Raw genomic sequence first — 107,057 nt, forward strand, 5'->3', positions numbered from 1 at the left:
TAAAATAATAAAATGGAAGAAATAAATAATGAGCATTCAATTAGTATTAAATAAAAATAGTAAACATGGCGTACCTGTCAAGATTTACACCTCTGATATCGAGCAAGGCGCGATGCAGCAATTACGTAACTTGGCTCAGCTAGAGTTTGTACACTCGCATATTGCGGTCATGCCTGATGTGCATGTTGGCAAAGGTGCAACCGTTGGTAGTGTGATTCCGACCAAGTCTGCCATTATTCCTGCGGCGGTCGGTGTGGATATCGGCTGCGGTATGAACGCGGTACGCTTGTCACTTACGGCAAGCGATTTGCCCGATAGTTTAAAATCACTACGTTTGGTGGTCGAGCAACAAGTACCAGTTGGCTTCAATATGCATAAGCAAATCCAAGCCAAAAATTCAACGCTTGATCCACTAGGTAAACGCCTAAAACCGATTACTGATAAACACCCAGGTTTACTTAAAATGCTTAAAGGTTTTGAGCGTACGTGGGCAAAGCAGTTGGGAACACTCGGCGGTGGCAATCATTTTATTGAGCTGTGCTTGGATGAGAACAATGATGTCTGGGTCATGCTGCATTCTGGCAGTCGCGGCATCGGTAATTGTATCGGACAGTACTTTATTAACCTTGCCAAAAAAGAATGTCAATCGCGCTTTGGTCATGTACCAGATCGAGATTTGTCTTATTTCGCTGAAGGGTCTGATAGTTTTGCTGATTATGTCGAAGCAGTGGGCTGGGCGCAGGACTACGCGTTAGAGAACCGCCGTGAGATGATGCGTCTTGTCATTAAGTCTTTACAGTCGCCACAAGCGGGATTACCACGGTTTCAGCTGACCAAAGAAGCCATCAATTGTCATCATAATTATGTCAATGAAGAGGTGCATTTCGGTGAGCAAGTCTATGTGACGCGTAAAGGCGCGATCAGTGCTTATGAAGGTGAGCTTGGTATTATTCCAGGCTCTATGGGCGCAAAGTCTTTTATCGTACGTGGTCTGGGCGAGGCGGAATCGTTTTGCTCATGTTCACATGGCGCAGGACGACAGATGAGCCGTGGTAAAGCCATGCGAGCGTTCACCATTGATGAGCTAAAAGCGCAGACGGATGGTGTCGAATGTCGCAAAGATAAAGGCGTCATCGATGAGATACCCGGCGCTTATAAAGACATCGATGAAGTGATGGCCAATCAAACGGATTTGGTTGAGGTGGTGCATACGCTTAAGCAGGTCATGTGTATTAAAGGCTAACGAATAAAAACATAGCGAGTCATGACGGTGTCAATCGAGCTAAATGTACTAAGTGTACTATTTGCGCTCGAGTTCCTAGTCGTGACCTCACTATGCTGTCATTCGAATATATAAAACAGATTTAGAGTTATTAAAAATATAGGCAAAAATATGAGCTTAAAACAAACCTTAAAAAAGGCCAAACAGATTGAACGACAGTTAGATCAACAGGCTGAGACAGGTGTACAGCAATCGCTAAGCACTATCAAGCCACGTAATTATTTGGCACTTGATCCACTATTAAGAAAAGGTGGTATTCACGAAAAGGAAGATATCGACATCGTCCGAAAAAAACGTCGCCGCGAGACCAAGCAACAGTTACGGAAGACAGATTGGTTATCAGAATAGTGATAGTTAATATTCACGCACAAAAAAGCCGTTCGCTATTATAGTGAACGGCTTCTTTATTCTTGCTCAAACTTATAACTTAACCATTGTTACCTTAACTACTAGGCCAATACTTCGATTAGCTCACCTTTCACCATGTGCGGACTGACGAAATCAGTAATACGTACGCTCACAAGTTTACCCAATAGCTCATCCATTTTCTCAACATCGTGAGGGAACATAACGGTACGAGTGTTATCTGCCGTACCGATTAAGCAGTCAGGATGACGGTTGGCAACTTGTTCAACCAAAACGCGAGTAGTGGTACCGACCATCTCATGCGTTTTGGCAAGTGTCGAGTCAATGATGACTTTTTGGAATTCAGCCAAGCGAGCTTTTTTGGTGGTGAAGCTCACATCATCTGGCAACTCAGCGGCTGGCGTGCCTGGGCGCTTAGAGTAGATAAAGCTGTAAGAGTGATCGAAGTTCAACTCTTTCGCCAAGTTTAAGGTATCTTGGAAGTCTTGATCAGTTTCACCAGGGAAGCCAATGATAAAGTCGCTCGACAAGTGAATATCTGGACGAATGGCTTTTAGCTTATTAATCTGATTGATATAAACGTCAATCGTATGGTTACGTTTCATCGCTGCCAAAATTGCATTTGAGCCACTCTGAACCGGTAGATGCAAGTGCGATACTAGCTCTGGCAATTGTGCATACGCGTCAATGATATCATCAGTGAACTCTAGCGGATGGCTAGTCGTATAGCGAATACGCTCGACACCGTCGACATGCGAGACATAATGTAACAGCTCAGCGAAACGGCAAATGCTGCCATCGTCTTTTTCGCCGCGATAGCCATTGACGTTTTGGCCCAATAGGTTGATTTCACGGATACCTTGGGCAGCGAGGCTGTCAATCTCAGCCAATACGTCATCAAGTGGGCGTGACAATTCTTCACCGCGGGTATAAGGCACCACGCAGAATGAGCAATACTTTGAGCAACCTTCCATAATAGAGACAAAGGCTTTGTAGCCTTCTACTCTTGGCTCTGGCAAAAAGTCAAACTTCTCAATGCTAGGGAATGACACATCAATCGTACCAATACGATTTTTAGGTGCGATTTCACGTTGCTCATTTGATTGGTCATATAGTTCTGGCAGGCGATGCAAGGTTTGCGGGCCAAATACCATATCGACATAAGGCGCACGCTTTTGAATATTATCGCCTTCTTGTGAAGCGACGCAGCCACCAACGCCAATGACAAGGTCAGGGCGTTTTTCTTTTAGTTTGCGCCAGCGGCCCAATTCCGAAAAGACTTTTTCTTGCGCTTTTTCGCGGATAGAGCAGGTATTCATCAGTAGTACATCGGCCTCATCGATATCATGAGTGACTTCCATACCATGCGAATCGCCGAGCACGTCTAGCATTTTGCCAGAGTCATAGACATTCATCTGACAACCTTGGGTCGTGACAAAGACCTTTTTTGTCGCTGCTTTTTCGACAGGCGCTTGGGCTGAACTTGCTCCTTTGAGTGCAGTGACAGCACGTGCGGTGACAGTCGTCTCAGCAACAGCATCGTCATCGATGCGGGGATTGAATACAGTAACACTCATAAGGATAAGTCCATGATTGACCAAAAATATAGCGGAGTAGCCGATTAACAGGTGGCGTATTTTATCACAACCCTGTGCCAATGTGAAAAATTAGCACGAGCGATAGGTCCTCAATATGATAAATAATTCATAGCAGTATCAATTATTTACTGTCGTTCGTATTACTATTCATAAAAACTGCGGCTCATTATCACTTCTATGTTACACCGTGCTGTCCTATTTATTAACAAAAGGTAAAGGAGATAGTTGAAAGCACAATGAGTATAGTATGATGATTGCTATACCCTTGGCGGTACTTAGCGAACCGTTATTCACATATTTGTAGAGATATCATAAAGAGAGTCAGTATGACAAAGTTGCGTGTTGCGCATAGCATCAAGGATGAAGAGTCTATCAGTCAAAAACACGCGTCAAAGCGAATCACAGTAGGTATGCTACGGTTGAGCGCGTTGAGCGTGGCAACAGCGGTCAGTGCACTTGGTGTGTCACAAGTCGCTTGTGCCGAGTTGACCTGGGGCGATGAGGAAAGCTATCAACAAGAAAGTAACTATCAACAAGATTATCAGCAAGACAGTAGTATTGACTCATTTATGGCAGCCGCTATCGCCGCAGATCGCGGTGATGTAAGTGCGCTCTATAACTATGAGCAAGTCATGAGTGGTGGTCTATTTGCCATGTATCCGACCTATTGGCGTATGAATCTAGATCTCAATTCACAAAGTTCAGCAGCTGTCTCGCAGTTTGTGCGTCAGTATCCAGATACGGTTATGGCTGAGAAATTGGTGGCTGATTTTGCGGAGACCAAAGCAGGATCGAATGATTATGCCTCGGTTAGACAGGTAGCCAATTTGATTACCAATGCCGATGCCAGTGAGCGCTGTGCGGTTGCGCTTGGGTTTAATAATGGCGGTGATACCATGCGTGCTATGGCAGCCAAATCTGATGTTTGGCTAACCACTAAAAAGCAAACAGCATTGTGCGATCAGCTAGCGATGGAGATGAACAACAACGCGCTGATTAGTAATCAAGATCGTGCAGCTCGTCTGAAACGTATGTTACGTAAAGGCAAGACAGGCGATATTATGGCATTGTCATCACGCCTTGGTACGCCAATTGCTTATTCGGCGCTCAGTGAAATTCAGCTAAACCCATCTTCTTTCTTTAGCCGTTTTGGTCGTGAGCCTGCTAGCCAAACCAATCAATACCTATATATGTACGCAATCGGCCGTATGGCTGATAAGTCTTATCGTGAGGCAGCGTTACAGTTAGACTTTGATATCAAACAAGACAATCAGCGCGCGGTCAGATTGTTGAATGATGAAACACGACGCTATGCTTATCGTACGCTTGGCGTTCAGCGTATGAATCATAACACTGACGATGGCTTTAACGCTGAAGCAGTGGATTGGTTCCGCAACAGTTTAGACAATGACTTTAATTTTGAAGAAGCTGAAGACTACGCGATGGCAGCGATTCGCTTTGGTCGTTGGGATGATGTGGTAGAAGCTATCTCAAAAATGGACGGCGAAACGCAAAAAGAAGCCCAGTGGCAGTATTGGCTAGCTCGTGCGTATGAGCAGTCAAGCGATAGTAGCAAGCGCAATACGTCCAAAAAAATGTATCAAAACTTAGCAAAAAGTAATGACTACTATGGCCTGATGGCAAAAGACAAAATAGGGCAGCGTTTCGATGCTAGCCGTTTAGGCGGTAGTAATTTGCCTAATGTCAGTACCGCTGACCGCACGCGCGTCATGCAAGATGCCAACTTTGCCCGTGCGTTTGCGTTATACAACTCTGAGGCCAGTCGTGCTTATGCCAACCGTGAGTGGAACTGGGCAGTGAAGCAAGCTCGTGACAATCGTGATGACAATTTAATTATTGCCGCTGCTCGTCAAGCCTATGATATGGGCTGGCTCGATCGCGCGATTTATGCGGTTGATAATACTGATAGAGTGGATAGCTTAGCACTTTCGCATCCGATGCCGCATCAAAGCGCAGTCGTACGTTATAGTGAGTCAGCGGGTATTGATCCAGCATGGGCATACGGTATTATGCGTCAAGAAAGCCGTTTCGTATCCTCTGCGCGCTCAAACGTAGGCGCGAGTGGATTAATGCAAGTTATGCCTGATACTGCAAAATATATCGCTCGTAACCTAGGTGAGACGTATAGTGCGAGCCGTGCTAACAGCGGTGATACCAATATTCGCTATGGTACGTGGTATATGGGTGATATTTTGGGCAAGCTTAATTATCAGCCAGTATTGGCAACCGCGGGCTATAATGCTGGTCCCAATAACGCCAAACGCTGGCAGCCAGTTTATGGCTCACTTGCCGCAGATCAGTATGTAGAGTCGATTGCATTCCCTGAGACACGTAACTATGTCAAACACGTGATGGAAAACGCCACTATTTATAGCAGTCTGTTGGGTCGTGGTCAGCCGATTACTCAGCGTATGGGTACGGTGCCAGCTGGATTTTAATCACTGAACTTGCATTTGATAAACCACTAATGATTTATTGTTAGTGGTTTATTTTTATCTGCTAATTTGCTTTGTCAATTGATCAACTCTGATGTGCTCAGGCAGCACTCATCTGGCTAAGACAAATTTTACAGTCTTTATCCTTCAGTGCTTTATCAACATTTATCGAGATTCCTGACGATGTCGTCAACGTTTACGTTTTTGCTATAGATTAAAAAAAACGTTTTGTTACCATTGCCTTAATGGGAAACCCTATTTTTCAGTCTTGTTCTTAGGTCAATACGTGTTTTATGTATCGCGTCTAATGATTTAAGTTATAGCCTATGTCTTATCATTGCTAACTAACTGCCTTCAGTCCTATGATCAAAAAATATTTTAGTCTGTCTACGTCGCCAAAAACCAAATATTCATTATCTAATCGGATATGCTTTTTATCGAAGGCAAATACAAAGACAGATACAAACCTGAGCAACAAGGCTGCTAACTCTATGATGCGATTGCGTGCAGGTTTGGCTAGCAAACACCGTGTAGGTAGTACTAAAGCAACGATGAGCTTCGGCGCTTTAATACTTATACAAGGCGTTATACTGCTACCAGCACAGGCGGCTAGCACGGTTAAGACTGGTCAGCGCGTATTGATGATTGAGATGACCCCAGCATTATGTAATATGCAGCCAACGCGGGCACGTATGCGTCAGTGTTTAGAAGGGTATTCATTGACCGTATCTGGTCTGGATATGGGATATGGCGAGCGCTGCGGTCGTGGTAGTGAGCCACGTCTCACCCCGCTACAACTAAAAGTCGTTAACCGAATCATGCCTGACACAACGGTACGTAGCCAAACGTGGCAACGTTACGGAGCCTGTAGTCCGCTTAGCGCTAGCAGTTACTTCCGCCAAATTACCAATTATGCAGGCGGATTGAAATTACCGAACGAGTTAAATACGGGTAATAGTTATACCGTTTCCAAATCACGATTTATCAGTCAAATGACCCGTCTCAATAGTGGTATGTCATCAAACAGTGTGGATCTCATCTGTCAAGAAGGCAGCCGTCGCCAATCGATACTTACTGATATACACGTGTGTTATGAAGGTAGTGATTTTGGCACTTGTCATGACGTTATAGACAGCTGTGGCAGTAAATTTATCATTTCAGGTGGACGATAGCCTTTACTTAGTTACCTGCTCAAACTTCTTTTTTGATACCATTTTTCATTTCACTTAGCCCAACTTAATAGTGCAAATTGCCTATTTTGACCATTGTATCTACGTATAATACAGTGAAAATATGCTTTAGTTATCATGTACTGAAACCCTCTAGCGCTTTATTCGTAAGCGCTTAGCCTCTATAGAGCTCCTCTCGTATAAAATGTAACAATATAATCCCTGACGGGTCTATGACTGTATCTAGACGGTCACTGCGATGAAGTGCTACACTAGCTCTCGGTTTATACATGCTGCTATGCGGCAAACAAGTCGATATCTAAAATGATAATCGTTCATTAGAATTATCTAATAATTAATTAGGGAGTATTCAATGTCAATGAAACAGCCTTTACGTGTTGCCGTCACTGGTGCCGCTGGTAATATCAGCTACGCGATGCTATTTCGTATTGCATCTGGCGAGATGCTAGGTAAAGATCAGCCAGTTATTTTGCAATTACTTGAAATTACGCCAGCTCTTGACGCCCTAAAGGGTGTGGTCATGGAACTAGAAGACTGTGCATTCCCATTGTTGGCTGGTATCGTCCAAACTGACGATGCTAATGTCGCATTCAAAGATATCGATTATGCTTTACTGGTTGGTGCACGTCCTCGTGGCCCAGGTATGGAGCGTAAAGATTTGCTAGAAGCCAACGCTGCGATTTTCTCAGCACAAGGTAAAGCATTGAACGAAGTCGCTAGCCGTGATGTAAAAGTATTGGTAGTCGGTAACCCTGCCAACACCAACGCACTTATCGCTCAGCGCAATGCGCCAGATCTTGATCCACGCAACTTCACTGCAATGACTCGTTTAGACCACAACCGTGCTATGGCGCAGTTGGCTGGTAAGACTGACAGCACTGTAAATGACGTGAAAAAAATGATCATCTGGGGCAACCATTCGTCAACTCAGTATCCAGATCTAACTGCTTGTACGGTAAACGGCAAGCCTGCTCTAGATTTAGTTGATCGTGAATGGTACGAAGCGACTTATATCCCAGAAGTACAACAGCGCGGTGCTGCGATTATTAAAGCTCGCGGTGCATCATCTGCGGCTTCTGCTGCCAACGCTGCTATCGCACACATGCGTACGTGGGCGCTAGGTACTGATGAAAATGATTGGGTATCTATGGGCGTTTACTCAAACGGCGAATACGGTATTGCTGAAGGTTTGATCTATTCATTCCCATGCACATGCACTAACGGTGACTGGTCTATCGTAGACGGCGTTGACGTATCATCAGATTTCTCGAAAGAGAAAATGGCTGCCACTGAGCAAGAGCTTAGTGAAGAGCGTGATGCGGTAGCACACTTACTACCATAAGTTTGCTTTGAGTATGATCAGTTCTTAGTCAAAAAAAGCCTTCTGAAATATGAGGGCTTTTTTGTGTCTGTCTGAACCAGTTTCATGATTTTTTATCGTGAATTGGCTAAATGGATAAAAATTTGCCATTAACACAATTGATAACGTTAGATAAACGTTGATTAACAGCTTTTTAAATAAAGCTTGCTACAATAATTAAGTCAATTTGAATAATAACTAATTCACAATATTTAAGGAAAAATTATGTTGGGTGAACCAGAATATAATATGAATGAGCTATTTGCTCAATTGGGTCTTGATAACACTGACGAAGCGATTGATAACTTTGTCGAAAATAACCCATTATCAAGCGAAGAAAAGTTAACTGAAGCAAGCGTTTGGACGGACAACCAGCGCATGTTTTTGCAAGAAGAATGGCAAAAAGACGCAGCATGGGTTGAAGTCATCGATGACTTGAACGTGCGTATGCATCCCGATGCCTAAAAACCTGTAATGTAACCAATGAAATATAATTAATAAAAAGCCCCATGATATTGATATTATCGTGGGGCTTTTCTATGCGGATGATGTGAGGTTAGCTAAACCTTAAGCTTGTTTTTTACGCCACTCAAGTAAATCAGCGACATCTTGATGAATACCAGCCTTTAACGCATCTAAGCCTTCATAACGGCGCTCACCATGCAAAAAGTGTAAGAAGCGTACTTGCAAATTCAATCCATATAAATCAGCTTGCAGTTCTGGGAAATGGACTTCTAAGCGCCAATCACTGCCTTTATTCACCGAAGGTCTGATACCGACACTGGCGGTTCCAAACAAACTATGTGCTCGCAGCCCTGCAATACCTATCTTGTCGTCAGTTGCATGCTTGCTCAAACCATTCGCTATGACATTTCCATCGTCGTCTAGGCTGACCACATCGACTGCAAAGATACCGTGCAAAGCCGGTTTTATTCGCTGCAAATCGATATTGGCGGTAGGGAAGTTCATAGTACGACCTATCTGATCGCCACGGACGACGGTTCCTGTGATGGCATAGTCACGACCAAGTAACCTGTTTGCCGCTTGAATGTCGCCTGCCAATAATAAATCACGAACGCGAGTAGAGCTGATACGTGCAGCGTCGTTATCGATAATATCGATACTGCCGCTATCAATGCGATCGTTATTAGTATGACCATCAGTGACCGTATGCAGGTTAGTCACATCCAAACCATAATCACGCAAAAACTGACTGTCGCCAGTACGGTCATGGCCGAAGCGAAAGTCATCGCCCAGCACCAACGCTTTTACGTTCAAACGCTTGGCTAATATATCGGCAAATGCTTGTGCTGATAGCGAGCGAAATTCTGTATCAAAACCTGCTACGATCAATGTTTCAACACCATATTCTGCCAGCAGTGCTTGCTTCTCTGCCAGATTGGTCAGGCGTGCAGGCGCTTTAGCAGGTGCAAAAAACTCGCGTGGCTGCGGCTCAAATATCATGACCGCCGCACCCAAATTTTGGGTATGTGCAATCTCACGAACTTGGGCTAGCATGGCTTGGTGACCAAGGTGCACACCGTCGAAATTGCCGATAGTGAGCACGCAAGATGCCAACTCTACTGGGACAGTGTCCGTAGATGAAGAATGTGGCGACGAAATCAGTTGCTCAAGAAAATAGGTTTTCATAAGTTTTCAGCTATGATGAGACCAAATAAAAAACGAAAAAACACATCTATGCTTAAAATTGATGTGTCTAAAACCAGCCATTATAAAGTAAAATAGCCACACTAACATCCTATAGTCTACGTGTAATGCAAGTATGGCACGTAGGGTAGCTATTCTTTATTGCCAATGATGCTAATAGTAATCCTAACAACAATCTCGACAACGATGGAGATCTTATGTCTGCTGCTGCCTTGAATACCATACCAACCGACCTATCGACATATCAGCTTACCGATCAGTTCGTTGTGCAGCGTGCAAGTAAAGAAGATTTAGCAGAAGTCTTAGCCATTTATAATCAAAGCATACCGGGCAAACAAGCAACAGCCAATCTTGCATTGGTTACGCTAGAGGAGCGTGCCGCTTGGTTTGAAGAGCATTTGGATAGCGCAACCAGACCGATATATGTAGTCAAAGCACTATCATCAGATGATGTAGATCAAACAAAGGCACCGATAGTCGCATGGGGCAGCTTTAGCGATTTGTACGCACGTACGGCCTATCACATCAGTACCGAGATTAGCATCTATCTAAATCAAGATTATCAAGGCAAAGGGTTAGGCAGTTTGCTGACCCGTTGGATGTTGACGCAAGCACCAAGCCTAGGTATTCGAAATATCATCGCCCTTGTCTTTGCTCATAACCATCCAAGCTTAGGATTGTTCCGTAAGCTTAGCTTTGAACAATGGGGTTATATGCCCGAAGTTTGCGATATGGAAGGGTTTATCGCTGATGTTGTGATGCTTGGCAAAGCAGTCACGTCAGACGATATTTTAGATAAAGCACCTGAAACAATTTAACTTAAAACGCTCTAACCTAAAATCTTCCATTGACCTTCTATCTTCTGTAGCTGGTAGGTCAGTGGTGCAGGTTCGCTCTGTCTTTTTAGCATCAGCTCGCCAGTAATGGTGGCACGAGTTTTGTCATCATTGTATTTGGTATCAGTAATCGTAACGCCATCCACCGTTTGCTGAAACGCAGACTGAGTATTGGCAAGCTCTTCTTCGAAGTTTGCCATATCGACTTGGTAATATGACGCCGCATCTTTCACGTCACCGTAATATAAGCTGTTTAGGGCTTGCTTGACAGTATCTTCTGGCGTACCGGCTTGAGTCGGATTAGTCACTAGGCTTTTCTGTTTGGTCGCATCGGTGACTGGATTAATGTTATCACTATCAATTGCTGTCTTATTTTCAGCGCTATCTGTAATTTCGCCTGTTTCGCTAGCACTTTCAGCAATCTCTGCTTGGTCAGTCGTATCATTGTCCAATGAAACGTCTTCCGAGGTATCAACAGTCGCTGCCACATCTTCATTATCGGTAGCAGTTTCAGCCGACTCATTATTGCTACAGCCGCTAATAAGTAATCCAGTGCTTAGTACACCAGTTGCTAGCAAAATTGGTAAGCGCTGAAAGATTGGCTGTTTCGTTGTCATATCAAACCTCAAATGTCATTTATTCATTAATGATCTATTATGACAATTATCAGCAGCGAGCATTGTCATTTCTCATAACAGGCTTGTTTTGGTTTCGTAAGCCTGCCATGAGTTTGCTTATACTTTATCCTAGCCGTGCTTTAGCTGACGCGGACGGAACCCAGTTGCTAGCAATACAACACCGTAAACCAGCGCTCCGATGGCACACATAATGATCAGTGCGACGATACGTTGCCACTGAGCCTCATCGGTAGGAAAGTAAGGCAGCATAAAATAAAGCACGCCAATCATAGAGCCAGTCGAGATAGCAAATTGCGTAAATAGCTTTTTCCAATGTGGACCGAAACGGAAAATATCACGCTTATGTAAGAAGTAATATAGCAAGCCTGCGTTTACAAAAGCAGCGCCAGTCGTAGCCAATGCCAGACCACCATGTAGTGGTATCTCTAAAAAGTAAAATATCCCGATAAAAATAACACTAAAAATCATATTAGCGATGACAGAAATGATGCCGATTTTTACAGGGGTTCTGGTGTCTTGACGCGCAAAAAATGCAGGGGCAAAAATCTTAATGAGCATAAATCCTAAGATACCACCTGCCATACTACGTAAGGCCAGTGAACTCATTTGGGCATCACGTAAGGTAAACTCACCGCGTAAAAATAGTGCTTGCATCAATACATCTGCCAGTACAAATAAGGCAGCCGAGGCAGGCACACCGACCAAGATGATAAGACGTGCTGCCCAGTCGATGGTCTTTTTGAAACTGACATCGTCCTTTTGAGCTTCGCTTTTTGATAGGCTTGGTAATATGACGGTACCAATTGCCACACCAATCAGACCTAATGGTAGCTCGCTCATACGTTCAGCTGCATAGAGCCAAGAGACGGAACCGCCAATCATTAACGAGGCAAAGATGGTGTTTAATAGTAAATTAATCTGAGTAACAGAAACACCAAAGATAGCAGGTAACATCAACTTTAAAATCCGACGAACACCTTCGTGCTGAAAATCAATCTTTGGTGCGACAAGCAGCTTTTGTTGCCAGAGCTGCGGCAGTTGAATCAAAAACTGTAGCAAACCTGCGATAGCAACGGCATAGCCAAGCGCCATGATGGGTGTATCAAACATTGGCGCAAAAATCAGAGCACCACCAATCATACACAGGTTCAATAACACGGGCGCAAAGGCGGGTGCGGCAAAACGACCGTAGCTTTGTAGAATACCACTCGCAAAGGCTGTCATAGAGATGAATAGCAAATACGGAAAGGTAAGACGCAGTAATTCAGCAGTGATGGCAAACTTGTTGGGTTGATCGGCAAATCCAGGGGCAAACAATGTCACCACCCAAGGTGCGATTAAGATGACCACCACCGTAAGCATCGATAACACTAGCAATAATGCACCCGAGGTTCGACTGACCAAAATCTGCACTTGTTGCAAGCTGTACTTTTCTTTGTATTCGGACAGTACCGGCACGAAAGCTTGGCTAAACGCACCTTCTGCAAACAGTCGTCGTAAGAAGTTTGGGATTTTGAAGGCGACTAAAAAGGCATCCATCAAACCACCTGCACCAAAAACCCCTAGCAATACAACATCACGTACCAAACCTAAAATACGCGATAACATGGTCATACTGCTGACCACCATGGTTGAACGAAATAACCGACTTTTTGCCATGAGAACCTATCTTGCTAAGTTGTATATTGAGTTATGTGCCGATGTGATATGGATGAAAAACTGACGAATTATATCACTTTCACCATTGAGATAAATGGATTGAGTGTGGAAATCACTTATGTGACGGTGCATCGTTTTTCATTGCATCAGTAACTAACTGGCGCAACCTTGCCCATTCAAAATAATCACCAGGGTCAGTCTTACGCCCAGGCGCGATATCGCTATGGCCTGTCAAGTGGCGGCGTGTTTTGGGGTAGGCCTTATAAATGGCGGCAATTACTTTGGCTAGCTGCTCATATTGAGCAGAGGTGAAGGACACAAAATCCGACCCTTCGAGCTCGATGCCAATGCTATAATCATTACATTCAGGTCGACCCAAGTAGCTAGACCGCCCAGCATGCCACGCCCGTTCGTTGAAATTGACGAACTGAGTGATAGCGCCATCACGTTCGATAAATAAATGCGCTGATACTTCTGCACCTTTAATTGTTTGAAAGTAAGGATGAGCATCCCAGTCTAATTGATTGGTAAATAATGCTTTCACGTAATGCGTACCATTAGTGTCGCAGGCACCAAATTCATTCGGTGGTAGACTAATATTGTGTACGACAATAGCGTCAATACTTAAACCTTTTGGCCTTACATTGTAATTGGGTGAGGCCAGCCAAATGGCTGCCGATAGTAGACCATCTTTGATAGTCATTGACGACGTAGATGATGAGTTTGGCAATGATGCAGGCATAATGCTCTCTTTTTATACTAGTATTGATAATGGTGTGATAAAAATCTATCTAAATAGTTAAATGATAGTGGGCGACGTGTATGATTTTCTGACCCAGCAACTTTAATAACGCTGATAGCGTATGAATAATAACGTGCGAGATTTTACCTCATGTCTATAAAACTGACGTCCATACCTATCGATTGTACGCTAATGCCCATTGGCCTGCGAGCACGTCTACCATTGGCTGTAGCAGGGTTGCTGCTCTCGGCTCAAACACAGGCATTTCTACCAACGCCCCTGTCCGTCCTTGAATCAGATGCATTGTCACCTGACGCATCTAGCATAGCACCTACTAGCACAGCACCTACTTATTCTAATTCAGATGCATTATCCGAGCCGGATAATATTAATAGTGCTGAACCTAATATTCAAAATAGTACTTTATCTGAATCAAGCTTAAAGACAGAGCAGCTACTATCAACATGGCGGCAGCAAGTAAAAGCAGACAAGTTGGCACAGCATACAACATGGCGACGCTTGTTGTATTTTTACGATGATAAAAACAGTGTATTGGGTAAAAAGAAAACAGAGAGTTTGGTTGATGATTCGAGCTTTTTTTTAAGTAAAAATGGTCAACGAGATTCAGGTGCAGAGTTGGATGCGATGCTCGCAGCACTTGCACAAGAGTTGGCGTCATCATCAGCAACTGATAACGACCAAGCCAAAACTGATACCAATAATAATTCTGTCTTATGTCGTTTTCCAGCACGAGTGGCATGGTTGACAGAGGTGCTAGCGATCGATGCTGCAAGTCTCTCGTCTGAGTGTCCTGAGCTAGATGAGTGGATGTCGACATTGGCGCCTGAGCAGCTGTCTATCATGTTTGCGCAGGAGTACTTGGACAATCCGCTCTCTGCATTTGCTCATACATTACTACGCATTGACTCAAAAGCGAGTATCGCCAATCCAAACCAAATTGATAAGGCTTATGCGCTGAACTATACGGTAGACGGTGATCCAAACGACAGTTTTCCAGTCTATGCTACCAAGTCAATGATTGGTAGCTACAACAGCGCTATCGAAATTGACCCATATCCAGAGATGCTAGCGAAATACCTGCAAGATGATGAACGTGATACGTGGACATATCAGTTGAGCTTGACACCAGCGGAAGTGCAGCAGATTATGCGTCACGTTTGGGAAACCAAAGCGTTAAAGATGCCGTATTATTTCACTACGGATAATTGTGCTTCTGAGATTCTGCGTCTCATTGATGTTGTCCGCCCGCAGCAAAATCTATTGAGCCAGCTGTCTTATGCTGTCGTGCCTTCTGATGTGATTCAGCTATTAAATAATGAGCAGTTGCTGGCAAGTACCACTTATACGCCTGCTGATAATACTTTGCGTCAAGCTCAGCTCAATGAGAAAAAACAACAGCGCGCGCAGTTGGGCTATCATAATAGCGCCAAACAAACCGTGAATGAAATTAAGTCTGCGCAGCTCAACCCTGTATCGAGCATGTCAGATGATGGGCAAACACTACTCAAGCGTCAAATCGACGTATCGGATAATAATCCGATAGACAGGCATCCGCTACAGTTGGGCACGATAGGTATAGGGCAGCGTGGTGACAATGACTATATGGATATTGGGTTTCGAGCGGGATTTCATGATACGCTTGACCACGCTTCAGGGTATCCACAGTTTTTTAATTTAGAAGGGCTGGCTGCGACATTACGATTGTATGACACAGATGATAATAAGCCCAACCAGCCAGACAGTGTGGTCTTGCAAAACGTCACTTTGATTCGTGGCCGCTCTTTTAACCCTGTTAATGCTGCCAAAAAAGGCAAGATTTGGGGCGCAAGTGTCGAAGCGACGCGCGTGAATGATGGCTCGCAAGCCGAGGGTCGGGATCATTTAGTTGGGAGCGTTGGCTATGAAACTGGCTGGTCGTGGGCGTTCGGTACACCTAGTGCTGGTACTGGTGAGATGCCGCCACAGCTATGCTATGCCCTATTATCAGGGAAAGGGCAAGCCGGGCGCGGGATTAATAAAGGTTTTCGCGTAGGCGCAGGCGTGAATGCTGGCTGCCGTTATCAGATTAACAATCAGTTACGCGCGCAGGCTGAATTGCAATTGCCATATTGGTATCATGGCAGCAGTGATGACTCTAACGTTCGCGGTCATTACTGGCAGCCGATCTCAAGCTTAGGTCTGCAATACGATATCGATAAAAAACAAGCATTACGCATCAATGCCAACTACGATTGGCAAGATCGCGTCGATGCCAATGACGATGTGCAATTGTCATACAGACGCTATTTTTAAGGATATAAAATGAGTACGCAAAATTTACTGATTATCGGACAAGGTGATATTGGCCTACCAGTGACCAATAAACTCGGCCAAGATGGCTATTGTGTGACTGGGCTGGCTCGTAGTGAGCGCGAATACTATGATTTGGTAGATAGTGCAGATTTTTTGCAGGCTAATGCGTTGACTTTGACTGCTGAGCAGCTACAAGCATTTACTCATATTGCGATTATCGTCACCCCTGACGAGTATTCAACCAGCGGTTATCACGACAGTTATCTAGCGATTAGTCAGCATTTGGCAACGCTTGCGGATAAGCTAACCAGCCTTGTGCGCGTGGTTTTTATTTCCTCAACGGGTATTTACGGGCAGGATAGTGGCGAATGGATTGATGAAGATACTGTGCCTATTACCCCTGAGCGCGAAGCTTCCAAAGTGATATTGCAAGCAGAACAAGCGCTGCAACAAGGCTTCGGTGATAAAGCCATTATTATTCGCCCCAGTGGTATCTACGGTCGCGAGCGCTTAATGCGACTACGTAAGGCTCGTGAGCCAAATAAAGATCCAGTGCCAGCTGAGCATTGGAGCAACCGTATTATGGATCGCGACTTGGTCAATATCATCGCCAAAGTGTTGACGATAGAGACACCAAAACCTGTCTATCTAGCGACGGACTATAGACCTGTTACTACGTTTGAACTAGGGGTTTGGCTTAGTGAGCAGGTTGGCGAGACACCTCCTACTATTGATAATACAAAAACCTCAGTGACAGGAAAACGCTTGCACAGCAACATTCCGTTAGCTTGGCTTGATTATGCTGATTGGCAGACAGGCTACCGAGATATTTTGAATTATCAAGAGTAAGCCTTTAGAGCTGAGCCCTAAAGAGTAAAATAGTCCTTGGTATAATCGTTCTTATTTATTTTATAGTTTATGGAGATTTCATGTCCCAGCCTTCTACTTCTGATGACCGTTTGTCTCATGCTAATCTGGCAACAGAAGGCGGGCAGCTGGCAGAAGGTCACGTCCAAAAAAAGGCTGGTCAATCGTCTATGCTAGCTGATTCGCAGCAACCTGCGATCGTACATCCTAACTTTGATCCCAAACAATCTCCTCTTGACCCTGCCAGACCATTAAGTGATATTCCTGAGCCTGCTCGTCGCCTAAATGGTCAACTGCGTAGGCTCTACGGTAACTCGACTCGGTTCTATCAGCCCAATGCAGACAGTTTGTCAAAGTGGTCGCTGATTGCTTCAGAAGCGCTGGCTGAGCATTTATCATTGCTGAATGCGGCACAGCTTATCGAATTGCCGGATAGCTTTTATCAGAATCATAGTGAGCAGCCGTTAATATCGACATTATCAGATATGACATTATTAGATATGTCGGATATTCAACAGGCGATTCGCGCTTATCCAAAACTGAACCGTTATGGGTTTTTGCCTATTGATAACTCTACAGTGACTGAATCAGATAACGATTCAAACAACGATTCAAACAATGACAGCAAGGCTCAAAATTCTGCATTATTATCTATGCGCGCATTGACCAAACGCTATAATCCTGATGAGCTACTCAACAGTCTGTATGCCGATGATTGGCAAGTGATACTACAGCCGCAGCAGTTTGAAACAGGCGAGGGTAGTTTGGCCACGGATATTATGGCATGTAGCGTGGCTGTCCATGCGCTAAAGCAATGTAGTACCCGTAAGAGTATCAATCATAGTTATAGCGCCGCAGAAATTTGTCAGTATGTGCGTAGCTATTTGCTGAGTCAAATCGTTTGTGAGCCATCGCAGCGCCACGCATATCGTCAGATTCGACTATTTGCTGGCCATATTATTGTTGCCGCTTATCATTTGGGCTGGGAGATACAAGTCCGAGCAGATGGACAGAGCTATTTTAATATCTCGTCGCGTAGTGGTTTGCTGACTCGCTATGCCAATATGCAGGATTATGAGATCAATGGTTGGTCAAGCTGATCAATAATGCGTACAATAATGCAAATTTTTTGCCCCCTCTTTTTGCTGATAGGAATGTCATAATGTCTCATGTAACACGCCCTCAAGACCCTACATTTTCATCTCATCAATTTATTCAACTGGCTCTCGACAACCAAGTGCTAAAGTTTGGTGAGTTTGTCCTAAAGTCTGGTCGTATCAGTCCGTACTTTTTTAATGCAGGCTTGCTTGCGACTGGTGAGATGTTGTCACTGCTAGCACGCGGCTATGCAGATGCCTTAGCTGAACAAATAAGTGCGGCAAATAATGGCGGTAATGAGCAAGAACTGGTTATCTTTGGTGCGGCTTATAAAGGCATTCCTTTTGTCGCAGCGACGGCGCAAGCGTTATGGCTACATCATGGCATCAATGCCAAATGGGGCTATAACCGTAAAGAAGCCAAAACTCACGGCGAAGGCGGCAATTTGGTCGGTGCTGACGTAACTGGCAAGGCCGTTTGGGTGCTCGACGATGTCATCACAGCGGGTACAGCCATGCGCGAAGTGGTCGATATTTTAGAGCAAGCAGGCGCAAGCGTTGCTGGTATTCTCGTCGCACTTGATCGTAAAGAAAAAGGTCAAGCAGATCACTCTGCTATTCAAGAGCTTGCCGCGACACTAGAAGTGCCCGTACGTGCATTGGTTGATATTGATGACTTGATCAGTTATTTGGCCGATGACCATGGTGCACGAAACGGCCAGCATAAAGACGCGACCCAGTTAGCCAAAATGCAACACTACCGTGAGCAGTACGGCGTATAGTTGGGCACTGATGTTGTTTAGTAGGTGTGTTTCATATTAATAATATAACGTAAGTGAGTTTTATCATGAGCCAACAAAAACAAGAAAAGTCGCTAAAAATACTCGTTATTATGGATCCTATCGAGCGGGTCAATTATAAAAAAGACACCAGTCTTGCTATGATGTGGGCCGCTCAAGACCGTGGCCATCAGCTCGGTTATTGTCAGATTCATGACCTGTGGTTGGACCGTGGTCAGTTGATGGTTGATACGCAGCCACTGACAGTAAAGCGTGATCCTGCAGATTTCTATACATTGGGTGATAAAAGCACAGGGCCAGTCGCCGACTATGACGTGATTTTGATGCGCAAAGATCCACCGTTTGATATGCGCTTTATCTATGCCACTTATATGCTTGACCATGCCAAAGCAGCAGGCGTGCTCGTAGTCAATGACCCACAGGCGATTCGCGACTGCAATGAGAAGTTATTTGCGACGTGGTTTAGCGATTATATGAGCCCAACGATTGTGACTAGCAAACAAGCACACATTCGTAAGTTTATCGCTGAACAGCAGGACGTCATCGTCAAGCCACTAGATGGTATGGGCGGCACTGGTATCTTTCGTTTAACCGCTGATAGCCCAAACATCGGAGTGACGTTAGAGATACTGACTGAGCTTGAGACTTTGCCCATTATGGCGCAGCGTTATTTGCCAGAAATCAAAGAGGGCGATAAACGAGTATTGATCGTCGATGGAGTCGTGGTAGATTATAGTTTGGCTCGTATTCCAACCAAAGGCGAGACCCGTGGTAATCTAGCAGCTGGTGGTAGCGGTGTTGCCATGCCATTGACTGATATTGAACGTCAAGTAGCAGAAGTTGTGGCACCAATCGTCAAAGAAAAAGGCCTAATGTTCGTTGGTCTAGACTTGATCGGTGGACGTATCACTGAGATTAACGTTACTAGCCCAACATGCGTACGTGAGATTGATGACCAATGCGGTACAGATATCGCGACCGACTTTATCATGGCGATTGAGAATAAATTTACTGCGTAGCTTTAGCTATACTCAGGAAAGTTTTGAGTTCAGGAATATTTTGACTACGTAAAACCCATATTTTGAGGTATTGTTAGTCATTGGATTTTCTTATCGTTTACTAGTATTACACGACGCCAAGCTATGACCGATCATGGCTTGGATTTTTGTTATTTTTGCTGCATAAAGTACTGTATATAAGACAATGATTTCCTCTATACTATGCGGGCTTTGGCTAGGTCATTATTTTTCATAATTGTCACTGCAGCAGTGAGATAAACCCTTCATATAAATAAAGTAAAGATAGGCAGGCGTTCATGAAAACACCGCATATATTGATGATGGCAGCTGGTACGGGCGGGCATGTTTTTCCAGCGCTTGCAGTGAGCGACGAGCTGACCCAGCGCGGTGCGGTGATTCATTGGTTGGGAACGCCAAACGGTATGGAAAATGGTTTGGTTGAGCCGACAGGTTATCCCTTTCATGCTATTAATATGCAAGGGCTTCGTGGCAAAGGTGTTGGTCGATTATTGAAGCTACCAATGACTCTGCTAGCTGCGACGATGGCAGCCGTAAAAGTGATTCGCAGTAATCAGATTGACGTGGTCGTTGGGTTCGGTGGTTATGTCACTGCACCTGGCGGTATCGCTGCGCGTATGACTAATACGCCTTTGATTATCCATGAGCAAAATGCCATCGCTGGCATGAGTAACCGCTACCTATCTAAACTGTCGACCAAAACCTTACAAGCGTTTGAAAATACCTTTGCCGATAGTCAGCAAGATGCCAAGCTTGAGACAGTGGGCAATCCTGTACGTAATGCCATTACTGGTGTCGCAGAGCCAACCATACGCTACGATGTAAATGACAGTTCACCACTTAAACTGTTGGTAGTCGGCGGTTCACTTGGCGCTCAGGTATTAAATGATACAGTACCAAAAGCATTAGCATTACTAGATCAACCATTTGAAGTCCTACACCAGTGTGGACGCAACAATGAAGCAGCCACGCAAGCAGCTTATAGCGCACAAAACCTAAACAACCATCAGTTTACTGTACAGCCCTTTATCAATGATATGGCTGCAGCTTATAACTGGGCAGACATCATTGTTTGCCGCGCAGGTGCATTGACCGTGACCGAGATTCAAAACGTCGGCATCGCCGCTATTTTTGTACCACTACCGCATGCAGTGGATGATCATCAGACGGCTAATGCGCGCACGTTGACCTCTCATGATGCTGCAGTTTTATTGCCACAGTCAGAGCTAACTGCCAAAAGTCTCAGTGACGAGCTTGGCGTACTCAATCGAGAGAAGTGCTTGGCAATGGCTAAAAAAGGCCATGCATTGGCCAACCGTAGTGCGAGTAAGCAAGTTGCTGACATCATTTGGCAAGCGCTATAGTCTGTCGCTCATACCCCTTATTTGAATTTACTAAGTTTTATTGACCTTTAATAAAGAGAGATCCTTATGCCTACCTCTGCGAAAGCTCTACCTAAGCGTTTGATTGAAATACCAGAAATGCGCCGCATTCAGCATTTGCATTTTATCGGTATTGGTGGCTCAGGCATGTGCGGTATCGCTGAGGTGATGAACAATCAAGGCTATCAGGTCAGTGGTTCTGACATCGCAGAAAGCTTGGTGACTAAGCGTCTCCAGCAAATTGGTATTGAGATATCGATTGGCCATGACTCTAAAAATATTGCCAATGCTGACGTCATAGTTGTTTCATCAGCGATTGATCGTAGCAATCCTGAGGTAAAAGCAGCACTTGAAGCTCGTCTGCCAGTGGTACGCCGCGCCGATATGCTTGGTGAGCTAATGCGCTATCGTCATGGTATCGCGGTTGCTGGCGCGCATGGCAAAACGACAACGACGAGTTTGCTCACCACAATGATGGCAGAGGGACAGCTAGATCCTACTTATGTCATTGGCGGTAAGTTAAATGCGTCAGGCAAAAATGCGGCATTGGGTAGCAGCCGTTTCTTGGTAGCAGAGGCTGATGAGTCTGATGCATCGTTCTTGTCATTGCATCCGATGGCGGCGATTGTGACCAACATCGACCAAGACCATATGGAAACCTACGAGAACAGCTTTGATAAATTAAAAGCCGCCTATATCCAGTTTCTACAAAATATGCCGTTTTACGGTTTGGCAGTGGTCTGCGGTGACGACCCTGAACTATATGCAATGATCGATGATATCGGTCGTCCAGTGTTGACCTTTGGTCTAGAGCCGTTCAATGATGTGCAAGCTGTAGACTTGGTAACGGAAGGAACCAAAACTCATTTTACCGTACTGCGCCGTGACCGTGAGCCATTACGCCTAACGTTGAACATCCCTGGTACACATAATGTCTATAACGCTCTTGCTGCTATTACGATGGCGACCGATGAAGGCGTTGATGATGCAGCGATTGAGCGTGCCTTGCAGAAATTTGAAGGCGTGGGTCGTCGTTTTGAGCAGCACGCTTCTGTCGATATCGATGATGGTAATGTCTTATTGATTGATGATTATGGTCATCATCCAAAAGAAGTCGATGCGACCATCAAAGCCGCTCGTCAAAGCTTCCCTGATCGTCGTTTAGTGATGCTATTTCAGCCACATCGTTACAGCCGTACCCGTGATTGCTACGATGATTTTGTAGAAGTGCTATCGAGCGTTGATGAGCTATTATTATTAGATGTTTATTCAGCAGGGGAGAGTCCGATTACGGGCGCTGATACCAAGTCACTAGCGCGTAGTATCCGTTTGCGCGGTGAAGTTGAACCGACTATTATTGATAAAGACAATCTTGCACCTGTCATGCAGCGTTTATTGAAAGCCAACGACATGCTGATTACCCAAGGCGCTGGTAATGTCGGGCAGATTGCTATCGATTTGGCTGCCAATAACCTTTATATTAAGTAAGCTAAAATTTAGGGATGATCCTCATGACAACTGATAATAAAGACAATAATAGCATTCAAAATACAGCTACCAATGATACATCTGTAGACACGACGACTCATGTAAAAGATGCCAGTCAGTTTGGCAAAGTAGCCGTTATTTATGGTGGCAGTAGCAATGAGCGCAGCGTGTCTTTAGACAGTGGTGCGGCAGTATTACAAGCGCTCCAAAACCAAGGCGTTGATGCCACTCATTTTGATCCAAAGCATCAAGACATTACTGAGCTACGCAAATTCGACCGCGTGTTTAATGTGTTGCATGGTCGTGGCGGCGAAGATGGCTTGTTGCAAGGCGTATTACAGTGGTTTGATATACCGCAAACTGGTTCAGGGATTCTAGCGTCTGCACTAGGTATGGACAAAGTACGTACCAAACAACTGTGGCAAGGTTGCGGCTTATCAACTGCACCATTTGCATTATTGACGGCTGATACTGACTGGCAGCAAGTGGTTAACATGCTAGGTTTGCCACTTATCATTAAACCAGTTCATGAAGGTTCAAGCATTGGCATGACTAAGGTTAATCATCTTGATGAGCTGCCTGCCGCTTATGCAACTGCAGTGGAATGTGGTGATGCGGTAATGGCTGAGCGCTGGATTACAGGTCGCGAATTTACGATTGTTATTATCGATGACGAAGCCTATCCAGTTATTCGCCTTGAGCCTGCCGACATTACTAACTTCTATGATTTTGAAGCCAAGTATAATCGTAACGATACCAGTTATTACATTCCCTGTGGATTGAGCGCTGCTGATGAAAAGCACCTGCAAGATTTAAGCCTTGCAGCATTTCGTGCAGTAGATGCAAAAGGCTGGGGGCGTATTGACGCTATGCAAGACGAAGCAGGCAATTTTTGGTTGCTCGAAATCAATACCGTACCAGGTATGACCAGTCACAGTTTGGTGCCGATGGCGGCCAAAGCTCGTGGATTAGATTTTGATGCACTATGCTGGCACATTTTGGCACAAACGCTATAACTGTCAAATCAACTAAATTGAGCAGATAGTGATGACTCTTTGTGTCACTAGAGCTGCTATACCACAGCTTCATGTAAACTTGTGTAAATTCGCTGCTGCTAGTCAGTGTTTGGCTATTGTTTAACAATAAAATACGTTAATATTGTAAGAATAGGTCTATTTCGGTGATATTTATGTTGTTTTGTGAATACAACTGATAACTTATTCATAATTTAAGAAAAATGTTACGTTTAAATCAACGTAATCGCTGTATATAAGCTATATTTTTAATAAAATTTGATAACATATCGACTTAATAAGCTTCTGCCAAAAATACGCAGATTTATATCAATAAATAGCATGATCAGTTTTATGCAAATATAGGGACAAAGGTCGTTATGGCTCAAACTGTCAACGAGGTAACTGACTTGATGAGTGATAAAGCCGGTCGCCCAAAATCTAAGATCCAAATACCGGCAACGGTAAAGTATCTATTTATGATACTGGTCTTAGGTTTGCTAGTGCTAATATTAATGATGGGCGGCAAAGCGTTACGTGATGCACCGCCAGCAAATATTTATGTCAGTAATCAAGGTTTGTCTGCTGCTCAATATCGCTCATTGCAAGATGTGATGGAACAACAACAAGTAAGTAGCTTCTTTACTTCTGATTTGCAAGCATTGCGCGACATCACGATGGGCTTAGCTTGGGTAGACCAAGTGAGTATCTCTCGTGATTGGCAACGCGGCATCGTCATCAATGCATTACCCAAGCAAGCAGTTGCTAATTTTGGTACAGAACGTTTGGTCGATGCAAAAGGCGCTGTATTTGTTCCTGCTGATAGTAGAGATTTAACACAAGAACGTTTTGCGACCTTACAGGGTGAGATGTCTCAAGCGCCAGTTATTATGCAACAAATGCAGCAGGTCAATGATTGGTATGCACCGCTTGGTATGCAGGTCGAAGATATCATTCTGTCACCGAGAATGACTTGGCTAATCCGCTTTGACAATGGATTACGTGTGATTGTAGACAATGAAAATACGGCGCAAAAACTACTGAATTTAAGCCAGCTGCTTGGCAATCAGTTAAGTACGCGTCGAAATGAAATACAGTCTGTAGATTTACGATATAAAAATGGCTTTACCATCGCTTGGAACGTGACACAGAGTGCTGAATCAGAATAGCCTAAGTAAGCACTACATCTATAGATAACCGATGTGGTCTAATACGGTTTATTTAGTTTGAAGAAAATATATACAACATCATAGCGTATTAGTAACGCTTTTTTTAATGATTTAATAGAAGAGCATCACTTGCTCTTCTATTTAGCGATAATTTGTCTGGTACCATGAAAAATAATGAAAATCTGGTTGTTGTCCATCTAAGTGCCACGGCAGTATATGTCGTCATAGGCAATGTTGTCTCTGCAAAAGACATTCGTATTTTGGGCGTAGGACAAGTTAAAAACAGCGATTTTTATCAAGGTCAAATAAAGCATCGTGAACGTCTGCAAGGTGCTATCAAACAAGCTATCCAAGAAGCAGAAGACACCGCTAACTGCCGTGTACATAGTGTTTGGTTAACGCTTGCGACCCCTGAGCTATCTAGCAAAAACAGTGCTGGAGAGGTCAAAGTAGAAGATGAAGTTGTACGTGCCAAAGACATGGTACAAGCATTGGCCAATGCAAAGTCGCGTGATTTATCATCTGACTATTATTTGATGCATTGCTGTCAGCAAGGTATTTATGTCGATGAGCAAGACTTTATGGTGGATGATGTCATCGAAATGATGGCACACAATATCACCGTGATGTACCACATGATGATGATGCCTGTTGCCAGCCGTCAGAATATCCAAAAACTATTGCAAAGTTGTGACGTCGGCATTGATCATATTGTTTTTGATGCAGTGACCAGTGCTGAGTATAGTTTGATGACTGAGGAACGCCAGCAAGGCGTTTGCTTAGTAGATATCGGTGCTAGTACGACCAGCATTTGTGTGTATAAAGAGAATAAGTTGATTTTTACACACTGTATAGCAACAGGCAGTCATGAAGTGACAATGGATATTTCAGCTGATTTTGGTATTTCCATGATTGAAGCTGAAAAGCTGAAGAAGTCTCATGGTACAGCTGATGTTAATAGTGTCGATCCAAGCGCCTTCTTTTTATTCAAGCCTCAAGGCTCGGGCGACGAAATTAATATTGGTATCTATAACTTGGCACGTATTATTGAAGCTCGTTACGTTCAGATATTTACTGAAGTAGCGCGTCAATTACACGAAGCAGGTTTGATAGGCTATATCGATAAAGGGATTGTGTTGACTGGCGGCGGTAGTACGATTAAAGGTATGATACCCTTTGCCAAAAAGCTACTAAAAATGCCTGTCGTACTGACCAATACTCATCCTGCTATCAGTGCTTATAATCATTTTGATAATGATGAGTCGTTTAAGCTATTAAATAGTCAAGTGAATGACCGTGCTTATCAGACGGCTTTTGGCACATTGTTATATAGTCAGAGCGAGCAATTCCGCCGTAGCGAAAAAAGTGAACCTGAAGCGATTCAAAACAATCGAGTATCAGGCGTATTTCGGAGTGCGGGTCAACGGTTTGCAAATGTTTTAAAGAAAATACTATAGATTCGTTTAACCTCATATCTAGAGCATCCATACATTATGGAATGTCTCTAAGTTAGTTAAGCAAAAAAAATAGAGCAATATTGCGAATAAATTAGTTTTAAAAATAAAGTATTAAGTGATAATGACATATTATTGTCTATACTGATCGATTTTAGCCATACCCTGTTTTATTTAAATACATTTATATATAGTATGTCGATAGCGCGCCACATGAGTGCGTTACTATGTATCGACTTACACGCTATCTGCAACTGGAGAATCTTTTTTATGTCAAAATACACCATGCCAGATGATAATCAGCTTCAAAACAATGGCCAAGCAAGCTTCACTGTATTCGGTGTTGGTGGCGGCGGCGGTAATGCAGTTGAACATATGGTACAGCAAGGCATCAGAGGCGTAACGTTCGTTTGTGCCAATACAGATAAACAAGCGCTAGATCGTCTTACTGCACCGCACAAACTGCAACTGGGTGCAAAAACGAACCGTGGTCTAGGGGCAGGCGCAAATCCAGAAGTGGGTCGTGAAGCAGCAGAGAGCGAAGAAGAAGCGATTCGTGCATTGCTTGAGCACTCAGATATGGTGTTTATCACTGCTGGTATGGGCGGCGGTACTGGTACAGGCGCAGCGCCAGTTGTTGCTCGTATTGCGAAAGAAATGGAAGTGCTGACCGTTGCGGTTGTGACCACACCATTCAAATTCGAAGGTGGTAAGCGTATCAAAGCTGCTAAAGCAGGTATTGAGCAGCTGACTAACTTTGTCGACTCAATTATCACGATTCCAAATGATAAGTTGATGAGTGTATACGGCAACATCTCTATGCAAGATGCTTTCAAAAAAGCGGATGATGTATTGCTGCATGCTGTTCAAGGTATTGCGGAAACCATCGCTAGCGAAGGTATGATCAATATTGACTTTAACGATATCCGTACGGCGATGACTGCGAAAGGTCATGCGATGATGGGTATTGGCCGTGCCAGCGGTGATGATCGTGCACGTCAAGCGACTGAAAAAGCCATCAGATCACCACTACTTGATGATTTGCGTTTAGAAAATGCAAAAGGTCTACTGGTTAACGTTATTTCTTCAGAGTCATTGTCACTAGATGAAATGAGCAAAATCAGTGCAATAGTCGAAGAAATTACTGATATTGACGACGCTCATATTTTCTACGGTTCTGTGATTGATGAAAAAATGGGTGACGACTTACATGTAACTGTCATCGCAACTGGCTTAACGTTAGATGAAAACGCAGGTCAAGAGCCAGAAGTAGTAGAGCAGCCAGTACCTTCTGTTAATAGCACGCAACCTGTCGATCCTAATGTGCATACCAGCGCTTTAAACAGTCAGAAGCAGTCTCAAGCTCAGCAGTATCAAGATAGCGTTGCACGTCCTAGTGCAAGTGCACCTCAAGAGCAGCCTAAGACGAAAACAAACAGTATTCAGGACTATTTAAAGCGTCAACAGAATAAATAGTAATTCTAATTTACTGTAAGTAAGAAAGAGCCAGCGTTTCAACGCTGGTTTTTTTGTGTTTAAAGAAAGATGAACCGTTTCTATAAGAAAAGTCATGACAGTTTTCTATGTAATCTATATGTATATGACTGTCGAAAATTATGTGAGTCTCACTTTTTTATAGCATTAGATAGACCATATAAAGTAAAAATCAGCAATAGGAAGTTGACGATAAGTGTTATCAATCAAGGAGATAAGAAAATTAGCGCTTTTTATATATAGCGAATAAGGGGTCGGTAATGGTACACTATGTCAATTGTAACAAAATATGTGAGAAGACAACCATGAACCAAAGAACCATAAAAACAGCAATAGCCGTTACGGGTACTGGTCTACATAGTGGTCAGCCTGTTGACTTGGAGTTTCATCCACAGCCAATTGACACTGGTATTGTTTTCGAGCGCTCTGACATAGAAGGTAGTCAATCAATTCCAGCGAGTGCGTTTTTAGTACAAGACACGATGATGTCATCAAACTTAGTGTTTGGTGGTACGCGAGTGGGCACGGTTGAGCATCTGCTTAGTGCCATTGCTGGTCTAGGAGTGGATAACCTATTGATTCGTGTCTCTGCTTCAGAGATACCAATTATGGATGGTAGCGCTGCGCCTTTTGTTGCGCTCTTACTAGATGCAGGATTTTGTGAGCAAGAAGCGGCCAAGAAATTCATTAAAATTATACGGCCAGTACGAGTGAAGCTAGAAGATAAATGGGCAGAGCTACGTCCTTATGAAGGGTATGAATTAAATTTCGAAATTGATTTTGATCATCCTGCATTTGATAAGAACTTTCAGCATGCACAGTTGCAGTTCTCTACACAGAACTTTATCGAACAATTAAGCACTGCGCGTACTTTTGGATTTTTACGTGATATAGAAGCACTACGTCAAAATAACTTAGCACTTGGCGGCAGTATGGAAAACGCCATCGTTATCGATGATGCCAACATACTTAATGCCGAAGGCTTACGTTTTAACGATGAGTTTGTTCGTCATAAAATTTTAGATGCTTTGGGAGATTTACATCTGATTGGCTACCCAATTTTAGGTCGTTTTAATGCCTATAAATCTGGTCATGCTCTAAATAATTTATTAGTACGTGAAATACTGTCTAACGAAGATAACTTTGAAATTGTAACTTTTGATGACAATGTAACCTGTCCTATCGAGTATTTACCGCTTAATGATTTGGTTATTGAAGGATAAATACAGGAATATACAGGAAGTATCGAAACATTTACGCAATATTACATAGGAAGCCCATAATTACATTTATATAATATGCTATATTTTGAATATATTATCTATATGATTATATGAATTTTCTGTTAAGGCATATAATACCAAAGCTGTAGATGGTTTTTAAATCCTTCGTTAGCTATATCCATGATCTGGATGTAACTAACGGAGGATTTTTTTTATCTGATACATTACAAAAATCCATCTTTATCAATGCCATCACCTGCTCTTATTTACATAACTTTACATTTAATGGTCGGTATTTTTAATGATTAATCAAACGCAAAAGAGCTTTTTTGAGATTTTCATCAGTGGTGACATGCTCTGCGGCCTGTGATATAGTCCGTTTTGTGTTCTGGCTAAGCGCCTGATTTTCATTGGCTTTACGAGAATTTGGCAAGTGCAGTGATGATGTTGATGATTGTTTGGATGAATAATTATTGGCAGAGCTTTTAGCCACAACGACGCGAATTTGCTTGAGTTGTTTAAATGTAATTGACTGCTCTGTTAGTATTTGCAAATACGAGCTATGTAAATAGCGAATATGATTTGCTGCTGTCATTGAGTTAACACTTAATATCAACTGCTCAGGTGTTAAGCCTACAACCCAACAGGTGTTGAGTATTTCTTCAGGTAGGCAGTCTACCAATAGCTCTTTTATCTCGTTGGTTGCTTCTATATATAGTCGCATGTTGTTAGCAAGGGTTTGAGGTAGCGCGCTACCAGCAAATGCTTGATGATCTATAAGCTGGGCAAGCCGATTAGGTTGTTTTTTTGACATCGTAAGTACTCATCTAATAGGTGACAAACTCGATACTCATAACAGACATGCTAAAAGCAATATATAGCAGATGGCTTATAAGATAGTTGACTAGGTGGGAGGTACTACTGGCACTAGTCACTATTTGAAAAGAATGAACCGTTGTAATAGGGATTTTATCACGTCTATTTGATGATTATATCCTCTAAATTAATTGATGCTTCGTTACGGATGACGAGCAGACTTGTATTAACAATAGGTAGTAAATTTATGAAACAAGCTTTATTAATTTTGTCAGTATTGGGAATGGGTATCGCACAGACGAGTGGTGCTGCCGAAACAACCTTTCAACCAAATAATACCTTGAGTCATACCATCACAAATATTTCTACTTCTGCGAACTATGGTTCTAGTCGCAACATCTATAGCACTAACAGTGGTGCCCATGTATATAGCAACGATGAGATCAGTCAAGCAATTGACAACCTAAGCGCTCATGCTAAGCAAAAAGAATATCAGCTCGCTTCACTGACCAGTCGTTTGTCTTACGAACAGCGTCAGCAGCAAGCAAGCCGTGTACCTGACCGCAACTCTGCTCCTGCTATTGCAGCAGCAAATGCCTCTCGCGTCGCTCTATCTAGAAGCTCTGGTTACTGTGCTCGCTATGTACGTAAAGCATTACAATCAGCAGGTTATGAATTTACGCCTAACCCTTCAGCCTATCAGTACGCCTCTCGTGGCACGCTAGCCCAAGCTGGCTTCACCAAGATCAGTAACGACATGGCACCACAAGTTGGTGATGTTGTTGTCTATAACCGCACGTCAAGCCGTCCACACGGTCATATCCAGATTTTTGATGGCAATGATTGGGTATCTGATTTCCGTCAAAACAGCATCAGCCCATATAGCGGTAATTACAGCTATACGACATGGCGTGACTCGCAGTATGTTGATGATGCATCAGATCGTGGTATCTACCTTGCGATGGCTGACAAATAAACATCGGTTAAATGAAGTAGGTATCAGTTAAATAAGACTAAAGTTTTCTCCAAACTCAGTAATGCTCTTTATGACATTACTGGGTTTTTTTTGTGCTTGAAAAGGGGACGCCTAAGTGAGTACAGCTCATATAACCAAATCAAAGCTCGAAATTTGGCCAATAGTCGCGATTGTGAAAATCAGGCGGAGAGGCATGGCCTGACGCGAAGTATAAATCAGTTTCGCCAAACCATAAGATGACGCAAGGATGTATTTGTTCGATCCTCATGTTTGCAACAGCATATTGTTGATTCGGCAATTGAGTTATAGGAAGGCTAAAGCTACGCTCATAATGAGCAGGTGTCTGCACCACCGTTGGAGTGCTAGATAACGGGTTCTCCCCTGATCTATCTGCTAGCTCCTTACAGTTACGCCAATTAATAGATGCGCGTGTGGTGCCGTCGGTCTCATACAATGGTACTGGCGGTAGTGCCGCAGGGTTACGATAGCTCTCAAACTGATAAACAGCGTAACGACCATCAGGACTCGCATTAATCTCTATATAAGCGGTTGCTTGCTGAAGTGGTGTCTTGTGAGGTTCTATCTGGTCAGATGTCACGATATCTTCATTATTAACCTTACTACCATCAACCTCACTGCCAGCAATAAAACATTCAAGGCACGTTTCTTCCCATAGATAATCAGTGAAATTTACTTGAGTTTGTTGCCATATTGGCCAATTGAATTGATTGGCTAGAATTTGGCTATGCAGAGTCACTTGATAGGTCAGCACTAGTTGCAAAGCTGGTTGCTGGATGATTTCTGCACTTACTTCGATAGAGATATTCTCTAGTGCTTCTATAGACACACCTAATTGCTGAGCGTCTTTCGCTATCGTCTCGTTGGCTAGACGGAGGTTAAAAGATTGTTTCATTATTGATAAGTCTCAACGGTAATAATAAAGAGGTGATAGTAACAAGAGAAATCATACTGATTAAGGGCACCAATACTATATGGTAAATATAACCGAGACTATCGGAAAACATAAAAGCCGCGAGCAAGAAGCGTCGCGGCCTTTGTATTTCATTATCGTTTGGCTATGATATAAGTGAACATAAAAGCCAGTCACTTAATGCCAGTCTATCATGACATATTACTGTGCGTGACGTGCTAGGTTAGACAGTTTTGGGTTGGCATTTGGGTTTTTACGTAGTAATAATGCCATACGACCAATAGAGTGAACCAAAGACGCATTAGCCGCTTTAGCAAGTTCAGCGCCAACGATGTCACGCTCTTCTTTCGTGCCAGCAGGCAATTTCACTTTGATAAGCTCATGATCTGTTAGCGCGCGATCGATTTCTTCAGTAATGGTTGGGGTAATACCCTTGTTGCCGATCATAACGATAGGCTTTAGCTCGTGACCGATGCCTTTTAGACGTTTGATGGTAGCGTTATCGAGTTGCATAGAATTCCTAAGTGTTGGTAAAAATAAAAATGGTACTGTCAAAAACAGTTATTGATCATTATAGATAATCTGTGACCATCTTGCATGAGATCAGCAGGATTTTGCACGATTTTACGTGACGAAAATGTTAAACTGAATGTTTGGTACATTATAAACGCTACTGCCTTATAAAACAGTTATTTAACCAATAGAATTTGGTCAGTTTGCAACCAACCATGAATAAAAAATCTGATTAACACCGTATTTAGAATGATCCGCAACGGATTAATATCAGTTTGTAAGTAATAGAGCAATTAAAGCAGCTAGATTTAGTAAAGCAATAGGAGCAGGTATTTTGGCCACGCGTATCGAAAACAAAAAACTATCAAAGAGCAGCAGTGCTTGGATGAAAGAGCATATTGATGATCATTATGTACAAAAAGCTCAAAAAGATGGCTACCGTGCCCGTGCCGCTTATAAATTATTAGAGATTAATGAAAAAACCAACCTGATCAAAAAAGGCATGACGGTCGTAGATTTGGGCAGTGCGCCTGGTAGCTGGTCACAAGTCGCTGGTCGATTGGTAGGTGACGATGGTATCTTGATTGCCTCTGATATTTTGGCGATGGATACCTTGCCTGATGTGACCTTTATTCAGGGTGATTTTCGTGAAGCTGAAGTGTTTGACGCTATTATGGCAGAAGTAGGTGATAGGCAAGTCGACGTGGTATTGTCTGACATGGCACCCAATACCGCTGGGAACAGTGCTATCGATCAGCCACGTATGATGTACTTATGTGAGCTAGCAGTGGACTTCGCGCTTGCAACCTTACCAAAAGGTGGCGCACTTATTATGAAAGTGTTTCAAGGCGAGGGTACACAAGAATTACGCAAGCAGATGCAGCAGGACTTTAGTAAGATTCGTAGTATAAAGCCAGGTGCGTCACGACCACGCTCAAAAGAGATGTTTTGGATAGCGATTAAATAGTTTTAACATCAATAGGTTGCTGCTCTTGTAAGCGTGAGGGTAAACCACCATAAAGTGTTATTATCGCGATATAAAAGCTGCGTCAATTGTTAAATGAATAATCGTGAAACCTGCTTGAATTATGCGGGTTAGCACCACATATCATGGTATATTACCTTTGTTTTTAGCATACGTTTTAGGCAAAGTCGTCTGATAATAAGCGTTTTACAAGCTCAATGATCGTATATCTATGTTTATCTCATACTGATTATTTATAAAAACAATTTTTATGCTACCTATAAATCATATAAGTTTAATTTAGCAGCTTTTTATTATCGGGATATTCGTTAAAAATGAGCAATACGTTTATAGACGTCACGTGTTTAATAAACACACCAATAAGTAAGGGATGGGAATAACTAGTGAGCGACATGGTAAAAAATACCTTATTGTGGCTGGTGGTAATCGGCGTTTTAGTGCTGGTGTTTAGCGGCTTTGATCAATCATCTGAGCCAGATAACCTTAACTACTCTGAGTTTGTGACCGCTGTGTCAGAAAACCAAGTAGCCAGTGTCGAAATTGACGGCGAACAGATCACCGGCGAAAAGAAAAATGGCTCATCTTTTGAGACCATTAGACCAGCTGTGTCAGATGACCAGCTCATGCCAATGCTACGTGAGAACCAAGTCGAAGTTCAAGGAACTGCACCAAAGCGCCAAAGCGTATTAATGCAATTACTGATAGCCAGCTTCCCAATTCTATTGATTATTGGTCTGTTCTTATTCTTTATGCGTAATATGCAGGGCGGCGCTGGCGGTAAAGGCGGCGGTCCAATGAGCTTTGGTAAATCAAAAGCGAAAATGCTGACCGAAGATCAAATCAACGTTAACTTCGAAGATGTGGCTGGTTGTGAAGAAGCTAAAGAAGAAGTCGTTGAAGTAGTTGAATTCTTGCGTGATCCAGACAAATTTACCAAACTGGGTGCAACGATTCCTCGTGGTATCTTGATGGTAGGTCCTCCTGGTACAGGTAAAACCTTGTTAGCGAGAGCTATTGCTGGTGAAGCTAAAGTGCCGTTTTTCTCAATTTCAGGTTCTGATTTTGTTGAAATGTTCGTCGGTGTTGGTGCATCACGTGTCCGTGATATGTTCGAACAAGCAAAGAAAAGTGCGCCTTGTATCATCTTTATCGATGAGATTGATGCAGTTGGTCGTCATCGTGGTTCCGGTATGGGCGGCGGTAACGATGAACGCGAGCAGACATTGAACCAATTATTGGTTGAGATGGATGGTTTTGAAGGTAATGAAGGCGTTATCGTCATTGCCGCTACCAACCGTGCTGACGTACTTGACAAGGCATTATTGCGTCCAGGTCGTTTTGACCGTCAGGTACAAGTAGGCTTGCCGGATATCAAAGGTCGTGAGCAAATCCTAAAAGTCCATTTGAAAAAACTGCCAAACACAATTAGTGTAGATGCCAGTTCTCTTGCTCGTGGTACGCCTGGATTCAGTGGTGCACAGCTTGCCAACCTTGTAAACGAAGCTGCATTGTTCGCCGCGCGTCGCAACAAGACCAGCGTCGATATGAATGACTTTGAAGATGCAAAAGACAAGCTATATATGGGTCCTGAACGCAAGTCCATGGTGATACGCGAAGAAGAGCGCCGTGCAACTGCATATCATGAAGCGGGTCATGCGCTAGTAGCTGAGCTATTGCCAGGTACAGATCCGGTGCATAAAGTTACTATCATGCCTCGTGGTTTTGCCCTTGGTGTCACTTGGCAGTTGCCTGAGCATGATCAGACCAGTATGTATAAGTCGAAAATGCTGAGCGACATTGCTATTTTGTTCGGTGGTCGTATCGCCGAAGAAGTATTCATCAATCAAATGTCAACGGGTGCTTCGAACGACTTTGAACGTGCTACTAAAATGGCGCGTGCGATGGTCACGAAGTACGGCATGTCTGATGCACTTGGTATCATGGTGTATGAAGATGATGACAACTCGCAAGGATATTTCGGCGGTGGTGGTCGTACTATCTCTGAAGCTACTCAGCAGAAGGTTGATGAAGAAGTGCGTCGTATGCTAGAAGAGCAGTATGATATTGCTCGTGAATTGATTGAAGCCAACCAAGACAAAATGCATGCGATGGTTGATGCGCTGATGAACTGGGAAACTATTGATCGTGACCAACTGCAAGATATTCTAGCAGGTGAAGAACCACGTCCACCAAGAGTTTATCAGCATAACGAAGTAAACTTGTCGAAAAACGACGTTAAAACAACGGGTGCTACACCGCCACCACTACCAGCGATGTAAGTGCTAGCATATTCATGTTTTATAAAAAGTCCTTTATGATAAAGGGCTTTTTTATTGTCATCATTTTATGAAGGATTTAGAACCCTATAAGATTTACTGGTATCATAAGCGTAGATAACAATAATTAAAACTGCATTATAAACTTTACTTGCGATGGATTATTCATGTCATTATTCCAACCTTTATCCAACTACCAAGTGTCTAGCCGTGATAAGACCTTAGATTTGTCACAGCCACATATCATGGGCATCTTGAATGTAACGCCAGATTCGTTTTCAGACGGTGGGCAGTTTAACGCAGTAGATAAAGCCGTTGCGCACTGTCAGCAGATGATAAATGAAGGCGCTACTATTATCGATATCGGTGGTGAATCTACTCGTCCAAATGCGCAAACTGTGGCGACTGATGATGAGATACAACGAGTTGTGCCAGTGGTTCGAGCCATCCGTAAGTATTGTGGTGATGCTATTTGGTTATCGATTGATACTAGCAGCCCTGAAGTCATGCAGGCAGCATTTAATGAAGGTGCTGACATTTGGAATGATGTACGAGCACTAAAACGTACGGGTGCGGCAGAGCTGGCGGCTGAGCTTAATATACCTGTTATGCTAATGCATATGCGCGGTGAGCCAACGACAATGAATAATTTGGCGCAATATGACGATGTGATCGATGAAGTGCGTACAGAGCTGATTGACCGTATTAACGAAGTAGTTAGCATCGGCGTCAAACAAAGCAATATCATTATCGACCCAGGTTTTGGTTTTGCTAAGAACTATGAGCATCACTGCGCATTATTAAGCCAGCTGAGCAGCTTGCAAACATTAGGACTGCCAATGATGTTTGGCATTTCTCGTAAGCGGTTTTTAGCAGAAGTATTGACCAAAAGTGGAGCTGAAGCTGTGAGTACGACGCAAGCGCTAGAGCGTGATTCGGCAGGAACGGCAGCTGGACTGTTAGCCGTACAACAAGGCGCAAGTATCATTCGTACGCATAATGTGGCGATGATGCAGCAAGCAGTGGCCTTATGGAGTCAACTGTCAGCACATCGTTGTTAATGTCGCTTTATATATGCAGATGAGCAATAATATTTTTAGCCTATAAATATTCTATACGCTATGCTTAACATCTATTTCTAAACTATCTAAACCCACAAGACTATCCCATTTAATAAGAGTAAATCTATGACAAGCACAACTCAGCCAGAACCAACCAATGAACAGCGCCGTATCATTTATCAAGCTCGCCGCGGATTAAAAGAATTGGATTTTTATATTGATCCTTACGTCAAAGAGCTATATCTGACAGCAGATGCTACTGAGCAAGCAACATTTGCAGAAATGCTGACTCATGAAGACCCAGACTTGCTTGATTACTTTACTAATCAAAATCGTCCAGAAGAGGATGACATCTGGGCGTTGGTCAATAAGATAAAAACATGGCGCCATACCAAAGACTTGGTTTAGCTCTTAAAGAATGGATCGGCATAATATCTAACGTTTCCCATGGTACGCTTATATGACGCCAGTAACCTCGCTACGTATTGATACAGCTATCACGCCTGCCAGTTATTTACGCACGCTGCTATATGTAAGCTTGACTAGCGTTATGATGATATTGGCATGGTTTGCATCTTTGGCCTTATGGCAGTATTTACTAATCTTAATAGTCTCAGCAGCAGTTGCAAGTTATCTGATCATATCGAGACCGATACTATTACATATTAGTCAGCCATCGCTCAGTCAGCGTGTCGATAAAGAATGGCAATTACTGATACGAACGGGACGCGGCGATGAGTTATGGCAAGCAGAGTTAATCGATATCAATCGCTACCAGTGGGCGATGAGTATCGAGTTCAATATCGTTGAACCTTATCAAAGAACGTTTTCGACTACTATATTTCGCGACCAAGTAAATTACGAGCAATGGCGACAGTTAAATATTTTAACCAATATCAGTAAGGGTAATATTAGATAGCTGAGTATTTATTGGTCTTATATTTCTCCTTTTACGATGAGAAATCCCTACACGTCATAACAAAATAGCTATCTCAAAGGGCAAAGAGGTTTGTTATATTAAAATCTGTTATATTAAAAATAGAAAATAAAACTCGTAATTTTGCTGTCCCGTTATTAAAGAACATATAGGCAGATATGAGGTTTTATAAATTTTAGTAGTATTTTTGTACTAAACAATACGATAAAAAGAGGAATAGATAATGAGCTTATTAGGGAATTTAGTGAGCCAAGTGGCACGTAGTGCAATGAATCCAGACGACGCTCAGCGCAATCCAGTTAACCAACGTACTGAAACACGGCAGACTGGTGGACTAGGTGATATCTTAGGTAGTGTGTTGGGCGGTGGCAGTCAGGTAGGTGGTTATAGCCCTCAACAAAATAGTCGTCAAGCAGATAATGGTTTTGACTTAGATGACATCATTGGTGGTCTCACGGGCGGTAGTCAGCGCGGTGGTATGAGTTCAGGTGCTGGCGGACTCGGTGATATTTTAGGTAGTGTATTAGGTGGTCAGCGTACTAATAGTAGGTTTGGTGGTAAAGGTATGCTCGTTGCAGCATTGATGCCTATGGTACTTAGCTGGATCAAACGTAATGGTGGTTTGAGCGGGGCATTGTCGAAAATCACTGGTATGGGCTATGAAGGTCAAGCGCGCTCTTGGATGAGTAATAACGAAGCAAACGATAATTTAGATCCAAATGAAATCAACCGTTTGTTTGACGAAAACGAAATTCAGCAAGTAGCCGCTCATACTGGTGCTAATGAAACTGAGGTAAGACAGGGACTTGCTGAGCTGTTGCCTGAGGTAATGAATCAGCTAACCCCTAATGGCAATCTGGATAATGAGTCTGAGGCCAATGAAGAGATAGATCAAATCATTAGCCAGTTATCTAGCCGTCTTGGCAATTTTAAATAGTTTGTTCAAGTAGTTTAATAGCTTAAAATTCGAAAATTTCTAACTGCATATTTTAAAACTACGTAGATTAAAATGACTTGTAGCATTGATTAAAGAGCACGTTATATAACGTGCTCTTTTTTATGTCTATCACAAGAGTATGACTGTCGATAAATACCGTTTGGCAGCGACAGTGATAGCGATAGTAAGCCCTTAAAATCGCTCGTCTAACGACTCTGTAGTATGATTAAGTGCTGCAAAGCAGATATCGGTGTTAAACCCTCTATACTGTAAAAAACGTAGCTGCTTAGCTTTTTCTTTTTGCTCAACTGGTATCTCATTACCATATTTTTTGGTACGAGCTATCACCGCCAGTTTTAGCCAATCTACACCGTCTACTAAGTTGTCTGCATCATTATCTACAAACTCGCTAAATTCATCAGACTCAGTATTTGCCATATCGATTAGCTCATCGATGTTACCTGGCATAGCAATCTTCTTACGATAGAATTCTTGTTTAATCCGACCACGTCCGCGACCTTTACGGATATTCTCACGTATTAGCATTAAGGTAGTGCGGTAGTCACTTTGATACCCTTTTTCTTCAAACTCATCGAGCAGGGCATCAATTTTCTCTGGGTCTTGTTCTTTGTCGATCAGCTTTTGCTTTAGCTCAGCCTTACCGTATTCACGGCGTGATAAATAATAAAATGCGAGCCAACGCAATCGACTTTCTGCTTTGATCGCATCGATTTCTGCTTGTTTTTGTTCAGGGGTTCGTAAGTAAGCTTTGAGCGCGGCTGGTATGTTATCGTTTTGGCTGTCTGTTTCACTACCATTGATAGCAAAAAGCTCAGCTTCATTTTCTGAGTTTTTGGATAGTGGCTCAGTGCTATCACTAGAACCAGTTGTCAAACCATCACTAATTTCGTCATTATGAATGTCGAGTTTGACTTCTGCCAGCATCTCTTTGATGGTTTGCGCTTCAGGGGGTTGATATGTAGGGGTATCAATAGGCTCAGCGGTAAAATTGGCCGCTGGGTGGAAACGCTTTTTACGTTTTTTAGATTTAGAAGTTTTCTTTGACTTAGGAGAGGAGTCTTCAAAAAACGCTGTATCAATAGTAGCGTCATTTGTGACTGAATCATCTTTACTTGAACGGATAGTCCGTTTACTGTATTTCTCTGGTTTTTTAGACTCTTTCGTATGAGAATTCTTGGACGGTTTTTTTGATTTGCTATCAACAGAACTAGCTGAGTCGGCACCCGACTCAGCTAGAATTTCAGCTAAGGTTTTAATTTTCATAATGAATCATAGTGACTGACAACGGTTAAGCGTTAAACCATTATTGTACAGGTTCAGAAGCCTGTTCTGCTTCTTCAGTTTCGTCGGCTTTGCTATTTTTCTTCGTACCAAGCTTTTCGTCACGGATCTTATCTTCGATTTCTTGGGCAATGGCAGGGTTCTCTTTTAAGAAAAGCACAGAGTTGGCTTTACCTTGACCGATTTTTTCGTCGCCATAGCTGTACCACGATCCTGCTTTACCAACCGCTCCAATCTCCACGCCTAAGTCGATGACTTCGGCTAAATGGTTCGTACCTTCACCGTAAGTAATTTCGAACTCAGCTTGGCGGAAAGGTGGTGCCATTTTATTTTTGATGACTTTGACACGGGTCTGGTTACCGATGATTTCATCACCGTTTTTGACCGCACCAATACGGCGAATATCCATACGTACAGAGGCGTAGAATTTCAGCGCATTACCACCAGTCGTAGTCTCAGGGCTACCGAACATAACACCGATTTTCATACGAATCTGGTTAATAAACACCACCATACAGTTAGAGCGTTTGGCGTTACCAGTGATTTTACGTAGGGCTTGGCTCATAAGACGCGCTTGTAGACCCATGTGTGAGTCGCCCATTTCGCCTTCAATCTCGGCACGTGGCGTCAAGGCGGCTACTGAGTCAATTACGATCATGTCAATCGCGCCTGAGCGTACCAACATATCGGTGATTTCAAGTGCTTGCTCACCATTGTCAGGCTGAGAAAGCAATAAATCATCAGTATTTACCCCAAGCTTGCGTGCATAAACAGGGTCAAGCGCATGCTCAGCATCGATAAAGGCACAGGTACCGCCTTGCTTTTGACATTCTGCAATAGCTTGCAGGGTCATTGTCGTCTTACCTGAGCTTTCTGGACCGTAAATTTCAACGATACGGCCTTTTGGTAGACCGCCAATGCCAAGCGCAATGTCTAATCCTAGAGAGCCTGTAGAGACCACATCGACATCCATAATGGCCGAGTCATCGCCTAGATGCATGATGGTGTTTTTACCAAATTGCTTTTCGATTTGACCTAATGCCGCTTTGAGGGCTTTGGCTTTATTGTCGTCCATATTGGATTCCTTGTTTTCGGTAGTTAAGTTGATGCTATAAATAAAATATTGGTACTGTTAAAACTTTTGGCAAACGCATACTGACTGTTATGAAATCGGCAATTATTGTTTGGCTGTTTTATCGAAAAATAGGTTGTCACGTGACTGGTATAGGTAGTAGTATCGAATGTATCGTTCTACTATACAGTAAAATTAAATAGCGAGAGAAGTAAAAATAAGTCCGTAATATACTGTTATGATCCTTGTTTTTAAGTCAGACTTGGCGTGCTGATTACTTGACTCAACTTCTTAACACTGTTGATTTGATAAGGTAATTATAACAAAAGCAAAGCACTATAATGAGCGTTGAGAGATGCTAGACGACACTATCTGTCGTATGGTATGAGGCTGAAAACTTATAGAAACGATGCGATAGGTTGCTGTTGTTTTGAACCTGATAATGACTATGCTTGTCAATAGAGTTAGGAGTTGTCCACAACAAATAAAAGGCTTATTTTTACTGATTGTGAAACATTATGAATAATTAAATTATTTTAGAAATTATTTAAAATAATTTTTTATGTGTAAGAATTTAATATAAGTTATTGATTTCAAAGGTTTTATAAATTGTACAAAAAATGAACGATTTTACCTTATCCTTTAAGTTGCTTAGCTATAAAGTTGTCAAGTAGTGACTTATGCACAGGGTTATCCACAGCTTATGGGGAGAACTCTGTAAAGCCTTATAATACATAAGTTTAAGTAGATAATTAGTATGAGGAACGGATTCTATATTTTGTTTCTAACTACTTTACAGGTATTATTTTGTCTACAAACAACGCTATAAGCGCTATGTTTCACAAATTATAAATTTATCTTTTTTTATGCATAATCATACTATAGGCATTAAAAGTCAGGAGTATGACTCAAGATATACACTTAAGATATCAGCAGACATAGTTATGCATAGGATGTCTAGTATTTTTAGAAATATTTTCTACAGCCTATAAAAGGCCACAAAAAAGCGGCTACATCAGATAGCCGCTTTGTCAAAACACTTAAAAGTAGAGCTGTATTGATCAGTCTTTGATATAGATCAAATCCCAGACGCCATGCCCACGGTCGAGGCCACGACGCTCAAACTTGGTCATTGGACGAAAGTCAGGACGCTCAGTGAAATTACCTGTACCTGCTTTGTTGGTCAGTCCAGCGAAACCATCCAATACTTCAACCATCCAAAATGCATAATGCTCCCAGTCAGTTGCTGTATGGAACCAGCCGCCTTGTTTTAAGCTGCGCGTGACGATGGTCATACGTTCAGGACTGACAAAACGACGCTTATAGTGGCGCTTCTTTTGCCATGGGTCAGGGAAGTATAGCTGAATACGGTCGATATGGTTTTCTGGTAGTTGCTTGAGCAATTGAATGGCATCACCGTTGATGATTTTTACGTTGCTCAAATTTTGGGTGCCAGCCATATAAGCACATTTACCAATACCAGGCTCATGCACTTCTACACCGACAAAGTTACGAGTAGGGTCAGCGGCCGCCATTTCAATAAATGAATCACCCAAGCCAAAACCAATCTCTACCGTAAGCGGCGCATCTGGACCGTTAGGGCTATCAGCAAATAACGTACGTAGGTTATCAATACCGGTAAGATCGCCATCACCAAAACTGTTATTGACCAAATACTCAGAAAACTCTGGAGCAGTTAATGCAAGCTCAGCGTTTTTGTTCATGTGCGTACGGCGCTTCATAAACGTATTGACGATGCGGATATGCTTGTCAGAGGTCGGCTCTATCTCTTGGCTAGTGCTGTTATCGATATCGATAGGCTCACTTGTGCTATTAAGGGTTTGCTCATCAGTAGTATCGGTACTATTGACGTTGTCATTGATATCAGAATGTTGACTCATAGGATTCGTAAGGCTTAATTAGGTGGGTGATGTTTGCTTATTATAAGTCAAATCCATACAACTGTGAACGGACAATCCTATTTTCGCGTATTTGCTGATCGGTGCTATGGTTTCTCTATGTTACACATGGGTTTTGGCATTATCATATAATGGTATCTTTTAAATGCTTTTTCTAAGAGTCAGTAAGTAGAGCGTGTTGCCATGTTATTTATCGAGACAGATTCACCGCCACCATTTTATCAAGAGTCGTTAACACCTGCTAAACGTAAGCAGTTAGACAAGTGGTTCATCGGTAACCGTACCCAGCGTTATTACCTTAAACGCTTTGAGCAGTTTGATCAGCAAGGTTATCTGTCGCCAAAATGGCATTGGGCTGCGTTTTTTATCACTTTTCCTTGGTTGCTATATCGCAAGCGCTATATGGATGCGATTGTCTATAGTGTCGCAGGGTGGTCTTTTATTCAGCTTAATGTCGCGTTGGTGCTAGTCGCCTTTGAATTTATAGCGATGTCCTATGTACCAGATGCTTATCAGATGGCAACACGTATCGGTATTGCTGCTGTTATTTGGCTGTTTTGGTCGTTTATGGTGGCACGTTGGACGGATGCGTATTACTACCGAATGGCAAGGCGTGAGATCGCTGATGCGATAAATGACTATCCGCAAGATGAGGCAGCACAGAAAGCGCATCTGCAAAGAGAGGGCCGTGTTAGCTTATTTGGATTAGCATTAGGGTTTGGTTTTTTTGCGTTTTCGCTATTGGTGATTAAGGTGCAGTTTTTACCGATTATTGCCAAGCCAAAAGCAAATGAAGTATTGTTTGACGCTTATGATATTGCAAAGAATGCTCAAAACCGAGTGGCGTTGATTTATCAGCAGACAGGGCAGTGCCCAGTAAATCTGCCCCTGAGTACCGAGCAGCAGCAGATACGCATGCATGTCGATACTCAGGCCGCTGGCGTGCTAGAAACTGACTGTGCGGTAGTGGCAACGATTCAGAACGTGACGTTTCCGTTACGCTATTTAAATGAGCAGACGCTGGTCTTTTATCATATACCAGACAATGATAACTGGGATTGCACCAGCTCACTGAATAAAAAACAAGCCCCTAAAAACTGCATAGCTGATTAGGGGCTGTATTTCACGAGTGTTTGTAGGGGTTGGTAGTGCTGAGAGCCACGGCTTAGGGTTAATGCTTAGAATCCGTTGCAGTATCATCCTTTTCCTCAACTGGTGTTGCTTGGCTTTTTAACGCCTCATAAAAGTCGGTCAAATCCATTTTACGTGCTTTACCAATATCTTCATCAAACAAGCTTTCGAGCTCAGCCATTGATGATTGCGCGGATTCAATCATGCTAGCTTCATCATCGTAGATAGCTTGTTGGCGTTCGATCAAGTCATCATCATAGTCACGGAATGTTTTTACTGTTTCTCGCGCTTTTTCTGGTGAGATGCCTAATAACTGTAGTGATTCGCGTGACATGTCCAAAGATGACAAATAAGTCTCACGCCAGATGTGCCGCACACCAACCTCACGCAAACGATAATAGTGCTGACGATCGCGCGCTCTTGCTAATACAATCAGTTCAGGATAATTCTTACGAAGATACTGAGCGGTGGTGATAGAACGCTCTAAATCGTCAATGGCAAGAATAAACACCCGCGCTTTTTGAATACCTGCCGCTCGTAGAATTTCGGGGTTCTTTGGGTCACCATAATAGACTTGGTTACCGAATTTTCTTACAAAATCTACTCGGTTTGCAGAGCGTTCGATGGCGGTAAATTCGATATTATGCATGCGCAGTACACGACCAATAATCTGACCGACGCGGCCAAAGCCTGCAATGATGACCTGATGCTCATGATCAGGAATAGTATCGTATTCGCGACTCGGTTTACTCTTGGCAAATAACGGCTCACCTACTTTTTCTAACAATAAGAATGCCAGAGGTGTTAGCGCCATCGAAATGGTAACGACAAGGTTAAGAGTATTAGCAAGTTCAGGACGCAAGACATTTTGGGCAGTGGCGACACTGAATAGGACAAAGGCAAACTCACCACCTTGAGCCAAGGTCACGCCCAATCGGATACTGGTAGGCCAGCGATTGCCCGATACTTTGGCAATCCCTGCAATCACTGCAAACTTGATAAACATCAAGGCGAGGGCGCAGCCAATAATGAAGATGGGTTCTGCCAAAATGAGTTTGACGTCGGTAAGCATACCGACCGACATAAAGAATAGACCTAATAGCAACCCTTTAAAAGGTTCGATACTGGCTTCTAATTCGTGACGATATTCGGAATCAGCGAGCAACACACCTGTCAGAAATGCACCCAATGCCATTGATAGACCGATTTGACCCATCAAGATAGATACGCCCATCACGATAAATAGGGCGACCGCTGTCAATAGTTCCGACGCACCACTAGAAGCCACAAATTTGAAGAAGGGTCGAACCACATAACGGCTAGCAAAAATCAGACCGGCAAAGACAGCAAATACTTTACCAAAATAAATCAAATCGTAGCTTTGTTCACGCACCCCTGATAAGAACGGAATGACTGCTAATAATGGAATGACCGCAATATCTTGGAATAATAAGATAGTGAAGGCTTCTCGACCATGAGTGCTCGAAAGCTGCTGTTTTTCAGTCAGTATCTGTAGTACAAATGCGGTAGAGGATAGCGCTAAACCAAAACCAACTATAAAGGCAGTATCTAGTTGTAAGGAGAAAAACTGATGTAGGAGCCACATCAGTAGCGTACCAGTTAAACCGACTTGCAAACCGCCCAATACAAATATAGAGCGGCGCAATGCCCAGAGCCGCGAAGGCTGGAGCTCAAGCCCGATAATAAACAGCAGCATTACCACGCCAAACTCTGAAAAGTGCAATAGACTTTCAGCGTCGCCTGCCACATCCAAGCCACTTGGGCCCAATATAAGTCCAGTGATGAGGTAGCCTAAAACCGTTGCAATACCAAAGCGTTTACCGAGAGGGACAAAGAGCAATGCTGCTCCCAAAAATATAGTGGCTTGCAACATGAGATTTGGTGAGCCGGCGGCGGCAGCAAACATCTGGGCTCCTTAAAAATTTGAATAAAATACAAAATACAAAATACAAAATCAATGTGACTAAAATCAGTATGGCTAAAACGATATCGCGCTAGTATCTATTATTTTTTGCGATAAATTTTCCACACACCATTGTCTGCAAGCGGATTATTATAAGCATCGTTGCGGCGTTTACGCGGTGTCTGGCGACTATCAACAATCTTAAAGTCAGGCAGAGCATGTACAATAAGACCGGTACGGTAAAAGCGTACTCGCTCAGGCTCTAGCATCTCGCCCTTACTATCGCGACAAAAAACATAAGCACGCAGATCGATAAATTCACGATGCGCTACCAGTCGCGCTTCGTCATCGTTGTCTAACACTGCTGTCATACGCTCAATTTCATCATCCGTATATTGACCACACTTATCGGTCAGAGCACCTACTGACCCAAAGCTTTTGGATTCTTTAGCGCGTGTCTTAGTTAAGTGTAGACGCTGAACGTGATAGATGAATTGCGGTATTTCAAGGCTGGCAGGGAGCGGTAGATAGTCAGGCGGCATATTGGCCGCTGGATAAAAATCCTTTGCACGCTCAAGCAGATTTTGCCAACGTTGTTGATAGGTTTGGACTTCGGCTAAGTTGCCTTCATAAATAGGCATATCACGAATCTGGCACAAAATATCAGGTGGAAACTGTTCATTACGAAAGTTTGCAATGTCTTCTTGCAGCGTTGACAACAAAACTTTGGCATGTTTTTTGCCATCTTTTGATGCAGGATCATCGATATAGTCTGGGGCGACAAAGGGTGCTGAGCGTCTAGACATAGTGTTATATCATCAATAGATAGAGTGAAAATACCAAAAAGTATGATTATAAAAATTAACTGGGGTGCTAAACAAAACTTTATAATAGTTATTATAACCACATAAGCCGATTTGGACTTAAGTTTTTTGAATGGAATAAAGCAAAAGTTTGTTGCAAATCACGACTGTCTTAATGTGATCTAGATTCTAGTTTTAATTCCACGTAACTTTTAGTATGAATCAGTATCAGATACCTATACTTGTATTTTCTAGGTCGTGTTTCAAGTTACTGACTTCTTTATTCAATCACTTAACTGAAAATGTATCGTTAATGGTTATGACCAATATGACTGTTGCCAGCAGGTACTTGTCCCGAAATATCACAGACCAAGGCATCGCTATGTGAGATATTCTGCGGATGAGATGAGCTTTCGACCTGAATAGTAGCATGGTGAATACCAAGCTCTAGCAGTCTTTGTTCTAGACTGGCAATTAGAATATTTGATTCATGGATACTCATTTCACCATTGACCACCACGTGACAAGAGAGTGCATTAAGTCCACTAGTAATACTCCAAACATGTAGGTCATGTACTTTTTGTACTTTAAAGTCTTCGAGTAATTTTTGCTCCACATCGACTAGCGATATATTGGCAGGCGTTCCTTCCATCAATATATGCACAGAATCACGTACGACGCGGTAGCCACTGATTAAAATAAGCACGGCGACGATTACTGATGCCACTGCATCTGCCCATACCCAACCAAAACCCATCATAAGTAGTGCAGCGATAATCGCAGCTACTGACCCTAATAAATCGCTCAATACGTGCAAATAGGCGCTTTGCATATTGAGGTTAACGGGTTCTGCATTACTAGGTTTCTGCTCTGCGATTTGGGCATCATCTGTACCATGATTATGACTATGGCTGTGTGACTCGCCACCTTGACTACCTCGGTGCATTAGCCAAGCGACCAGAATATTGATCAGCATACCGATAGTCGCCACGATAAGCATGCCTTGGGTTGCAATTTCTGGTGGTGAGTTAAAGCGTTTAATCGCTTCATAAAAAATCATCAAAGCAATTATGACAAGTGTCGCGCCATTTACCGTGGCAACTAATATCTCAAAGCGCTTGTAGCCGAAAGTTTTCTGATGGGTAGCTGCTTTTTCGCCAATTTTAAATGCGACTAAAGTGGCACCAAGCGCTATCGCATCGCTTAACATATGCCCTGCATCAGATAGCAGAGCCAAACTACCAGTGAGCCAGCCACCAATGGCTTCGATAAACATGTAACCAGTAATGATAATAAAGCTGAACAGCAAGGTGCGCTGATAGCCTTTGGTATCTCGTGCTGTGGTTGTTTGCTCTAGATGCTCATCATGATCATGATGGCCTTGGTTTTCCTGAGTGTAGTTATTTTCTTCATCTTCGCGAACGTACTTAGGCACATTCGTACTATCATGCGGTTGGCTATGATTGTGCTCGTCAGAGTTTGGATTATTTGGATTCATAATAATACTCAAATTCGCTGATAATTGCGTTCGATAGATGATATTTACTGATATGACGTTTACTAATAAGTGATGTTTGCTATAGGTAGAGTAGGCGTAGAGCCTTTACCGCATATCATTTATGGTTATAAATTTAACATAGCCAAGCATGAGAAGCTGTAACGACGAAGTAAACATGATGAGGAGATGAGTAGAAAGATATACACCCATTTGTTGAGAACTAAGTGAGAACTACCAACCGACAGGATCAATGTCCAAAGTAAGCTTAAGGTATTTAGCGCTTGGTAGGGCAAGCACTGGCTGCCACCACTGTCCCAACACGTGGTGCAATTGACGACGATCTTTAGCCAATAGCAAAAGCTGTGCATGGTAGCGGCTGTTCTTTTTACTCATGGGCGCATCAATAGGACCGAGAACAGCGAGGTTATGAGCATTCGGCAAATGCGCAATAGCATCCTTGAGCGCTTGAGTGGTGGCTGCCAATGTTTTGCCTTCACAGCGTATTAAGGCAGCATGTCGATGAGGAGGTAAGCCCATCATTTGACGCTCTTGCAGTAACTCACGTGCAAATGACAAGTAGCCGTCTTTGACCAGTTTTAATAATAACTCGTTATCAGGCTGCAACGTTTGAATCAATACACGGCCAGCTTTATCACCTCGACCAGCACGGCCTGCCACCTGAATCATGAGCTGTGCGGTATGCTCTGGTGAGCGAAAGTCTGCTGATAAAAATCCGCGATCAGCATTGGGTAAGCAAACCAACGTGACATTAGGGAAATGATGACCTTTGGCGACCATCTGTGTACCGACCAATATGGCCGGGTTGCCTTTATTAATTTGCTCGTAAATATTTTCCCAGCTGTCTTTGCGTCTTGTGGTATCACGGTCTATTTGAATAATCGGATAGAGCTCTTTGCTAGTTTGAGGATTAGCAAAGATTGCGTGTAGATTTTCGCTGAGCCTTGTCGTTCCCATGCCTTTGGCATCCAAATTTTGACTACCACAATCAGGGCATACGGTAGGGATATAGGCTTGCCAGTCGCAATGATGGCATTTCAAATAAGAGTTGCTTGAATAACTGTTTCGCTGAGCTTGGCTATTATAGTGAACGGTCAGGTGCGCGTCACAGCGCGGACAGTCAGCTTGCCAGCCACAAGCCTCGCATAAGAGAACAGGCGCATAGCCACGACGATTCAAAAATATTAGTACTTGATCACCGGCCTCTAGCGTTTGCCGTATCGCCCCGATCATGGCGTCCGTCAGCCCTGTATCATAGCGCGCACCGTCATCTTGTGCTTGTTGATGGGTGCTTTGCAAGCGAGCATCGATCAGTTGCATAGTTGCAGGTTTGGCATTGCCCGGACGAGTAAGCAGTTGGTATTCTGCTAGTTTGCCATCATCGACCAGTTTTAAATGCTCAAGGGAAGGTGTAGCAGTACCAAGTATCACTGGGATTTTGTACTGCAAACCTCGATAGAGAGCGACATCAGCGGCATGATAACGCAATGTGTCTTGCTGCTTATACGAGCCATCATGCGCCTCATCAACGACAATCAGGCCTAAATCTGCAAAGGGATATAGCACAGCCGAACGTGTACCGATCACGATTTGTGCGTGACCCGTGCGGCAGTCTTGCCAACCTTGTAAGCGATGAGTGTTAGTCATGCCAGAGTGTAATAGCACAATATGGGCGGCAAACCGACTGGCAAATCTTGCCCGCGTTTGCGGTGTGAGACCAATCTCTGGTACCAAAATCAACACCTGTTTGCCAGCCTCTAATACAGCTTGCATCGCTTGCAGATAGACTTCGGTTTTACCACTCCCAGTAATGCCGTTGAGCAAAAAACCAGTATAAGTATCGGATTCGTGTGCAGCAATAATAGCGTCGACAGCAATTTTCTGCTCATTATTGAGATCAAGTGGCATTTTTGCCAGTTTGACTGGAGTAGGTGCTTGTTTTGGCTGAATATAGCGCTCGACTAACCCTTTATCTTCTAGCGTCTTTAAAAATGCTCGTTGCATACCTTCTAGTAGCAATACATCTTCACTTGCGCCGTGCTGACCATGTAGCTTTAGCATGTCGAACTGCTGCTTTTGTTTTTTAGCATTGGCTCGAAAATCATCATCAGTGATATGAGGCAAAATGCGCCAATGGGTAATCAGCAAGTCTAATGGTTTGCCTTGACGGACAAGGCTTGGCAGGATAACTGCTAACACGTCGCCAAGCGGATAGTGGTAATAGCACGCCAGCCAATAGGCAAGCTTGAGCATGTCCGAGTCCAAAATAGGCTCAGCATCTAGACATTTATTAATAGGTTTGATTTTATTGACAGGTACGCTGCTATCGTCTTGTGAAATATGAGCAATTACAATACCAATCAGAGTCTGACGACCAAACGAAACCTCAACGCGGCTGCCGATTTGCGGTATCGCACTGTCTGGCAAAGCAAGCATATCAGCTGGTAAGCTATAGTCAAACACCCGATAAAGGGGAACGGGCAGAGCAACTTGTACCAACATAAACGGCTTCGCAGTCTTATTAGGTGAATATGAGATCAGAATAATAGAACGGAGACCAATAAGCTTAGCATGATGCTAAGCTTATTGTGATATGACTTATAGGCTGTTGCTAAAATTAGCACTTAATACTAAGCATTCAATATTGTCTTATTCGATATAAAGAATAGACTCAATTTCTACCACGCCACCTTTAGGTAGAGCAGCTACTTGGACGGCAGCGCGGGCAGGATATGGCTCGCTTAGATTGGCGACAAACACTTCGTTCAAGACAGCAAAATCACTCAAATCAGTCAAAGATACATTGAATTTAACCACGTCATTTAGACTACCACCAGCTGCTTCACAGATAGCTTTGATGTTTTCAAATACTTGCTCAGCCTGTGCTTTAAAACCTTCTCTTAGTTCCATCGTGTCAGGATCAAAACCAAGCTGACCTGAGATATAAACAGTGTTGCCGACTTTTACAGCTTGAGAATAAGTGCCGACCGCTGCAGGTGCTTTATCAGTTTGGATGGTTTGACGAGTCATGGGGTGTCCCTTTTATATTTTATGTGAGTGATTCATGGCTACTAGAATAGCAGTTCTATTTTAGCTGTTTGCATCACGACTATATCAGTGATGCAAATCAGCTTATTATAATTGATATAACCGTATAATGTTAGGGAAACCTAGCAGCGAGCGTAGTTCACGGATACCCTGTGCTAAATGGTTGCGACTACGTACCACGATATGAATGATGGTATCAGTATTGCGAACATCAACGGTTTCAACCCCCATATTGAGCTGGCGTAAGTGATAAATAACTTCACTAATTTGCTCGTCACTAAGCGCAATTGAGAGCTTTAAATAAGCAGGAAAACGAATCTTACCGCTGTTTTTTAGATCGTGCTCACCGATGTCGCCTTGTTTGACTGCATTGTCATTGCGCCAACGTAATTGGATCACCTGATAAGGATTGTCTTTGCGGATATCGTCCAGTGAGAAACACTTATGTCGATGAACGACCAAACCATGACGCGATAAATGCCCTACGATAGGATCGCCATATATCGGATGACAGCAATTGGCAAAATCAAGCTCGACGCCAGCAGCATTAGCGATCAGCTGTTGCGGTTGGGTCATGTCGTCGCTATGTACTTTTGCCTGTAGATCGCTCAGCTCATCGCTAAATAAACGTGTCACGACTAGCTGAGGAAGTAGCGTACCTGAGCTTATTTGTTCAAATAACGCATCTTTTTCTGTCAGACCGCGCCATTCAGTCAGGTCTTTCCAATCAGCATCTGTCAAATCATCAAAACTTTTCTGATGCGTTCTGAGCGCACGATCTAATGCTTGCCTGCCATGGTGTTGTTTGTCAGCGACAGATAAATCTTTGAACCAACGTAAAATCTCTTCACGGGCTTTGTTAGTCACTACAAATCCCAACCACTCAGCTTTTGGTTCTGAGTGGCTGTTCACTTCTATCTCAACGGACTGTCCATTTTTTACCACGGTACCGAGCTTTGCAGCTTTACCATCGATATTTGCACCAACGGCAACGTTACCAATCATAGGCCCGACCGCGTAGGCAAAATCTAGCGCCGTTGCACCCTGTGGAAGCTCGTAAGCACGCCCTTGAGGACTGTAGCAAATTATTTTACTAGAGTGCAGGTAATCCATCAGCTCATTAATAGTAGAGACTGCTGCTGAAAAATCAGGACTGTTTTCATTCAGATTGTCTTCATCGACCAAATCCTTCATGTTGCGCAATGACGCTTGGATAACCGACTGACTGACATCAGATGCGTGCTCTGCGCCGATGACCCCAAGTCTTGCAGCGCTCTGCATTTGCTTAGTCAATATAGTAACTTTTACCACGTCATTATCACGCTCATAGATGAGGGTGAGGGATTGGTTACCACCTGGCAGCGGACGACGAATATTATCCGCAATATGGGTATCATCAATCTGATATTTTTTGATTAGATAATAGGCTAGCTTGTCGCAGGCTTCGATATTGTCGAGGACGATTTCAAACGCATAGTGACGTAGTAGCGCATTAATCTCACCGCGATTGCGGAAAAACTGACGATATATGACCACACGATTGTCTAAGACTTTGACCAGACCATTGAGATCCAAGTTGTTTAGCACGATACTCAAATAACGATGAATCGACTCTCTTTGAAAGTTTCGTCCAAGCCCATGTTGTAACAGTTTATCAGACAGCTTGTTGTACATATCAGAGTCTAAATTGCGATAACACAATACTTCGATATAGTCAGCAATATCATTCAGACCCATTAATCGGGCAAATGGCACATAAAAATCCAAGGTTTCTTGAGCTGTGGTGCGTTGCTTCTCAGGACGTACCGCGTCTAGCGTAGACATATTATGTAGACGGTCAGCAAGCTTGATAATGAGTACACGCGGATCAGCGAGAGTGGCGGTTAAAATTTTATGAAAGGTGGCCGCTTTATTCTGCTGCTTGTTATGTGAAGAGGACTTTAGCTTGGTCACACCATCGACCAATCTTGATACAGTTTCACCATAACGCTGCTTGATTTGCTCATCACTAACTTCGGTGTCTTCGACCGTATCATGCAGGATTGCTGCAATGATGGTATCTCGATCTAAGCGAAAGCCCGCTAGTATCTCAGCGACAGCGATTGGATGCGTGATATAAGGTTCCCCTGATTTGCGCTTGTCTTTAATGTGCGCAATATCTCCGAACTCACAAGCATCAACAATATCACGGCGCTCAGCAGCAGTGAGATAACCTACCGAACGTAGTAAATTATATTGAGCATCATCGACGAGGTGATGACTGAGTTTGGGTAGGGTTTGACTCATAAAATAATGATCCTATTTTCCATGACCTACTTATTGGGCCACTTACCGAAGCAAATGGAGGCTAAATAATGACCTACCATACAAAACTTAAGGATGAGTACGCCATTCTCTAATTAATCGCAAATCGCTTTCAATGTCAACTGATAAGCGTGTAGGCGATGAAAAAATTTCACTCAGTGGTCTATTTTGGAGATAAATGGTGACCAAAATAGCCAATGCATTATTATTACAACCAAAAAACCACAGCCTATGCTGTGGTCTCTATAGTTGATCAAGATGTGTATTTATTTTATAAAAAAACTATTGGCTTTATAAAATACATCTTATCAAAACAGCTTATTAGAAGCTGTGGTCGCCTGACAATGCTAAATCTAATGAGCTAGTAGCAAAATTATGCTCTGGCTGATTTAGGATATCGCGTGTGATTTTGCCAGCGGCAATTTCACGTAATGCCAATACTGTAGGCTTGTCGTTATCAACGTCAACCAACGGCTCGGCAATACCTTTGGCCAATTGACGGGCGCGTTTGCTTGCGACCAAAATTAGCTCAAAGCGATTATCAACATTATCCAAACAATCTTCAATCGTCACTCGTGCCATAAATAGCTACCTCGGTTGTTTTTATTAGTAACGGACCTTGCCCGCCACTCAATAAAAATAATATCAAAAATATAAAGGGGGATAGCTAAATATTATAGCATTTTTTGCCAAGTCGCGTAGTTGCTTTTTATATCTACTTACGAGATTAGCTGCTTGTGCTTAGTTTACTCTTCTACCTGAGCGTTTAGCAAGTTGCTAATCGTACGATGATAGCGCTGCTGCTGACGACCAAGTGTCTGCCTGTCGGCCACGATGATGGCTTTTAGCTCAGCTAAGGCTACATCAAAATTATCATTGATCACTACATAGTCGGCATTCACATATTGTGTCATTTCGGTGACCGCGCCAGCTAGACGGCGCTCTATAACTTCTACAGAATCCTGCGCGCGGGTTGAGAGACGTTGACGTAATGTCGCAATGCTAGGTGGTAGAATAAAAACCATAATGGCATCGGGAAAGATATTTCTGATTTGCGTCGCCCCTTGCCAGTCAATCTCCAAAATAACGTCAATACCCGCCGCTAGCTGGGTACGAACACTTTCCTCTGACGTGCCATAATAGTTACCAAATACTTCAGCATGCTCTAGAAATAGACCTGCATTGATACCATTGGTAAAACTATCGGTATCTGTGAAATGATAGTGCTGACCATCAATCTCGCCTGGACGTGGTGCGCGAGTGGTATGAGAGACGCTGACAGTCAAGTCATTGGTGGTCGCAAGCAATTGCTTGACCAGTGAGGTCTTGCCAGTACCTGAAGCGGCAGTAACGATGAATAATGAACCTGTCATACAATTTATCCTAATAGAAGGTGTCTTAGTAACTCGTAAAATGTATTGTAATAAATGCGTGTTGATAAAAAGTTAAGCAGTGCCTCAGTCAAAAACAAAGACTGGAAAAAATAAAAAACGCCATCATGTATGGCGATAGAAATTATAATAGATGCATTATTATAAACTGCTTTTATACAAGTTAAAGCTGGTTTTGCAATATGTCGTAAGCATGCTGAGATTTGCCTATAAAATATTGCTATGAGTAGACAGCTATTTTAGAGAGCGACAAAAGCAAATTATGCTAAAGTAGAGCATTGATTTCGCCCCAACTTTTGAATAAAAAATTCAAAAATACGTTTTAACTATAAATTATCCAATGATAGGCCTTTTTATGCAAATTTATCTTGCCAATCCCCGTGGATTTTGTGCTGGTGTGGACCGTGCAATTGCGATTGTTAATGAAGCATTGACACGTTTCGAGCCGCCTATTTATGTCCGTCATGAAGTTGTGCATAATAAGTTTGTGGTGTCAGACTTGGCCAATCGTGGTGCGGTATTTGTTGAAGAGCTTCACGAAGTGCCAGATGGCTCCATCGTTATTTTCTCCGCTCATGGAGTTTCAAAAGCAGTTGAAGATGAGGCTGAGCGTCGTGATTTGACGGTGTTTGATGCAACATGCCCTTTGGTAACTAAAGTGCATATCGAAGTGGCAAAGTTTGCGCAAGATGGCATGGATGCCGTGTTAATAGGACATGCAGGACATCCGGAAGTCGAAGGCACGATGGGGCGTTTCAACCGTCGCCATGGTGGGCAGATTCATCTGGTCGAAGATGAAGGTGATGTGGCTGCATTGACTGTACAAGATGCTGAACGCTTGGCATTTGTGACTCAGACAACCTTGTCAATGGATGATACTGCTCGCGTTATCGATGCGCTGCGTGAAAAATTCCCTAGTATCCAAGGCCCTCGTAAAGACGACATTTGCTATGCCACACAGAACCGCCAAGATGCGGTAAAAGATTTGGCCAGTCGCTGTGAAGTAGTCTTGGTAGTTGGTTCGCCAAACTCATCAAACTCCAATCGCTTGCGTGAGCTGGCTGAGCGTATGAATTGCCGAGCGTATTTAATCGATAATGCCAGTGAGATGGACAAGCGTTGGTTAGATGGTGTGCAGAGTATAGGCGTGACCGCTGGTGCATCCGCGCCCGAAGTGTTGATCCAAGAAGTATTGCAACAGTTGCAAGACTGGGGTGGCGATCTACCTAGTGAGCTATCTGGTATTGAAGAAAATGTGACGTTTAGTTTGCCGAAAGCGTTGCGGATACCTGTTACTCAGGTTGGTAAGTAACTAATATTCGTGTTTGTATTTGTATGAACCATCATTGATATGGATAAGGTCGCATGAAAGAACCAAAAGCCAGATTTGTATTGGCAGAGGCCACGCTCGCTGAAGTCGATAAGCAACTAAAACTCAACATGCTAGTGATGGCAGCAGTGGTTTTCGTATTGTTTATGAATATCATGAAGTTTATGGCAGAAAAAAGCTTTTTCTACGCGATGCTCGCAGTAGTCATGGTCTGTTTATTATTTTTCATACAAAAGGCTCGCCGTATTCTCACGCTAAGAAAACAAGAGCTTATTCATTAATAGAAAGTACAAGCCTAAATAAAAAATACAGATGAAAGTACCAAATATAGGATAGCTATGACTGCTTACTACAAATTTGTTAAACGAGAATTACAAGAAGACGGTGTCAGTGTGGCGCATTATCAGCCAACCAAGCATGCTCAAGGTGCTTGGAATGAGCATGAGCAGCACATGGCGCCAGCAACAGGCCTACTGACAGCTGAGATCAATAGCTTTGCGCCGCAGCCTAACACCCGTATTGCACGTGTGAGCCTCGATATCTTGGGGCTAATACCGCTTGACGATTTTACTATCACTACTCGCTGTATCCGACCAGGCAAGACTATTGAGCTGGTCGAAGCGGTCATGAGTAGCCGTGGCCGTGACGCCATTATAGCAAGAGCGTGGCGACTAATTACTCAAAATACCAGCGAGATTGCCGGACTTGAAGATCAACCAGCAGAATACAAACCTGAAGAGTTGCCAGTTTGGGAAGGTATGAAAGGCTGGCCGGGCGGTTTTATTGAAAGCGTACGTCTAGTAGCGACAGAAGACCGCCGTTCTGGTCGCGGTATGGTATGGATTACCAATGATCTCGACATGGTAGAAGGCGAGCCGACTGATGATTTGGTGCATCTATTAGGTATGGTCGATACTGCCAATGGTGTTGTACCAAGATTGGGTCTTGGTTTGTCTAAGTTAGAATGGATGTTTCCCAATACTGATTTGCAAATCCATATGCATCGCTCGCCAAAAGGTCGCTGGCTGGGTATCGAGGCTGTACAACAATATGGCGACGACGGTATCGGATTGACAAGTGCGGTATTGCACGATATACATGGGCCTTTTGGTCGTAGTGAGCAAATTCTTACTATTCGTCCGATGCCACGTTAAAAGGCTAAGAGTCAGTCAGCTTATAGTTTTGAAAAATGAAATGATACGTTGTAATCAATTAATTATACAAATAATAGAGAAATAGTTTTAATAGTAGCTAACAAGACAATATTACTAAAAAGATAATATTACTAACAAGCCGATGTTAATCGACATAGAGGTTACTATGAAAACCCATACTCAATTTTCAAAAAAGCTGACGACTCTCTGGGATATATTGATAGAAGCATATTCAGAGTAGTTGCTGTTGTTTGCACTTTGATTGCTATATCAGAAAATGACTGAGCAAATAAATAACTGATACCAGAACACCGCCTTGGTGAACAAGCGCGGTGTTTTTTATTGAATAAAGATTTTGAGCTTGAATTTTTTCTCAATGCCCCTATTAGTATAGACAGTTTAACGGTATTGCATACGGTAAGTTCTCTAACATTATGAGAACGGCTTTAGTGAGTATATCGTTATCTGATAATAGGTCTTTCATAGAATTTAAAGGAGTTTTTATGAGTGAAGCAACTCAAGCTGAAGGTCTGAATCCAGAATTAAAAAAACATACGTTTGAAGCGGAAGTGGCGCAGTTACTGCATTTGGTAACGCATTCACTATATTCTAACGCTGATATTTTTGTCCGCGAGTTGGTATCTAATGCGTCGGATGCTTGTGATAAGTTGCGTTTTGAAGGCACAAATGATGATAGCCTTTATGAAGATGATGGCGAATTAAAAATCCGCATCGCTGTTGATGAAGCTGCCAAAACTATTACCTTTACCGACAATGGTATTGGTATGAACGAAGCCGATGCAATCGAAAACTTAGGTACGATTGCTAAATCAGGCACCAAAGCATTTTTGGACAAATTGTCTGAATCACAGAAACAAGACGGTCAATTGATTGGTCAGTTCGGTGTTGGTTTTTATTCAGGTTTTATCGTGGCTGATACCATCAGTGTTGAATCACGTAAAGCGGGTGAGCCTGCGGATAAAGGCGTGCGCTGGGTATCAGATGGTACTGGTAGCTTTACTGTTGAACCTATTACCAAAGACACGCGCGGTACGGCGATTACTTTGCACCTAAAAGAAGAATATAGCGAAGGCGAAGATAGTTACTTAGATCGCAGCAAAATCAAGCGCTTGGTCAATAAATACTCTGACCATATCAGCTTGCCGATTCAGATGCGTAAAGAGATCTGGCAAGAAGATGTAAAAGAAGACGAGAACGACGACACGCCTGCTAGTGGCGAGATGGTACTCACTGATGAGTGGGAAACAATCAACAAAGCCAGTGCACTATGGACTCGCTCTAGCTCTGAAATTGAAGATGATGAGTATGTCGATTTTTATAAGAATATCTCTTATGACATGGATGCGCCGCTTACTTGGACGCATAACCGTGTAGAGGGTCGCGTACAGTATACGCAGCTATTATATATCCCTAAAAAAGCGCCAGTCGATCTATACACTCGTGAGCAGCAGCATGGTCTAAAGCTATATGTGAAGCGCGTCTTTATCATGGACGAAGCTGAGCAATTGCTACCGATGTATTTGCGTTTTGTGAAAGGTGTGATCGATTCAGCAGATTTGCCATTGAACGTGAGCCGTGAGCTACTACAAGAGTCACGTGATGTAAAATCTATTCGTGATGGTAACGCTCGCCGTATTTTGACCTTACTTGCAAGCCTTGCTAATAGCGAAGACAATGAGAAGCAAGAGAAGTTTGCCCAATTCTATGCAGAGTTTGGTGATGTCATCAAAGAAGGTCTAGGCGAAGACGCAGGCAATCAAGAACGTATTGCTAAGCTATTGCGTTATGCCACCAGCACCCAAGACGGTTTGGTAACAAGCTTCGAAGATTATAAAGGCCGTATGAAAGATGGTCAAAAAGCCATCTACTACCTCACCGCTGATAATCTAGCCGCTGCGAAAAACAGCCCGCAACTTGAATTATTCAAGAAAAAAGGCATCGAGGTTATCTTGATGACTAGCCGTGTTGATGAATGGGCAATGAACTTCTTGACCTCATTCGATGAGACACCGCTGCAAAACATCGCCAAAGGCGCCGTAGATTTAGGCGACTTGCAAGATGAAGCAGAAAAAGCGGAAGCGGAGAAAGCCCAAGAAACGCTAAAGCCAGTAGTTGATAAACTAAAAGCTGCATTGGGCGAGCGTGCTAAAGACGTCAAAGTGTCTACTCGTCTAGTCGATAGTCCAGCTTGTTTGGTCGTTGGTGAAGGTGAGCTATCACCACAAATGATTCAGATGCTACAACAAATGGGTCAGGATGTACCAGCAAGTAAGCCAACGCTAGAAGTAAACCCTGATCATCCACTCATCAAAAAGCTTGAAAGCAGTGATCAGTTTGATGATTTGGCACAGGTGATCTTTGATCAAGCATTGTTGGCAGATGGCGGTCAGCTAGACGATCCAGCCGCTTACCTAAAACGCGTCAATGAGCTATTGATGAGATAATGTTTAGTAATTAGTAAAAAAAGGAGGCTTTATTTAAGAGGCCTCCTTTTTTATTTGAATTTTTGGCAAAATTTGAGTGAATTTTACAAATCAGCCTTATCCTCTTAACCGACAATCCGTTACAATCGCGATAGATTAGCGAGCTAAAATATTAGGCAATGCTAGTCATCTTCTATAATCACTCCATCGTGAATTCAATATAAATCGATGTCTGCATGCTGTACAAAAAATCGTCAATTGATTGCACCGCGCGGCTGTTACATTAAGATAATTATCATTGAGTCATTTTATTTTTCTCGACTGGCTAGAGGTCTAAGTCTTTGTCACTTACGTCGTTAAAAACCGTCTCGCTTCAGCGTTTTTCGCTCAATTTCGCTGCCAATATTATTGCAACCTTATGGATGCTGGTGGGCTCAACACGGGCTTTTTCTTGGGTTAAACCTACTTTTGTACAGTTTGCCGTATTTGCACTATTGGCGCTTGGTAGTAATGTCTTATTTTCATGGTTAGCTGCTGAAAGTGGCAGCATATTCAATGAGCAAGGATTGGTCAGCTATTTGATCTGGCCGATGATTATTTTGCTTGGTGGTATCATTTTGGCTCGGCGAGCCAGCAACCAAGCATTGGTATTTGTACCAGTAGTACTGTGGTTGGTCGCTGATACATTGTCAGCCCTATTACAGAGCTTGGTGCAGTTTTTTGGTAGCTATGGTTGGTTGCCAAATTGGAGTTATTCGTTCTTACCAGTACTGTTTTTAGTATTGTTCTTATGGCAAACGCTAGCTCTATTGTGGATTTTCTCCCGTCGTCTGCGTATACCATGGTGGGAGCGAATCATTGTATTGGTTGGCGCGGTAGCGTTGCTGACCATCTGGCAGCGTAATGTCGCTGACCAGCCAATCTTTAAGCAAATACCTGTAGAGCCTGTACTAGAAGAGGCGGCACTGTATCAGCAGCCACGCCTATTACAGCAAGCATTGGATAGTATAGACCCAAGTATCGATGGCAAAACCGACTGGTACTTTATGGGAGTGGCAGGATTTTCTGATCAAAACGTCTTTCGCTCTGAGATTAACAAGGTGCGCGAGTTGTTTGATGTACGCTTTGGTACCAGCGGGCATTCACTATCGCTGATTAATAATACTTATAGTTGGTTCGATGAGCCAATTGCTACTAAGACCAGCATTTTGCGCGGTCTAAAGAAAATCGGTCAGCAGATGAATGCTGATGAAGATGTGTTGTTTCTGACGCTGTCTTCACATGGTAACCAGGATATCGTCCAGTTGGCAAATCCGCCGCTTGCGATGGATAATTTAGATGCTACATGGTTGCGTGACGCGCTAGACGCATCTGGTATTCGCTGGCGTGTGATTGTGGTGTCTGCCTGCTACTCAGGTTCGTTTATTGACGAGTTGGCATCGCCAACCACGGTAGTGATTACTGCATCAGCCGCTGACAGAGCATCGTTTGGCTGCACCAACACAGCTGAGATGACCTATTTTGGTCAAGCATTTTTTGCTGAAAGCCTTCGAGGAAACACCAGTTTTGAGTCGGCTTTTAAGGATGCCAGTATACGGGTCAATGAGCGTGAGAGCGCCATGGGCTTTGAGCCATCAGAGCCGCAAATGGTGATTGGTAGCTTAATGGAGACAGCATTGCCTGCGTTTGAGCAAGTATTGTTTGATAAGGCGCGCCCATCCGTTGCTAGTATTACAAATAATGCTACTTCTACAACGGTTAATATTCTACCTGACAATGCTACTAATATATCGGTAGACGAAGTAGAGATAGCCGCTGAATAGCTAAATAAATATAAAGTATGATTTGGCATTTTATAAATGCCAATATCAGATTTACTATTAGATGATGAGTATTTATTAAACATCGTCATTGGTTCTATTTTGAATAAAAGGATATCACTCATGCAAAATTCCTATAGTCATAGTTTATCTACCAATAAACAGCTTACTCAAAAAAGTGTGAATCGTTGCTTTAACGGTGAGCAGCATTATTATAGTCACGAGTCGACATCTACCAAAACCTCTATGACGTTTAGTATTTATCTACCTGATGAAGCTTTGGCTGGACGACGTTGTCCTGCGATATTGTACCTATCAGGTTTGACATGCAATGCTGATAATGTCACTCATAAAGCGCATTTTCAGCAAAAATGCAGTGAGCTTGGTATGATACTTATCGCACCTGATACTTCACCCAGAAGTAGTGAAGACAGCGATGTACCAAACGACGATCGCTATTTTGTCGGTCAAGGTGCAAGCTATTATGTTGACGCGACCCAAGCGCCTTGGTCAGACAACTTCAACATGCAAAGCTACATCGTCGATGAGCTATATGACTTACTACGTTCAGAGTTTCCTATTCACAGTATCGGTGTCACAGGACACTCAATGGGTGGTCACGGCGCATTATTGCTAGGGTTCAAGTTCCCAAGTAAGTTTGTCAGCGTATCGGCTTTATCGCCAGTATGCGCAGCCAGTGAGTCTGCATGGGGGCAAGCTGCTTATACAGAGTACTTCGGTGATGATAAGTCTCTATGGGCACAAGCGGACGCCTCACAAATGATTGAAAAGGTCGGTCAGCAGTATTCGAGCATTTTGGTTGATCAAGGCGCAGCTGATAACTTCTTAGCAGAAGGTCAGCTACAGACCTCTAAACTACAAGACGCTTGTGCAAAAGCCAAACAGCCCTTAACATTACGCTATCAAGCGGGGCATGACCACAGCTATTATTTTATCCAAACGGTGATTAATGATCATATCGAACATCATTGGCATATGGCTCAAATGAGCTAAGATGTTGTTCAGATGACCGTGATACATTTTTCGCTATTCCATTCATGCTCAACAGGTGATTTTTATGGCAAGTTATCAAGATTTGACAGCTTTTAATTCAAAGAATAAGTCAGCAGATACGAGCTCTACAAAAGCGACTATGCAGGCTGATATGGATGCTGCTCTACAAAATAAACAACGTAACATTGATTATAGTGACGAAGTATCTCAAGTTAAGTCAGACGAGCTGATTGCAAAAACCGTCAACGACGCTGGCGATAGAGTACTTGATGATGTGCAGATATCTCGTGTGATAGAGATGGCGTGGGAAGATAGAACGCCATTTAGGGCTATAGAGCATAGCTATGGTCTCGATGAGACTGGGGTTATCAAACTCATGCGTCAAGAGTTAAAGCCGTCATCTTTTCGCTTATGGCGTCAGAGAGTGAGCAATCGCGCCACCAAACATGAGGCAAAGCGCTCTTTCGAAGTTGGCCGTGCTTATTGCAAAACTCAATACAAGCAGCGTTAAATAATTAAGTATTTAACATCAGTACATAAAGGGCTTGCAGTATATGTGAGCCGCTTGAAAATTCCTTTTTAATTTATCAATATCTTATATAAACATGAATTAGGTAGCTCAATTATGAACAGTCCTGCTAAACCTTATCTTATTGCACCGTCGATACTCTCAGCTGATTTTGCGCGGTTGGGCGAAGAAGTGGAGAAGGTACTAGAGTCGGGTGCCGATGTGATTCATTTTGATGTAATGGACAATCATTACGTACCCAATTTGACGTTTGGTAGCATGATTTGTAAGGCATTGCGTGACTATGGTGTTGAAGCGCCAATTGATGTACACCTGATGGTTTCACCTGTCGATAGTATGATTGAGCAGTTCTTGGAAGCGGGTGCTAGTATCATTACCTTCCATCCTGAAGCCAGCGCTCACATCGATCGCTCACTTCAACTGATCAAAGATGGCGGTGCAGAGTGTGGCTTGGTATTGAACCCAGCGACCCCGCTACATTATCTTGATTATGTTATGGATAAAGTAGATCAGATTTTATTGATGAGTGTGAACCCGGGCTACGGTGGACAGTCGTTTATCGATAGTACTTTAGATAAAGTCCGTCAGGTTCGTCAGCGTATTATTACCAGTGGTCGAGATATTCGATTGGAAGTTGATGGCGGTATCAAAGCCAGTAATATACGTGCGATTGCTGAAGCAGGCGCTGATATGTTCGTTGCGGGTTCTGCGATTTTTAATCAAGAAGATTATAAAACGGCTATCGATGAGATGCGCGCAGAGTTGTTATTAGCCAACAACAGCTAGCGAGTGTTGTATGGTTAATAAACGCTATTAGCCATGCCATAATAATATTAAAATGTGCTGTATAACTTATGACTCTATATAACGGTCAGTCACGTAAAGGTGAAATATGGACACAAACAACTCTAGCAGTTCAAAAGAACCTTCTGTGCAAGCAAATTCTCATGAAGCGTTGAACCAGCAGGCTAGGCAATCACTTGAAAATGAAACACCGCAGCGCAGTTTAGTACCGAAAGGTATTACCATTGGCTTGGCGATGTTTGCACTGGTACTTAGTTTGGAAGGTTATGGCTTTCGCCTGATGGTGGGTGATGATGTTGAAACAGTGCTACGTCATGCTGCAGTCATTGTGCCTGCATTTATGCTAGGCATTCCGCTGTTCTTTTGGGTAGGCTCTCGCATACTTAATAAAGTTAAAGGCCTGCATATCGAAAGTTGGAATGCGATTAGTTTGGGTTATTTGACCTCTTGTATATCGATGCTATGGCTGATGGGTACTTACAGTTAAGTAGTTTCGCTGTAAATATAAGTCTTTTTCGCGCCTGTATCGTTTATTCGCATCTATATTGTTTATTCACGCCTATACAGTATCGTAATATTTTACATTTTTAATCATTAAGCCATGTTCTACAAGCATGACTGGAATTTTATATGAGAATCGTACCAGCCAGTATTGCTAAAATTATCTATCCTAAAGACTTACCAAATGGCTTATTTACCAGCTTAATTGTCGCTTGTTTATTAATGGGATTGGCGTCACTACGTCACGGAACCGATTTACAAGGTTGGCTAAATGTCATTGAGAACTGGCTACTCATGCTGCTGATATTGCCCACTGCGACGGCCACCGTTGCACTACCATTTAAATACCGTGATCCTAGCCTTGAGCTAAAGCTGGTCTATTACCTTGGGATGTTTGTGGCTTTCTTATTTACATTAGCCAAACTACGTTATTGGCGCTAATTTATATAAACGTTATAGCATTCAAGTTGTATTTATAACGAAGACTTGTGCGGTAGCCCTTGAATTCGAGTGTTAAAGCGTCCATTGTATGAGTAAGACAGATTTACCCGCGTTACTGTAAGACGATAGATTTGCCAGTGAGTTTACTTTTAAGAAATGACTACTTTGCAATGACCAGTTTCTCTACCAGTACTAAACGGGATAATAAGGAACACATTAATGCCATACGATATCGATAATGATATAGAAGTAGATAACGAGAGTAGCGATCAGTTTGCAGGATTTGCCAAAGAAACCACGTTAGAATTGGTGGAAGCAGATGATGGTAGGTTGTTATTGCGTGATGCTGAACAAGACGAAGCGCCGCTGATGACTATTGATTTTTCTGACAAGCTAAAAGAACTACTTGGTAGCGATACTCAAGCCATTGGTCAACATATGATTCATGCTGCGATTCAGGTCATTATGCAAAAGCAAATGAGTAAATGGCATGCGCATGTGTATGATAAAGAACCAACACACTACAGCTAAGCTTTGGTTGTTTTTGAGCGCCAGTCAAAGCGAATGACTGAAGATATAGCTTAGTAACATCAAGCTACAGCCATAAATAAAGGGTTTATCAATTGATAAACCCTTTATTTGTTCAAATAGTACCATTTATAAAATGGAGATTATTTGATTTTAGCTTCTTTAAAGATCACATGCTGGCGTACTTTTGGATCAAACTTTTTGATTTCCATTTTGCCAGGCATAGTGCGCTTGTTTTTAGTAGTGGTGTAGTAATACCCAGTACCAGCTGTTGATACTAATTTAATTTTATCTCTCATGATAGCTTTCCTGTAAATGAGGGGTCTTCAAACGATAGGTACGTGTCTCAAAGAATGAGTTGCCACAATTAATGTAGCAAAACAGCAGCCTAAATGATGAGAGTCATCACCCAGCTGCTATTTTTAACTTAAACTTTTTGACCTTGTGCGCGTAGATCCGCTAACACTTTATCGATACCAAGTTTGTCAATGATGCGCATACCTTTGGTAGACACACGTAGACGTACAAAGCGGTTTTCAGACTCTACCCAAAAACGATGGTTGTGAAGGTTTGGTAGAAAGCGACGACGGGTTTTGTTGTTTGCATGCGAAACATTATTACCCACCATAGGGCGCTTTCCAGTCACTTGGCAAACTCGAGACATGGCGAACTCCTAATCTATGAGGTATGAGTTTTTCTCATACCAGTCTGGGCAAGTTGCACGTTTTTGCGGCATGGACACAGCAAGCGGCAGCTTTGCACCAAACAAAACTATATGAAGGTTGAGCTGGTTTTGCTGCTATCTAAAGGCAAATAACAGGCTGACCAATTCAGAAAATTTTAAAGCCGACATTTATACCATAAAACAGATGAATACTCAAATATTTTTACAATAACTGTCGAATTAAAGGAGGGCTATTATACCCTGAAATGAGCGCTCTATGTTGTTGATTGTTTAATAGTAAAGATTAATTTTTAGTTGTAAGTTATAACAAAAGTTAGTAAAGTTGCTGTTATATATTTAATACAATCTGTTAATACACCAGTATTACTGTAAATCTATGTATCATTACCAATCTCTTTTGATTCTGGATAATGATTTTTTGCTTATTTGCTCAGATAAATTACTGCTCATGCGGAGTCAAAAAATGTCATATAGCTCTCTACCCCTCACTTCTAAGTTGTTTCAGCTTACTTCTTTGACTTGCGCATTAGCATTAGCAGGTTGTGGTGGAGGCGGTGATGGTGACACTGTAGACTCTGTCGCACCTGCACCTGATTTAGGTGTTACTCAACCTGGTACAGGTGGTGGTACTGGCGATAATGGTAATACTGGTGGTGGCGAACAAGTGCCAGAGATTGAGCCAGACTTCTTTATCCAAAAACTGAGCACAGCACCTACTATTATTGAGTTGTCTGATGATCAAGCAGCTTTTAGTGTTACGGTTAAAGCTGTTGAAAAAGTATCTGGTGGAGCTATGGTCGGTAAAGCCGTGACTCTAAAAGTAGTGGACTCTGAAAATAACGGTATCACTATTGAAGGTCAGAGCACCCAAACTACGGACGATGATGGGAATGCGGTATATGCATTAAAGCTCAATCCGCAAGCAGTTGCTGATAAAGATGAGCTGATAGCCAATGGTTTTACTCTAGTGGCGACTGCTAACAAAGCAGATGGCACTGCAGTCGCACCGCAGGAATTAAAGGTTTCTGTCAGTAAAAAAGGCAGTGGTGATGGCACACAAGTTACGGAAAGCAAGCTTGATATTACCTCTTCATTGAAAACAAGCTCAGTCTCTAATAACGCTCTAAACCCTTATGGTGACAGCGCTCAATTGACCGTCATTGCTAAGAACAACAAGGGTGCCCGCGTTCAGGATGTTAAAGTTGGGCTGGGTATTGATAATATAAAAGGCATCTCTATCGTAGGTGGCAGTAGTAAAGTCACAAATGCGGATGGTATTACAACTTTTAACATTAAAATAGATGAAAATCTTTCGAAAGCTGAGCGTGATGCACTGTTGAAAGGTGAAGGTATTGCATATGCAATCAGTATCCAAGAGCAGAATGGCGCCACCAAGCAAGAAACAGATACTTTAACTGTGGCCCTGCCTGTCTCTGATTATGTCTTAGATGTGAAAGGTAGGGACGTAGTGCTTAATGCCTATGGAGATGAGAAGCCGCTAACTATCACAGCAACGGCTAAAAACTCTAAAGTGCCAACCGTTATTAATGGGGCAAAAGGCACAATCAAGCTTAACAATGCAGTTACTGGTGTTAAGCTTAGTACAGAGAGTTTTACATTTGATGCAACAGGAAGTGCAGTTGTTAGTTTAATTGTAGCGCCTACGCTTACTGCAGCTCAGCGCAAAGAAATTGTAGAAAAAGGCGTCAGCTATACGGTGGTTTTATCAGAGCCAAACCGTGCAGTCACGATGGATACATATGGCAACGAAGCGTATATCCCTGAATCTCAGTATCAAATAAAGTTTGCGACGAAAAATAAAAGTAGAATCTCTAGTTTCGGTAGTGAAGCTATTATCAGTTTCCGTGTCAATGATAAAGATGGCGGAGCAATTGCCAATCAAAAAGTCACTGCCAGCTTGCCTCAGGATCTAATTAAAACTGGACTCTTAAACTTAGATAGTGCTGCTACTCAAGTAACTGATGGTAAAGGCATGGTGAATTACAGTGTGAGTGTGCCAGCAAGTTTGACAGCCGCTCAAAGAACAAAGTTAGAGAGTATCGGTGGCTTTGTCTTAACCGCTAAAGTTACTGAAGCTTCAGGAGCTAGTAGTAGTATCAATAGTGAACGTATCAAAGTAACTGCTGAAAGTGAAACGATTCTAAATGTAAAAAACATTCCTAGCGCTGTAAACATCCTAAAAAATCAATTCCAAATTCAAGTTGCAGGTAAGCGCCCGGATGGTAGTGCTGCAGCTGGCAAAGAAGTTAAGTTGGCTATTAGTAATGTCACAGGCGTGAGTATTCAAGGCAGCCAGCAAACGACAGATGCATCAGGCAACGCAGTATTTACCGTCAACTTAAGCCAAGATTTGACAGAAAAGCAACGTCAAGATTTGGTGAAGTCTGGTATTCCTTATACCGTGACTTTGACTGATGAAGATGGCGTGGCTACGAATAAGTATAAGGCACCAGTTATCATTCCAGTGGCTGAATATAAGCTAAACTTTGGCAGCAGTAGTACTGATAAGCTGTTGAGTACAGGCGGTGTAACCACTTTAAGTTTCCGCGTTAATGATAAAAATGGCGGCGTAATAGCCAACCAAACTGTAACAGCAAGCTTACCAAGTAGTTTGACTCAAAAAGGGCTGATAACGCTTGAAAGTGCAGCAAACCAAGCAACTGATGCTCAAGGTAATGTCAGTTATACGGTTCGTATTCCTGCAGGGCTATCTCCTACACAAAGAGCAGAACTTGAAAAAGCAGGTGGGTTCGTCCTAAATGCCCGTTTGGTAGAAGCCTCAGGTGCAAGTATCAATACAAGCAGTAATCGTATTCCTGTGACTGCAGACCCTAGTAGAAGTCAAACCATCCTGAATGCAAAAACCACTCCTAGCATCGTAAACGTTTTAAAAGACCAGTTTACGATTCAAGTATCTGCTAAGCGTCCGAATGGTAGTGCTGCTACAGGTAAGCCTGTGAAGCTTGCAATTAACAATGTCAAAGGCATTAGTATCGAAGGTGGTGAACAAGTCACTAACAGTGCTGGTAATGCTGTGTTCACCGTAAATATAGACCAAGCATTGACTCTAGAACAACGTAAGGCATTTGAAAAAACAGGTATTGCCTATACTGTTGCATTGACTGATGAAGATGGGGTTGCCACTGAAAATTATAGTATTAAAGCATCTGTGCCTAGTGCTGCATACAAAATCAATTTTGGTAGCAGCAGCAATGCAGAGCTCTCAAGCTCAGGTGGCAGTACTGTCATTAGTTTCCGAGTTAATGATAAAGACGGTGGCGTTATAGCCAATCAGAAAGTCTCGGTAAGCCTGCCAAAAGCTTTAGTGGATGCAGGATTGTTGACCTTAGATACTGCTGCTAATCAGACAACAAATGATAAAGGTATCGTGAACTATACCGTTCGTATTCCGACTGGGCTATCACCTACACAGAAATCAGCATTAGAAAAAGCCAGTGGATTTATCTTGAGTGCTAAGCTGACTGAGGCATCAGGAGCTACTACTAGTGCTAATAGTACGCCTATTAACGTCAGTAATAAAATACAGAAAAGCTTAACGGTCTTAACATCAGAGACCAATCCTAAAGTCGTTAATATTTTAAAAGACCAGTTCACGATTCAAGTATCAGGTAAACGCAAAGATGGTAGTGCAGCAGCTGATAAAGTCGTCAAGCTAAAGCTTACTCAGATGACGGGTATTACTGTTAAAGACGATGAGAAAAAGACTGATTCATCAGGTAATGTGACATTTATCGTAGATATAAGCCCAGATTTAACCCAAGCCCAACGTGAAGCACTAGTAAAGTCAGGCGTTACTTATACTGCAACCTTAACTGACAATGATGGTGTCACTGCCAGTAGTTATAATGCCTCTGTGGTTATCCCTGCTGCACAGTATCAAATTAATTTTGGTAGCAGTGATAAAGTTCAATTATCAAGTTCAGGTGGTAGTGCAGTCATTAGCTTCCGTGTGAATGATAAAAATGGCGGGGTTATTGCTAACCAAAGCGTCACAGCAATGCTACCGAAAGCTCTAATTGATTCTGGCTTACTGACTCTAGATAGTACTGCGACCCAAACGACCAATGCTCAAGGCGTAGTCAGTTATAAAGTTAGTGTTCCTGCAGGTTTGGCTAAATCACAGAAAGATAAGCTAGAGGCACAAAAGGGTTTTGTGTTAACTGCCAAAGCTGTTGAAGCCTCAGGTGCAAGTAGTAGTATCAGTAGTTCAGCTATAAAAATCAGTTCAGAGTTAGCCAAAAGTGATATTAAACTTACTTCGATTAGCTCTCCTAAAGTGGTGACTGTCACAGACAAGCAGTTTACTATTCAAGTATCTGCTAAACGTCCTAATGGTAATGTTGCAGTAGGGCAAAAAGTTAAGCTTGAGATCAGTGATGTCGCAGGCGTCAGTATCCAAGGAAATGAGCAAACAACCAATGAAGCTGGCAATGCAGTATTTACTGTTAACCTTAGTCAAGATTTAACACCAGTACAACGTACAGCACTAATTACATCAGGTATTAAATACAATGTTACTTTAACGGATGATGATGGCACAGTCGCTAAAATTACAGATGCAGTTGTCAAAGTGGTACAGCCAGCAACGAGTTTAGAGTTTGCTTCTATCATCACACCTTCTATTAGCGAGCTTGGTGGTCAAGGTACTATCAGTATTAAGCTATTGACCAAAGAAAACCAAACACCAGTTAAAGGGCAAGAAGTCACTATCCAGTTAGGTCAAGCAGCGATTGCTTCTCGAGTTACAGTCAATCAAACGACGGCGACTACCGATTTTAGTGGTGAGACAACGTTTATAGTTACTATCCCAGAAGGACTCACAGCAGAAGAGCGTAATGAGCTTAAGCGTACAGGTATTAATTATCAGCTGTCGTATGTCGAAAAAGGCGAAACTTATACCTCTGCTATAACAAAAGTAGATATTCTAACTCCAACTGTTGATTTGACAGTACTAAATCCGCCGAACCTTATTAATAACCGTCCTTTTTATACATTGAACGGCGAAGGTGATACGGTGACTGTTAATGCGGCATTAAGTACTCGAAACACTAACCTTAGTATCAGCGATCAGCCTATTAAATTAGATTTTGCTAACAAAGAACTAGCAGCATTATTAATTGTAAATGGTAAGTCAGGATCATTTGCCAATATTGTTCCTACGGACCCTAACGGGGCGGCAAGCTTTACAGTTACTGTGCCAAGCTTAACAGCAGAGCAACAAGCGGCACTCTTAGATCAAAAGCTAACAGCTATCTTGACTGAGACGTTGACAGGTAAAAAACAAGAGATTCAGTTTAATATACAGTCAACCAAAGCGGCTATTGATTTGATAGCTATCACACCAAAAGCACTAAATCTAAACGGTGGTGAGACTCAAGTTGAGGTAATAACCAAAGACAGCAAAGACAATGTCATTGCAAATAAACAAGTTTACTTGGCGCTCCCTGCTTCGGTTGCGGCTCAAGGGGTTAGCTTAGTCACTAGTGGCACGCAAACTACAAATGATTCAGGAAAAGCTAGCTTTACGCTTGCTGTGCCAGCTGGTCTTACCGATGCGCAAAAAACAGCCATTGGTAGTAGCTTTGCAGTTGTATTCTCAGCAACCGATGAGAATAACAATATTGCCACGAAAACCAGTACTGTTAAGACAGCTACTCCTGATCTAAACGGTACACAAGAAAGTATAACAATCGGTGCAAATAAAGTCGTTAATACGAAGGGCGATACATTTAAAGTATTTGTGCGTGTAGAGAATAAAAAAGGCAGTATTGCTAATCGTGAAGTGCATTTGAATGTTGATAATCCTATCAAAACTGGCGTGACGGTTAGTAGTAATACCGCTATGACCAATGGTGATGGTTTAGCAACCTTTGACCTAACACTTACAGACGGTGCTAACGTCAACCAAGCTATCTTAGAACCAGGTATCAAGCTGACAGCTACGACGACGACTGCAGAAGGTGTAGAGCTACCACAGACCTATATCGTTGCAGTAGATACTGCTACGATTGATAGTTATCAGCTCATAGCCTCCTCTGATAAGTCTACGTTGAATACTGGTGGTGATCAGACCAATGCTACCTTCCGTGTGACTGACAGCAAAGGCGGTATCTTGGCAGGAGTACCTGTACAGCTAAGTATTGAAAACTTAGAGGCCAGTGGTGCGGCATTAACCACACCAAGTATGGTAACCACTGATGCTAATGGTCAGATCGATGTCGGCGTCATCTTAGCAGCCAACTCTATCAATTCGCGTCTAAATCATAGCGTAGTGATTAATGCTAAAATCGTTACACCACAATACGATGCAGATGGCAAAGTCAGCATGCAAGTGCGTGAAGAGAAGTCATTAAGCTTATCAGCTATCGGTACAGAGATTACTATTGCAGCTACAGAAGCCAATCTAAAAGATGGTGCTTCTACTACTATCACCACCACACTGGTGGATGGTTCAGGTCGTGCTATTGCCAATGCTGGTATGGAGTTAGTCGATGCAAACGGTGATATTATCCACTCTAGTGCAACTGCTGTTAGCAATGCAGATGGTCAAGCAGTATTTAATATTAACGAAGCTGATTTGACCTTCGATAACAATGGTAACTTACGTGTATTTGCTCGTGCTTTGGGTGAAAACAGCATCAATACTCAACGCAGTCTAAATAGTATTGAGCTGATTAAGGTTTCGCAGGCAGGTATTAGCTTTATTGATATCGAAGACGTTTATGATGTCAATAAAGCACAGACCATAAATATTCAGATACGTCGTGATACAGCTGCTCAAGCAGCAGAATTAATCGGTAAGCAAGTTGAAGTACAAACGACTATTGGTACGTTTACTGATAGCAACGATGTCATCGTCACAAAACCCATTACCGCTGCTAATATAAACGGCAATATCGTTACGATACCTGTTACCTTAACATCAGAGCTGGCTGGTATTACTGCACTACAAGCAACGGTATTAGGTGAAACACTACCAAACGGTGAGCCGCGCTATCGTGCGACAGTAGATGCACGTTTCCGTGCTACGACACCTGCTAAAATGCTGTTCCAAGCGGTGAAGTCTGTTATCACTCCTGGTGGTAGTACTGAAATTGTCGCTACGGTAAAAGACAAAAACGATGTACCAGTTGAAGGTCAAACAGTGGTCTTTGGCCGTGCATCGGACTCGTCAGCAGGGCGATTGTCTGCGGCAACGGCTATCACTGATAGTAAAGGTGAGGCGCGTGTGGTCTATAAAGCCAATGCCAGCTCTCCTATCGGTGGTGTGGTTATCAATGCACGCCTGCTCAATGATCCATCCAGTATTGGCACCAAAACTACTAATATCACCGTATCTGAGGAAGCGGTATATACCACTTTAGCATTTGCCAATAAGTTATCTTCTGATGATATTTACTATACTGTTCGTGGTTCAATTTCTGTCATGGATGGTTCAGGTCGCGCTGTCCCGAATCAAGAAGTTTCAATTAAGTCTTATGCTACACAATACGCTCAAGGCAGAGTCTGTTTACTAGACAGCACCGTGACTCACCAAGCGGCTGATATTGAAGAAGTAAACGATAAGGGGGAGGTGACTACAACAACACCTAAGCCACAAGTATTCTCTGAAAAATCGCCTATTTTCTTACAGTCTCGCTGGATTACTACAGAAGATGTAAACTATAACTACACTTTGGATAAAGAACCCGGCTTTACTTTAGTCAAACCTGAAGATGTCAATAATAATGGTACTTTAGAAGCTATCAATCCAGTTGCGATTATTGGCGGTAAAGTATCAGATGATGGCTATACTTTCGTCACCGATGAAGAAGGTCGCGCTGATTTTGAGATTCGCTATCCAATACGTTACTCACATTGGGTTAAAGTGCAGTTTGATGCCTCTACCTTTGTGAACGGTAGTGAAAACACACAAACTATTAATTATCAATTACCTATTCAAGCTGGAAGCGTGTCAGTAAGTAATTCGAGCTTAGTTAGCCCTTGGCAAGGTAATAGCATTGCGCATGCTAGCCCATTTGGCACAGGTGGAGCTGCTTGTATCAATAGTATGAGCGTTAAAATTGACGAAAATGTACCAAGTACTTCTGTACAACTATTATCCTCACCTTCAGAAAGTGCAACAAAATATACTGTTTCCATTGATGGTGAAAATAAGGTAGATTCAGGCACAAATCATCCATTTTACTCTGTTAACTTCAACCAAGCGTTGCTAGGTTCTATTGTTACAGTGAGTAATAGTAATGCCAAGTTCTCTAGGGTTCTTAAAGTTGAATGATGACTCATAACTCTTATGTATAAGATTAGCATTTTATAAACCCCCAAACCTCGTGTTGGGGGTTTTTGCATTTGTAATCTCAATAATTAAATACAAGCAACTCAATCAGCAAAGTTTTGCAAAAGCGATTAGAATAGTCAGTTTCCTATGCTGCTAACCATATTCAAAGTAAGCGGCACGTTTCATTTTTAATTGGGCGTACTATGTCAGACAATACCACGACTGCTACAGCAAGCATAAAGTCGAGCAAAACTTCTCAAAATGTACTATCTACCGATGTTATTGATACCGCGACGCTACTGATTAAGTGTCGTGATCAAGCGGGTATCGTACAGGCCGTATCTGAGTTTATACACCGTTATGGCGGTAATATTATTACGCTTGATCAGTATTCAACGGCTCATGAAGGTGGGCAGTACTTTATGCGTTTGGAGTTTGCGTTAGCAGGCTTGAGCGAGATTATGGATAACTTTGAAGCCAGCTTTGGTCATACGGTGGCCAAGCGTCACAATATGGCGTGGCGCTTGCATAACAATGCGATTAAAACCAAGGTTGGCATTTTAGTGTCAAAGTTCGACCATGCGCTATTAGATTTACTGTGGCGTCATCAGCGCGGATTACTCGATTGCGAGATTACATCTGTTGTCAGTAATCATGAGGATTTGCGCCAAGCGGTAGAGAACTTTGGCATACCTTTTCACTATGTACCAGTGACCAAGGATAATAAGGCAGAAGCGGAAGAGCAGATTCATACCTTGATGGCAGGCAATGATTTGTTGGTATTGGCGCGTTATATGCAGATATTATCGTCTGATTTTGTCAAACGTTGGCCGATGCAAGTTATCAATATTCATCATTCATTCTTACCTGCGTTTGTGGGCGCAGATCCTTATCGTCAGGCTTATGATAAAGGCGTTAAGCTTATCGGTGCAACTGCGCACTATGTCACAGCTGAGCTTGACCAAGGGCCTATTATTGAGCAAGATGTACACCGTGTGACGCATCGCCAAGGGGTGACAGAGTTGCGTGCTATCGGCCGTGATATCGAACGCAACGTATTAGCACGTGCTGTAAACTGGCATGTACAAAACCGTGTGATTGTGGCGGGTAATAAGACAGTGGTATTTAACTAAGAAAAATGAGTAGTGAGTCGGCTAGAAATATAAAAAAGGCGGTCAGTAACTAGTGTTGCTGACCGCCTTTTTCTGAATATATATTTTATAGGAGCATTTCTAAGACGAACTTGCTACCAACAAAGCCAATGGCTAATAGAATAAAGGCATAAATAGTGATATTGGCCGCACGTTTGCCTCGCCAGCCTGCACGCCAATTACCGAATAGTAGTACACCAAATAATAACCACGACAGCAGACTAAAAACAGTCTTATGCACGATATGTTGCGCCATCAAGTCTTGTACATAGATAAACCCAATCCCCAGTGCGATACTGAGCAATACAAAGCCCACCAACAGCATATCGAATAATAAACTCTCCATACTTTGCAGGGAGGGTAGCTTATTGACCCAAAAGCGGTGAATGGTATGATGCTTGAGCTCACGTATTTGTAGACGTAGAAATAGCGCTTGTACCGCCGCCATCAACAGCACACAATAGGCAGCTAATGATAATATGATATGAATTTCAAGCCCAATACTGACATCAGTTAGTGGTTGATAAGGGGCACGGCCGACATAGCCGATAGTCATACCTATTAGCGCAGTGGGTGCAGCTAAAATACCAAGGCTAAGAATAGGGCGATATAAACAGAACAATAGATAAAAGAATAAGAAAAATAAACTGGTCAGACTGATGATATTAAATAAGTTGAAATTCAAACCATACAGCGTCACAACATATGGATATAGCAGTGCCGCATGTGCAGCCATACCGATGAGCAATAAGCCCAAACTGAGGCTTTTGTGAATAGGTTTGTCCTGAGCCAGCGCCCAACCAATATGGATGCTGACTAAGATATAAGCCATGCTAGCAAGTAAGAATGCAAAGTGCACAGATAAAAAGCCTCATCTTATACTGAGCATAAACTGCCGCTCAATGTGTCGCTAAAGTGGTATTATCAGAATGATTAGAATAATCGTCCAATTTATCATAAAATGGGTGCCAATTGAGCACCATCTTGCTTATAACTTATAAATGATCGGTAGTGCTGCATAGCGCCAAACATAAAATATGTTATCTATAAAAAGTTAACTACAATTATAAGCGCTGTGTCCTTTGCGAAACGACTATAAGTTTTGAGCCGTGTTAATGCTATAGTATTGATAATATAATTCTTTTATCATGTCCCTTGTCATGCAATATCCTAATATCTTATAGCGTATCCTAATATTATTTATGAACCATTTTAATGGTTTGATTTAGAGTTATTTTAATTGCGTATTATTTAATTGAAAACCATTTTAATTGAGAGTTATTTATGTTTGATACCTTAACAGAACGCTTATCGTCGAGCCTACGTAACATCGTCGGTACTGGGCAGTTGACCGAAGACAATATCAAAGACACGCTACGTGAAGTGCGTATGGCGTTGTTAGAAGCTGATGTGGCGTTGCCTGTCACTCGTGATTTTGTAAAACGCGTCAAAGAACAAGCGCTTGGTGCTGAAGTGCTAAAAGAGCTAGCGCCAGGTCAAGCCTTTGTCAAAATCGTACACGACGAGCTGACCGAAATGATGGGCAGTGCCAATCAGCAGTTAGAGATGACAGGTAAGCCGCCCGTTGTCTATTTGCTAGCAGGTTTGCAAGGTGCGGGTAAAACGACTACAGCTGGTAAGTTGGCCAAATATCTACAAGAGCGTCAAAAGAAAAAAGTGATGCTGGTATCGGCTGACGTTTATCGTCCAGCGGCTATCAAACAGCTTGAGCAAGTAGCCGGTCAGGTGAATGCTAAGTTTGTGAACTCAAGCACAGATGAGAATCCAATTGATATCGCAAAGCGTGCGATTGAAGAAGCCAAAATCCAGTATCAAGATATCCTGATTATTGATACTGCTGGTCGTCTACATATCGACGATACCATGATGGATGAGATTAAGGCGCTAACTGCTGCGGTTAACCCATCTGAGACGCTATTTGTCGTCGATGCAATGACGGGTCAAGATGCCGCCAATACCGCAAAAGCTTTTAATGATGCGTTGCCGTTGACGGGTGTTATCTTAACTAAGACTGACGGTGATGCTCGCGGCGGTGCGGCGCTTTCTGTACGCGCTATCACCGGTAAGCCAATTAAATTCTTGGGCCGCGGTGAAAAACTAGACGAGCTAGAGCTGTTCCACCCTGAGCGTATCGCGCAGCGTATCCTTGGTATGGGTGACGTACTGAGTCTGGTCGAAGAAGTTGAGCAAAAGATTGACCGTGATAAAGCCGAAAAAATGGCGAAAAAGATGCAAAAGGGCGGTGACTTCGACCTTGAGGATCTATTGACTCAGTTCCAGCAGATGAAGAGCATGGGCGGTATGGCAGGCTTCTTGGATAAGATGCCTGGTATGGGCGGCTCAGACATGCAAAAAGCCGTCGAAGATGCCAAACCAGAAGAAAAAGTACGCGAAATGGAAGCATTGATCAATTCAATGACGCCATTTGAGCGTAAAAACCCTGATAAGATTAACCCAAGTCGTAAGCGCCGTATCGCTGCAGGTTCAGGACGTGAGATTCAAGACGTTAATCGTTTGCTTAAGCAGCACAAGCAAATGGCAAAAATGATGAAAATGATCTCAAAGCCTGAAGGCATCAGTAAAATGATGAAGTCTATGCAAGGCCTTATGGGTGGCGGTAGTGCTGGCGGCGGTGGCGGTCCATTATTTGGCGGTGGCGGTCAGCAAGGTGGCGCTAAGGACGTGAATCCAGAACAAATGGCCAAGCAAATGGGACTGGATCCAAACAATATGCCAAGCACTGAAGAGATGCAAAAGCAAATGCAAGAAATGCAAAACCAAGCACCAAAGAAGTTCAAAACCCGCTTTTAGATAACGGTTAGTTATTTTTAAAATGTTTGATCAAAGCCCCGAAGCCAATGAAGCTTTGGGGCTTTTTATCGTTAGCAGTTGCAGATAAACACTGATGGATAAAGTGTGAAAAATATAGAAATTAATAAAATTCGTGTACCCTAAATGCTATGATAGGCGCTGCTTCATTCTGTCAGTATTCTGATAGCGCATGAATGATAGATCGTTATTAAAAATTATTAAAAGCTGACAAATCAATTTAGAACGCCAAAAGTAAAAGCCGAGGTTGTGATGTTTTTAGCAATGGATACCGTGTTCGATCAGTGTTCGATCGCGATTTTAGATTCGAGCGGACAGGTATTGTCGAGCCATACCGAAACAGGAAAGCGTCAGCAGACTCAACAGATTTTACCCATGATTGATGCTGCATTGTCTGAGGCGCAGTTACGTCTTGCTGATATACAGGCTTTAATATTCAATCGCGGGCCGGGTGCGTTTAGTGGTATCCGCATCAATACCGCAGTGGTGCAAGCGTTGTCTGTCGCGCATGATTTGCCTTGTGTTGGCGTCTCAAGCCTGCAAGCAATCGCACAATGCGCGTATCAGAAGTATGGGCTGACACATCTATACAGCGCCCTTGATGCTCGTATGCAGCAAGTCTATTTCGGACAGTATGAGTTGGTAACTGATGACCAATTAGGTCATAGCATTATGCAGCCAGTCTTGGCTAATGGTGGCGATAGCACTGAGCAGCTATTGGATTATGATCGCCAAACCGCACTTAGCCTACCTATCGTGGGTAATGGCGCGCCGCTATTGGCAAGACATGATCAGCAAGACTGCCATGAAGATGTTTGGCCAGATGCTGTTGTCATTGGGCAGCTTGGTATTGCTCAGTTTGCAAACGATGGTGGTACAGAAGCGTCACAAGCATTACCAAAATATCTACGTAATCAAGCTTGGAAAACACTTAAAGAGCAAGGTAAAGCATAGCTTTATAAATATGTTTTTTGCAGCGTCAATTGCTGTCACTGGTTATGATAAATACTTTAACCATAACCAGTTTAACTCAATTGATAGCAGCTAGCTTTTTAGTGTTTAGCAAGCGCATACCAATATAAAATCAACGTTAATATAGGACAGCCAATCGGTCTGTTTTTAGGCCAGTTTGCTTTTAGGCCAGTCTGTTTCTAGGAAAGTCACTGTGGATATAGTTTTATTTGTTCAAGCTGTCATCATGGGTATCGTTGAAGGTATCACTGAATTTTTACCCATCTCTAGTACAGGATATTTGATCTTATCAGCAGATGTGATGGATTTCTGGACTAAAGAAAAAGTTGATTTATTTGTCGTGGTGGTACAGCTTGGCGCTATTTTGGCAGTGATTTATGACTATTGGGGTAGATTGTGGCAAGCGCTGATGGGCTTGCTGACTGGCAAAGCAGAGGGCATGACCAATCCTAGACAGCTGGGACTGAGTCTGATTGTCTCTACTATCCCTGTGATGATTGTTGGCTTTACCTTTGCCGATGAAATCAAAGCTTATTTGTTTAATCCTATTGTCGTTGCCATTATGCTCATCATCGGTGGTCTACTGATATTTTACGTGGAAAAGCGTCCTAAAACGGTCATTGCAAAAGAAGCGGAAGATGTCAGTATAAAAACTGCGTTAATGATTGGGCTATTCCAATGTTTAGCTCTAATACCAGGGACATCACGCTCAGGTGCCACGATTATTGGTGCGCTGTGGTTAGGTGTCTCACGTAAGGCTTCTGCTGAGTTTTCTTTCTTTTTGGGTATTCCGGTTATTGTAGGGGCAGCACTGTTGGATTTAGTCAAACATGGTGACGTACTGACCAACAGTGAAGACTGGCTGGTGCTAGGTATTGGAACCATCGTATCATTTGTGGTGGCGCTACTTTGTATCCGCTTACTTGTGGCATGGGTAAGTCGCCGTGACTTTACTATTTTTGCTTGGTTACGCATTATCACGGGTGTTATCGTGTTGGTCGCCGCTTGGGGCTTTGGTTATCAAATGGCTGGCTAGATTTGCGTTATGATTTAACACGCCAGTAATTTATAGTGAAAATAAGCAGCAAATAGGATGATGGTTATGACCGATGTGCCCCAAACGTATGACGAGACAGGTGCTGTTGTACATTGTCAGCTATTCTACGTCAATGACAGCCAGCAAGCACAGGTTGAGAGCCTACAGTCATTGATAGCTGAGCATACATTACCAATTATCTTAGATATTAAAGTTGCTACAGAGAAATTAACTCAAAAGCGCCGTCAGCAGTTGAGCCAAGCATCTACTCAGCTTATTTTATTATTAGATGATAAAGACAAGCTATCATGGCTAAGTGATGGGCTTAGTGTGGCACCTGAATGGGACAAGTTGCAGCGCCGTATAGTGAGTGCTGGTCGTAAGTCTGAGCTGCTATTACAAGCGTCCAAAATCACATCAGATAGTCACGTTATTGATGCAACCGCTGGCTTTGGGCATGATAGTTTGATATTGGCCAGTACTGGCGCCCAAGTCACTATGCTTGAGCAGCAGCCTTTGATAGCATTGCTGTTACTTGTAGAGCAGCAACGTATGAGTGCGCTACCCAATTGGCAAAAGCTCATGAGCCGTCTACAGATTATTAACACTGATGCGCTCAGTTATTTTGCGAATCTAGAGGCTGGTACCGTAGCCGATAATGCTACCACAATCGATATCGTCTATTTGGATCCGATGTTTCCAGAAGATAGTTATCAAGATAGTAAGACAGGTAAAGGGGCAAAAGTTGGTAAGCATATGCAAGCACTGCATCAATTAGCTCGTCCACCAACGTTAGATGAAGAGCGACAGCTACTAAGTAGTGCACAGGCCGTTGTCAAACAAAGTACGCAAGGCCAAGGTCGCGTGGTCGTAAAGCGTCCACAGTTTGCACCGCTGCTTGCTGATGAGCCAGCTAGCGAAAGCTGGCATAATGAAGCCGTACGCTTTGATGGATATTTTGTCTGATAGCTGCTGTTGATAATGAATGTACGAGTGTAAATGTACGCAATTAATCAGCGTATATGTTCAAAGTTAATGGATTTAGGAGCAAGGAATGTCAGCGTTAATCATTTGGGTTATGGGTGCAGTTTTACTGTTGATTAATATCATGCTGCGTACTCGCATTCTTCGGCTTGAGGCACGGTTAAAAGAGCTAAGCAATCCACAAGAGCAACTGGCATTTTTGCGTCAACAAGCGAAACAGAAAGACAAAGTCCCAGCGTTAAAAGCTTTGCGCAAGCAATATTCTGAGCTATCACTGATCGAAGCGAATAAATTGTGGCAACAAGTTCAGTAACCAGTCCATTAAGCTTAGTAATTAGTCTAATAAAACTCAGTAACTAGACCCTTCAAAAGTTAAGTTAGTTGTTCTGAGCTAAATATATAAGCGCACATAAAAAGTATCCAGTTAATGATAATAAAAAACCATGACATTTAAAGACAAGCTACAAGCCTACATCCAGCTAACCCGTTTTGATAAGCCAGTCGGCATTGAGCTGCTCTTATGGCCAACGCTTTGGGGCGTACTACTTGCTGCAATGGGTCAAGCGCAGCAGCAAGGAATGACGGCAGCGTTGCCAAGTATCAAGGTGTTCGCGATATTTGCCCTTGGTGCAATATTTATGCGAGCGGCTGGTTGTGCTATCAATGATTTTGCCGATCGCAAAGTAGATGGTCATGTGACTCGCACTAAATGTCGCCCGTTAGCAGATGGACGCTTATCTGGCAAAGAAGCTGTTGCTGCATTTTTAGTACTGGTGCTGTTAAGTGCCAGTCTGCTATTTTTCTTACCTATAGCTGTATTCTACTGGTCGCTTGGTGCCGTTGTATTGGCGTTTATTTATCCATTTATGAAACGCTATACGCATCTGCCGCAAGTATTTTTAGCAGCTGCTTTTGGGTGGGCGATACCGATGTCTTATGTGGCGGTGCAGGGCACTCCTGATATTTGGTGTTGGCTGCTATTCTTAGCTTATATGTGCTGGACAGTGGCCTATGATACCCAGTACGCCATGGCTGACCGTGAAGATGATTTAAAGATTGGCGTGAAATCAACGGCGATACTATTCGGTCGTTATGATGTGATTATCATCTCAATATTACAGATGCTATTTTTGCTAATGATGGGCGTAGTTATGTGGCATTACTTTGCCCCGACCACATTAGGCGTAACGCCAGTATTTGGGTTGGCGCTTGTTGCGATGATGTTTGCCAAACAAAATAGCGCTTGTGCCAGTCGCAATCCTTTGGCTTGCTTTCAGGCGTTCTTGGCCAATATCTGGGTAGGGCGCTATGTCTTTGCGCTCATCGCAGTTACTTGCATATGGACGACGCTAAATGGATAAGTTCGATAAATTTCCGAAATTCAAATCAAAGAAACCGCCTGATACGAATGCGTCAGTTACGGACTATCAAGCAAAACTTGCCGAACATGGGCTGACTCGCGAGCAAGTTATCGCAACTGAGCGTAAACTGGCAAAATTTGCTAACACCATGGATTCACTAGTACGAGTGCCTTTTACCAAGCAAGGAATGGGTGCGGATGCGGCGCTTTCGACCATCCCACTAGCAGGAGATTTGGCAGGATTGGCATTAACCAGTTATGCATTTATATTAGGACGTCAGTTGGGTGTGCCCGCTCATAAAATGACGCCAGCGGTTAGATTGGCACTTATTGATATGGTCGTTGGTATCGTACCTGGGATTGGTACGCTATTAGATATTTTCATTCGTCCTAGCCGTAAGACACTGGGTATCGTGCACGAGCATCTACACCATGAATATGGTATTACCGAAACCATGCATATGGATCGACCGTTTTTGCACCAGTCATTAGAAGACAAACAACAGCAAAGCCGTTTTGGGTTTTTTTGGCGCAATCCAATCGTTGCTTGGCTGTATTTGCATATCCCTGATTTTCTTGGACTGCTAGTCATTGTGTTTGTCGGTTGGGGGCTGTGGACAGTGATAAGCTGGTTGATCGGGATGTTTGGGCAATCGACTGGGTTTGGGTAAATACAATCACTCATTATACAGCTCAGTAAAGACAAGTCAGTACAGAGCAATACACAGAAACGAAAAAGGCGGCAACGATAATAGCGTTTGCCGCCTTTTTTATGGTTTTAAATAGGGCATTGAAACAGAAGGTGGATTAGGTTTTATTCAGTGATGACTTCTGCTTCAGCACTAACAGCATCAAAGCTAGTCACTTTATTGTTTCGGATAAGGTCGATAGTACCACCACCAGCATGACTGACCAGTTGGATACTACCGTCAGCTGATTGATAGGTAGGATTATTGCCTTGGCCTTCGGGTGCGCTTAAGGTCATTTTTGGCTGGTTGGGACGAGTAATGATAGCGTTAAGCATACCAGCTGCCGACGTCTCAAAGACCACAGATAGACTCTCACCTGCTGCATTTTTATAACGGACATCAGTGATTTGTGCGCCTTTGATAGCTTGCTCTGGATTAGGTTTTTCAGCGCTATCATTTGCCGTGGACGTAGTATCACTAAGATCTTTATCTAACTCTGTTAAGCTCATATCACGTTCTGAATCAGTATCGGTCTGCGCTACATTTTGAGCATCATCTGCATTGCTATCTTTAGCTTCATCAACGTTGATATTGGTCGTTACTGGCGTGGTTTGCGTTGAGGTCTCAGCTGTAGTTGTATCAGTTGCTTCAGGTTCTGGATCTTTTTGACAAGCAGTCAGTAGCAACAGACTGAAGAAAATAGCAGGAGCCGTACGATAAAGCAGTTTAGATTTTCGTAAGTTTAGTTTTTTTGAGAGAGAAGTATTCATAATCAGCTTTATCCGTTAATGGCGCTCTACGTAAATGGGGCAATTGGCAAGGGTCAACCTGCTATTTATTTACAGTATATTATTACGTATTTACCGTAATCACCAGCTTACGTTGTCCGCCATATTCTTGCAGGTTTCTATGCTCACATAAGTAAATACCTTGCCAGGTACCCAGTCCTAACTCACCATCCACAAGCGGTATAGTCAAGCTTACCCCAAGCATCATGCTTTTGAGATGCGCTGGCAAGTCGTCTGAGCCTTCTAAGGTATGGCGATACTCTGGCTGATCTTCTGGTGCGATTTTATTGAGCCAATCTTCTGTATCTAGTCTGACATCTGGATCGGCATTTTCATTGATCGCAAGACTGGCTGACGTATGCAGCAAAAACAGATGAACCAACCCTACCTTGGCAGAGTGAGGTAACAGCTGAGAAATCGCTTCTTCAACCTTCGGAGTAATGATATGAATGCCGCGCGCATAGGCGGGTAGAGTAAGGGTTGTTTGGTGATAGCTCATAGGATATATCTCATTATTAGAGTCGACATCAAATTAAGATATCATAAGACAGAATAAACCGTAGAGAGCGTTGCTGTTATTTACACAAGAGCCATTTATTCTTAAACAAGCGGCGTCTGTAAACGTGTACGATTGGGTGATAAGCGTGCGAGCATTGCCTCTGACAGTGGTGCAAATGACCCTAGCATCATATCTGCCAATGCTTCAGCGCAAATAGGTGCCAATGCATAACCTTTTGCACCCATCGCACTCATTGTCCATATCCGCTGACTGTTTGCCAATTGTCCAACGATAGGATGGTAATCAGGCGTTTGGGTGCGAATGCCAGCTCGTCCCCGCCACAGACTCGTATCCGCCGGAATAATAGATGCCATTTCAGGAATGGCAGTGATGAGCTTGTCTCGGCTAATTTGATGCTCTTCAGGACGTATATCGGTATTTGTATCATTGCGGATAAAACTCGCGCCGAGCAATAAATAGGGCTCGGCAGCGACGACTGTATTTAACTTGTCATCTCCACTCTGTGCGTTGAACCGCGCACAGTAACCACTATATTTAAGCGGTATTTTAGGCAGTCTTGTTAGTTGTTCAACCGTAGGCGTAAACCAAGACAGCTGCCCGCGAATTTTACGGCAATCAAAAATACGCTGATCCAATTGATGACTTTCAAAAGCCGCGCAAATGATGATATTATCAACAGTCATAGTGACAGTGTTAAGGTTTTCATCGATACCTTCGATACGAACTTTCTGCTCAGTCTCGTTGATTTTATTCACTTCTAATTGCTGAAAGCGAATGAGTGGATGAGTCAGTATGATGTCTTTTAATGCTTGTGGATTGACCAGACCAGACTGCGGTAAGTACAAGTTCTCTGATAAGTTCTGCTCTTTTAGGCCACTAGTAACCTGTGCTTGCTCATGCGATAGGGTGGTCGCCATCTCATCAGGATAGTCGGCAATTTGTTCTGTACCGATATTGGCTTTTATAAGCAAATCAAGGGCGCCAGTCAGTTCAAGGATCGGTGCTGTATTAAGCTGTACGGCTGTTTGATTAAGGTCTCGATATAGCCTGCTGCTATGGAGATAGCCTATGGTATGCAGATGCTCATCGACATGGTGAATCGGTGTCATTTTGGGCGCAAGTAACGCTCTAGGATTACCTGATGCACCTGCCAAAGGCGCTGATTTATCTAATAAGATGACGGTAATACCGCGACTGGCAAGCGACCAAGCTGTGAGCAACCCTGAGACGCCTGCACCAATGACGACAGTATTATCGAATGTGCTGTAAGTTGTTTGCTGCTTTGCCTCGTGGCTTTTATTATCACAACTTTTATTATCGCTAGTAAGGTCACTACTTTCTGCATTAGCCATAGTGGCCGTTAGCATTTCTCGCTTTCGACCAAAACCTCTGACTTTCTTAATTTGAAAGCCATGCTCTCTTAGTCCACGCTTGACGATACCTGCACAGCTATAAGTAGCGGCAGTCGTATGAGGGCGTGATAGGCGCTGCATTTGTGCAAAGATACTGTCCGCCCACAAGGTACTATTGCAAGAAGGCGCAAAACCATCTAAAAACCAAGCATCAATATAAGGCGTATGCTGGTTAAAGTGGTCTAATGCCAGTTTGCTTAGACTTTCCGCTGCATCACCAAGCCACATATCGACGGTTAAGTTATCATAAGAAAAATTCAAACGATGACAGCCTGCAATCAGGGGTGGATATGCAGCCAAAAGTGGCTCAATAAATGCCATTAGCTCAGGCGCACGCTCACCCCATAGCGCAAGTATCTGGTTCAAATCTGCTAGCGGTATAGGGAACCTCTCAGTAGTGATAAAGTGCAGACGAGCCGTTGCTAATTGCGGGTTGGTTTCACGTAATTGTCGCCACAATTGCCACGTTGCTAGTAGATTAAGCCCAGTTCCAAAGCCTAGCTCAGCAATCGTAAAGCATTGCTTTGGTGCCAGGTGTGCCAAACGCTCTGGTAACTGATTATGCTCTAGAAACACATGACGCGTCTCTGCCAAACCATCCGCATGAGAAAAATACACATCCCCAAACTCACCTGATACTGGCACCATATTGCCAGTATCATCCATTTGCCAGTCAATCTTGGCAGGTGTGATAACGTTTAAATGTTCAGGGTTTTGATAGTTAGCGATAGACATGAGGCACTTCTTAGAAATATCAATAACGGTAGCTAAACGATCAGTTATTACGAATCAATGATATCGACATTTGGTCAGACACAGCGAAGTAGAGTAATGCAAGTCAGTGCGAGCACAGCTTACGCTACCAGCGCTCACGACGGACAAATACTAACCACGAGACAAAAATACCGACTAATAGACTGATCAGAACGGTAAACGCACCGTATAGAAATAACTGTCCTTTACTTTCGTAGACCAAGACATTTACTTGAGTCTGTAAGTCGTTCACTTGACGCTGCAATTGTGCATTACGGCTAAGCAGTTCTTGATTGGCAGCTGACAATGCTTTAGTAGATGGTTGCAGCTGTGCCGCCAAGGTATCATTGATATCTAGCGCTGAGTTTTTCGTTGGCAAAGCGCGCGCCGCTACTGGGCCAGTCAACGGCATCATTGCTGTCGGATCGGTTGCCTCGACAGCAGGTGTTATGGACGCAGCGGGTGCAGCCTGCGCTGAAACGACTGTCGCTAACATGAGACTAATTAGGGCATTTTTGTAGGAGCAGGTAGGTGAAAAAGAGACTCTCTGGATCACGATGCAGCTACTTGATTGTTGCTATCAGTTGGTGCTGGCAATGCTTGAACAAATGGTTTGATATCGACATGACTATACACGCCATCACGTAAATAAGGCTCATCGTTTGCCCATGCTTGAGCCGCTTCGATAGAGTCAAAATCCGCAATGATTAAGCTGCCTGACATATCACTTTTGCCATGCTCGATAGGCGTTGGACCTGCGATAACGAGGCGTCCCTCTTGGTGCAGTGCTTTTAAGCGTTCAATATGTTCAGTACGAGTGATCAGACGTTGTGCACTGCTATTAGCCACGTCATGACCAATGATGGCAAATAAAGACATGAGACTTCCTTAGTGAATAATAAAAAAGTAATGATGAGCTTAGTATAAACGTCATAGCAATAAAATTGTTATTGCTACTATGACAAGGCAACAGAAACTATTTAGTGGTTTTGTCTGTTAGGGCAGGGTTGAGATGCTTTTTCAACACGGCAAATTGAGCTACGACAAACACCAGCATAATCGGAATCCAGCCATAGGTCTTAAAGTTGATCCATGCTTCATCTGACATTGTGAACGCTGTGATATAATGTAGTACAGCCATTAGGGCAAAAAACAATGCCCAAGCAACGGTCAGTTTTTTCCAGCCGCTAAGCGTCAGGGTAAATACCTCTTTCATAGCAAGCTGCATCAATGGCTTATTAATAGCGGCACTGACGAATAGCGTCAATGCAAAAATACCATTGATAATGGGCGACTTCCAGCGCAAATAAATATCATCACGCAACAGTAATGTGCCGCCGCAGAATAAAATCGTTAATAATAAGACAACCCATTGCTGCTTATCAAACTTACCTTTTTGACGAATAAAATGAATGGCGTAAACGATAATAGTGGCGACGAGCAAAGCCCCTGCCGCTGCTAAAATACCGTTATAACGCGCCGCGATAAAAAAGGCAATTAAGGGAATAAAGTCTAATAATGCTTTCATAGCAAAGGGTATGTCCAACAAAAACGTATGGGGTAGTTTACACGTCTACCGCACCAAAAAAAAGCAATCAACACGATAATCATGCGATATACGCGACCTACAGAGTAATACTTTATCATTGCGCCTGATGACCATGCTACTGGCCAAATATAAACACGAATACAGTAACGATAACTGCTAAATCTACAGAATCATCAAGACAAACTACAACGCCCATAATCGTAACAATGACTGTCTGCTCACTAGCTTTTATTCTACTTCTATTTTATTTAATACTTTAAGGCTCAGCTTATGAAAATTGACTTACATTGCCACAGTACTTGTTCAGATGGTACCTACCCACCGACCGAGGTTATACAGCGTGCCCATGCAGCGGGCATCAACGTATTGGCATTGACTGACCATGACACGCTGGCAGGAATTGACGAGGCGAGAGACGCTGCCAGTGCCTGCGATATGCAGATTATTAATGGCGTTGAAATCAGCTGTGAGCATACATTAAGCGGTGGTTACGGAAAGAATAAATCCACTAATAAAATTATTCACGTACTTGGATTGGACTTTACTGATCGCGAAAAAATGCACGCAACGCTGCAGCAACTACAGGACAGTCGAGCCACTCGTGGTCAGCGTATCGCTGAAAAATTGAGTGAATTATTAGATATTAATTATGATGAGCTATGGCAAGCAGTGCTCGATAAAGCAGGCGGTAACCCTCAAGCAGTCGGGCGCGCCCATATTGGACAGGTATTGTTTGAGCGCGGTGAAGTCAAAACCGTTCAAAAAGCCTTTGATAAGTACCTAGCAGATAACAAACCTGCTTATGTAGCAATCGAGGCATTGACGATGCAGCATGGTATCGAGCTGATTCACGCTTGCGGCGGCAAAGCGGTGCTCGCACATCCCACGCGATATCAACTATCAGCGACACGCGTGCGTAAATTGATCGAAGAGTTTGCGCAGCTTGGCGGAGATGCTTGTGAACTACCAGCCACTAGTGAGCCAATTAGTACTCGCAGAATGGTTGATCGTAGCCTCGCTGCGCATGGTCTTGCGGCATCTATTGGTAGTGATTTTCACGGTAGTAACATGCCTTGGCGACGTTTGGGCGATGTCCCTATTTTAAATGATGATCAGCAAGGGGTTTGGGAGTCTTTTACAACGCTTGCTTAGTGAGTGAGATTTACCTTTTTACAGCTGCTTCTAATAAGGTTATTTTCAGTAGCGATAGGGCCTTATTTATCATGATGAATAAGGCCAAAAATAGCTACATAAACATAATTACATTCATAGAGAAATTATTGGGAAATAAATGCGTAAAATAGATTGATAATAAGGCTAGAACTTGTAACACTTGATATGGAAGTTTCAGAGCGAATAGTATGCTTTGGCTTTGATTCTAGCGCTTATATATTCAACGCACTTACACCTTTTAATGTATTTATACTCTCTGCGGTAGCCCTTCTATGGCTGTATCGATATCCCATCTAGGTTACAACAAAATCTCTCAAATGATCTTTGAGTGGCAGGCTGCTGACCGAACATCGCTGATGGCCTTATTTATCGTGTTAGAAGTGTCATTGCATTGGTTCTGGTGCTTGTATGTCTGGTGGCAGCAAGATGCGTTAAACACCTATGTGAACATACATTATTTATATCCATTATGGCTTGGGATTAGCTTCGTCGGACTGTTCTTTTTATGCATGGTCAAAGGCTTATTTCACTCAAGCAACGACAACGAAATTGTTTTAAGTCGATGGCAGATAGCTTTGGTTTTGGTATATACCGCCTACATTTCTACTGTCATTGTGATGATAGGATACAGTAGTTTGTTTGCAGGCGTGTCGCTTGTTGGCGGGGCTATGCTTGGTATGATGCTAATTAAGCGCCGCTATGCTTGGCGTATGTTTTGGCTACATATTATCTTGATGTTATTGGCTATTATGTCTCCTTACTGTGGTATTAGCCTACCTAATCTACGCCAATTGACTGTCATCCATCCCATGCTTGAGAGCCATAATTATTTAACTTACAACGAGATTATGGCTGCTGAAAATGCAGTGGCTGCGTTAGCTTTTGAGAACAACGTCTTAGATTGGGACAGTATCAGCGAGCTACAGCGTTCATCCACGTTTTTTTGGCGATCGACTCATTTATATTTAGCATTGCCAAAAGCGATTTTTATCGTTTACATGTTTCGTGCTTTGCTATTGGTATTAGATGATAGTCGGTTTGAGACTCTAAGGCATGCTAATCAAGACGAGCTTACTCAGCTTAAAAACCGCCGCTACGGTCTGAAAAAGATGAAGTATGCCTTGGCTACTGTGCGAGAATATCAAGACTTAAGCGTCATGCTGTTAGATTTGGACTGGTTCAAACAGATTAACGATAATTATGGACACGATGTAGGTGATCAGGTTCTGATTGAAATCTCGCAGACGCTATCGCAGTCGTTAACAGATAAGACTATTATCAGTCGCTATGGCGGCGAAGAGTTTTTAATTGTCCTACCAGACACGAAGCATGATAGCGCTATGATGATTGCCGAGCAATTACGCCTCAATATTGCTGAGCATGTCATGAAGATTGAAGGTCTGGCTGATTTTAATGTGACAGCAAGCTTTGGGCTATATACCTTAACTCATGAAGAGCGAGATTGTATCGCGCAAGGCTATAAAACGATCACACAGCAAAAGACTGTCGCTCGAACGTCACCTCTTATCAAGCCAATTGCTACTCAGCGCGCGGAAAGCCAAATAGCCTCAATGCAAAAGCTGCCTAGTGATATCTGCCAACGTCTGATTAGTACAGCGGATAAGGCCTTATATGAAGCCAAGCACCGTGGTCGCAATCAAGTTGTCAGTGCAAATGAGATGTGGGCTGAAAAAGAAGGCGGTAAGCAATTGCTTTACAAAAGTCGTTAGCCATTAATTATTAGCGATCAGCCATGCCGCTAAGATTGTGTAAGTATTATCGGTATGGCTGATATTCTATTGATTAGTCCAATTTAGATGCCAGTTTCATTAATCCCTCCAATCAAGAAGCTAATTGCTGTACCAAGCTTGCGAGCACACTTGTGGCAAAGCTACCCGTCGTCAAAGTAAAGTTTAATACCAGCGTCTGATCGTCCGACCATTCCCAGCTTAACGCCTCAATCGGTAGACGTAGCGCTCGTCTTTGCGCCTTAATATCGCGCTGCTCTAATCCAGTTGCCAGTTGCATGAGTAGGGGGCTGTGTTGTACTACCTCGGTCTCTAAATCTGCAGCGCTACCGGTGACTTTATCGTTACCCGTGCCCCATAGCACGGCAGTTGGATGAATATCGCCACTGTCAAGACGAGCATGCAACGTATCATCTAGTGTCTCACTAGTAAATATTGATCCTGAACCATCCAAATTAAACACTTCACCTGCTAGGCCAGTGTTCCAGCTACCATCACGTACCCGTGCTGCCAATATCTCATTAAATATCAAGCTACGTGCAGCAGACAATTCCATCGTATTTTGCTCGCGCGGGGCACGCTTACGTTTGCTCTTTTTTGGCTGCGGGCGAGGCTCTCGCGGCGGACGAGCAAACAGTGATAATGCCTCTCTGACGTTATTACCCTGACGACCAAAACGCTGTGGACCAAAATAATTGGGTACGCCGTTTTTGCCAATGCGTGTTAAATGCTGCTCGACGGCCTCTTTTGCAGATAGTAGTTGCTCGGGTGATGCGTTACTTCCGTCATCAACATTTTCGTCACTAGCGCTCACAAACTGGATATCACGTAAAGTAATAACAAACTGATTGGCACGGTGCGTACCGCGATTGAGTTTTTTATTGTGCCAGTGCTGCGCAAGGATAGTGACAGTCTCATTTTCGCCGATGTCTACTGGTGCAAACTCAGTAGGCGGTAATTGTTTTTTTGGTATACGCAAACTGAACCATTGGGTCGTCAACGCATGACGGTCTTTCAAGCCTGAGTAGCCAACATCACGCAATGGAATGTCTGCCCACTCTGACAGCAGTTTCGCCAGATAAGCAGTATTCATGCCTGATTTTTCGATATGCAACCATAAATGCTCACCTTCACCAGTGAAGTCTAACGGCAATAGCTCATTAACGATAAAGTCAGTCGTATTGGCTTTATAAGTCGCTTGCTGTATTGGCTGTAAACTTGGCTGTGGCAAATTTGCAGTATCTGTAATAGTGGCAATATCAATATGAGCTAGGTCAATTTGCTCACTGGCTGTTCGTTCATTAGCGTTTTGATCAATAGCTGTTGGATCAATAGCAACAGCTTGGCTATCTAAACTGTCTTGAGCAGTAGTAGTTATTTCGTTTTGGTTGTCTTGAGAATTCATAAGGTTGTCTTTTATTTTGTTTATTGATAATGATTAGAAGTAAAAAGAGTGCGGAAAGCAAATTTGCATAATTACGTTTTGCAACGCAGCAAACATACAAAAAAACATCGTGTGCGAGGCGCTCTTGCTACTATCAATGCATAGCATATTAAAAATAATAGGATAAGTTGAATTTGTCTGGTTGGTTACGGTCATTTTCAACCTGCTGTCATTAGACATCATTATAACTGTTAAGGAAGCATTATGACCGACGCAACGATCAACACAGTCACCATCAGTAAAGCGGATATCCCAAGCGGTGGTATGAAATCATATAAGCAAGAAGACGATAGTATCATTTTAATCACTCGCGATGACGATGAGTTCCGTGCATTCGATGGCAAATGCCCACATGCGGGTGCAGATTTGGGTAACGGATTACGCTGTGGCAATCGGGTAGTTTGTCCTTGGCATCATGCGACTTTTGATAGTCGCGATGGCACCCTATTAGAGCCGATAGCGACTAAAGGCTTGACCCAGTATGAGCTGATTCATGATGGTGATAATTTGACAGTCGATACCTCAGCTCAGGTAACGGGGCAAGTTGAAAATAATAAATTAACTGATACTCATACCATTATCGTTGGTGGTGGCGGTGCAGGATTTATGACGGCCGACCAGTTGCGTCAGGGTGGCTATGGCGGCAAGATTACGTTGATTAGTAAAGATGATAAAGCTCCTTACAACCGACCTTTATTATCCAAAGCATTTTTGGCAGGTAAGATGGACGAGGATAAGCTGCTGTTGGGCGGTGCTGACTGGGCAAGTAACAACAATATTGAATTACGCCTCAACCAAACGGTTAGCGAAGTGCTACTCAATGAAGCGACCGTCGTCATCGAAGATGATGATGGCAACAGCGAGCGACAAACCGCAGATTTCTTGGTTGTCGCCACTGGCGCTAAACCAAGCTTGCCACCTATTACAGGTGCTGAGATAGATGGTGTATATACGCTACGTAGCATGAGTGATGCCAAATTAATTAAAGCGGCCAGTCATGACCAGCGTGTGGTGATCATCGGTACAGGTTTTATCGGTATGGAGACCGCTTCGGCATTAGCACAAGCAGGCACGACAGCTTCTATCACAGTGATTGGGCAAGGTAGCCGTGTGATGGGCAGTATTGTCTCTGAAACGGTGAGTAATGCCTTAATTAAATTGCATGAAGAGAAAGGCGTTAACTTTGTGTTTGACGCAACCGTCAATGAAATTACTAAGGTTGACCGTCAAGTGGACAAGGATGGAGATAACCAAACTTTTTCAAATGTAGGCGGTGTCACGCTGGCGAATGGCGAGCATATTGATGCCGATATCGTGATATTGGGTACTGGCGTGTCTCCACGTACAGAGATATTGAGCGAAGTTAACGATCCAGATGGTGTACAAGTCGATACGCATCTACAGCTGCGCGATGGCGTCTATGCGCTAGGTGATATTGCAAAAGCCACCAATCAGATGGGTCGCATGCGTATCGAGCATTGGCGCGTGGCACTGCAGCATGGCATGGTCACAGCAGCTGCGATATTAAATGACGACAGTGTTGACTCATTAGAGGCGCGTATTCCTTTCTTTTGGACCATGCAATATGGCAAGAGCCTACGCTATAGCGGTCATGCCGAGACACCAGATCACAATATCCTACTCGGTACGCCAGATACGCATGATTATATAGAATACTATTTCGATGATGAAGGAGAGGATACACGAGCTAGTGCGGCAAGTACGCTTGGACGTGACAAAGAGCTGGTTGCCTTCTCTGAGCTATTACGCCGTGGTCATGCGCCGACACGTGCGCAGCTTAATGCAGGGCTCGATATTATTGAGCAAGCGCATGTATTATCGCGCTAGTACTGTAGACGGATAAGTATTAGTATCTGGGGCATGTCATCAATTAGAACATGAACACATTTAGTGGTCTTAAAATGGCTAAATTTTGCTAAACATCGTCAGAAATTTTGTCAATATATTCATATTAACGGCAATTTCTTCCTTGTTTATCTACAATTTTTCTCATTTTATGCCTCACAATCTAATTGATGAAATGCCCTAGACTGGCTTAGGGATCTAAGCCAGTTTTTTTATACATGAACAAAAAAGGAAAATTATAATATGAGCGAAAATACTATAAATAAGAGCACTATAAATGAAAACCACTTGAGTAAAAACTCTGTATTTTTACGTGAAGCCACATTAGATGATATTGACGCTCTTGAGCAGCTAGTGAATTGCTGCTATCGCGAGACCGCAGGTTGGACTAACGAGGCCGATTTGATTGGTGGTATTCGAACCACATCAGCCGAGCTTGCTGCCGTGATTAATGATCCCAATCACTATTATTTTGTCTATCCAAAAACGACCACGGGCGACCGTGATGCAGAGGAAACAGGTGAGATACTTGGCTGTATCGCTGTCGATATTAAAACCAATGCTGACTCGAATAAAAAAGCTTATATCGGTATGTTTGCGGTACATCCTGTGCTACAAGGGAAAGGCGTTGGTAACGTGATCCTACAAGCGGCTGAGACTTTTGCAGATAGACACTTACAGTCACAGAATCAGCCGAGCCGTTTGACCATGTCTATCCTAAGTCATCGTCCTGAGCTTTTGGCTTACTATCAGCGCCGTGGGTATCAGTTAAATGGTAATAAAATGCCGTTTCCCAATGATGGCAATAATGGCGAGCCAAAGCGCGAAGACTTAGAGCTATTAGAGCTAGAAAAAATGGTTGGCTGATAATGTAGGTCTAGTAAAAAGACATTCAGAACTAGGATGTTTTATTTAACCCCAAAAATATCTAAAAGTCATAAACAGACCCATGCTCAACAATAAAAATGCCACGATGATTAAGCGCTTAAACCAATTAAATGCTGGCAAGCGCGTGGCATTATCATCAGACATAAGATAAGCAAATAAACAAAGCAAGCTTGCTGCTAACGTCATGATCCCAAGACCAATCGGTAATATAAATAAATACACCTGCCACACAGTCATCTCTCAACGGTCAGTATTAAATGCATGATAGCAGCATCGTGATTGCGCTGTCAGTATGCCTTGCTTTAAATTCCTTAATACAAATAATGATTAGAAAAATACAGTAATCATCAGGGCGATATAAAAGTAATGAGTCAGTTTTAGACCTACGGAGCTATATGCTTACGTCATGACTGACAATAAAAAAGGACGCTCAAATGGTATCCTTTTTTATAATAGCTAAGAATAAGAGAAACGTTAAACAGTGAGCTTAACGCATCGTCACAAACTCTTCCGAACCAGTTGGATGAATGGCAACGGTATTATCAAAGTCTGCCTTAGTCGCGCCCATTTTAATCGCAACAGCAAAGCCTTGAATCATCTCATCAACACCAAAGCCAATACCGTGCAGGCCAATGACTTTTTCGTCATCGCCCAAACATACTAGCTTCATGGTGCATTTTTGACGATGCTGAGTGACTGCGCTATACATATCGGTAAAGCTTGAGGTATAACACTTGATGTTTTCTTTGCCGTAGCGTTCCACCGCGTCGATTTCAGATAGCCCAATCGTACCGATAGCCGGATGAGTAAAAATTACGGTCGGTATCAATGTATAGTCTAAGTGCTCATTGGGCTTATTGTTAAACAAACGCTCAGATAAGCGGCGACCAGCGGCAATCGCTACAGGCGTTAAATCTACGCTGTTTTCGATGATATCACCGACTGCATAAATACCATCGACATTGGTGTTTTGGAATTTATCGACTTTGATTTTACCTGTCTCAGTCGTCTCAACCCCTGTCACTTGCAGATTGATACCGTCTGTCGATGGCGCGCGACCAATCGCCCATATCAAGCAATCGACAGTATCGATACAGTCTTCACCGCCATCGTTGGTGGTCAAATCCAGGCTGTCATCGTCATTTTTATTGACTTCACTGATCACCGTATTGGTGTGTAATTTAATGCCAGCTTGTTCCATTTCTATCAGCAAAGTCTCTACGATAGTATGGTCAAACGTACGTAGTGGCGAGTGTTTGCGCACATACAAATGCACATCGGCACCCAGACTGTTTAACACGCCTGCGATCTCGACAGCGATATAGCCAGCACCTACAATCGCCACGCGTTTTGGCAAGTGATTCAACGCAAAAAAGCCGTCAGAGTCGATGCCGTATTCTGCACCTTTAAGGTCTGGCTGAATAGGATGACCGCCCGTAGCAATCAAAATGTGATCAGCGGTAATCAGCTCGCCATTTACTTCTACGGTATTGGTATCGACAAATTTGGCAAAGCCTTTGATCACTTCGACGCCGTTTTTTGCCAAGTTATTGTCATAGGCGCGGTGAATGTTTTCGATGTATTGTTGGCGGCTCTGTACCAGTTTTTGAAAGTCAAAACCTTTTAACTCAACATCGAAACCATAGTCTGGCGCATATTTATGGATGGCTTCAGCCACTTGCGCGCCATACCACATCACTTTTTTGGGAACGCAGCCCAAATTCACACACGTGCCGCCCAATTGGTTGGCTTCGATAATGGCGCATTTTTTGCCATAGTTGGCTGCACGGTTGAGTGAGGCGATGCCGCCGCTACCGCCGCCAATAGAGATATAGTCATAATGTTTGGTCATAATACGGTCTCTTTATTGAGTTGTTATTGGTGCTGTTTCTGACTCTACTGTAATGGGTCTTATCATCCATCTTGCAAGTTTTTTATGGTTAAGATGTGTTGAATCGCTTGAGTATAAATGGTGTTTGATTAAGAAAAGCCTAGCATTTAGATATTTAAGATCATCTATACAATAGGACGACGTCTATAAAATAACAACCCCGGAATGGACAAGCCGAGCACCAATCCTGAGGTGACAAATAAAGCTTCGAACAAATACACCATCATTTGGCTAAATAACTCATCTGAAAAGCCAAAGTAACCAATCTGTACCATACTGACCATCGCCTTATAGGCGGCGATACCAGGCATCATACAGATGACACTGGGTGAGATGAGCGCTTTTGGCGGCAGAGTATATTTCTTAGAAAAGTACACACCCAAAAAGCTGGCAAGCATCGCCCCAAAAAAGCTAGCAACCACGATATGAATGTGTTGATAAACGAGTGCTGTCTTTAGTCCAAAGCCAAAGGCAGTCATCAGCAAACACGGCAAGATATAGCGTTTAGGTACGCTAAACATCAGCGTCCAGCCAAGGGTGATGATACAAGACAGTATGACGGTTTTAATAAACCACATTTTAAAACCCCCAATGCTGTATGCGAAGTAAAACCAGCGCCATCACGATACCGACGCACGCGGACAAGGTCAGCATATAGGTAAAGACCGCACGCCCAACGCCAATATTGACATAGCCTTTTAAGATATCGGATAAAGAATTAATCAAAGGAAAGCTGGGCACCAATAGCAATACGCTGGAGGCAACAGCGATATCCGCATTATTCCCAATATCAAAATAGTAGGTCGTTGCGCCAATCAGTGAAGCGATAAATGCCGTTACAATGACGGTGATAAAAGGGTTAAAGTGGTGCTTGGATAAATAGATACGGGTAAACATCGCTACCATACCCGCGATGAATGTCACCGCCGTGATCGACCAACTGCCGCCATTCAAGTAAGCAAATGCGGCACAAGATGCGCCAACAAACACGCTTACTAACCATGTTGGATATACGGTCTTATCCAACTCATCAAAGGCAAGGGTAGTGCGGTCAATCAAGTCATTATGATCGACAGTGGCTTCGGTTTTATTGACGATTTGCTGGATTTGTACCAATAAATTGACATTGATACTCTGATTGATCGTGTCTCTGGTAGTGGTGATACAACGCTCGTCACAGATAGTCGTCAAGGTGATAGCATTAAAGTTCAGCGAACATTCGACGCTGTTCATTCCCAAGGCAAGCCCCAAGCGCTTGGACAAGTCCACCACCACGGCAGACTCAGCGCCATACTGCATAAGGAGTAGTCCGCAGCGCACGCATAGTCGAGTAATGCGCTGCTGCTTTACGTAGCTGATAGAGGTCATGGTTGAGATACGCAGGTTGGTTGGTATTGATACGCTATTATAAAGGGTATGGATGCTGACGCGCAGACAATATCAGCCATTATCGAATATTATATTGGATGCTATTATAAAATTTTTTGGCAAGGAGCATAAAATGCATATCGCTATTTCGACGCTGGCGTTTTCATTGCCTGGCTGTAGCTCGTTAAAAGAGAAACGCCACCGTATGGGCGGCTTGCACGCGCGCTTTGGCAATACGCCAATTATCGCGGTATGTGAAAGCGGGGAGCGTGATCGGCATGACGCGAGCGAATGGACGTTTGTGATCGTTGGACTGTCAAAACGTGAGGTTGAGTCGCAATGTAGTCAAATTGAGGAAAAGCTAGAACGTACGGTAGATGCACGAGTGATGAATGTTGAGAGGGAGTTTGTTTAGGATGGTTTTTGTAGAAAGCCAATTCTGATTTCCGCTCATATCTTGGTCGCCCACTATAGCGGTGACTAATAGCCAGTAGCATTCCTGTTGTCTTGATATTGCTCCCAGCTAAGTCACCGCAATCTAGTGGTTAATCAAGGATAACCGCTACAATCGGGGCTAAACCGCACCTCTAGGCGACTTTCATAAATTGATAATACTGTGTGGTAAGATGAAATGATGCTTATTAGAAATTAATATTTTTTACATCATCAATTAGCTGAATAACATCATCCGCTGTTTCGGCCACCCACTCTTCGCGACTCTTCTCATTGATAATATCGAAAAAGTTATCGTTAGGGCTTTTAAAGTTAATTGATCGTGGTGGGTAAACTTGCCCACCCAAATTTTGCTTCTTATTTTGATACTTCCAATTTTTAGGTAGTTTCTCAACTGCTGCTTCGAAGTCTTGCATATTGCTTGGACATTCTGATAGACGTCCATCTTTGTCTACTAACGTTATGCTGTAATATAAACGATGGTTTAACTCAATATAACAATAAACTCCTACATTGTGTTTTTCGGTTATTTTATAGCATAGACCATACGCCTTAGCTTTACCTTTCGTACCACCACCTGAAAAATATTGCTTTACTGCTTTTTCTTGGCTATAGGGAGACAACTGATTATCACAAAGAGTGAAATTTAAATTTTTTTTATTGAAATAAGCCAATAAACTATTCCACATCTCATTCTGAATATTCTTTTGAATGGTTTCAAAGTTCTGGCTTAGTTTGTATACTGTCTTAAAGTTATTGTCGTCTGCCAAAAAATCTACATACTCTTGCTTCATTTTCGCATTCCTTGTTTGACCTGTAATTCTAGCAACGGTATTAATGTATTGCTCGATAGTCTGCTCTATATGTGGATAATCTGCTACCTTTTGCTTACATAGCGTCAAAAAGTTAAAGATGTCTTCTTTATAACTAATTACACCATAGTCTTCATTATTAATACTACCCTTGCCATAGTGTGATACGTCATCACCAAAACGATTTAAATATACTATATAGATATTTTTATCGTCATAACCCATTTCTTGGCAAGCTTTATAATATCTTGCCAGTTGGTCTTTTTGATCTGTGGCATAAATCTTATTTTCGATAACAATGACATTTTTTTTGATCTTATTGTCTTTGCCTTCAAAAATAATATCTGCTATTCCATGACTTGAGTTATGGAATCTATATTCAACTTCACAACTGTAAACGACCTTTGAGTCTAGTTTTTCTCGATTCCACTCTTGTGTCGCTATGGCATTATTTAATACCGTTTCAATGAATAGTTGTTGGAAATCTGCTATTTTATGACTAGCATTGGGATTCAGTAGTTCAGCAAGAAAGCGAGAATGTAAACCAACTTCTTCACCTGTCTTACGTAAGATCGTGAATATATTAAAGTCTAGTTTTGACTTATCATGTTTTTGCTGGAATTCCTGCTCCTTTTCTTGTAAAACTAAAATATTCTGTTTGAAACTATTACTAAGCATAGCCATCTTTCCTAGTGGTTTTAAGTTAGTTCCTGAAGTTAAGTCTATCAAACTAACATAGACCTTCATGCTTTCCAAAACATGACAAAGAGTTAACTATTATGAGCAGTACTTCTAAATATATAATGAGTGATATTCCTAATTACAAAGAACCTAAAGGATTTATGCTCGTCATAACAGGTCAAATAACTAAGAAGGTAGCGCAAGATATTGGTAAAGATCGGTTTAATAAAGCCTCCAATAGATATTTAAAACTCGGTATTCATGATTCAGATTTTAAAATAGTTAATTTAGATGATTTAAAGAATATGACTGAAGTCGATAGAGATCAGCAACTTGAAAGTCAGAAAGTCATAGTTTTTTTAGTTGAACATGAGGCTAGCTTTGATAGTTTATGCACCTTTCAAGAAGAAATAGCTACTATATCAGCACTGACTTTTGTAATTTCCCCTTCAACCATAGATGAAATAAGTAGTTTCAAGACTAAATCCGAAAATGCTTTAAGGGATAAGTGGAGCACACTATCATCTATCCCTACTTTTGCTATACCTTTTACCACATCACAAGCAAAAAGCGATTTTGTAAACGATATGAGCATAGAGAGTTATAACTTTTATTACTCCTTTATAGATTCAGTTGTAACTACAGTTTGTAGCGTTTACAGGCAGGACGACTCTATGATTGGCTATGACTTTAATGATTGGAAACATGTATTCAGCGGTAACAGACTACTAAATATACTTCCAACAATTTACGCAAGCGAAGATAACGAAGCTAATTTCAAGAGTAATTATTTAGAAGGGTTAGATAAAGCTGGGATTAATCTGACTGACATCAAAGATATGATCTGTGTAATGAGTGCTAGTAGACCTCCTAGCTTAGAACAAACATGCGAAGTAACCGAGGCTATAGAGGATGACTTCGCTATTTTTTGTACGACAACTATGAAGCTTACTCAAGATTTAGCTATTTTTGAAGACCCAAGCATAATAAGTGTCAATATCTTAGTAAGTAGGCATTGTGAAGATGGACAATTGGCAGTATAGAGTAGATTAAGTACGACAACCAATTTTCAGCCAATAAAAAAGGCCACCCTATAAAGAGTAGCCTTTTATCAATTATCACTAAGGGTATTAGCTGACTTCTTTCATGCTTTGTTCAAGCATCGGTTTTAAGAATATGCCCGTGTAGGATTCTTTGACTTCAGCCACTTCTTCAGGCGTACCTTCAGCGATGATCATGCCGCCACCTTTACCGCCTTCAGGGCCTAGGTCAATCACCCAGTCTGCCGTTTTGATAACATCCAAGTTATGCTCGATGACGACGATAGTATTACCTTTATCGCGTAGGGCATGCAGGATATTGAGCAGCTTATCGATATCATGGAAATGCAAACCAGTGGTTGGCTCATCCAAGATATATAGCGTCTGTCCCGTATCACGTTTGGCAAGCTCACGCGCCAGTTTGACTCGCTGTGCTTCACCACCTGATAGCGTTGGGGCAGACTGACCCAAGCGGATATAGCTCAGACCAACATCCATCAACGCTTGCAGGCGACGATAGATGGCTGGTATCGCTGAGAAGAACTCAACGGCATCTTCAACCGTCATATCAAGCACGTCAGCGATGGTTTTGCCTTTATAGTGAATCTCTAAGGTCTCGCGGTTGTAGCGCTTGCCCTCACAGGTATCACATGGCACATACATATCAGGTAGGAAATGCATCTCAACTTTGATAAGACCATCACCTTGACACATCTCACAGCGTCCGCCTTTCACGTTGAAACTAAAGCGACCAGGCTTATAGCCACGGGCACGCGCTTCTTGCGTCTGGGCAAACATCTCACGCACAGGGGTAAACACACCTGTATAAGTTGCTGGGTTTGAGCGCGGTGTACGACCAATTGGACTTTGATCGATATCGACCATTTTGTCCAAATGCTCAAGACCGCTGATGCTTTCAAATTTATCGGCAATCAGCGTTGAGGCATTATTCAACTGAGTCGCTGCCAATGGCATAAGGGTACGGTTAATCAAGGTTGATTTACCCGAACCTGAGACACCCGTCACACAAGTCATGATGCCAACAGGAATGGTCAAATCCACATCGTGCAGGTTATTGCCTGACGCGCCTTTTAGCTCGATGGTCATCGGTACTTTTTTGGCTTTGGCCTTACCTTTGACTTCCACATCGATGGTTTTGGCTTTATGACGCACAGTTGGAATCTCGATTTTCTTCTTACCAGACATATATTGTCCAGTGAGCGATTCTTTATTTGCCATGATGTCATCGACCGTACCTTGAGCGATAATATGACCGCCATGTACACCGGCACCGATGCCGATATCGATGACGTGATCTGCTTGGCGAATCGCATCTTCATCATGCTCTACGACCAGTACCGTATTACCCAAATCACGCAAGCGCGTTAGGGTTTTTAGCAAGCGATCGTTGTCACGCTGATGCAGACCGATTGACGGCTCATCAAGTACATACATGACGCCCATCAGACCAGCACCGATTTGACTAGCCAAACGAATACGCTGCGCTTCACCGCCCGATAACGTCTCGGCAGAGCGGGCGAGTGTTAAATAATCAAGCCCGACGCTGACGAGAAAGTTTAGACGCTCATTAATCTCTTTAAAGATTTTTTCAGCGACTTCACCTTTGTGACCGCCAATCTTTAGCGTTTTATAATAGTCAGCAGCGTCCCCAATAGACAGCTTAACGATTTCTGCAATGGTCTGATCATCGACACGGACATTACGTGAGATTTCATTCAGACGTGCACCATCACAAACGTTACAAGTAGTATCAGCCAGATATTTGGCCAGCTCGTCACGGACGAGGTTACTTTGTGTCTTGGCATAACGACGCTCTAGATAGGGAAGCACGCCTTCAAACGGTACCGTCTTATTCGTCTTGCGACCGCGCTCATCGGTAAAGTTAAAGGTCAGCTTTTCTTTACCAGAGCCATGCATGATTAGATCTTGCTGCTCTTTTGACAGATCCTGCCATGGCGCATCCATATCGATTTTGAAATGCTTACAGACAGTGCTAAGCAAACCAAAGTAGTACGCATGACGCTTGTCCCAACCATTGATTGCGCCTTGGTTAAGTGACTTCTCATGATGAGTAATCAGTTTTTCAGCAGCGAAATATTGGCGTTTACCAAGACCATCACAGCTTGGGCATGCGCCATATGGATTGTTAAAACTAAACATACGTGGCTCAAGCTCAGGCACCGCGCGATCACAGACAGGGCATGAATGCTTGGCTGACATCACTTGGTTTTCATCACCGCCTTCTTTTGGATTACCATCCATAAAGTGTAGCGTGACCAGTCCTTGGCCTAGACGTAACGCCGTCTCTAAGCTCTCAGCGACACGGTTGCCCAAGTCATCACGAACTTTAAAGCGATCGACCACCACTTCGATGGTATGTTTTTTCTTCTTATCCAACGTCGGTAGCTCGTCGGTGTCATAGACATCACCGTCGACGCGCACACGGACAAAACCTTGTCCAATCAGCTGCTCAAGCAAGACGGTATGCTCACCTTTACGCTCACGAATGACCGGTGCCAAGATCATAATCTTAGTATCATCTGGCAAAGCCATGACCTGATCGACCATCTCAGTGACCGACTGCGCGACCATTGGCTCACCGTGCTCAGGGCAATATGGCGTACCGATGCGTGCATAGAGCAGACGTAGATAGTCATAAATTTCGGTAATCGTACCGACGGTCGAGCGCGGGTTATGGTTGGTGGACTTCTGCTCGATAGCAATTGCAGGGGATAGACCCTCGATACTATCGACATCAGGTTTCTCCATTTGCGAGAGGAACTGACGAGCGTATGCGGATAAACTCTCGACATAACGACGTTGCCCTTCGGCATACAGAGTGTCAAATGCCAATGAAGATTTACCAGAGCCAGATAGGCCAGTGATTACCACGAATTTATCTCGTGGAATGTCTAAATCGATGTTTTTTAAATTATGAGTACGTGCGCCGCGTATTGCGATATGGTCATGTGCCATCGGTTACAGGTTTCCTATTTGCTAAAAGGGGATTGGGAAATATCTCAAGTCAAAAAGTAAATACAGATCAGTAAAATAGCTGGTTAAAAGGTGAATAATTCTAAATTTATGATGTTGTTATAAGTAGTGTTGTTATAAAAGATATCGTTATAAATAATACCGTTATGAACAGTGTCGTTATAAAAGGTACATACATTGATAAGGTAAAAGTTAAGCCAGCCTAGTTGTTCATTTTCTATTATTGTTTGACTTTATGTTGCTTGTCGTTCTTATGATGATTTTTATAGGACTAAGCAAATCTAAATCAAATCAGTGTTAAGTAACAGGCATCGTTTGTTATGGTTTTGACCAAAAATGTCATTTTATAGAAGCGTTCGTCGTTACGTAGATATGGTGAGTGAGCCATTAATTGTGCTGACAACGTTTTACTTTATTGTCATGGTGACAGCATTATTCAAGGTGTCACTGTGCATCTGATGCACTTGGTAACAAAATAATCTCGTAATATGAATGGCTTGGGTTAAGGGCGCATACGTTACTGCACCAGTAAGACAAAAGTCTCGGCAACCAAACGGCGAATGTCTTATACTAGGGGGCTTGATTTATAGGCCAATGCCTTGATAAACCAGTAGTGATAAATCATGGTATGGCACAGTGTTAGTCGTGAAAGATAGCAATGAGCAACCAGCAATGATCAACCAGTGAGGCAAGTATGAATAGCGTAGAGAAACGGGCAATCCTCGGAGTCGGTGGCATCTTTGCCTTACGTATGATTGGCTTGTTTATGATTGTGCCGGTATTTTCTGTTTATGGTGACAATTATGCACACGCGACGCCGTTTTTAATTGGTTTGGCCGTTGGTATTTATGGCTTAGGGCAGGCCATCTTTCAGATACCGATGAGTTTGGCTGCTGATAAATTCCCGCGTAAGCCTATTATCTTTTTGGGATTGATACTGTTCGCTGTCGGCGGCATGATTGCAGCAAATGCGACTGATATTTACGAAGTGATTATTGGTCGAGCGCTGGCGGGTAGTGGTGCGGTCTCTGCTGTGCTTATGGCATTATTGGCTGATGTGACGCGTGAGGAAATGCGTACCAAAGCGATGGCCACGATGGGGCTGACGATTGCGACCTCTATTATGCTGGCCTTTGCTTTTGGTCCATTGTTAGTCGGCTCGCTCGGTATCTCTGGACTGTTTTGGTTGACTTCAGGGTTTGCTATATTGGCGATGCTGCTATTGGTGGTAGTACCGACGCCTATGCGCGTGCTTAAGCATAATTTGGATAACAAAACCATTGGTCAACAGTTAGCCACTGTCCTTAAGATTGGCGATCTTAACCGCTTACATATCGGCATCTTTGCGCTACACCTAACAATGACGGCGATATTTGTGATATTGCCGCACCAGCTCAGTGACGTACTTGGCTTGTCAGTACGTCAGCAAGGTATGGTTTATTTGCCGCTATTGTTTATTGGCTTCGCCATCGCGATACCGTTTATTATCATCGCTGAAAAGAAACGCAAAATGCGTCAGGTTTTTTTGGGTGCGATTGCATTAATGACCGCCGCTTTAGCCATACTCGCGCTTGGTAGTCAGGTCGGTGTTGGTATCATATTTGGTTTGCTGCTGTACTTTATGGGCTTTAACTTGCTTGAGGCGACGATTCCCTCATGGATATCTAAGCGCGCACCAGTCGCTAATAAAGCGACCGCGATGGGGCTTAACTCTTCTAGTCAGTTCTTTGGTGCATTTGTAGGCGGGGCAATGGGTGGTCTGTTATTAGGCCAGCCTAATTTGTTGGCGTGGGGCATACTGGCTATTATTATGGGTGCCGCACTGCTTATCATTATTCCCATTTCTCAGCCACCTTATCTATCGAGCACAACGGTTACTATTCCCAAAGACATCAATATCCAAGACTGGTCACGACAGATGCTGGCAGTAGATGGCGTTGACGAGCTGGTCGTAATGGCAAAAGAGCAAGTCGCCTATTTAAAGTTAGATAAGACACAGTTGACGGATGATTCACGTCAGCAGCTATCGAGTTTGGCGCAAAGTCCGCTAGATATATAGCAGCTTTATAC

General features: G+C 43.0%; 89 protein-coding genes. 54 read left to right on the plus strand and 35 right to left on the minus strand.

Annotation, left to right across the window (positions count from 1 at the left end; genetic code table 11):
- The first annotated feature begins 28 nt into the window (after positions 1–28).
- Both CXF69_RS09265 and CXF69_RS09270 read left to right on the plus strand, forming a co-directional pair.
- Entirely contained in the window at positions 29–1,243 is a 1,215-nt protein-coding gene (locus CXF69_RS09265) for an RtcB family protein (RefSeq protein WP_101205756.1), read from the plus strand.
- A 150-nt stretch (positions 1,244–1,393) separates the two neighbouring features.
- Positions 1,394–1,630, plus strand: a complete 237-nt coding sequence (locus CXF69_RS09270) for a hypothetical protein (protein WP_101205757.1) — start codon at positions 1,394–1,396, stop codon at positions 1,628–1,630.
- Between the two features lie 101 nt (positions 1,631–1,731).
- Here CXF69_RS09270 and miaB read toward each other — a convergent pair whose 3' ends face one another.
- Positions 1,732–3,225 carry a tRNA (N6-isopentenyl adenosine(37)-C2)-methylthiotransferase MiaB gene (gene miaB / locus CXF69_RS09275; protein WP_101205758.1) on the minus strand — a complete coding sequence of 498 codons (1,494 nt, stop codon included), beginning with the start codon at positions 3,223–3,225 and terminating at the stop codon, positions 1,732–1,734.
- 431 nt (positions 3,226–3,656) lie between these two features.
- Between miaB and CXF69_RS09280 the strand changes: the two genes are divergently transcribed.
- The 4 genes from CXF69_RS09280 (at position 3,657) to CXF69_RS09295 (ending at position 8,717) form a co-directional block, all read left to right on the plus strand.
- Complete coding sequence (locus tag CXF69_RS09280) at positions 3,657–5,705, plus strand: lytic transglycosylase domain-containing protein (protein ID WP_404944625.1); 2,049 nt, start codon at positions 3,657–3,659, stop codon at positions 5,703–5,705.
- Between the two features lie 488 nt (positions 5,706–6,193).
- The gene (locus tag CXF69_RS09285; RefSeq protein WP_227522950.1) at positions 6,194–6,874 is read left to right on the plus strand and encodes a T2 family ribonuclease; all 681 of its coding nucleotides are present in this window, start codon (positions 6,194–6,196) and stop codon (positions 6,872–6,874) included.
- Between the two features lie 376 nt (positions 6,875–7,250).
- Positions 7,251–8,234 (plus strand): malate dehydrogenase, encoded by a 984-nt coding sequence (locus CXF69_RS09290; RefSeq protein WP_101205831.1) that lies wholly within the window; start codon positions 7,251–7,253, stop codon positions 8,232–8,234.
- 243 nt (positions 8,235–8,477) lie between these two features.
- Positions 8,478–8,717: a DUF2789 family protein gene (locus tag CXF69_RS09295; protein WP_101205760.1), complete on the plus strand. Its 240-nt coding sequence runs from the start codon at positions 8,478–8,480 to the stop codon at positions 8,715–8,717.
- 102 nt (positions 8,718–8,819) lie between these two features.
- Here CXF69_RS09295 and ribF read toward each other — a convergent pair whose 3' ends face one another.
- Positions 8,820–9,902 (minus strand): riboflavin biosynthesis protein RibF, encoded by a 1,083-nt coding sequence (gene ribF / locus CXF69_RS09300; protein ID WP_102078586.1) that lies wholly within the window; start codon positions 9,900–9,902, stop codon positions 8,820–8,822.
- Positions 9,903–10,117: 215 nt separating this feature from the next.
- On the opposite strand from ribF, the gene CXF69_RS09305 reads away from it, so the two are divergent.
- The gene (locus CXF69_RS09305; RefSeq protein ID WP_101205762.1) at positions 10,118–10,738 is read left to right on the plus strand and encodes a GNAT family N-acetyltransferase; all 621 of its coding nucleotides are present in this window, start codon (positions 10,118–10,120) and stop codon (positions 10,736–10,738) included.
- Positions 10,739–10,749: 11 nt separating this feature from the next.
- Here the strand turns inward: CXF69_RS09305 and CXF69_RS09310 are convergent, their stop codons facing one another.
- The 3 genes from CXF69_RS09310 to ampD all read right to left on the minus strand — a co-directional run bounded on the left by CXF69_RS09310 (position 10,750) and on the right by ampD (position 13,795).
- The gene (locus tag CXF69_RS09310; RefSeq protein ID WP_101205763.1) at positions 10,750–11,373 is read right to left on the minus strand and encodes a nuclear transport factor 2 family protein; all 624 of its coding nucleotides are present in this window, start codon (positions 11,371–11,373) and stop codon (positions 10,750–10,752) included.
- A 129-nt stretch (positions 11,374–11,502) separates the two neighbouring features.
- Entirely contained in the window at positions 11,503–13,053 is a 1,551-nt protein-coding gene (murJ, locus tag CXF69_RS09315; RefSeq protein ID WP_101205764.1) for a murein biosynthesis integral membrane protein MurJ, read from the minus strand.
- 112 nt (positions 13,054–13,165) lie between these two features.
- Positions 13,166–13,795 (minus strand): 1,6-anhydro-N-acetylmuramyl-L-alanine amidase AmpD, encoded by a 630-nt coding sequence (ampD, locus tag CXF69_RS09320; RefSeq protein WP_101205765.1) that lies wholly within the window; start codon positions 13,793–13,795, stop codon positions 13,166–13,168.
- Positions 13,796–13,945: 150 nt separating this feature from the next.
- Here ampD and CXF69_RS09325 point away from each other — a divergent pair, with 150 nt between their 5' ends.
- The 12 genes from CXF69_RS09325 (at position 13,946) to lpxC (ending at position 29,132) form a co-directional block, all read left to right on the plus strand.
- Entirely contained in the window at positions 13,946–16,108 is a 2,163-nt protein-coding gene (locus tag CXF69_RS09325) for an Lnb N-terminal periplasmic domain-containing protein (RefSeq protein ID WP_101205766.1), read from the plus strand.
- A gap of 9 nt (positions 16,109–16,117) precedes the next feature.
- On the plus strand, positions 16,118–16,957 hold the full coding sequence (locus tag CXF69_RS09330) for an SDR family oxidoreductase (protein ID WP_101205767.1): 840 nt from the start codon (positions 16,118–16,120) through the stop codon (positions 16,955–16,957).
- 80 nt (positions 16,958–17,037) lie between these two features.
- Positions 17,038–18,075 (plus strand): hypothetical protein, encoded by a 1,038-nt coding sequence (locus tag CXF69_RS09335; protein ID WP_101205768.1) that lies wholly within the window; start codon positions 17,038–17,040, stop codon positions 18,073–18,075.
- A gap of 62 nt (positions 18,076–18,137) precedes the next feature.
- Positions 18,138–18,854 carry an orotate phosphoribosyltransferase gene (gene pyrE, locus CXF69_RS09340; protein WP_101205769.1) on the plus strand — a complete coding sequence of 239 codons (717 nt, stop codon included), beginning with the start codon at positions 18,138–18,140 and terminating at the stop codon, positions 18,852–18,854.
- Positions 18,855–18,919: 65 nt separating this feature from the next.
- On the plus strand, positions 18,920–19,891 hold the full coding sequence (gene gshB, locus CXF69_RS09345; protein WP_101205770.1) for a glutathione synthase: 972 nt from the start codon (positions 18,920–18,922) through the stop codon (positions 19,889–19,891).
- Between the two features lie 296 nt (positions 19,892–20,187).
- Positions 20,188–21,273, plus strand: a complete 1,086-nt coding sequence (murG, locus tag CXF69_RS09350) for an undecaprenyldiphospho-muramoylpentapeptide beta-N-acetylglucosaminyltransferase (RefSeq protein WP_101205771.1) — start codon at positions 20,188–20,190, stop codon at positions 21,271–21,273.
- 66 nt (positions 21,274–21,339) lie between these two features.
- A complete protein-coding gene (gene murC / locus CXF69_RS09355) occupies positions 21,340–22,779 on the plus strand; it encodes a UDP-N-acetylmuramate--L-alanine ligase (RefSeq protein ID WP_101205772.1) in 1,440 nt (479 codons plus the stop codon).
- Positions 22,780–22,802: 23 nt separating this feature from the next.
- Positions 22,803–23,795 (plus strand): D-alanine--D-alanine ligase, encoded by a 993-nt coding sequence (locus CXF69_RS09360; RefSeq protein WP_220455997.1) that lies wholly within the window; start codon positions 22,803–22,805, stop codon positions 23,793–23,795.
- Between the two features lie 377 nt (positions 23,796–24,172).
- A complete protein-coding gene (locus CXF69_RS09365; RefSeq protein WP_101205773.1) occupies positions 24,173–24,961 on the plus strand; it encodes a cell division protein FtsQ/DivIB in 789 nt (262 codons plus the stop codon).
- A 164-nt stretch (positions 24,962–25,125) separates the two neighbouring features.
- The gene (gene ftsA, locus CXF69_RS09370) at positions 25,126–26,418 is read left to right on the plus strand and encodes a cell division protein FtsA (RefSeq protein ID WP_057761435.1); all 1,293 of its coding nucleotides are present in this window, start codon (positions 25,126–25,128) and stop codon (positions 26,416–26,418) included.
- 267 nt (positions 26,419–26,685) lie between these two features.
- Positions 26,686–27,891 (plus strand): cell division protein FtsZ, encoded by a 1,206-nt coding sequence (ftsZ, locus tag CXF69_RS09375; protein ID WP_057761433.1) that lies wholly within the window; start codon positions 26,686–26,688, stop codon positions 27,889–27,891.
- Between the two features lie 323 nt (positions 27,892–28,214).
- Positions 28,215–29,132 (plus strand): UDP-3-O-acyl-N-acetylglucosamine deacetylase, encoded by a 918-nt coding sequence (gene lpxC, locus CXF69_RS09380; RefSeq protein ID WP_166739242.1) that lies wholly within the window; start codon positions 28,215–28,217, stop codon positions 29,130–29,132.
- Between the two features lie 298 nt (positions 29,133–29,430).
- On the opposite strand, the gene CXF69_RS09385 is transcribed toward lpxC, so the two are convergent.
- Positions 29,431–29,946: a hypothetical protein gene (locus tag CXF69_RS09385; protein ID WP_101205775.1), complete on the minus strand. Its 516-nt coding sequence runs from the start codon at positions 29,944–29,946 to the stop codon at positions 29,431–29,433.
- A 249-nt stretch (positions 29,947–30,195) separates the two neighbouring features.
- On the opposite strand from CXF69_RS09385, the gene CXF69_RS09390 reads away from it, so the two are divergent.
- A complete protein-coding gene (locus CXF69_RS09390; RefSeq protein WP_057761430.1) occupies positions 30,196–30,924 on the plus strand; it encodes a CHAP domain-containing protein in 729 nt (242 codons plus the stop codon).
- A gap of 139 nt (positions 30,925–31,063) precedes the next feature.
- Here CXF69_RS09390 and CXF69_RS09395 read toward each other — a convergent pair whose 3' ends face one another.
- Together CXF69_RS09395 and CXF69_RS09400 are read right to left on the minus strand one after the other, a co-directional pair.
- Positions 31,064–31,837: a DOMON domain-containing protein gene (locus CXF69_RS09395; protein WP_101205776.1), complete on the minus strand. Its 774-nt coding sequence runs from the start codon at positions 31,835–31,837 to the stop codon at positions 31,064–31,066.
- Positions 31,838–32,056: 219 nt separating this feature from the next.
- The gene (locus CXF69_RS09400) at positions 32,057–32,368 is read right to left on the minus strand and encodes a YhbY family RNA-binding protein (RefSeq protein ID WP_057761426.1); all 312 of its coding nucleotides are present in this window, start codon (positions 32,366–32,368) and stop codon (positions 32,057–32,059) included.
- A 334-nt stretch (positions 32,369–32,702) separates the two neighbouring features.
- Between CXF69_RS09400 and CXF69_RS09405 the strand changes: the two genes are divergently transcribed.
- From CXF69_RS09405 to CXF69_RS09430, 6 genes are all read left to right on the plus strand, one after another.
- Positions 32,703–33,335, plus strand: a complete 633-nt coding sequence (locus CXF69_RS09405) for an RlmE family RNA methyltransferase (protein ID WP_101205777.1) — start codon at positions 32,703–32,705, stop codon at positions 33,333–33,335.
- Positions 33,336–33,736: 401 nt separating this feature from the next.
- Positions 33,737–35,632, plus strand: coding sequence for an ATP-dependent zinc metalloprotease FtsH (gene ftsH, locus CXF69_RS09410; protein WP_057761422.1), 1,896 nt, complete (start codon positions 33,737–33,739; stop codon positions 35,630–35,632).
- Positions 35,633–35,796: 164 nt separating this feature from the next.
- Positions 35,797–36,690, plus strand: coding sequence for a dihydropteroate synthase (folP, locus tag CXF69_RS09415; protein WP_101205778.1), 894 nt, complete (start codon positions 35,797–35,799; stop codon positions 36,688–36,690).
- Between the two features lie 126 nt (positions 36,691–36,816).
- Positions 36,817–37,098 carry an FAD assembly factor SdhE gene (locus CXF69_RS09420; protein ID WP_057761419.1) on the plus strand — a complete coding sequence of 94 codons (282 nt, stop codon included), beginning with the start codon at positions 36,817–36,819 and terminating at the stop codon, positions 37,096–37,098.
- A gap of 52 nt (positions 37,099–37,150) precedes the next feature.
- Positions 37,151–37,609, plus strand: a complete 459-nt coding sequence (locus CXF69_RS09425; RefSeq protein ID WP_101205779.1) for a hypothetical protein — start codon at positions 37,151–37,153, stop codon at positions 37,607–37,609.
- Positions 37,610–37,850: 241 nt separating this feature from the next.
- The gene (locus CXF69_RS09430; RefSeq protein WP_101205780.1) at positions 37,851–38,564 is read left to right on the plus strand and encodes a YidB family protein; all 714 of its coding nucleotides are present in this window, start codon (positions 37,851–37,853) and stop codon (positions 38,562–38,564) included.
- Between the two features lie 192 nt (positions 38,565–38,756).
- On the opposite strand, the gene CXF69_RS09435 is transcribed toward CXF69_RS09430, so the two are convergent.
- The 3 genes from CXF69_RS09435 to trmB all read right to left on the minus strand — a co-directional run bounded on the left by CXF69_RS09435 (position 38,757) and on the right by trmB (position 42,839).
- Complete coding sequence (locus tag CXF69_RS09435) at positions 38,757–39,848, minus strand: regulatory protein RecX (protein ID WP_101205781.1); 1,092 nt, start codon at positions 39,846–39,848, stop codon at positions 38,757–38,759.
- 40 nt (positions 39,849–39,888) lie between these two features.
- Positions 39,889–40,941 carry a recombinase RecA gene (gene recA / locus CXF69_RS09440; protein WP_101205782.1) on the minus strand — a complete coding sequence of 351 codons (1,053 nt, stop codon included), beginning with the start codon at positions 40,939–40,941 and terminating at the stop codon, positions 39,889–39,891.
- A 1,058-nt stretch (positions 40,942–41,999) separates the two neighbouring features.
- Positions 42,000–42,839 carry a tRNA (guanosine(46)-N7)-methyltransferase TrmB gene (gene trmB, locus CXF69_RS09445; RefSeq protein ID WP_101205783.1) on the minus strand — a complete coding sequence of 280 codons (840 nt, stop codon included), beginning with the start codon at positions 42,837–42,839 and terminating at the stop codon, positions 42,000–42,002.
- Between the two features lie 201 nt (positions 42,840–43,040).
- Here trmB and CXF69_RS09450 point away from each other — a divergent pair, with 201 nt between their 5' ends.
- The gene (locus CXF69_RS09450; RefSeq protein WP_101205784.1) at positions 43,041–43,970 is read left to right on the plus strand and encodes a DUF2628 domain-containing protein; all 930 of its coding nucleotides are present in this window, start codon (positions 43,041–43,043) and stop codon (positions 43,968–43,970) included.
- Between the two features lie 58 nt (positions 43,971–44,028).
- On the opposite strand, the gene CXF69_RS09455 is transcribed toward CXF69_RS09450, so the two are convergent.
- The 8 genes from CXF69_RS09455 to gmk form a co-directional block, all read right to left on the minus strand.
- Positions 44,029–45,915, minus strand: a complete 1,887-nt coding sequence (locus tag CXF69_RS09455; RefSeq protein WP_057761405.1) for a monovalent cation:proton antiporter-2 (CPA2) family protein — start codon at positions 45,913–45,915, stop codon at positions 44,029–44,031.
- 98 nt (positions 45,916–46,013) lie between these two features.
- A complete protein-coding gene (locus CXF69_RS09460) occupies positions 46,014–46,718 on the minus strand; it encodes a hypothetical protein (protein ID WP_101205785.1) in 705 nt (234 codons plus the stop codon).
- Positions 46,719–47,025: 307 nt separating this feature from the next.
- Positions 47,026–48,213, minus strand: a complete 1,188-nt coding sequence (locus tag CXF69_RS09465) for a cation diffusion facilitator family transporter (protein ID WP_101205786.1) — start codon at positions 48,211–48,213, stop codon at positions 47,026–47,028.
- A 231-nt stretch (positions 48,214–48,444) separates the two neighbouring features.
- The gene (locus CXF69_RS09470; RefSeq protein WP_101205787.1) at positions 48,445–50,733 is read right to left on the minus strand and encodes a primosomal protein N'; all 2,289 of its coding nucleotides are present in this window, start codon (positions 50,731–50,733) and stop codon (positions 48,445–48,447) included.
- A 147-nt stretch (positions 50,734–50,880) separates the two neighbouring features.
- The gene (locus CXF69_RS09475) at positions 50,881–51,261 is read right to left on the minus strand and encodes a RidA family protein (RefSeq protein WP_057761400.1); all 381 of its coding nucleotides are present in this window, start codon (positions 51,259–51,261) and stop codon (positions 50,881–50,883) included.
- 105 nt (positions 51,262–51,366) lie between these two features.
- Positions 51,367–53,565 carry a RelA/SpoT family protein gene (locus tag CXF69_RS09480; protein ID WP_101205788.1) on the minus strand — a complete coding sequence of 733 codons (2,199 nt, stop codon included), beginning with the start codon at positions 53,563–53,565 and terminating at the stop codon, positions 51,367–51,369.
- 339 nt (positions 53,566–53,904) lie between these two features.
- Entirely contained in the window at positions 53,905–54,165 is a 261-nt protein-coding gene (gene rpoZ / locus CXF69_RS09485) for a DNA-directed RNA polymerase subunit omega (RefSeq protein WP_057761396.1), read from the minus strand.
- 164 nt (positions 54,166–54,329) lie between these two features.
- On the minus strand, positions 54,330–54,956 hold the full coding sequence (gmk, locus tag CXF69_RS09490; protein WP_101205789.1) for a guanylate kinase: 627 nt from the start codon (positions 54,954–54,956) through the stop codon (positions 54,330–54,332).
- Between the two features lie 373 nt (positions 54,957–55,329).
- On the opposite strand from gmk, the gene ispH reads away from it, so the two are divergent.
- The 11 genes from ispH to CXF69_RS09545 all read left to right on the plus strand — a co-directional run bounded on the left by ispH (position 55,330) and on the right by CXF69_RS09545 (position 65,542).
- Complete coding sequence (ispH, locus tag CXF69_RS09495) at positions 55,330–56,286, plus strand: 4-hydroxy-3-methylbut-2-enyl diphosphate reductase (RefSeq protein ID WP_057761392.1); 957 nt, start codon at positions 55,330–55,332, stop codon at positions 56,284–56,286.
- A gap of 53 nt (positions 56,287–56,339) precedes the next feature.
- Positions 56,340–56,585, plus strand: coding sequence for a hypothetical protein (locus CXF69_RS09500; protein ID WP_101205790.1), 246 nt, complete (start codon positions 56,340–56,342; stop codon positions 56,583–56,585).
- Between the two features lie 57 nt (positions 56,586–56,642).
- Entirely contained in the window at positions 56,643–57,458 is an 816-nt protein-coding gene (locus CXF69_RS09505) for a thioesterase family protein (protein ID WP_102077982.1), read from the plus strand.
- Between the two features lie 503 nt (positions 57,459–57,961).
- Positions 57,962–59,923: a molecular chaperone HtpG gene (htpG, locus tag CXF69_RS09510; RefSeq protein WP_102077983.1), complete on the plus strand. Its 1,962-nt coding sequence runs from the start codon at positions 57,962–57,964 to the stop codon at positions 59,921–59,923.
- A 320-nt stretch (positions 59,924–60,243) separates the two neighbouring features.
- The gene (locus tag CXF69_RS09515; protein WP_102077984.1) at positions 60,244–61,725 is read left to right on the plus strand and encodes a C13 family peptidase; all 1,482 of its coding nucleotides are present in this window, start codon (positions 60,244–60,246) and stop codon (positions 61,723–61,725) included.
- Positions 61,726–61,845: 120 nt separating this feature from the next.
- Positions 61,846–62,736, plus strand: a complete 891-nt coding sequence (gene fghA / locus CXF69_RS09520) for an S-formylglutathione hydrolase (protein ID WP_057761382.1) — start codon at positions 61,846–61,848, stop codon at positions 62,734–62,736.
- 229 nt (positions 62,737–62,965) lie between these two features.
- On the plus strand, positions 62,966–63,247 hold the full coding sequence (locus CXF69_RS14575; protein WP_404944626.1) for a TIGR03643 family protein: 282 nt from the start codon (positions 62,966–62,968) through the stop codon (positions 63,245–63,247).
- 114 nt (positions 63,248–63,361) lie between these two features.
- Complete coding sequence (gene rpe, locus CXF69_RS09530; RefSeq protein WP_101205795.1) at positions 63,362–64,051, plus strand: ribulose-phosphate 3-epimerase; 690 nt, start codon at positions 63,362–63,364, stop codon at positions 64,049–64,051.
- Positions 64,052–64,157: 106 nt separating this feature from the next.
- On the plus strand, positions 64,158–64,556 hold the full coding sequence (locus CXF69_RS09535) for a hypothetical protein (protein WP_101205796.1): 399 nt from the start codon (positions 64,158–64,160) through the stop codon (positions 64,554–64,556).
- Between the two features lie 143 nt (positions 64,557–64,699).
- Positions 64,700–65,011 carry a hypothetical protein gene (locus CXF69_RS09540; RefSeq protein WP_101205797.1) on the plus strand — a complete coding sequence of 104 codons (312 nt, stop codon included), beginning with the start codon at positions 64,700–64,702 and terminating at the stop codon, positions 65,009–65,011.
- Positions 65,012–65,230: 219 nt separating this feature from the next.
- A complete protein-coding gene (locus tag CXF69_RS09545; protein ID WP_101205798.1) occupies positions 65,231–65,542 on the plus strand; it encodes a hypothetical protein in 312 nt (103 codons plus the stop codon).
- Between the two features lie 140 nt (positions 65,543–65,682).
- Here the strand turns inward: CXF69_RS09545 and rpmG are convergent, their stop codons facing one another.
- Both rpmG and rpmB read right to left on the minus strand, forming a co-directional pair.
- A complete protein-coding gene (gene rpmG / locus CXF69_RS09550; RefSeq protein WP_010201403.1) occupies positions 65,683–65,838 on the minus strand; it encodes a 50S ribosomal protein L33 in 156 nt (51 codons plus the stop codon).
- A gap of 128 nt (positions 65,839–65,966) precedes the next feature.
- Positions 65,967–66,203, minus strand: a complete 237-nt coding sequence (gene rpmB, locus CXF69_RS09555) for a 50S ribosomal protein L28 (RefSeq protein ID WP_057761372.1) — start codon at positions 66,201–66,203, stop codon at positions 65,967–65,969.
- 484 nt (positions 66,204–66,687) lie between these two features.
- On the opposite strand from rpmB, the gene CXF69_RS09560 reads away from it, so the two are divergent.
- Complete coding sequence (locus tag CXF69_RS09560; RefSeq protein WP_157822738.1) at positions 66,688–74,544, plus strand: carboxypeptidase regulatory-like domain-containing protein; 7,857 nt, start codon at positions 66,688–66,690, stop codon at positions 74,542–74,544.
- A 203-nt stretch (positions 74,545–74,747) separates the two neighbouring features.
- The gene (gene purU / locus CXF69_RS09565; RefSeq protein WP_101205800.1) at positions 74,748–75,677 is read left to right on the plus strand and encodes a formyltetrahydrofolate deformylase; all 930 of its coding nucleotides are present in this window, start codon (positions 74,748–74,750) and stop codon (positions 75,675–75,677) included.
- An 85-nt stretch (positions 75,678–75,762) separates the two neighbouring features.
- Here purU and CXF69_RS09570 read toward each other — a convergent pair whose 3' ends face one another.
- Entirely contained in the window at positions 75,763–76,527 is a 765-nt protein-coding gene (locus CXF69_RS09570; RefSeq protein ID WP_101205833.1) for a cytochrome C assembly family protein, read from the minus strand.
- Positions 76,528–76,979: 452 nt separating this feature from the next.
- Between CXF69_RS09570 and ffh the strand changes: the two genes are divergently transcribed.
- From ffh to CXF69_RS09605, 7 genes are all read left to right on the plus strand, one after another.
- Entirely contained in the window at positions 76,980–78,527 is a 1,548-nt protein-coding gene (ffh, locus tag CXF69_RS09575) for a signal recognition particle protein (RefSeq protein WP_101205801.1), read from the plus strand.
- A gap of 270 nt (positions 78,528–78,797) precedes the next feature.
- The gene (gene tsaB, locus CXF69_RS09580) at positions 78,798–79,499 is read left to right on the plus strand and encodes a tRNA (adenosine(37)-N6)-threonylcarbamoyltransferase complex dimerization subunit type 1 TsaB (protein WP_101205802.1); all 702 of its coding nucleotides are present in this window, start codon (positions 78,798–78,800) and stop codon (positions 79,497–79,499) included.
- Positions 79,500–79,710: 211 nt separating this feature from the next.
- On the plus strand, positions 79,711–80,553 hold the full coding sequence (locus CXF69_RS09585) for an undecaprenyl-diphosphate phosphatase (RefSeq protein WP_101205803.1): 843 nt from the start codon (positions 79,711–79,713) through the stop codon (positions 80,551–80,553).
- 66 nt (positions 80,554–80,619) lie between these two features.
- Entirely contained in the window at positions 80,620–81,519 is a 900-nt protein-coding gene (locus tag CXF69_RS09590; RefSeq protein ID WP_101205804.1) for a class I SAM-dependent methyltransferase, read from the plus strand.
- A gap of 88 nt (positions 81,520–81,607) precedes the next feature.
- Positions 81,608–81,850 carry a hypothetical protein gene (locus CXF69_RS09595; RefSeq protein ID WP_101205805.1) on the plus strand — a complete coding sequence of 81 codons (243 nt, stop codon included), beginning with the start codon at positions 81,608–81,610 and terminating at the stop codon, positions 81,848–81,850.
- 130 nt (positions 81,851–81,980) lie between these two features.
- Positions 81,981–82,898, plus strand: a complete 918-nt coding sequence (gene ubiA / locus CXF69_RS09600) for a 4-hydroxybenzoate octaprenyltransferase (protein WP_101205806.1) — start codon at positions 81,981–81,983, stop codon at positions 82,896–82,898.
- The gene (locus CXF69_RS09605; protein WP_101205807.1) at positions 82,891–83,568 is read left to right on the plus strand and encodes a DUF4112 domain-containing protein; all 678 of its coding nucleotides are present in this window, start codon (positions 82,891–82,893) and stop codon (positions 83,566–83,568) included. Before ubiA ends, CXF69_RS09605 begins: the two co-directional genes overlap by 8 nt.
- A 143-nt stretch (positions 83,569–83,711) precedes the next feature.
- Here CXF69_RS09605 and CXF69_RS09610 read toward each other — a convergent pair whose 3' ends face one another.
- From CXF69_RS09610 to ispZ, 6 genes are all read right to left on the minus strand, one after another.
- Positions 83,712–84,356 carry a hypothetical protein gene (locus CXF69_RS09610; RefSeq protein ID WP_101205808.1) on the minus strand — a complete coding sequence of 215 codons (645 nt, stop codon included), beginning with the start codon at positions 84,354–84,356 and terminating at the stop codon, positions 83,712–83,714.
- A gap of 82 nt (positions 84,357–84,438) precedes the next feature.
- Positions 84,439–84,873 (minus strand): secondary thiamine-phosphate synthase enzyme YjbQ, encoded by a 435-nt coding sequence (locus tag CXF69_RS09615; RefSeq protein ID WP_101205809.1) that lies wholly within the window; start codon positions 84,871–84,873, stop codon positions 84,439–84,441.
- 101 nt (positions 84,874–84,974) lie between these two features.
- A complete protein-coding gene (mnmD, locus tag CXF69_RS09620) occupies positions 84,975–87,041 on the minus strand; it encodes a tRNA (5-methylaminomethyl-2-thiouridine)(34)-methyltransferase MnmC2 (RefSeq protein ID WP_101205810.1) in 2,067 nt (688 codons plus the stop codon).
- Positions 87,042–87,165: 124 nt separating this feature from the next.
- Positions 87,166–87,555: an SH3 domain-containing protein gene (locus tag CXF69_RS09625; protein WP_101205811.1), complete on the minus strand. Its 390-nt coding sequence runs from the start codon at positions 87,553–87,555 to the stop codon at positions 87,166–87,168.
- 56 nt (positions 87,556–87,611) lie between these two features.
- Positions 87,612–87,938, minus strand: coding sequence for a YciI family protein (locus CXF69_RS09630; RefSeq protein ID WP_057761353.1), 327 nt, complete (start codon positions 87,936–87,938; stop codon positions 87,612–87,614).
- A gap of 97 nt (positions 87,939–88,035) precedes the next feature.
- Positions 88,036–88,587 carry a septation protein IspZ gene (ispZ, locus tag CXF69_RS09635; RefSeq protein WP_071003109.1) on the minus strand — a complete coding sequence of 184 codons (552 nt, stop codon included), beginning with the start codon at positions 88,585–88,587 and terminating at the stop codon, positions 88,036–88,038.
- Positions 88,588–88,878: 291 nt separating this feature from the next.
- Between ispZ and CXF69_RS09640 the strand changes: the two genes are divergently transcribed.
- Positions 88,879–89,760, plus strand: a complete 882-nt coding sequence (locus CXF69_RS09640) for a PHP domain-containing protein (RefSeq protein ID WP_101205813.1) — start codon at positions 88,879–88,881, stop codon at positions 89,758–89,760.
- 293 nt (positions 89,761–90,053) lie between these two features.
- Positions 90,054–91,511 carry a GGDEF domain-containing protein gene (locus CXF69_RS09645; protein ID WP_101205814.1) on the plus strand — a complete coding sequence of 486 codons (1,458 nt, stop codon included), beginning with the start codon at positions 90,054–90,056 and terminating at the stop codon, positions 91,509–91,511.
- Between the two features lie 112 nt (positions 91,512–91,623).
- Here the strand turns inward: CXF69_RS09645 and truD are convergent, their stop codons facing one another.
- Positions 91,624–92,934 (minus strand): tRNA pseudouridine(13) synthase TruD, encoded by a 1,311-nt coding sequence (truD, locus tag CXF69_RS09650; protein WP_101205815.1) that lies wholly within the window; start codon positions 92,932–92,934, stop codon positions 91,624–91,626.
- A gap of 243 nt (positions 92,935–93,177) precedes the next feature.
- Between truD and CXF69_RS09655 the strand changes: the two genes are divergently transcribed.
- Together CXF69_RS09655 and CXF69_RS09660 are read left to right on the plus strand one after the other, a co-directional pair.
- A complete protein-coding gene (locus tag CXF69_RS09655) occupies positions 93,178–94,821 on the plus strand; it encodes an FAD-dependent oxidoreductase (protein ID WP_220455996.1) in 1,644 nt (547 codons plus the stop codon).
- Positions 94,822–95,082: 261 nt separating this feature from the next.
- A complete protein-coding gene (locus CXF69_RS09660; protein ID WP_101205817.1) occupies positions 95,083–95,706 on the plus strand; it encodes a GNAT family N-acetyltransferase in 624 nt (207 codons plus the stop codon).
- 45 nt (positions 95,707–95,751) lie between these two features.
- Here the strand turns inward: CXF69_RS09660 and CXF69_RS09665 are convergent, their stop codons facing one another.
- From CXF69_RS09665 to CXF69_RS09680, 4 genes are all read right to left on the minus strand, one after another.
- On the minus strand, positions 95,752–95,913 hold the full coding sequence (locus tag CXF69_RS09665; protein ID WP_227678836.1) for a hypothetical protein: 162 nt from the start codon (positions 95,911–95,913) through the stop codon (positions 95,752–95,754).
- Between the two features lie 301 nt (positions 95,914–96,214).
- A complete protein-coding gene (gorA, locus tag CXF69_RS09670) occupies positions 96,215–97,579 on the minus strand; it encodes a glutathione-disulfide reductase (protein WP_101205819.1) in 1,365 nt (454 codons plus the stop codon).
- Between the two features lie 164 nt (positions 97,580–97,743).
- Positions 97,744–98,196: a threonine/serine exporter family protein gene (locus CXF69_RS09675; RefSeq protein ID WP_101205820.1), complete on the minus strand. Its 453-nt coding sequence runs from the start codon at positions 98,194–98,196 to the stop codon at positions 97,744–97,746.
- A gap of 1 nt (position 98,197) precedes the next feature.
- The gene (locus CXF69_RS09680; protein WP_101205821.1) at positions 98,198–98,986 is read right to left on the minus strand and encodes a threonine/serine exporter family protein; all 789 of its coding nucleotides are present in this window, start codon (positions 98,984–98,986) and stop codon (positions 98,198–98,200) included.
- Positions 98,987–99,119: 133 nt separating this feature from the next.
- Here CXF69_RS09680 and CXF69_RS09685 point away from each other — a divergent pair, with 133 nt between their 5' ends.
- On the plus strand, positions 99,120–99,401 hold the full coding sequence (locus tag CXF69_RS09685) for a DUF503 domain-containing protein (RefSeq protein ID WP_101205822.1): 282 nt from the start codon (positions 99,120–99,122) through the stop codon (positions 99,399–99,401).
- A 226-nt stretch (positions 99,402–99,627) separates the two neighbouring features.
- Here the strand turns inward: CXF69_RS09685 and CXF69_RS09690 are convergent, their stop codons facing one another.
- Positions 99,628–100,980 (minus strand): PDDEXK-like family protein, encoded by a 1,353-nt coding sequence (locus CXF69_RS09690; RefSeq protein WP_157822739.1) that lies wholly within the window; start codon positions 100,978–100,980, stop codon positions 99,628–99,630.
- Between the two features lie 50 nt (positions 100,981–101,030).
- On the opposite strand from CXF69_RS09690, the gene CXF69_RS09695 reads away from it, so the two are divergent.
- Positions 101,031–101,975, plus strand: a complete 945-nt coding sequence (locus CXF69_RS09695; RefSeq protein WP_101205824.1) for a hypothetical protein — start codon at positions 101,031–101,033, stop codon at positions 101,973–101,975.
- A gap of 87 nt (positions 101,976–102,062) precedes the next feature.
- Here CXF69_RS09695 and uvrA read toward each other — a convergent pair whose 3' ends face one another.
- Positions 102,063–104,969, minus strand: coding sequence for an excinuclease ABC subunit UvrA (gene uvrA, locus CXF69_RS09700; RefSeq protein ID WP_101205825.1), 2,907 nt, complete (start codon positions 104,967–104,969; stop codon positions 102,063–102,065).
- A 712-nt stretch (positions 104,970–105,681) separates the two neighbouring features.
- Here uvrA and CXF69_RS09705 point away from each other — a divergent pair.
- Positions 105,682–107,046: an MFS transporter gene (locus CXF69_RS09705; RefSeq protein ID WP_101205826.1), complete on the plus strand. Its 1,365-nt coding sequence runs from the start codon at positions 105,682–105,684 to the stop codon at positions 107,044–107,046.
- The last annotated feature ends 11 nt before the right edge of the window (positions 107,047–107,057 follow it).

This window comes from Psychrobacter sp. Choline-02u-9 (assembly GCF_002836505.1).
GTDB lineage: Bacteria > Pseudomonadota > Gammaproteobacteria > Pseudomonadales > Moraxellaceae > Psychrobacter.

Bases quoted from the DNA above. Each gene is read 5' to 3' on its own strand.
- CXF69_RS09310 (WP_101205763.1), bottom strand. From the start codon at position 11,373: ATGACAACGAAACAGCCAATCTTTCAGCGCTTACCAATTTTGCTAGCA.
- rpmG (WP_010201403.1), bottom strand. From the start codon at position 65,838: ATGAGAGATAAAATTAAATTAGTATCAACAGCTGGTACTGGGTATTAC.
- CXF69_RS09365 (WP_101205773.1), top strand. From the start codon at position 24,173: ATGGCTCAAACTGTCAACGAGGTAACTGACTTGATGAGTGATAAAGCC.
- rpmB (WP_057761372.1), bottom strand. From the start codon at position 66,203: ATGTCTCGAGTTTGCCAAGTGACTGGAAAGCGCCCTATGGTGGGTAAT.
- mnmD (WP_101205810.1), bottom strand. From the start codon at position 87,041: ATGTCTATCGCTAACTATCAAAACCCTGAACATTTAAACGTTATCACA.
- gorA (WP_101205819.1), bottom strand. From the start codon at position 97,579: ATGACCAAACATTATGACTATATCTCTATTGGCGGCGGTAGCGGCGGC.
- CXF69_RS09305 (WP_101205762.1), top strand. From the start codon at position 10,118: ATGTCTGCTGCTGCCTTGAATACCATACCAACCGACCTATCGACATAT.
- murG (WP_101205771.1), top strand. From the start codon at position 20,188: ATGAAAACACCGCATATATTGATGATGGCAGCTGGTACGGGCGGGCAT.
- CXF69_RS09400 (WP_057761426.1), bottom strand. From the start codon at position 32,368: ATGCAACTCGATAACGCTACCATCAAACGTCTAAAAGGCATCGGTCAC.
- CXF69_RS09605 (WP_101205807.1), top strand. From the start codon at position 82,891: ATGGATAAGTTCGATAAATTTCCGAAATTCAAATCAAAGAAACCGCCT.
- gshB (WP_101205770.1), top strand. From the start codon at position 18,920: ATGAGCCAACAAAAACAAGAAAAGTCGCTAAAAATACTCGTTATTATG.
- miaB (WP_101205758.1), bottom strand. From the start codon at position 3,225: ATGAGTGTTACTGTATTCAATCCCCGCATCGATGACGATGCTGTTGCT.
- CXF69_RS09560 (WP_157822738.1), top strand. From the start codon at position 66,688: ATGTCATATAGCTCTCTACCCCTCACTTCTAAGTTGTTTCAGCTTACT.
- CXF69_RS09685 (WP_101205822.1), top strand. From the start codon at position 99,120: ATGCATATCGCTATTTCGACGCTGGCGTTTTCATTGCCTGGCTGTAGC.
- CXF69_RS09610 (WP_101205808.1), bottom strand. From the start codon at position 84,356: ATGAATACTTCTCTCTCAAAAAAACTAAACTTACGAAAATCTAAACTG.
- CXF69_RS09360 (WP_220455997.1), top strand. From the start codon at position 22,803: ATGACAACTGATAATAAAGACAATAATAGCATTCAAAATACAGCTACC.
- CXF69_RS09435 (WP_101205781.1), bottom strand. From the start codon at position 39,848: ATGAAAATTAAAACCTTAGCTGAAATTCTAGCTGAGTCGGGTGCCGAC.
- ffh (WP_101205801.1), top strand. From the start codon at position 76,980: ATGTTTGATACCTTAACAGAACGCTTATCGTCGAGCCTACGTAACATC.
- CXF69_RS09695 (WP_101205824.1), top strand. From the start codon at position 101,031: ATGAGCAGTACTTCTAAATATATAATGAGTGATATTCCTAATTACAAA.
- CXF69_RS09500 (WP_101205790.1), top strand. From the start codon at position 56,340: ATGAAAGAACCAAAAGCCAGATTTGTATTGGCAGAGGCCACGCTCGCT.
- tsaB (WP_101205802.1), top strand. From the start codon at position 78,798: ATGTTTTTAGCAATGGATACCGTGTTCGATCAGTGTTCGATCGCGATT.
- CXF69_RS09665 (WP_227678836.1), bottom strand. From the start codon at position 95,913: ATGACGTTAGCAGCAAGCTTGCTTTGTTTATTTGCTTATCTTATGTCT.
- CXF69_RS09535 (WP_101205796.1), top strand. From the start codon at position 64,158: ATGGACACAAACAACTCTAGCAGTTCAAAAGAACCTTCTGTGCAAGCA.
- htpG (WP_102077983.1), top strand. From the start codon at position 57,962: ATGAGTGAAGCAACTCAAGCTGAAGGTCTGAATCCAGAATTAAAAAAA.
- CXF69_RS09425 (WP_101205779.1), top strand. From the start codon at position 37,151: ATGACGCCAGTAACCTCGCTACGTATTGATACAGCTATCACGCCTGCC.
- pyrE (WP_101205769.1), top strand. From the start codon at position 18,138: ATGTCTCATGTAACACGCCCTCAAGACCCTACATTTTCATCTCATCAA.
- CXF69_RS09640 (WP_101205813.1), top strand. From the start codon at position 88,879: ATGAAAATTGACTTACATTGCCACAGTACTTGTTCAGATGGTACCTAC.
- CXF69_RS09545 (WP_101205798.1), top strand. From the start codon at position 65,231: ATGCCATACGATATCGATAATGATATAGAAGTAGATAACGAGAGTAGC.
- CXF69_RS09615 (WP_101205809.1), bottom strand. From the start codon at position 84,873: ATGAGCTATCACCAAACAACCCTTACTCTACCCGCCTATGCGCGCGGC.
- recA (WP_101205782.1), bottom strand. From the start codon at position 40,941: ATGGACGACAATAAAGCCAAAGCCCTCAAAGCGGCATTAGGTCAAATC.
- CXF69_RS09270 (WP_101205757.1), top strand. From the start codon at position 1,394: ATGAGCTTAAAACAAACCTTAAAAAAGGCCAAACAGATTGAACGACAG.
- purU (WP_101205800.1), top strand. From the start codon at position 74,748: ATGTCAGACAATACCACGACTGCTACAGCAAGCATAAAGTCGAGCAAA.
- CXF69_RS09450 (WP_101205784.1), top strand. From the start codon at position 43,041: ATGTTATTTATCGAGACAGATTCACCGCCACCATTTTATCAAGAGTCG.
- CXF69_RS09420 (WP_057761419.1), top strand. From the start codon at position 36,817: ATGACAAGCACAACTCAGCCAGAACCAACCAATGAACAGCGCCGTATC.
- ispZ (WP_071003109.1), bottom strand. From the start codon at position 88,587: ATGAAAGCATTATTAGACTTTATTCCCTTAATTGCCTTTTTTATCGCG.
- CXF69_RS09430 (WP_101205780.1), top strand. From the start codon at position 37,851: ATGAGCTTATTAGGGAATTTAGTGAGCCAAGTGGCACGTAGTGCAATG.
- CXF69_RS09570 (WP_101205833.1), bottom strand. From the start codon at position 76,527: ATGGCTTATATCTTAGTCAGCATCCATATTGGTTGGGCGCTGGCTCAG.
- CXF69_RS09285 (WP_227522950.1), top strand. From the start codon at position 6,194: ATGATGCGATTGCGTGCAGGTTTGGCTAGCAAACACCGTGTAGGTAGT.
- CXF69_RS09395 (WP_101205776.1), bottom strand. From the start codon at position 31,837: ATGAAACAATCTTTTAACCTCCGTCTAGCCAACGAGACGATAGCGAAA.
- CXF69_RS09540 (WP_101205797.1), top strand. From the start codon at position 64,700: ATGAGAATCGTACCAGCCAGTATTGCTAAAATTATCTATCCTAAAGAC.
- CXF69_RS09675 (WP_101205820.1), bottom strand. From the start codon at position 98,196: ATGTGGTTTATTAAAACCGTCATACTGTCTTGTATCATCACCCTTGGC.
- murC (WP_101205772.1), top strand. From the start codon at position 21,340: ATGCCTACCTCTGCGAAAGCTCTACCTAAGCGTTTGATTGAAATACCA.
- ampD (WP_101205765.1), bottom strand. From the start codon at position 13,795: ATGCCTGCATCATTGCCAAACTCATCATCTACGTCGTCAATGACTATC.
- CXF69_RS09595 (WP_101205805.1), top strand. From the start codon at position 81,608: ATGTCAGCGTTAATCATTTGGGTTATGGGTGCAGTTTTACTGTTGATT.
- rpe (WP_101205795.1), top strand. From the start codon at position 63,362: ATGAACAGTCCTGCTAAACCTTATCTTATTGCACCGTCGATACTCTCA.
- murJ (WP_101205764.1), bottom strand. From the start codon at position 13,053: ATGGCAAAAAGTCGGTTATTTCGTTCAACCATGGTGGTCAGCAGTATG.
- CXF69_RS09290 (WP_101205831.1), top strand. From the start codon at position 7,251: ATGAAACAGCCTTTACGTGTTGCCGTCACTGGTGCCGCTGGTAATATC.
- fghA (WP_057761382.1), top strand. From the start codon at position 61,846: ATGCAAAATTCCTATAGTCATAGTTTATCTACCAATAAACAGCTTACT.
- CXF69_RS09475 (WP_057761400.1), bottom strand. From the start codon at position 51,261: ATGACTCGTCAAACCATCCAAACTGATAAAGCACCTGCAGCGGTCGGC.
- CXF69_RS09385 (WP_101205775.1), bottom strand. From the start codon at position 29,946: ATGTCAAAAAAACAACCTAATCGGCTTGCCCAGCTTATAGATCATCAA.
- ubiA (WP_101205806.1), top strand. From the start codon at position 81,981: ATGACATTTAAAGACAAGCTACAAGCCTACATCCAGCTAACCCGTTTT.
- CXF69_RS09465 (WP_101205786.1), bottom strand. From the start codon at position 48,213: ATGAATCCAAATAATCCAAACTCTGACGAGCACAATCATAGCCAACCG.
- gmk (WP_101205789.1), bottom strand. From the start codon at position 54,956: ATGACAGGTTCATTATTCATCGTTACTGCCGCTTCAGGTACTGGCAAG.
- CXF69_RS09480 (WP_101205788.1), bottom strand. From the start codon at position 53,565: ATGAGTCAAACCCTACCCAAACTCAGTCATCACCTCGTCGATGATGCT.
- CXF69_RS09455 (WP_057761405.1), bottom strand. From the start codon at position 45,915: ATGTTTGCTGCCGCCGCCGGCTCACCAAATCTCATGTTGCAAGCCACT.
- CXF69_RS09625 (WP_101205811.1), bottom strand. From the start codon at position 87,555: ATGTTAGCGACAGTCGTTTCAGCGCAGGCTGCACCCGCTGCGTCCATA.
- CXF69_RS09680 (WP_101205821.1), bottom strand. From the start codon at position 98,986: ATGACCTCTATCAGCTACGTAAAGCAGCAGCGCATTACTCGACTATGC.
- CXF69_RS09390 (WP_057761430.1), top strand. From the start codon at position 30,196: ATGAAACAAGCTTTATTAATTTTGTCAGTATTGGGAATGGGTATCGCA.
- CXF69_RS09655 (WP_220455996.1), top strand. From the start codon at position 93,178: ATGACCGACGCAACGATCAACACAGTCACCATCAGTAAAGCGGATATC.
- rpoZ (WP_057761396.1), bottom strand. From the start codon at position 54,165: ATGGCACGAGTGACGATTGAAGATTGTTTGGATAATGTTGATAATCGC.
- CXF69_RS09590 (WP_101205804.1), top strand. From the start codon at position 80,620: ATGACCGATGTGCCCCAAACGTATGACGAGACAGGTGCTGTTGTACAT.
- CXF69_RS09265 (WP_101205756.1), top strand. From the start codon at position 29: ATGAGCATTCAATTAGTATTAAATAAAAATAGTAAACATGGCGTACCT.
- CXF69_RS09505 (WP_102077982.1), top strand. From the start codon at position 56,643: ATGACTGCTTACTACAAATTTGTTAAACGAGAATTACAAGAAGACGGT.
- CXF69_RS09660 (WP_101205817.1), top strand. From the start codon at position 95,083: ATGAGCGAAAATACTATAAATAAGAGCACTATAAATGAAAACCACTTG.
- CXF69_RS09295 (WP_101205760.1), top strand. From the start codon at position 8,478: ATGTTGGGTGAACCAGAATATAATATGAATGAGCTATTTGCTCAATTG.
- ftsA (WP_057761435.1), top strand. From the start codon at position 25,126: ATGAAAAATAATGAAAATCTGGTTGTTGTCCATCTAAGTGCCACGGCA.
- CXF69_RS09325 (WP_101205766.1), top strand. From the start codon at position 13,946: ATGTCTATAAAACTGACGTCCATACCTATCGATTGTACGCTAATGCCC.
- truD (WP_101205815.1), bottom strand. From the start codon at position 92,934: ATGAATTCTCAAGACAACCAAAACGAAATAACTACTACTGCTCAAGAC.
- CXF69_RS09470 (WP_101205787.1), bottom strand. From the start codon at position 50,733: ATGTTGGTACAAGTTGCTCTGCCCGTTCCCCTTTATCGGGTGTTTGAC.
- CXF69_RS09335 (WP_101205768.1), top strand. From the start codon at position 17,038: ATGTCCCAGCCTTCTACTTCTGATGACCGTTTGTCTCATGCTAATCTG.
- uvrA (WP_101205825.1), bottom strand. From the start codon at position 104,969: ATGGCACATGACCATATCGCAATACGCGGCGCACGTACTCATAATTTA.
- folP (WP_101205778.1), top strand. From the start codon at position 35,797: ATGTCATTATTCCAACCTTTATCCAACTACCAAGTGTCTAGCCGTGAT.
- trmB (WP_101205783.1), bottom strand. From the start codon at position 42,839: ATGAGTCAACATTCTGATATCAATGACAACGTCAATAGTACCGATACT.
- CXF69_RS09645 (WP_101205814.1), top strand. From the start codon at position 90,054: ATGGCTGTATCGATATCCCATCTAGGTTACAACAAAATCTCTCAAATG.
- lpxC (WP_166739242.1), top strand. From the start codon at position 28,215: ATGAACCAAAGAACCATAAAAACAGCAATAGCCGTTACGGGTACTGGT.
- ribF (WP_102078586.1), bottom strand. From the start codon at position 9,902: ATGAAAACCTATTTTCTTGAGCAACTGATTTCGTCGCCACATTCTTCA.
- CXF69_RS09705 (WP_101205826.1), top strand. From the start codon at position 105,682: ATGAATAGCGTAGAGAAACGGGCAATCCTCGGAGTCGGTGGCATCTTT.
- CXF69_RS09460 (WP_101205785.1), bottom strand. From the start codon at position 46,718: ATGTCTAGACGCTCAGCACCCTTTGTCGCCCCAGACTATATCGATGAT.
- ispH (WP_057761392.1), top strand. From the start codon at position 55,330: ATGCAAATTTATCTTGCCAATCCCCGTGGATTTTGTGCTGGTGTGGAC.
- ftsZ (WP_057761433.1), top strand. From the start codon at position 26,686: ATGTCAAAATACACCATGCCAGATGATAATCAGCTTCAAAACAATGGC.
- CXF69_RS09330 (WP_101205767.1), top strand. From the start codon at position 16,118: ATGAGTACGCAAAATTTACTGATTATCGGACAAGGTGATATTGGCCTA.
- CXF69_RS09630 (WP_057761353.1), bottom strand. From the start codon at position 87,938: ATGTCTTTATTTGCCATCATTGGTCATGACGTGGCTAATAGCAGTGCA.
- CXF69_RS09280 (WP_404944625.1), top strand. From the start codon at position 3,657: ATGCTACGGTTGAGCGCGTTGAGCGTGGCAACAGCGGTCAGTGCACTT.